This is a genomic window from Streptomyces sp. NBC_00510 (assembly GCA_036013505.1).
In the GTDB taxonomy this organism is placed as follows: domain Bacteria; phylum Actinomycetota; class Actinomycetes; order Streptomycetales; family Streptomycetaceae; genus Actinacidiphila.
Genome location: CP107851.1, coordinates 2584214 through 2698985, shown reverse-complemented (window position 1 = coordinate 2698985; position 114772 = coordinate 2584214). Strand labels below are relative to the sequence as shown.

106 protein-coding genes, 2 tRNA genes and 3 pseudogenes (2 of these 111 cut by a window edge) are annotated in these 114772 nt (G+C 71.6%); 67 read left to right on the top strand and 44 right to left on the bottom strand.

All coding sequences use genetic code 11. The features are described from left to right. The 3 genes from OG937_11880 to OG937_11870 form a co-directional block, all read left to right on the top strand. Nucleotides 1-1075, top strand: partial view of a GH1 family beta-glucosidase gene (locus tag OG937_11880; GenBank protein ID WUD72325.1) — the 3' portion only. 302 nt of this gene lie to the left of the window's left edge; 1075 of the gene's 1377 nt are visible here — the last part of the coding sequence; its start codon lies beyond the left edge, outside the window; the stop codon is at nt 1073-1075. 94 nt (nt 1076-1169) lie between these two features. After that, complete coding sequence (locus OG937_11875) at nt 1170-2435, top strand: MFS transporter (GenBank protein WUD72324.1); 1266 nt, start codon at nt 1170-1172, stop codon at nt 2433-2435. Between the two features lie 242 nt (nt 2436-2677). Continuing rightward, nucleotides 2678-3232: an HPP family protein gene (locus tag OG937_11870; protein WUD72323.1), complete on the top strand. Its 555-nt coding sequence runs from the start codon at nt 2678-2680 to the stop codon at nt 3230-3232. Nucleotides 3233-3239: 7 nt separating this feature from the next. Here OG937_11870 and OG937_11865 read toward each other — a convergent pair whose 3' ends face one another. Both OG937_11865 and OG937_11860 read right to left on the bottom strand, forming a co-directional pair. Continuing rightward, the gene (locus tag OG937_11865) at nt 3240-3758 is read right to left on the bottom strand and encodes a BBE domain-containing protein (GenBank protein WUD72322.1); all 519 of its coding nucleotides are present in this window, start codon (nt 3756-3758) and stop codon (nt 3240-3242) included. 94 nt (nt 3759-3852) lie between these two features. Beyond that, the gene (locus OG937_11860; GenBank protein ID WUD72321.1) at nt 3853-4617 is read right to left on the bottom strand and encodes an alpha/beta hydrolase; all 765 of its coding nucleotides are present in this window, start codon (nt 4615-4617) and stop codon (nt 3853-3855) included. A 402-nt stretch (nt 4618-5019) separates the two neighbouring features. Here OG937_11860 and OG937_11855 point away from each other — a divergent pair, with 402 nt between their 5' ends. Further along, nucleotides 5020-5403: a nuclear transport factor 2 family protein gene (locus OG937_11855; GenBank protein WUD72320.1), complete on the top strand. Its 384-nt coding sequence runs from the start codon at nt 5020-5022 to the stop codon at nt 5401-5403. Here the strand turns inward: OG937_11855 and OG937_11850 are convergent. After that, on the bottom strand, nt 5369-6205 hold the full coding sequence (locus OG937_11850; protein ID WUD72319.1) for a helix-turn-helix transcriptional regulator: 837 nt from the start codon (nt 6203-6205) through the stop codon (nt 5369-5371). The genes OG937_11855 and OG937_11850 overlap by 35 nt on opposite strands. A 59-nt stretch (nt 6206-6264) precedes the next feature. Next, nucleotides 6265-7017, bottom strand: coding sequence for a class I SAM-dependent methyltransferase (locus OG937_11845; protein WUD72318.1), 753 nt, complete (start codon nt 7015-7017; stop codon nt 6265-6267). A 100-nt stretch (nt 7018-7117) separates the two neighbouring features. On the opposite strand from OG937_11845, the gene sph reads away from it, so the two are divergent. Next, nucleotides 7118-8131, top strand: a complete 1014-nt coding sequence (gene sph / locus OG937_11840; protein ID WUD72317.1) for a sphingomyelin phosphodiesterase — start codon at nt 7118-7120, stop codon at nt 8129-8131. 61 nt (nt 8132-8192) lie between these two features. On the opposite strand, the gene OG937_11835 is transcribed toward sph, so the two are convergent. The 3 genes from OG937_11835 to OG937_11825 form a co-directional block, all read right to left on the bottom strand. Continuing rightward, complete coding sequence (locus OG937_11835) at nt 8193-8978, bottom strand: aldo/keto reductase (protein ID WUD78717.1); 786 nt, start codon at nt 8976-8978, stop codon at nt 8193-8195. 142 nt (nt 8979-9120) lie between these two features. Beyond that, nucleotides 9121-10953, bottom strand: a complete 1833-nt coding sequence (locus tag OG937_11830) for an AMP-dependent synthetase/ligase (protein ID WUD72316.1) — start codon at nt 10951-10953, stop codon at nt 9121-9123. 214 nt (nt 10954-11167) lie between these two features. Beyond that, nucleotides 11168-12694, bottom strand: a complete 1527-nt coding sequence (locus OG937_11825) for an MFS transporter (protein WUD72315.1) — start codon at nt 12692-12694, stop codon at nt 11168-11170. A 122-nt stretch (nt 12695-12816) separates the two neighbouring features. On the opposite strand from OG937_11825, the gene OG937_11820 reads away from it, so the two are divergent. Beyond that, on the top strand, nt 12817-13791 hold the full coding sequence (locus OG937_11820; GenBank protein ID WUD72314.1) for an AsnC family transcriptional regulator: 975 nt from the start codon (nt 12817-12819) through the stop codon (nt 13789-13791). On the opposite strand, the gene OG937_11815 is transcribed toward OG937_11820, so the two are convergent. Next, nucleotides 13769-14623 (bottom strand): LysR substrate-binding domain-containing protein, encoded by an 855-nt coding sequence (locus OG937_11815; GenBank protein ID WUD72313.1) that lies wholly within the window; start codon nt 14621-14623, stop codon nt 13769-13771. The genes OG937_11820 and OG937_11815 overlap by 23 nt on opposite strands. Nucleotides 14624-14746: 123 nt before the next feature. Between OG937_11815 and OG937_11810 the strand changes: the two genes are divergently transcribed. Then, nucleotides 14747-15784 carry a bile acid:sodium symporter gene (locus OG937_11810; protein ID WUD72312.1) on the top strand — a complete coding sequence of 346 codons (1038 nt, stop codon included), beginning with the start codon at nt 14747-14749 and terminating at the stop codon, nt 15782-15784. Between the two features lie 38 nt (nt 15785-15822). Here the strand turns inward: OG937_11810 and OG937_11805 are convergent, their stop codons facing one another. Next, entirely contained in the window at nt 15823-16194 is a 372-nt protein-coding gene (locus OG937_11805; GenBank protein ID WUD72311.1) for a DoxX family protein, read from the bottom strand. A 30-nt stretch (nt 16195-16224) separates the two neighbouring features. After that, the gene (locus OG937_11800; protein WUD72310.1) at nt 16225-17079 is read right to left on the bottom strand and encodes an MBL fold metallo-hydrolase; all 855 of its coding nucleotides are present in this window, start codon (nt 17077-17079) and stop codon (nt 16225-16227) included. Nucleotides 17080-17198: 119 nt separating this feature from the next. Here OG937_11800 and OG937_11795 point away from each other — a divergent pair, with 119 nt between their 5' ends. Both OG937_11795 and OG937_11790 read left to right on the top strand, forming a co-directional pair. After that, nucleotides 17199-17321, top strand: a complete 123-nt coding sequence (locus tag OG937_11795; GenBank protein WUD72309.1) for a hypothetical protein — start codon at nt 17199-17201, stop codon at nt 17319-17321. Continuing rightward, complete coding sequence (locus OG937_11790) at nt 17321-17914, top strand: histidine phosphatase family protein (GenBank protein WUD72308.1); 594 nt, start codon at nt 17321-17323, stop codon at nt 17912-17914. Before OG937_11795 ends, OG937_11790 begins: the two co-directional genes overlap by 1 nt. A gap of 29 nt (nt 17915-17943) precedes the next feature. Here the strand turns inward: OG937_11790 and OG937_11785 are convergent, their stop codons facing one another. Further along, nucleotides 17944-18318 (bottom strand): cupin domain-containing protein, encoded by a 375-nt coding sequence (locus tag OG937_11785; GenBank protein ID WUD72307.1) that lies wholly within the window; start codon nt 18316-18318, stop codon nt 17944-17946. Nucleotides 18319-18408: 90 nt separating this feature from the next. Between OG937_11785 and OG937_11780 the strand changes: the two genes are divergently transcribed. The 5 genes from OG937_11780 to OG937_11760 all read left to right on the top strand — a co-directional run bounded on the left by OG937_11780 (nt 18409) and on the right by OG937_11760 (nt 21918). After that, nucleotides 18409-18861, top strand: a complete 453-nt coding sequence (locus tag OG937_11780; GenBank protein WUD72306.1) for a MarR family transcriptional regulator — start codon at nt 18409-18411, stop codon at nt 18859-18861. A 14-nt stretch (nt 18862-18875) separates the two neighbouring features. Continuing rightward, nucleotides 18876-19529, top strand: coding sequence for a hypothetical protein (locus OG937_11775; protein ID WUD72305.1), 654 nt, complete (start codon nt 18876-18878; stop codon nt 19527-19529). Beyond that, a complete protein-coding gene (locus OG937_11770) occupies nt 19526-20524 on the top strand; it encodes a nucleotidyl transferase AbiEii/AbiGii toxin family protein (GenBank protein ID WUD72304.1) in 999 nt (332 codons plus the stop codon). The genes OG937_11775 and OG937_11770 overlap by 4 nt, the downstream gene beginning before the upstream one ends. Before the next feature lie 148 nt (nt 20525-20672). Beyond that, entirely contained in the window at nt 20673-21425 is a 753-nt protein-coding gene (locus tag OG937_11765; GenBank protein WUD72303.1) for a hypothetical protein, read from the top strand. Nucleotides 21426-21555: 130 nt separating this feature from the next. After that, on the top strand, nt 21556-21918 hold the full coding sequence (locus OG937_11760) for a UBP-type zinc finger domain-containing protein (protein WUD72302.1): 363 nt from the start codon (nt 21556-21558) through the stop codon (nt 21916-21918). A gap of 65 nt (nt 21919-21983) precedes the next feature. Here the strand turns inward: OG937_11760 and OG937_11755 are convergent, their stop codons facing one another. The 4 genes from OG937_11755 to OG937_11740 all read right to left on the bottom strand — a co-directional run bounded on the left by OG937_11755 (nt 21984) and on the right by OG937_11740 (nt 25574). Continuing rightward, nucleotides 21984-22832 (bottom strand): thioesterase family protein, encoded by an 849-nt coding sequence (locus OG937_11755; protein ID WUD72301.1) that lies wholly within the window; start codon nt 22830-22832, stop codon nt 21984-21986. Between the two features lie 2 nt (nt 22833-22834). Then, the gene (locus OG937_11750; protein WUD72300.1) at nt 22835-23425 is read right to left on the bottom strand and encodes a TetR/AcrR family transcriptional regulator; all 591 of its coding nucleotides are present in this window, start codon (nt 23423-23425) and stop codon (nt 22835-22837) included. 179 nt (nt 23426-23604) lie between these two features. Further along, complete coding sequence (gene fdhD, locus OG937_11745; GenBank protein WUD78716.1) at nt 23605-24456, bottom strand: formate dehydrogenase accessory sulfurtransferase FdhD; 852 nt, start codon at nt 24454-24456, stop codon at nt 23605-23607. A gap of 236 nt (nt 24457-24692) precedes the next feature. After that, a complete protein-coding gene (locus OG937_11740; GenBank protein WUD72299.1) occupies nt 24693-25574 on the bottom strand; it encodes a DUF3592 domain-containing protein in 882 nt (293 codons plus the stop codon). Nucleotides 25575-25684: 110 nt separating this feature from the next. On the opposite strand from OG937_11740, the gene OG937_11735 reads away from it, so the two are divergent. From OG937_11735 to OG937_11725, 3 genes are all read left to right on the top strand, one after another. Further along, nucleotides 25685-26308, top strand: a complete 624-nt coding sequence (locus tag OG937_11735; protein ID WUD72298.1) for a hypothetical protein — start codon at nt 25685-25687, stop codon at nt 26306-26308. A gap of 54 nt (nt 26309-26362) precedes the next feature. Beyond that, nucleotides 26363-27322 (top strand): rhomboid family intramembrane serine protease, encoded by a 960-nt coding sequence (locus tag OG937_11730; protein WUD72297.1) that lies wholly within the window; start codon nt 26363-26365, stop codon nt 27320-27322. Between the two features lie 119 nt (nt 27323-27441). Continuing rightward, nucleotides 27442-28122, top strand: coding sequence for a GntR family transcriptional regulator (locus OG937_11725; protein WUD72296.1), 681 nt, complete (start codon nt 27442-27444; stop codon nt 28120-28122). Between the two features lie 29 nt (nt 28123-28151). Here OG937_11725 and OG937_11720 read toward each other — a convergent pair whose 3' ends face one another. After that, nucleotides 28152-28667, bottom strand: coding sequence for a VOC family protein (locus OG937_11720; protein WUD72295.1), 516 nt, complete (start codon nt 28665-28667; stop codon nt 28152-28154). Nucleotides 28668-28739: 72 nt separating this feature from the next. Between OG937_11720 and OG937_11715 the strand changes: the two genes are divergently transcribed. Together OG937_11715 and OG937_11710 are read left to right on the top strand one after the other, a co-directional pair. Then, complete coding sequence (locus OG937_11715; protein ID WUD72294.1) at nt 28740-29378, top strand: LysE family translocator; 639 nt, start codon at nt 28740-28742, stop codon at nt 29376-29378. Between the two features lie 28 nt (nt 29379-29406). Continuing rightward, nucleotides 29407-29724, top strand: a complete 318-nt coding sequence (locus OG937_11710; GenBank protein WUD72293.1) for a chorismate mutase — start codon at nt 29407-29409, stop codon at nt 29722-29724. Between the two features lie 175 nt (nt 29725-29899). Here OG937_11710 and OG937_11705 read toward each other — a convergent pair whose 3' ends face one another. Next, nucleotides 29900-31294 (bottom strand): OFA family MFS transporter, encoded by a 1395-nt coding sequence (locus OG937_11705; protein ID WUD72292.1) that lies wholly within the window; start codon nt 31292-31294, stop codon nt 29900-29902. Between the two features lie 289 nt (nt 31295-31583). Then, entirely contained in the window at nt 31584-32813 is a 1230-nt protein-coding gene (gene frc, locus OG937_11700; protein WUD72291.1) for a formyl-CoA transferase, read from the bottom strand. A gap of 187 nt (nt 32814-33000) precedes the next feature. Here frc (OG937_11700) and sucC point away from each other — a divergent pair, with 187 nt between their 5' ends. The 5 genes and pseudogenes from sucC to OG937_11675 all read left to right on the top strand — a co-directional run bounded on the left by sucC (nt 33001) and on the right by OG937_11675 (nt 37225). Beyond that, on the top strand, nt 33001-34140 hold the full coding sequence (gene sucC / locus OG937_11695) for an ADP-forming succinate--CoA ligase subunit beta (protein ID WUD72290.1): 1140 nt from the start codon (nt 33001-33003) through the stop codon (nt 34138-34140). A 5-nt stretch (nt 34141-34145) separates the two neighbouring features. Next, complete coding sequence (sucD, locus tag OG937_11690) at nt 34146-35021, top strand: succinate--CoA ligase subunit alpha (protein ID WUD72289.1); 876 nt, start codon at nt 34146-34148, stop codon at nt 35019-35021. A 107-nt stretch (nt 35022-35128) separates the two neighbouring features. After that, a pseudogene (locus OG937_11685) lies at nt 35129-35470 on the top strand (hypothetical protein). After that, nucleotides 35467-37011: an aldehyde dehydrogenase family protein gene (locus tag OG937_11680; GenBank protein ID WUD72288.1), complete on the top strand. Its 1545-nt coding sequence runs from the start codon at nt 35467-35469 to the stop codon at nt 37009-37011. Before OG937_11685 ends, OG937_11680 begins: the two are co-directional and overlap by 4 nt. A 129-nt stretch (nt 37012-37140) precedes the next feature. Further along, nucleotides 37141-37225 (top strand) — tRNA-Leu (locus tag OG937_11675). Here the strand turns inward: OG937_11675 and OG937_11670 are convergent. From OG937_11670 to OG937_11655, 4 genes are all read right to left on the bottom strand, one after another. Then, a complete protein-coding gene (locus OG937_11670) occupies nt 37190-37741 on the bottom strand; it encodes a hypothetical protein (GenBank protein WUD72287.1) in 552 nt (183 codons plus the stop codon). The two genes, OG937_11675 and OG937_11670, sit on opposite strands and share 36 nt — an antisense overlap. A gap of 39 nt (nt 37742-37780) precedes the next feature. After that, a complete protein-coding gene (locus tag OG937_11665; GenBank protein WUD78715.1) occupies nt 37781-38155 on the bottom strand; it encodes a recombinase family protein in 375 nt (124 codons plus the stop codon). Further along, nucleotides 38047-38907: a recombinase family protein gene (locus OG937_11660; GenBank protein ID WUD72286.1), complete on the bottom strand. Its 861-nt coding sequence runs from the start codon at nt 38905-38907 to the stop codon at nt 38047-38049. Before OG937_11660 ends, OG937_11665 begins: the two co-directional genes overlap by 109 nt. A gap of 714 nt (nt 38908-39621) precedes the next feature. Continuing rightward, nucleotides 39622-39807 (bottom strand): hypothetical protein, encoded by a 186-nt coding sequence (locus tag OG937_11655; protein ID WUD72285.1) that lies wholly within the window; start codon nt 39805-39807, stop codon nt 39622-39624. A 608-nt stretch (nt 39808-40415) separates the two neighbouring features. Here OG937_11655 and OG937_11650 point away from each other — a divergent pair. Beyond that, nucleotides 40416-40725, top strand: a pseudogene (locus OG937_11650) (transposase). A 167-nt stretch (nt 40726-40892) separates the two neighbouring features. Here OG937_11650 and OG937_11645 read toward each other — a convergent pair. Next, nucleotides 40893-41813 carry a peptidoglycan-binding protein gene (locus OG937_11645; protein WUD72284.1) on the bottom strand — a complete coding sequence of 307 codons (921 nt, stop codon included), beginning with the start codon at nt 41811-41813 and terminating at the stop codon, nt 40893-40895. A 684-nt stretch (nt 41814-42497) separates the two neighbouring features. Here OG937_11645 and OG937_11640 point away from each other — a divergent pair. The 9 genes from OG937_11640 to OG937_11600 all read left to right on the top strand — a co-directional run bounded on the left by OG937_11640 (nt 42498) and on the right by OG937_11600 (nt 50085). Beyond that, nucleotides 42498-43199, top strand: a complete 702-nt coding sequence (locus OG937_11640; GenBank protein ID WUD72283.1) for a hypothetical protein — start codon at nt 42498-42500, stop codon at nt 43197-43199. 7 nt (nt 43200-43206) lie between these two features. Further along, a complete protein-coding gene (locus tag OG937_11635; GenBank protein WUD72282.1) occupies nt 43207-43845 on the top strand; it encodes a methylamine utilization protein MauE in 639 nt (212 codons plus the stop codon). Then, nucleotides 43821-44423, top strand: a complete 603-nt coding sequence (locus tag OG937_11630) for a thioredoxin family protein (GenBank protein WUD72281.1) — start codon at nt 43821-43823, stop codon at nt 44421-44423. Before OG937_11635 ends, OG937_11630 begins: the two co-directional genes overlap by 25 nt. Further along, on the top strand, nt 44420-45337 hold the full coding sequence (locus OG937_11625; protein WUD72280.1) for a peptidoglycan-binding protein: 918 nt from the start codon (nt 44420-44422) through the stop codon (nt 45335-45337). The genes OG937_11630 and OG937_11625 overlap by 4 nt, the downstream gene beginning before the upstream one ends. Then, entirely contained in the window at nt 45338-45535 is a 198-nt protein-coding gene (locus tag OG937_11620; GenBank protein WUD72279.1) for a hypothetical protein, read from the top strand. It abuts the gene before it with no gap. Nucleotides 45536-45607: 72 nt separating this feature from the next. Then, entirely contained in the window at nt 45608-46111 is a 504-nt protein-coding gene (locus OG937_11615; GenBank protein ID WUD72278.1) for a hypothetical protein, read from the top strand. Nucleotides 46112-46440: 329 nt separating this feature from the next. Further along, nucleotides 46441-47175: a D-Ala-D-Ala carboxypeptidase family metallohydrolase gene (locus tag OG937_11610; protein WUD72277.1), complete on the top strand. Its 735-nt coding sequence runs from the start codon at nt 46441-46443 to the stop codon at nt 47173-47175. 188 nt (nt 47176-47363) lie between these two features. Continuing rightward, nucleotides 47364-49136 (top strand): DUF1906 domain-containing protein, encoded by a 1773-nt coding sequence (locus tag OG937_11605; GenBank protein WUD72276.1) that lies wholly within the window; start codon nt 47364-47366, stop codon nt 49134-49136. 10 nt (nt 49137-49146) lie between these two features. Further along, complete coding sequence (locus OG937_11600; protein WUD72275.1) at nt 49147-50085, top strand: penicillin-insensitive murein endopeptidase; 939 nt, start codon at nt 49147-49149, stop codon at nt 50083-50085. Nucleotides 50086-50102: 17 nt separating this feature from the next. On the opposite strand, the gene selD is transcribed toward OG937_11600, so the two are convergent. Further along, a complete protein-coding gene (selD, locus tag OG937_11595; protein WUD72274.1) occupies nt 50103-51137 on the bottom strand; it encodes a selenide, water dikinase SelD in 1035 nt (344 codons plus the stop codon). 56 nt (nt 51138-51193) lie between these two features. On the opposite strand from selD, the gene OG937_11590 reads away from it, so the two are divergent. The 4 genes from OG937_11590 (at nt 51194) to OG937_11575 (ending at nt 55770) form a co-directional block, all read left to right on the top strand. Continuing rightward, a tRNA-Sec gene (locus OG937_11590) sits at nt 51194-51287 on the top strand. A 14-nt stretch (nt 51288-51301) separates the two neighbouring features. After that, the gene (selA, locus tag OG937_11585; protein WUD72273.1) at nt 51302-52630 is read left to right on the top strand and encodes an L-seryl-tRNA(Sec) selenium transferase; all 1329 of its coding nucleotides are present in this window, start codon (nt 51302-51304) and stop codon (nt 52628-52630) included. 2 nt (nt 52631-52632) lie between these two features. Then, nucleotides 52633-54420, top strand: coding sequence for a selenocysteine-specific translation elongation factor (gene selB / locus OG937_11580; GenBank protein WUD78714.1), 1788 nt, complete (start codon nt 52633-52635; stop codon nt 54418-54420). A 408-nt stretch (nt 54421-54828) separates the two neighbouring features. Next, nucleotides 54829-55770, top strand: a complete 942-nt coding sequence (locus OG937_11575) for an IS5 family transposase (protein ID WUD72272.1) — start codon at nt 54829-54831, stop codon at nt 55768-55770. Nucleotides 55771-55782: 12 nt separating this feature from the next. Here the strand turns inward: OG937_11575 and OG937_11570 are convergent, their stop codons facing one another. Further along, nucleotides 55783-56046 (bottom strand): hypothetical protein, encoded by a 264-nt coding sequence (locus OG937_11570; protein ID WUD72271.1) that lies wholly within the window; start codon nt 56044-56046, stop codon nt 55783-55785. Nucleotides 56047-56258: 212 nt separating this feature from the next. Here OG937_11570 and OG937_11565 point away from each other — a divergent pair, with 212 nt between their 5' ends. Further along, nucleotides 56259-57200: a DUF2236 domain-containing protein gene (locus OG937_11565; protein WUD72270.1), complete on the top strand. Its 942-nt coding sequence runs from the start codon at nt 56259-56261 to the stop codon at nt 57198-57200. A gap of 531 nt (nt 57201-57731) precedes the next feature. Here the strand turns inward: OG937_11565 and OG937_11560 are convergent. The 7 genes from OG937_11560 to OG937_11530 all read right to left on the bottom strand — a co-directional run bounded on the left by OG937_11560 (nt 57732) and on the right by OG937_11530 (nt 67083). After that, a complete protein-coding gene (locus OG937_11560) occupies nt 57732-58595 on the bottom strand; it encodes a carbohydrate ABC transporter permease (protein ID WUD72269.1) in 864 nt (287 codons plus the stop codon). Continuing rightward, nucleotides 58592-59593: a sugar ABC transporter permease gene (locus OG937_11555; protein ID WUD72268.1), complete on the bottom strand. Its 1002-nt coding sequence runs from the start codon at nt 59591-59593 to the stop codon at nt 58592-58594. Before OG937_11555 ends, OG937_11560 begins: the two co-directional genes overlap by 4 nt. Before the next feature lie 83 nt (nt 59594-59676). Continuing rightward, nucleotides 59677-60969 (bottom strand): ABC transporter substrate-binding protein, encoded by a 1293-nt coding sequence (locus OG937_11550; GenBank protein ID WUD72267.1) that lies wholly within the window; start codon nt 60967-60969, stop codon nt 59677-59679. A gap of 137 nt (nt 60970-61106) precedes the next feature. Continuing rightward, nucleotides 61107-63140: an amylo-alpha-1,6-glucosidase gene (locus OG937_11545; protein ID WUD72266.1), complete on the bottom strand. Its 2034-nt coding sequence runs from the start codon at nt 63138-63140 to the stop codon at nt 61107-61109. Between the two features lie 371 nt (nt 63141-63511). Further along, complete coding sequence (locus OG937_11540; protein WUD72265.1) at nt 63512-64537, bottom strand: LacI family DNA-binding transcriptional regulator; 1026 nt, start codon at nt 64535-64537, stop codon at nt 63512-63514. A 260-nt stretch (nt 64538-64797) separates the two neighbouring features. Then, nucleotides 64798-66855 (bottom strand): isoamylase, encoded by a 2058-nt coding sequence (locus OG937_11535; GenBank protein WUD72264.1) that lies wholly within the window; start codon nt 66853-66855, stop codon nt 64798-64800. Between the two features lie 3 nt (nt 66856-66858). Then, a complete protein-coding gene (locus tag OG937_11530) occupies nt 66859-67083 on the bottom strand; it encodes a hypothetical protein (protein ID WUD72263.1) in 225 nt (74 codons plus the stop codon). A gap of 68 nt (nt 67084-67151) precedes the next feature. Between OG937_11530 and OG937_11525 the strand changes: the two are divergent. The 6 genes and pseudogenes from OG937_11525 to OG937_11500 all read left to right on the top strand — a co-directional run bounded on the left by OG937_11525 (nt 67152) and on the right by OG937_11500 (nt 75341). Further along, nucleotides 67152-67367, top strand: a pseudogene (locus OG937_11525) (NADP oxidoreductase). 223 nt (nt 67368-67590) lie between these two features. Then, entirely contained in the window at nt 67591-68184 is a 594-nt protein-coding gene (locus OG937_11520; GenBank protein WUD72262.1) for a TetR/AcrR family transcriptional regulator, read from the top strand. Nucleotides 68185-68920: 736 nt separating this feature from the next. Then, complete coding sequence (locus tag OG937_11515; protein ID WUD72261.1) at nt 68921-70453, top strand: 2,4,6-trichlorophenol monooxygenase; 1533 nt, start codon at nt 68921-68923, stop codon at nt 70451-70453. A 173-nt stretch (nt 70454-70626) separates the two neighbouring features. Next, nucleotides 70627-73683, top strand: coding sequence for a transcriptional regulator (locus OG937_11510; protein WUD72260.1), 3057 nt, complete (start codon nt 70627-70629; stop codon nt 73681-73683). A gap of 120 nt (nt 73684-73803) precedes the next feature. Then, on the top strand, nt 73804-74343 hold the full coding sequence (locus OG937_11505) for a flavin reductase family protein (protein WUD72259.1): 540 nt from the start codon (nt 73804-73806) through the stop codon (nt 74341-74343). Nucleotides 74344-74453: 110 nt separating this feature from the next. Then, the gene (locus OG937_11500; GenBank protein WUD72258.1) at nt 74454-75341 is read left to right on the top strand and encodes an NAD(P)-dependent oxidoreductase; all 888 of its coding nucleotides are present in this window, start codon (nt 74454-74456) and stop codon (nt 75339-75341) included. Between the two features lie 63 nt (nt 75342-75404). Here OG937_11500 and OG937_11495 read toward each other — a convergent pair whose 3' ends face one another. The 3 genes from OG937_11495 to OG937_11485 form a co-directional block, all read right to left on the bottom strand. Next, nucleotides 75405-75989 (bottom strand): carboxymuconolactone decarboxylase family protein, encoded by a 585-nt coding sequence (locus tag OG937_11495; protein ID WUD72257.1) that lies wholly within the window; start codon nt 75987-75989, stop codon nt 75405-75407. Nucleotides 75990-75994: 5 nt separating this feature from the next. Next, a complete protein-coding gene (locus OG937_11490) occupies nt 75995-76282 on the bottom strand; it encodes a hypothetical protein (GenBank protein WUD72256.1) in 288 nt (95 codons plus the stop codon). Nucleotides 76283-76726: 444 nt separating this feature from the next. Further along, nucleotides 76727-77389 carry a TetR/AcrR family transcriptional regulator gene (locus tag OG937_11485; GenBank protein WUD72255.1) on the bottom strand — a complete coding sequence of 221 codons (663 nt, stop codon included), beginning with the start codon at nt 77387-77389 and terminating at the stop codon, nt 76727-76729. Between the two features lie 83 nt (nt 77390-77472). On the opposite strand from OG937_11485, the gene OG937_11480 reads away from it, so the two are divergent. Further along, entirely contained in the window at nt 77473-78891 is a 1419-nt protein-coding gene (locus OG937_11480; protein ID WUD72254.1) for an FAD-binding oxidoreductase, read from the top strand. An 84-nt stretch (nt 78892-78975) separates the two neighbouring features. Here OG937_11480 and OG937_11475 read toward each other — a convergent pair whose 3' ends face one another. Then, nucleotides 78976-80376: a Xaa-Pro peptidase family protein gene (locus OG937_11475; GenBank protein WUD72253.1), complete on the bottom strand. Its 1401-nt coding sequence runs from the start codon at nt 80374-80376 to the stop codon at nt 78976-78978. Between the two features lie 277 nt (nt 80377-80653). Between OG937_11475 and OG937_11470 the strand changes: the two genes are divergently transcribed. The 4 genes from OG937_11470 (at nt 80654) to OG937_11455 (ending at nt 85684) form a co-directional block, all read left to right on the top strand. Continuing rightward, complete coding sequence (locus OG937_11470; protein WUD72252.1) at nt 80654-81463, top strand: SDR family oxidoreductase; 810 nt, start codon at nt 80654-80656, stop codon at nt 81461-81463. Between the two features lie 117 nt (nt 81464-81580). Continuing rightward, complete coding sequence (locus OG937_11465; GenBank protein ID WUD72251.1) at nt 81581-83134, top strand: Re/Si-specific NAD(P)(+) transhydrogenase subunit alpha; 1554 nt, start codon at nt 81581-81583, stop codon at nt 83132-83134. A 24-nt stretch (nt 83135-83158) separates the two neighbouring features. Next, entirely contained in the window at nt 83159-84586 is a 1428-nt protein-coding gene (gene pntB, locus OG937_11460) for a Re/Si-specific NAD(P)(+) transhydrogenase subunit beta (GenBank protein ID WUD78713.1), read from the top strand. A 33-nt stretch (nt 84587-84619) separates the two neighbouring features. Then, entirely contained in the window at nt 84620-85684 is a 1065-nt protein-coding gene (locus OG937_11455) for a hypothetical protein (protein ID WUD72250.1), read from the top strand. Between the two features lie 63 nt (nt 85685-85747). Here OG937_11455 and OG937_11450 read toward each other — a convergent pair whose 3' ends face one another. From OG937_11450 to OG937_11440, 3 genes are all read right to left on the bottom strand, one after another. Then, the gene (locus OG937_11450; GenBank protein ID WUD72249.1) at nt 85748-87124 is read right to left on the bottom strand and encodes an NADP-dependent succinic semialdehyde dehydrogenase; all 1377 of its coding nucleotides are present in this window, start codon (nt 87122-87124) and stop codon (nt 85748-85750) included. A gap of 234 nt (nt 87125-87358) precedes the next feature. Beyond that, complete coding sequence (locus tag OG937_11445; GenBank protein WUD72248.1) at nt 87359-88042, bottom strand: GntR family transcriptional regulator; 684 nt, start codon at nt 88040-88042, stop codon at nt 87359-87361. After that, nucleotides 88039-88551 carry a VOC family protein gene (locus OG937_11440; protein ID WUD72247.1) on the bottom strand — a complete coding sequence of 171 codons (513 nt, stop codon included), beginning with the start codon at nt 88549-88551 and terminating at the stop codon, nt 88039-88041. Before OG937_11440 ends, OG937_11445 begins: the two co-directional genes overlap by 4 nt. A gap of 133 nt (nt 88552-88684) precedes the next feature. Between OG937_11440 and OG937_11435 the strand changes: the two genes are divergently transcribed. From OG937_11435 to OG937_11420, 4 genes are read left to right on the top strand one after another with little or no spacing between them, the layout of a single operon-like run. Continuing rightward, nucleotides 88685-90874: a thiamine pyrophosphate-dependent enzyme gene (locus tag OG937_11435; GenBank protein WUD72246.1), complete on the top strand. Its 2190-nt coding sequence runs from the start codon at nt 88685-88687 to the stop codon at nt 90872-90874. After that, nucleotides 90867-92126, top strand: a complete 1260-nt coding sequence (locus tag OG937_11430) for a 2-oxo acid dehydrogenase subunit E2 (GenBank protein WUD72245.1) — start codon at nt 90867-90869, stop codon at nt 92124-92126. Before OG937_11435 ends, OG937_11430 begins: the two co-directional genes overlap by 8 nt. Before the next feature lie 34 nt (nt 92127-92160). After that, nucleotides 92161-93540: a dihydrolipoyl dehydrogenase gene (lpdA, locus tag OG937_11425; GenBank protein WUD72244.1), complete on the top strand. Its 1380-nt coding sequence runs from the start codon at nt 92161-92163 to the stop codon at nt 93538-93540. Between the two features lie 29 nt (nt 93541-93569). Continuing rightward, the gene (locus tag OG937_11420) at nt 93570-94070 is read left to right on the top strand and encodes a hypothetical protein (GenBank protein WUD72243.1); all 501 of its coding nucleotides are present in this window, start codon (nt 93570-93572) and stop codon (nt 94068-94070) included. A gap of 30 nt (nt 94071-94100) precedes the next feature. Here OG937_11420 and OG937_11415 read toward each other — a convergent pair whose 3' ends face one another. Then, nucleotides 94101-94703, bottom strand: coding sequence for a TetR/AcrR family transcriptional regulator (locus OG937_11415; protein WUD72242.1), 603 nt, complete (start codon nt 94701-94703; stop codon nt 94101-94103). 215 nt (nt 94704-94918) lie between these two features. Here OG937_11415 and frc (OG937_11410) point away from each other — a divergent pair, with 215 nt between their 5' ends. From frc (OG937_11410) to OG937_11400, 3 genes are all read left to right on the top strand, one after another. Further along, nucleotides 94919-96148, top strand: a complete 1230-nt coding sequence (frc, locus tag OG937_11410; GenBank protein WUD72241.1) for a formyl-CoA transferase — start codon at nt 94919-94921, stop codon at nt 96146-96148. Nucleotides 96149-96438: 290 nt separating this feature from the next. Next, on the top strand, nt 96439-96990 hold the full coding sequence (locus OG937_11405) for a carbonic anhydrase (GenBank protein WUD72240.1): 552 nt from the start codon (nt 96439-96441) through the stop codon (nt 96988-96990). A 221-nt stretch (nt 96991-97211) separates the two neighbouring features. Continuing rightward, the gene (locus OG937_11400) at nt 97212-98036 is read left to right on the top strand and encodes an acyl-CoA/acyl-ACP dehydrogenase (GenBank protein ID WUD72239.1); all 825 of its coding nucleotides are present in this window, start codon (nt 97212-97214) and stop codon (nt 98034-98036) included. Here the strand turns inward: OG937_11400 and OG937_11395 are convergent. After that, complete coding sequence (locus tag OG937_11395; GenBank protein WUD72238.1) at nt 97994-98683, bottom strand: GntR family transcriptional regulator; 690 nt, start codon at nt 98681-98683, stop codon at nt 97994-97996. The two genes, OG937_11400 and OG937_11395, sit on opposite strands and share 43 nt — an antisense overlap. A gap of 318 nt (nt 98684-99001) precedes the next feature. On the opposite strand from OG937_11395, the gene OG937_11390 reads away from it, so the two are divergent. The 10 genes from OG937_11390 to OG937_11345 all read left to right on the top strand — a co-directional run bounded on the left by OG937_11390 (nt 99002) and on the right by OG937_11345 (nt 110978). Further along, nucleotides 99002-99457, top strand: coding sequence for an NAD(P)H-dependent oxidoreductase subunit E (locus OG937_11390; protein WUD72237.1), 456 nt, complete (start codon nt 99002-99004; stop codon nt 99455-99457). Continuing rightward, nucleotides 99454-101070 (top strand): NADH-quinone oxidoreductase subunit NuoF, encoded by a 1617-nt coding sequence (locus OG937_11385; GenBank protein ID WUD72236.1) that lies wholly within the window; start codon nt 99454-99456, stop codon nt 101068-101070. The genes OG937_11390 and OG937_11385 overlap by 4 nt, the downstream gene beginning before the upstream one ends. Then, nucleotides 101067-103883 (top strand): formate dehydrogenase subunit alpha, encoded by a 2817-nt coding sequence (fdhF, locus tag OG937_11380; GenBank protein WUD72235.1) that lies wholly within the window; start codon nt 101067-101069, stop codon nt 103881-103883. Before OG937_11385 ends, fdhF begins: the two co-directional genes overlap by 4 nt. Before the next feature lie 31 nt (nt 103884-103914). Beyond that, entirely contained in the window at nt 103915-104097 is a 183-nt protein-coding gene (locus tag OG937_11375; protein ID WUD78712.1) for a formate dehydrogenase subunit delta, read from the top strand. A gap of 349 nt (nt 104098-104446) precedes the next feature. Further along, entirely contained in the window at nt 104447-104650 is a 204-nt protein-coding gene (locus OG937_11370) for a cold-shock protein (protein ID WUD72234.1), read from the top strand. A gap of 86 nt (nt 104651-104736) precedes the next feature. Continuing rightward, entirely contained in the window at nt 104737-106371 is a 1635-nt protein-coding gene (locus OG937_11365) for a DEAD/DEAH box helicase (GenBank protein WUD72233.1), read from the top strand. 108 nt (nt 106372-106479) lie between these two features. Further along, entirely contained in the window at nt 106480-107121 is a 642-nt protein-coding gene (locus OG937_11360; GenBank protein WUD72232.1) for a PadR family transcriptional regulator, read from the top strand. A gap of 82 nt (nt 107122-107203) precedes the next feature. Beyond that, entirely contained in the window at nt 107204-108160 is a 957-nt protein-coding gene (locus OG937_11355) for an ATP-binding cassette domain-containing protein (GenBank protein WUD72231.1), read from the top strand. A gap of 71 nt (nt 108161-108231) precedes the next feature. Beyond that, complete coding sequence (locus OG937_11350) at nt 108232-108960, top strand: ABC transporter permease (GenBank protein WUD78711.1); 729 nt, start codon at nt 108232-108234, stop codon at nt 108958-108960. A gap of 599 nt (nt 108961-109559) precedes the next feature. After that, the gene (locus OG937_11345; protein WUD72230.1) at nt 109560-110978 is read left to right on the top strand and encodes an OFA family MFS transporter; all 1419 of its coding nucleotides are present in this window, start codon (nt 109560-109562) and stop codon (nt 110976-110978) included. 251 nt (nt 110979-111229) lie between these two features. Here OG937_11345 and OG937_11340 read toward each other — a convergent pair whose 3' ends face one another. The 3 genes from OG937_11340 to OG937_11330 form a co-directional block, all read right to left on the bottom strand. Further along, nucleotides 111230-111925: a GntR family transcriptional regulator gene (locus OG937_11340; GenBank protein ID WUD72229.1), complete on the bottom strand. Its 696-nt coding sequence runs from the start codon at nt 111923-111925 to the stop codon at nt 111230-111232. Nucleotides 111926-112125: 200 nt separating this feature from the next. Beyond that, the gene (gene pntB / locus OG937_11335) at nt 112126-113598 is read right to left on the bottom strand and encodes a Re/Si-specific NAD(P)(+) transhydrogenase subunit beta (GenBank protein WUD72228.1); all 1473 of its coding nucleotides are present in this window, start codon (nt 113596-113598) and stop codon (nt 112126-112128) included. A gap of 6 nt (nt 113599-113604) precedes the next feature. Further along, nucleotides 113605-114772, bottom strand: the 3' portion of a protein-coding gene (locus OG937_11330) for a Re/Si-specific NAD(P)(+) transhydrogenase subunit alpha (protein ID WUD72227.1). It continues 377 nt past the right edge of the window; the window shows 1168 of its 1545 coding nt (coding positions 378-1545); its start codon lies off the right edge, out of view — the gene reads right to left on this strand; its stop codon occupies nt 113605-113607.

Below are 114772 nucleotides of genomic sequence, written 5' to 3'. Positions count from 1 at the left end.
CCTGGTGGACGAACTCCTCGCGGCCGGCATCACCCCCACGCCGACCCTCTTCCACTGGGACCTCCCGCAGGCGCTGGAGGACGAGGGCGGCTGGCTGAACCGGGACACGGCCCGCCACTTCGCCGAGTACGCGGCCGTCGTCGCCGGGCGCCTCGGTGACCGGGTCACGCGCTGGATCACCCTCAACGAGCCCTTCGTCCACATGGTGTTCGGCTACGCCTTCGGCACCCACGCCCCCGGCCGCGCCCTGATGCTGGAGGCGCTGCCCGTCGCCCACCACCAGCTGCTCGGGCACGGGCTCGCCACCGCCGCGCTGCGCGCGCACGCCGCCGTCCCCGCGCAGGTGCTGATCGCCAACAACTGCACCCCGGTGCGGACCCGCGAGGGCGCCACCGACGCCGACCACGCCGCCGCCGCGGCCTACGACGCCCTGCACAACCGGCTGTTCACCGACCCGCTGCTGCTCGGTGGCTACCCCGACCTGTCCGCGTACGGGCTGACCGACCCGACGTGGGGCGGCGTGGTCCACGAGGGCGACCTCGCGGTGGTCGCCGCACCCCTCGACGGCCTGGGCGTCAACTACTACAACCCCACATGGATCGCCACCCCCTCGGCGGAGGCCGGCCTGCCCTTCGACATCCTGGAACCGGACGCGGCCGTCCCGGGCCTCCCGTACCCGCGCACCGCCTTCGGCTGGCCGGTGGTGCCGGAAGGCCTCACCGAACTGCTCACCGGTCTCGACGCGCGGTACGGGGCCGCGCTCCCGCCCGTCTGGATCACCGAGAACGGCTGCTCCCAGGCCGACCACCCCTCGGCAGACGGCGAGGTCCGGGACGAGGCCCGCATCGACTACCTGCGCACCCACATCGAGGCCGTCGAGACCGCGCACGCCCGCGGGGTCGACGTCCGCGGCTACTTCACCTGGTCGCTGCTGGACAACTTCGAATGGGCCGAGGGCTACCACCAGCGCTTCGGGCTCGTCCACGTCGACTACGCGACCCAGCGGCGGACACCGAAGGCCTCGTACCACTGGTACCGGGAGCTCATCGCGCAGGCACGCCGCACCGCGCCCTGATTCGCCCGTATCCCTTGGCGGCCCGCCGGCCCGGCACTACACTCGCGCGAACATGAGATGACCTCATGTTCTCGGGTGCTGCAGGGGGAACCGCATGCGCCACACCGGTGAGGACGCCGCCCACACCCCGGACACCCTGTCGGCCGAACCGGTCGCCCGGGTCCGTCCGGCCTGGACCGCCCTGCTCAGCCTGGCCACGCTGGCCGTCTTCATGGCCTTCATGACCCCGATCCAGATCCTGCTGCCGCTGCAGCTGGAACACATCGACCCGGCCGGGAAGCACACGGCGCTGTCCTGGGTGACCGGCGCCGGCGCGTTGGTCGCGATGGTCGCCAACCCCGTGGCCGGCGCCCTGTCCGACCGGACGGCCTCCCGCTTCGGGCGCCGCCGGCCGTGGATCGTCGGCGGCGCGCTGGCCGGGGCGGCGGGACTGCTGGTCACGTCCGGTCAGCACACCGTCCTCGGCGTGGCCCTCGGCTGGTGCCTCGCCCAGGCCGGGCTCAACGCCATGCTCGCCGGGGTCACCACGCCCATCGCCGACCGGGTGCCGGTCGCCCAGCGCGCCGAGGTCTCCGGGTGGACCGGCATCACCCAGTCCCTCGGCCTGGTCATCGGCGCCGTCGTCACGACCACCGTGGTGACCGGGGTCGCCTCGGGCTACGCGACGATCGCGCTGCTGACCGTCGTCCTCGCGCTGCCCTTCGTGCTCCGCTTCGGCGAACCCGCGCTGCCCCGCGCGCTGCGTCCGCCCCTCGACCCGCGGCGCCTGGTCGCCGGCCTGTGGGTGAGCCCGCGCCGCCACCCGGACTTCGGCTGGGCCTGGCTGACCCGCTTCCTGATCAACCTGGGCAACGCGATGGGCACGCTGTACCTGCTCTACTACCTCACCGACTCGGTCGGCCTCGAGGACCCCGACACCGGCGTACTGGTCCTCACCCTGATCTACACCCTGTGCGCGACGCTCACCGCCGTCCCGGTGGGCGTGCTCTCCGACCGGGCCGGCCGCCGCAAGGGCTTCGTCCGGCTCTGCGCCGTCGTCATGGCCCTCGGCGCGGTCCTGCTGGCCTGCGTCCACACCTGGCCCGCCGCCATGGCCGCGGCCGCGGTGCTGGGCGCCGGCTTCGGGATCTACCTGGCCGTGGACCAGGCCCTGGTGACCCAGGTCCTCCCGGCCGCCGAGAACCGGGCCAAGGACCTCGGCGTCATCAACATCGCCAACTCCGGCCCCCAGGTGCTCGCCCCCGCCGTCGCCGCCCCCGTCATCGCCCACCTGGGCGGCTACACCGGCCTGTACCTCGCGACCGCGCTCGTCACGCTGCTCGGCGGACTGCTGATCTCCAAGGTGCGCGCGGTCCGTTAGGGCCACGGCGGATGAACTTCCCGGCGCGAGCCTGGGCGGATCGATAGAGGCCTTCGATCAAGCGATAGGAAGGCGGTCTTGGACGCGTCCCGCGCGGCGACGCCACGATCGAGGGCGTGATCCCCGTCGTCACGGAAGAGCCGCCGTGGGCCGGATACGGGGATGGTTCCGAGGAGTCCCCATGCTGATTCCGCGCGCCCCGGGGGCCTGTGCCCCGCCCCGCCCCGAGACCGGTCACCCCCATGGCGACTGACGCGCCCGGGGCGACCAGGACCGCCGACGCCGTACCCCACGAGGCGGAGCCGGCGCCCGAACGCCGCCGCAAGCACCACCTGCCGCGGCTGCCCCCGCGGACGATCGCCTCGGCGGCCGTCACGACCTCGGTCGGACTGGCCGTGCTGGTGGCCCTGGGCACACTCACGCACCAGACGGTGCTCGTGCCGCCGCTCGCGGCCACGATGGCGATCGTCACCGCGACCCCCGAATCCCCCCTCGCCCAGCCCCGCCACGTCATCGGCGGCCACATGCTCTCCTGCCTCGTGTGTTTCGGGGTGCTGGCCCTCGGCTGGCACGGCCCCTGGGCCGCCGTCGTGGGCTGCGGCATCGCCTGCGGGCTGGTGCTGCTGCTCAGGACGCCCCATCCGCCGGCCATGGCCACCGCCGTCATGATCATGCTCACCACCCCGTCCGCCACCCATTTCGTCCCGCTGCTGGCCGCCGGCACGGTGCTCCTCGTCGCCGTGCAGATGGTCTCCTCCCGCTTGAGGCGGCAGGTCTACCCCACGACGTGGTGGTGAGGGCTCATCATCGCGCGGCCGGGATGTTGTGGTTGAACCGGAAGAGGTTGTCCGGGTCGTACCGCGCCTTCACCTCGCCCAGCCTGCGGTAGGTCTCCGGGGTGTACGCCGGCACGGGACGCCAGGAGGCTGGCGTCCGCCGTGTCGGGCCCCGTGCTGAGGCCCGGGGACGACGCCTACGCCGGCGAGTGCTCGGGGGCCAACCTCGCCGTGGCGCACGGTCCTCGGGAAGCATGGGCCGCGCGTGACCTGGCCGGGGGAGCAGCGGTTCCGCGGCCAACGCCACCGGGACCTCTGCCAGGCCCAGCCGGATGGCCACGGCGATCCTGTGGTTGCCGTCGAGCGTCGCGAACTCCTCGTTGAAGCCGAGGCGGAGCGGCACGAGGATCCCGTGCGTGCCGATGTCCGCCGTCAGCGCGTTGAGATGGCGCGGCGTGTCGACGAGCGCGGAACCCACGACCTCCCGGTCGACCGCCCGGTACCTCGCGACGAGAGCGGTGGGCAGGTGTACTGGCGAATGCGGCATCCGCCCATGATGACCTCCCCGCGACGCGCTCGATCCGAGGCCGCAGTTGCGGCGCCCGTACCGGCAACCGGGACGGGCGCCGCAACCGCGTATGTCAAGCCGACGCGGTGACCGCTTCGCCGAGGTGCCGGGCGAAGAAGCGGACCGCGCTGTCGGCCTCGAAGCGGGGCAGCTCCTTGTGCTTGCCCGAGTTCACGTGCAATGACTTCTCCTTCGAGGCGAAGGCGTCGAACAGCGCGAGTCCCTCCTCGCGGGAGATGTGCTCGTCGTCCCACTGCAGGTCGAACTCGATCGGAATGGTGATCTGCTGCGCCTTCTCGGCCAGGACGTCGGGCCAGTGCTGGCCGAAGACCGCAGCCGTGATCCGGGGTTCGGCTGCCACGAACGGCACGCCGATCGCGGTGCCCATGTTGATGCCCCAGTAGCCGACCGGCCCGTCGGTGCCGATCTCCGGAAGCTCCTGGAGGGCGTCCAGGAGCTTCTGGTACTCGGGCACGGCGAGCGCCGACAAGTAGTCGTTGTAGCGGACGACGATCGGGCCCTCCGGCTCGCCGGCCGCCCTCGCCCGGAACAGCTCGGCGATCTCCGCTTCGTCGTGCGCCGTCCGCGGCCGGTCGCCGTGACCGGGCGCGTCAAGGACGGCGACGTGGAAGCCGCAGCCGCTCACCAGGCGCTGCGCCCGGCCGGACATCGCAGGGTGCTTCTTGTGGTTGCCGCCGCCGTGCCCCATCAGGACCAAGGGCGCGCGCTCGGCACCGGAAGCCGGTGACCAGAGAACACCGGGGACCCCGTCCACGGTGAAGTCGCGCTCGACCACGCCGTTCATCGACGACTCGGCGGTGAACTGCAGAGAGTGCATGGGTGTGTGCCTTTCGGGAGTGCCTTGTTGTCGAGGCGCTCCCGGCGACACCTACGTCAATCGCCAGACCGTGACGGCAAGGGGGAGCACCCACAGAGCTGCAGCGTTCATGGGTCTCACCTCCTCGGGCGACGTCACGGGCAACTGAAGCTAACAGACCGATCATCGGCCCGCCCGAGATTTTTCCTGGCACTTGGTCGAGCCCGGGCCGGGTCGGTCCCGGTGGGTCCCCATCCGGCTCCGGCCGTGCGCTGCCTTCCCGGGAAGGGGCGGGATCCGCCATTACCCCGGGCGTAATCGACCCCTCGGGGCGGCCCCGGCAAGGTGGTTGTACCGGGCGGACGGGGTGGCGCACTCCACCCCGTCCGCCCGGGCCACACAGCCCGGATGAGGAGGACCGTGATGTCGCAGAACCGGTACGAGGCCGCCGTCGCCCGTTACTTCGAGGCGTGGAACAGCGCCGCGGACGCGGAGGCGCGGGCGAAGGCGGTGGCCGCCGCGTGGGTGGAGGACGGTACGTACACGGACCCACTGGCGCAGGTGGCGGGGCACGAGGGGATCGGGGCGCTGATCGCCGGGGTGGGGGAGCGGTTTCCCGGGTTCGTGTTCACGGCCGTGGGGGAGGTCGACGGGCATCACGACGTGGCGCGCTTCGCCTGGGAGCTGGGGCCCGCCGGGGCGGAGCCCGGGACGGCGCCGATCGCCGGGTCCGACGTGATCACGCTCGCGGAGGACGGCCGGATCCGCTCGGTCAGCGGCTTCCTGGACCGGCTGCCGGCGGCGTGAGGGACGGAAGGGCGGCGGCGGTCTCCGGGTCGGCGGGGAGGAAGGTCTCGATCGCCAGCTCGGAGACCGTCACGTCCATGGGGGTGTTGAAGGTGGTGGCCGTCGAGATGAAGGACAGCACCCGGCCGCCGTGCTCGATGCGCATCGGCAGGGCGAAGGGGAAGACCTCGGTGTCGCCGGAGGCGGAGGAATCCTCGGCGGGGTCGTGCAGGCTGGGCGGGGCGGGGTAGGCCGTCAGTTCCTCGTACAGGGCGCGCAGCGGCTCGTGGCCGCTCATCGTCATCTGACGCTCGATCCGCTCCAGCAGGTGTCCGCGCCACTGGCGGAAGTTGCGGATGCGCGGGGCCATGCCCTCGGGGTGGAGGGTGAGGCGCATGGCGTTGAGCGGCGGCCGCAGCAGGTGCGGGGTGACGCCCTCGAGCAGGGCGCCCACGCCCTGGTTGGCGGCGACGACGTCGTACATGCCGTCCAGGACCAGGGCCGGGAAGGGGTCGTAGGCCGCCAGGAGACGGTCGAGGCTCTCGCGCAGCGGGTGCATCGCGGGGTCGCGCAAGGGGGTCTCCGGGTACGCGGGGGCGTAACCGGCGGCGATGAGCAGGGCGTTGCGTTCCCTGACGGGTACGTCGAGGTGCTCGGCGAGCCGCAGGACCATGGCCTGGCTGGGGCGGGAGCGGCCGGTCTCGATGAAGCTGATGTGCCGGGCCGAGCTGTCCGCGCGCAGGGCGAGTTCCAGCTGGCTGATCCGGCGCCGCTCGCGCCAGCCGCGCAGCAGCGTCCCCACCCCCGCCGTGGTCGTCGTCATCCCCCGACCGTAACCCAGGTGCGGGGCCGCAGCCGCGGCCGGCCGGCTGACCGGACCGCTCAACGGGCCGCCGCTGCGGGGGAGTCCTTGACGAGGGCGAGCAGCCGGTAGAGCGGGTCGGGGCGGGCGGTGTCCTGCCCGGGCAGCGCGGCCAGGCGGCCGGCGAGGGCCTGCGTGTCGCCGTCGCGCAGGGTGAGGGCGGAGGCGAAGTCGCCCGCCGCGATGCGGGCGGCCAGGTCGCGCGGGGTGCGGCCCTGGCCGTGGCCGGCGAAGCGGGCCCCGCCCGCCGGGCGCAGGCCGTGCGCGGCGGCCTGCCGCACCACCCGTTCCTCCGCGTCGTACGCCACCCGCGTGCGGAACGGCGCGAGGAGGGCGTCGACGTCGCTGCCCACGTCGTGCCCGGCGTCCTTGTCGACGGTGGTGACGAGCACCCCGCCGGGGCGCAGCAGCCGAGCGCACTCGGCGATCACCGCGGGCGCGTCCGGCAGTAGATGGAGCAGCCACACGGCCGTCACCGCGTCCAGCGAGGCGGTCGCGAACGGCAGCCGGCGTACGTCGGCCTGTACGATCCCCGGCCCCACCCGGCGGACGGCGAGTCGGGTCATGGCCAGGGCGGCGTCGGCGCCGAGCACGCGCAGGCCGGGGCGGCCGGTGTAGCGGGCCGTGACCAGCCCGGTGCCGCAGCCGATGTCGAGCACCGTCCGGGCCGTCCGCGGTATCAGCCCGAGCACGGCGGCGGCCGCGGCCTCGGCCCGGGGGACGCCGCCGCGGGTGGCGTCGTAGATGGCGGCCTGCTCCTCGTAGTCCAGCACGTCCGTAGGCTAGCCGCCCGCCATCTACCCAGTGGTAACCAACTGCCCCTAGTCTCACGCTGTTTCCGCGACCGAGCTCCACCCGACTCCAGGAGAGCCCGTGAGACACGGCAGAGCCGCCGCCGCTTGCGCCTTCGTCCTGCTCATCGCCTCGTCCGCCGGCGCCGCCGGCACCGGAACCGCAACCGCGAGCCCCACGGCCACCGCGGCCGCGGCCCCCACGGTCACCACCGCGGCGCCCCCGCTGCGGCTGGTCACCAGCAACGTGATGATGCTGCCGCGCACCCTCTACCCCAACTGGGGTCAGTTGCAGCGCGCCGACCTCATCGCCGCCTCCGGTTACGTCCAGGGCGCCGACGTCCTGGTCTTCCAGGAGGCGTTCGACAACGGGGCCTCCGACCGGCTGCAGGCGAACCTCAGGAGCCGCTACCCCTACCAGACCCCGGTGCTGGGCCGGTCCAAGAGCGGCTGGGACCGCACCGAGGGCGCGTACAGCTCGCTCACGCCCGAGGACGGCGGTGTGACGGTCCTCAGCAAGTGGCCGATCCTGGAGAAGGTCCAGCACGTGTACGGCGACGCGTGCGGCGCGGACTGGTTCTCCAACAAGGGCTTCGTGTACGTCGTCCTCGACGTGAACGGCACGCGGGTCCACGTCGTCGGCACGCACACCCAGGCCGACGACTCCGCCTGCGGCAGCGGCGAGGCCGCGGGCGTGCGCTCCGCCCAGAACCGGGAGATCGACGCCTTCCTCGACGCCCGGGCGATCCCCGCCGCCGAGCCGGTCGTCATCGTGGGCGACCTCAACACCGACGCCGGCGGTGCCGAGTACGCCGGCATGCTCGCCGACCTGGACGTCGCGGCGCCCGACGCCGACCCCGGTCCGGCCGCCAGCTTCGACCCCGCGACCAACTCCGTCGCGTACGACCGCTACCCCGACGAGCCCGCGCAGCGTCTGGACCACGCGCTCCTGCGCAACGGCCACGCCCGCCCCGCCCGCTGGAACAACCGCGTGGTCGACGAGCACTCGCCGCTGTGGTCGGTCACCAGCTGGGGCACCACCTACACCTTCGACGACTACTCGGACCACTACCCGGTCGTCGCCGGCGACGTCTGACCGCTCGGGGTGGCGGCAGGCCCGGACGGCCCGCCGCCGCCCCGCGGCTCGTCCGCGCGCGTCAGTTGAACGACGTCGGGTCCGGGCCGAGGCGCCCGCCGTTGTCGAGGGCTTCGATCGCGGCCAGGTCCTCGCCGTCGAGCTCGAAGCCGAAGACGTCGATGTTCTCCCGGATCCGCGACGGGGTCACGGACTTGGGGATCACGACGTTGCCGAGCTGGAGGTGCCAGCGCAGGACGACCTGGGCCGGGGTCCTGCCGTGCTTGGCGGCGAGGGCGGCGAGCGCCGGCTCGTCGAGGAGGCCGCGGCCCTGGCCGAGCGGCGACCAGGCCTCGGTGGCGATGCCGTGGGCCGCGTGGAAGGCCCGCAGTTCGCTCTGGGGGAGGTTGGGGTGCAGCTCGATCTGGTTGAGGGCGGGTACGACGCCGCCCTCGTCGAGCAGGTGCTGCAGCTGGGCGACCGGGAAGTTCGACACGCCGATCGCCCTCGCGCGGCCGTCGGCGTGGATCTTCTCCAGGGCGCGCCAGGTCTCCCCGTACAGGCCGCGGGCGGGGGTGGGCCAGTGGATCAGGTAGAGGTCCACGTGGTCCAGGCCGAGCTTGTCCAGGGAAGCGTCGAAGGCGCGCAGGGCGTTGTCGTGGCCCTGGTCGGTGTTCCACAGCTTGGTGGTGACGAACAGTTCCTCGCGCGGGATGCCCGAGGCGGCGATGGCGCGGCCGGTGCCGCGTTCGTTGCGGTAGAGCGCGGCGGTGTCGATGCTGCGGTAGCCGGCCTCCAGGGCCGTGGCGACCGCGGTGGCGGCTTCGTCGTCCGGGACCTGCCAGACGCCGAAACCGAGCTGGGGCATCGTGACGCCGTTGTTCAGGGTGATGTCGGGAACCGTGCTCACGAGCAGGTCGTCCTTACGTCGTCGGAGGAGGACTCAACGTTGATCCCCATTTCAACGATCTCCGCGGCGGCGGCATTCCCCGGCACCCCCAGCGCCCGCCTCAGGCGTGGTAGAGGGCCTCGATCTCTCGGGTGTACGCCTTCTCTATCGCCCTTCTCTTCAGCTTGAGCGAGGGCGTGAGCAGCCCGCCCTCCTCGGAGAACTGCCCGGCCAGGATGCGGAAGGTGCGGATCGACTCGGCCTGGGAGACGAGCGTGTTGGCGGCGACGACCGCCCGCCGGATCTCCGTCTCCAGGTCGGCGTCGTGGATCAGCTTGGCGATCGGCAGCTGCGGCTTGGCCCGCATCGTCAGCCAGTGCCCGACGCCCTCGGGATCGAGGGTGATCAGCGCCCCGATGAAGGGCCGGTCGTTGCCGACCACGACGCACTGCGAGACCAGTGGGTGGGACCGCACCCGGTCCTCCAGGACCACCGGCGAGACGGACTTGCCGCCGCTGGTCACCAGGATCTCCTTCTTCCGCCCGGTGATCGTGAGGTAGCCGTCCTCGTCGAGCGCGCCGAGGTCGCCGGTGGCGAGCCAGCCGTCGTGCAGGACCTCCGCGGTGGCCTTGGGGTTGTTGAGGTACTCGCTGAAGACCTGGCCGCCGTACACCCAGATCTCGCCGTCGTCCGCGATGTGCACCGTGGTGCCCGGGATGGGCAGGCCCACCGTGCCGAAACGTGTCTGCTCGGGCGGGTTGGCGACCGCGGCGGCCGTGGTCTCGGTGAGGCCGTACCCCTCGAAGATCCGCACGCCCGCGCCGTCGAAGAAGAGCCCCAGCTGCCGGTCCATCGCCGAGCCGCCGGAGAAGGCGTGCCGGACCTTGCCGCCGAGGGCGGCGCGCACCTTGCCGTAGACCAGCTTCTCGTACAGCTGGTGCTGCATCCGCAGCGAGGTGCTGGGGCCGGGACCGGTGCCGAAGGCCCGGGCCTCCATCGCCTCGGCGTGCCGTACCGCCACTTCCACCGCCTTCTCGAAGGGCCCGAGCTTGCCCCCCGCCTCGGCCTTGCGGCGGGCGCCCTGGAAGACCTTCTCGAAGACGTACGGGACGGCGAGCACGAAGGTCGGCTGGAACGAGGCCATCGCGGGCAGCAGCTCGGCCGCGGCCAGGTTGGGCTGGTGCCCCAGCCGGACCTTCGCGCGGACGGCCGCGACCTCCACCATGCGCCCGAAGACGTGGGCGAGCGGCAGGAAGAGCAGGGTGGACGCCTCGTCGCCGCGCTTGCTGTGGAAGACCGGCTCGTACCGGGCGACGACGTTGTCGCTCTCGGCCATGAAGTTGCCGTGGGTGATCACGCATCCCTTGGGGCGGCCGGTGGTGCCCGAGGTGTAGATGATCGTCGCGGTGGCGTCGGGGGTGACCGCCTCGCGGTATTGGTGGACCAGGTCGTCGTCGACGGAGAGGCCGTGCCGGGCCAGTTCGGACAGCGCGTCGGAGTCCAGCTGCCACAGCCGGGTCAGGTGGGGGAGTTCGTCGATGACCGCGCCGATCGTCATCGCGTGGTCCTCGTGCTCGACGACGCAGGCGACCGCCTCGGAGTCGTGCAGCATCCAACGGACCTGGTCCGAGGACGAAGTGGGGTAGATCGGGACGGGCTGGGCGCCGATCGCCCACAGCGCGAAGTCCAGCACGGTCCACTCGTAGCGGGTGCGGGACATCAGGCCGACCCGGTCGCCGAAGCGGATCCCCTGGGCGAGCAGGCCCCTGGCCACCGCCAGGACCTCGTCGCGGAAGCGGGCGGCCGTGACGTGCTCCCAGTCCGCGCCGTCCGCTCCGGCGCGGCGGCTCAGCACGATCCGGTCCGGCTCCTCGTCGGCATTGGCGAACACGGCGTCCGCCAGTCCTCCGACTTGGGGTGCCGTCACCAGTGGGGGAATGGTGAACTCGCGCAACGTCGCTCCTCGACCGCCTCGGCGGTCACAGAACGTACCCGATACCACGTGCGGAGGGGAGGGGCGTGACAATCGGCTGTGAAGGCCCGCGTGGGCTCCCTCACACCTTTGCGACGAGCCGATTCCCGGTTACCGCAAGGAACATGGACCCGGAGGACGGTTTCCGGGCGGACCGCGGCCCGCCCGGACTCTCCACCAAATCCCCTCGCGGGGATCACGGCCGCTCTACAGCCCCCACAGGCTCGGGTGCCGCGGCCGGCGCCGGATTGCCCGGCCGTTCCCGCACCAGGACGAGCACGACCGCACCCGCCAGCAGGCCGGCGACACCGGCCGCCAGGGCTGCCGCGTTCAGGCCCGAGGCGAAGGCGGCGTGCAGCGCGTGGTCGGTCGCCGCACGCCGGCCGGCGGGGACCCGGGCCAGCAGCTCCCGCGCTCCACCGCCCGCGAGCGCCCGGGCCGTCGCGTGCGCGGCGGGGGCCCCGGCGTCGCTCAGCGAGAGCTCCATCCGCGTGGAGAGCAGGGTGCCGAACACGGCGACGCCGAGCGCGTACCCCAGCTGCCGGAAGGTGTTGACCGCCCCGCCCGCCATGCCGGCCCGCCGCGGCGGCACGGAGGCCAGCGCGGCGCCCGCGATCGCCGGATTGACCAGCCCGACGCCGAGGCCCGCCACCACCAGGCCCGCGGTCAGCGCGGCCCAGCCGGAACCGGCGTCCAGCACCGCCTGGGCCAGCGCGCCGGCCCCGATGAGCACCATCCCGCCGCCGATCACCAGCCGGTACGGCGCCCCGTGCAGGAACCGGCCGCCCACCGCCGAGGCCACGAACGCCGCCAGCGCCAGGGGTATCAGCACCAGGCCGCCGCGGACCGGGCTGAGGCCGAGCAGCGTCTGCAGCCACAGCGAGGTGTACGGCAGGAAGCCGAAGGCCGTCGCGCTGAGCGCCAGCGCACCGACCATGATCGCGGTGAAGGAGGGGTTGCGGAACAGCGCCAGGTCCAGCATCGGCTGCGCGGCGCGCCGCTCGGCCACCACGAACACCACCAGCGCCGCCACCGCGCCGCCGAGCGTCCACGCCGTACGGGCCGAGGCCCAGCCGGCCTCGTCCGCCCGGATCACGGCGAAGGTGAGCAGCCCGGCGAAGGCGGTGAAGGACGCCGTGCCCGGCCAGTCGATGCGGGCCCCGCCGTGGCCCCGGGACTCCTTCACCACCCGCAGCGTCAGGGCGATCGCCACGACGCTCACCGGCAGGTTGACGTAGAAGATCCAGCGCCAGTCCAGCGCCTGGGTCAGCAGCCCGCCAAGCACCGGCCCGAGTGCCGCCGCCGCGCCGCTGACCGCGCCCCACACGCCCAGCGCCACCGACCGGTCGCGGCCCTGGTAGGCCGCGCCGAGCAGGGAGAGCGTCGTGGCGAACATCGCCGTCGCGCCGACCCCCTGCACCGCGCGCATCGCCACCAGGACCCCCGCTCCGGGCGCGAGTCCGCAGGCGAGGGAGGCCGCCGCGAACAGGGCCGTCCCCGCGACGTACATCCGGCGCCGCCCGATCACGTCGGCCGCGGAGCCGGCTCCCAGCAGCAGGGCGGCCAGTGCCAGCGCGTAGATGTCGATCATCCACTGGAGGTCGGACAGCGACGCGTCCAGGGCGTCCACGATGTCGGGCAGCGCGACGATCACGATCGTCACGTCGATGAGCAGCATGAAGGTGCCCAGGCAGACCGCCACCAGCGGTCCCCACTTGCGCATGTCCTTCTCCGTTCCGTTCTTCCATTCCGGGGTGGGTCCTCCGTACCATCGCGAGAACACCCGGGCTTCCTCCAGCCACGGGCGGCATCCCGCCGGAATCCGACACCATGAAGGAGAAGGCGATGGATTCCCACACGCTCGACGAGCTGGACATGCGGCTTCTGCACGCCCTGCAGCTCGACGGGCGCGCCCCCTTCAGCCGGATCGCCGACGTCCTCGGCGTCTCCGACCAGACCGTGGCCCGCCGCTACCGCAGGCTCCGCGGCGACTTCGGGATGCGCGTGCTCGGGCTCCCCGAGCAGGAACTGCTCGGACGCACCCGCTGGGCGCTGCGGCTGCGCAGCACCCCCGAGGCCGCCGAGTCCCTGGCCAAGGCCCTGGCCCGGCGCGACGACACCGCCTGGATCTCGCTGATGTCGGGCGGCACGGAGGTGATGTGCGTGACGCGCCCGCGCAGCCACGACGAGCACGACGCGCTGCTCCTCGGGCGTCTGCCGCGCACCCCGAGCATCGTCGAGATCGGCGCCCACAGCATCCTGCACACCTTCTACGGCGGCGCCCTGGGCTGGTTCGCCAAGCGCGGCGCGCTCACCGACGCGGAGGTCGCCGCGCTGCGGCCGCCCCCGCCCGAGCCGCCGTCCGGCACGGTCGTCCTCGACGCCACCGACGAGGCGCTGCTGGCCGTCCTGGCCAGGGACGGCCGCGCCTCCTACCCCGAACTGCACCGCGCCACCGGCCTGTCGGAGTCGGCGGCCAAGCGGCGGCTGGAGCAGCTGCGCGGCTCGGGCGTGCTCTACACCGACGTGCAGCTCGACACGGCGTGGATCGGCCACGACACCCGCGCCATCTTCTGGATCACGGCCGCCCCCTCCGCCCTGTCCGCGGTCGGGCAGGCGCTGGCCGCGCACCCCGAGACCGCCTACGTCGCGGCGACCACCGGATCGTCCAACCTCGTCGCCGTGGTCATCTGCAGCAGCACGCCGCAGCTCTACCGCTACCTGAGCGAGTGCGTCGGCGCCCTGGACGGGGTCCGGCACGTGGAGACCGTGCCGTCGCTGCGCCTGGTCAAGCAGATCACGACCGAAGGGATCCGCTGAGGACCGCCGCCGCGAGCGCGTCCGCCGCCTCCTGCGCCGCCGGCCGCCGCCGCCCGTGCAGCAGCACGAAGTCGACGCCGCCGAGCTCGGGCAGCCCCGCGCGGGCCGGGACCCGCACCAGACCGGGCGGGATCAGCCCCTCGGCGTGCGCCATCACCCCGAGCCCCGCCCGCGCCGCGGCGACCAGACCGCTCAGCGAGCCGCTGGTGCACGCGATGCGCCACGCACGGCCGTGCCGCTCCATGACCTCCAACGCCCGCGCCCGGGTGATCGCGGGGGCCGGGTAGAGGATCAGCGGGACGGGCCGCTGGGCCTCGGGGCGGTACCGCTCGCCGGCGATCCACACCAGCCGGTCGCTCCACACCAGTTGACCGTGGCTGTCGCCGGCCGCGCGCTTGCCCAGCATCACGTCCAGCCGGCCGGCGGCCAGCTGCCGGTGCAAGGTGGCCGACAGTTCCACCGTCAGCTCCAGGTCCACCTCGGGGTGGTCGCGCCGGAAGCGCTCCAGGATCTCGGGCAGCCGGGTCAGGACGAAGTCCTCCGAGGCGCCCAGGCGCAGCCGGCCGCGCAGACGGGTGCCCGCGAACCAGCCCGCGGCGCGTTCGTTGGCCTCCAGGATCGTCCGGGCGAAGCCGAGCATGGCCTCGCCGTCCTCGGTCAGCTCCACGCTGTGCGTGTCGCGGGTGAAGAACCGCCGGCCGGCGGCCTCCTCCAGCTTGCGCACGTGCTGGCTCACCGTCGACTGGCGCAGGCCGAGCCTGCGGCCGGCCTGCGTGAAGCTCAGCGTCTGGACGACGGCGACGAAGGTCCGCAGCTGCACCGGATCGAACACGGTGCCAGCCTACCGCCGCTCATCGCGATACGTGATGACAGTCAGTGCGGTCAAAGTCATTTACGATCTCCCGGTCACCGGGCACCCTGGAGAGGGCCCCGTCCAGCACCAATGAGGAAGCCCATGCACCGCCTGCGTTACCCGTCCTGGCTCCCCGTGGACCCGTACATCGCGGCGCTCCTCGGAACCGTGCTCCTCGCGGCGCTGCTGCCCGCCAGAGGCACCGGCGCCCACCTCGCGGGCGGGGCGTCCACCGGAGCGGTGGGTCTGCTCTTCTTCCTCTACGGCGTGCGCCTGTCCACCCGCGAGGCGATGGACGGACTGCGCCACTGGCGCCTGCACGGCACCGTCCTGGCCGCCACCTTCGTCGTCTTCCCGCTGCTCGGCCTGGCCTTTGGCGGACTCGTGCCGTACCTGCTGACGCCCGAGCTGCGCACCGGCCTGCTCTTCCTGTGCCTGGTGCCCTCGACCATCCAGTCCTCGATCGCCTTCACCTCCGTCGCCCGCGGCAACGTGGCCGCCGCCATCTGCGCCGGTTCCTTCTCCAGCCTCGCCGGGCTCGTCCTCACCCCGCTGCTGGCCGCGCTGCTGCTCGGGGGGAGCGGCGCGGGCTTCACGGCGGACGCGGTGCTGGGCATCGTGCTGCAGCTGCTGGTGCCCTTCGTGGCCGGTCAGCTGCTGCGCCGCTGGATCGGCGGCTTCGTCACCCGCCACAAGAAGGTGCTCGGCCTGGTCGACCGGGGGTCGATCCTGCTGGTCGTCTACGCCGCGTTCAGCGAGGGCGTGGTGCGCGGCATCTGGCACCAGGTCACGCCCCTGCGCCTGCTCGGGCTGCTGCTGGCCGAGGCCCTGCTGCTGGCCGCGATGCTCGGCCTCACCTCGTACGGCTCGCGCAGGCTCGGCTTCCCCCGCGCGGACCGGGTGACCATCGTCTTCGCCGGGTCGAAGAAGAGCCTGGCGGCCGGACTGCCCATGGCCTCCGTGCTGTTCGGGGCCCAGGCCGGACTGATGGTGCTGCCGCTGATGCTCTTCCACCAGATGCAGCTGATGGTGTGCGCCGTCCTCGCCAAGCGGTGGGCCCGGCAGGCGGAGGCGGCCGCGCCCGCCGCCGCCCCGGCCGCCGCCGCACAGCCCCGGGAGGTCGTGGCCGGCCGGAGGTGAGCCCGGTCCGCCGCGCCGCGCCGCGGCGGGGTGCCCGCTCAGCGCACGGCGTCGACCACGAGGACCGCCACCGCCATCGCCAGGAACAGCGCGTACGCGGCCAGGGCACGCCCCCGGTCACCGCAGCGCAGCTGGCACAGGAGCACCCAGGCGAAGATCCCCGCCTCCAGCGCGGCTCCGGCGACGCCGACGGGAGGCAGCCACAGTCCCGCCAGGACCGCGGCGGCGCCGAGCGTGTGCAGCGTGCCGAGCAGCGTGACCACCCACAGGCGCCGCCCCTCCAGGACGCCCAGCCGGGTCAGCTCGTCGAGCCGTTCCAGGCCGGGCCGCGCACGGATCAGCTGGGCGACCGCGGAGGGGACGACTTCCAGCAGCAGGAGGACGGTCGACGCGACGGCGAGTGCGAACACCCGGACAGTCTGCCGTACGTTCGAAGACCCTCAGTCCCCGCGGCAGATGACGAAGTCCGGGTAGACGTGGCGTCCCGGCCGGTCGCCGATCTCCTCGACGGCCCGCCGGACCTCGCGGAGCTGGTCGACGGTCATCTCCAGCGGCGGCTCGTCGGGCTGGTGGGTGGTGCGGACGGGGTAGTCCACGCCCGGCTCGCGGGTCATCTCGACGTGGCAGCCCAGCACGTGGGTGACCGGGCGCTCCCCGGCGAAGGCGACCAGCCGGTCGACGGTGCGCCGGAAGGCGGCCCAGTCCTCGACGTACAGCCGGCCCGGGTAGACGGTGTCGCCGGTGAGCAGGAAGCCCGTCGCCGGGTCGTAGTAGGTGACGGCCGAGGCGTGGTGGCCGGGCGTGGCGAGGCATTCCAGGACCCGCCCCCCGAGGTCCAGGAGCGCCACGCGGTCGGGGTCCTGGGTGAAGCCGAGGAAGTCCCAGGCGCTGTCGCGGTCCGCCGGCACCACGACCGTGTCCGGGCGGCCGGCGAACTGCGCGTCGCCGGCGACGTGGTCGCCGTGGGCGTGGGTGTGCAGCACGAGCAGCTCGTAGCCGGGACGCTGCAGGGCGGGCGGCCGCAGTTCGAACAGCTCGTCCACGACCTCCCGCAGCGGGAAGAACTCCTCCTCCGGCGTGGCCCCGGTGTCCAGGAGCACCGCACGGTCGTCCCCGAAGAGCAGGAAGAGGAACGGCGCCTCGTAGTGGACCGCCTTGTTCTGCCGCAGGACGAAGGTGCGTTCGTCGTACTCGAACACCTGGATGTCGGGATCGGTGTTGTGCTTCGCCGATGCCGACCCGTGGATCCAGCGCACGTCGAGCGGCTCCGGCGCCGGAGGGGCGGATGCGTTCATGACCTCTTCTCCTGCCGGGAGTCGTGGCGCCGGACGGACCGGCCTGCGGGTCCGCCCCGCCGCCGGGCGGCGCGGGCACCGTTTTGTGCGTCCCACCCGTCGGGAGGGACACTGTCCACGTGACCTCGGAGGCAACAGTGGCGACGTTCATCCAGCCTATCGGCGTCCTCGCCCCGGACCGCGAGGCCGGGTGCGCGGCCGGCGGCGACACCGAGGCCGTCGACAAGGAGGTGGCCCCCTGATGGCTCCGCGCCTCGTGCTCGTGCGGCACGGCCAGACCGAGTGGTCCAAGAGCGGTCAGCACACCGGCAGGACCGACATCCCGCTCACCGAGGAGGGCCGGGAGGCCGCGCGCCTGCTGGGCAAGCGCCTGGCCCGAGCCCCCTGGCACGACTTCCCCGGCGCCCGGGTCCGCACCAGCCCCCTCCAGCGCGCCCGCGACACCTGCGAACTCGCCGGGTTCGGCGACCGGGCGCGGACCTGGGACGCGCTGCGGGAGTGGGACTACGGCGAGTACGAGGGCCGCACGTCGCCCGAGATCCGGGAGGAACGCCCCGGCTGGGTGATCTGGCGCGACGGCGTCGTCGGCGGTGAGACCTCGTGGCAGGTCGCCAACCGCGCGGACGAGGTGGTGGCCTGGGCCAAGGAGGAGGACAGCGACGCGGTCGTCTTCGCCCACGGCCACTTCCTGCGCACCCTGGCGGCCCGCTGGCTCCGGCTCGACCCGATGCGCGGCATGGTGCTGAGCCTGGCCCCGGCCTCGCTGTCGGTCCTCGGCTGGGAGTACGGCGACCCCGCGATCACCCTCTGGAACGACACCGCCCACCTGCAGTGACGCGCTGACCCGCCGGGCGCCCGGCGGGTTCAGCGGGCCCAGGGCGGACTGATCCGCGACCCGTCGGTGAGCACCGCCTCCAGACCGACGCCGGTGGTCACCCAAACGGAGGCGGGGCCCTCGCCCGGGTTCTCCAGGGCCAGGCGGGAGCCGGCGGGCGCCGTGGCGACGTCGCCGGGGGACAGGTCGTACGCCTCGCCGTCGATGGTCAGGCGCGGGCTGCCGGACAGGACGAGGAAGACCTCCTCGCGGCTGATGGTGTGCGCGGTACCGGCGGTCCCGGCCGGTACCTCGCCGCGCCACGCGCACAGTTCCGTGCTGCCGGTGGCGGTGCGGGCGTACGAGACGAAGCGGACGCCGTGCAGGTCGTGGACGACGGCGTCGGCGGAACGGACGACGGGCATACGGGCTCCTGTTCCCCGATGGGCAAGCAACTTGAGCAAGTTGCTTGCCCATATGCTCAAGCTGCTTGCGCACTGTGTCAAGGTGGTCGCATGAAGGACGAAGAGGCCCTGGCCATGGCCCTGGGCGTCAACCTGCTCGCCGCCGCCGGCGCCCTCACCGCCGCCATCCACGACGGCGTCCTCGCCCGCGGCTTCGACGACCTGCGCCCCGCCCACGGCTTCGCCTTCGCCCGGATGGCGGCCGGCGGCGCGACCGTCACCGAACTCGCCGCGCACCTCGGGGTGACCCGCCAGGCGGCCGGGCAACTCGTCGACGAACTCGAGGCCAAGGGCTACGCCGAACGCCGCCCCCACCCGGACGACGCCCGGGCCCGGCTGGTCGTCCTCACCGACCGCGGCCGGGCCTGCACCCGCGCCGCCGACCAGGCCGCCGCCGACGCCGTACGCCCCTGGGCCGACGTGCTCGGCGAGGACCGGCTGCGCGCCCTGTGCGCGGACCTGGGACGGCTCGCCCCCGGCGGCCCGGTCCGGCCGGCGTGGTAGCCGGGACCCCGGCGATGGACTTCACCGGAGACTTCGAGACCCACTTCACGGTGCCGGCACCGCGGCCCGAGGACGAGGAGCGGATACGTCACTGGGCGGAGCGCAACGGCCTCAAGTACACCCGCATCGTGCTCGACCGGGGCGCCACCCCCGACCAGCCCATGCTGACGCTGCGCGGCCGCGGCGCCCTGCCCGCGCAGCGCGCCGCCGCCGCCCGGTGGACCGGACGGCTGCGCGCCGAGGGGATCGGCGTCGCGCGCGTGAAGATCGAGGCCGCGCCCTGGAACGCCGGCGTCCCGAGCACCCGCGGGCAGGCCCGTGCCCTGCCGCCCGGCTGCTACTTCGAGCACCACGTCAAGCTCGTCATCACCGACCCCGCCCGCCTGGACGAGGTCCGGACGATCGCCGGTCGGCACGCCGCCCACGTCTCCCGCAACGCGCGTCGTGACCTCGGCGACCGCGGCCACGAACGCTTCGTCACCCAGCGCTGCCGCGACGTCGGGCGCCCCGAGGCGCGGCAGCGGCTCGACCGCCTCCTCGCGGACCTCACGGTGGCGGGCCTCAGGGCGGTGGAGGTCGAGGAGGAGTTCGTCGTGCACGACGACCGGCCCGACCTCGACGACGGCTGGATCGACGACGGCTGGATCGACGAGGCGCAGGCCCGGTGACCGCCCCCGCGCAGCAGGACCCGGCGGCCGCCGCCCGGCGGGCCGTCCTGGACCACCTGCTGGGCCTGGTCGCGCGGTCCCCGCTGGGCGAGTACCTCGTGCTGCGCGGCAGCATGGTGCTGCCCGCCTGGGTCGGCGCCGCCGCCCGCGAACCGGGCGACCTCGACTGGATCGTCCCGCCCTCCCTGGCGGTGCCGATCGACCCGCTCCACCCGTACCCGTACGTCGACGAGCGGGCCACCGTGCAGCAGTGGCCGGAGGCCGCCGACGGCGCCGTCCGTCCCGAGATCTGGACGGACGAGGAGTTCGGCACCGGCGGGCAGCGGGCCCACGTCCCGCCCGAGGGCCTGCACTGGATCGTCGACCCGGAACCGGACGGCTCCGACGGCTCCGACGGCCCGCCCGGCGAACTGCTGGCACTGGTCCGGGCCCACCCCGACGCCGCCCCCGGCGTACGCCTCGACCCGGAGGGCGCCCGCGACGACGGCAGTTGGACCTACGCGGAGTACGACACGCCCGGCGTGCGCCTCGTCGTCCCCTGGCACGCGGACGGACTGCCCCCGGGCGAGGTGCGCCTGGACTTCGCCCGCGACGAACGGCTCCCCGAGCCGCCCGTCCTGACCGCCGTGCCGCGCGGCGACGGCGGGCCCCCGGCCGTGGTGCTCACCGCGAGCCGTGAACTCTGTCTCGCCTGGAAGCTGCTGTGGCTGCAGGTCGACGCCGCCGCCGAGGGCCGCGCACAGGGCAAGGACCTCTACGACGCGGTCCTCCTCGCCGAGGTGCCCGGCACCGCCCTCTCCCCACGCCTGCTGCGCCGGGTGATGAGCCGCGAGCCCGGCCACCCGGCCTCCGCACCCCGCCTCACCGAGGTCGCCCCGCACTCCGTCGACTGGGACACCTTCCGCGCCGCCCACCCCCACGTCACGGGCACGGCCGCGGAGTGGCTCGCCCGGCTGTCGCGCGCCCTGGACGGCGTTCTGACGGACGGTCACTGACGCGCCGTACCGGTCCGGCCGTCACCGCCACTCCCGGCTGCCTCGACCCCTTAGTCCGTACGGAGGGGCTCACCGCCGTCGCCGGCCCGCCGCAGGGAGGCGAAAACGGCGTGCCGGCACTGGGCCTGACGGACTAGCCTCGGCGCTCGTGACCGCTGATCCCGCTCCCATACCGGCCGAGTTCGTCCGCTTCGCGGTCGCGCTGGAACCCGGCGAACTGGCCGTCGGCTACGCCACCGGCCGCGTCACGGACGACGACGCGCGATGGCTGGCGTTCCTGCGGCGGTGCGACCTGGGGGAGCTCGGCGGGAGGTTCGCCGCCCTGACGGAGGCGGAGACGGAGGTGTGGCGGAAGGTCGCCGCCGACGCGGGCCCGGAGGCCGGGCGGGTCTGGGCGTACCTGGAGGGGGCACGGCGCGGGGAGCCGGACGCCGCCGGGCGGGGGGAGTTCCTCGTCGGGCGGGCGGCGGCCGGGCGGGGCATGAACTGGGCGGACTCCGCTGCGCTGCTCGGGACCGACCGGCCCGAGGAGGTGGACGCGGCCTTCGAGCGCGGGGAGCCGCTGGTGGGCGTGGCGGTCATCGGGCTGGCGCTCACCCACCCGGACGCCGCCGCGATCCTGCCGCGCGTCGCCCGGGCGCTGGGGGCGCCGTACGGGGAACTGCGCCATCAGGGCGTCGTGGCCCTGGCCCACGTCGCCCGTCTGCACGGCACCGTCGACGACCGGTGCCTGGAACTGCTGCGCGGCCTGCCTCCCGGGACCGAGGCGCATGACGACATCCTCGCGTACGTGCCGCTGCGCCGACTGCCCTGGTGGCTGCGCCGATCCGGCTACGCGGGGCGCCTGCGGTCCTTCGTCCGGCATCCCCGCATCGTCCTGAGGCGCCCCGGGAAGCGGTAGGTGTCGCGCGGACCGGAGCCCGCGAGGGGGCGAGGGGGCGAGGGGGCCGTCCCGCTTCGCCCGGTGGCGGCACGTGAGGGCGGTTAGCATGCCAGGAGAACGTGATCGCGGTTAAGGAGGCGGGTCCACCATGGCGGACGACGTCACGATCCCCGGCATCGACCCCACGTCCGAGCCGAGCGGCGCCGGCTGCGCCGACTGCGGTGCCGGTCAGGGACCGGGCTGGTGGCTCCACCTGCGCCGCTGCGCGCAGTGCGGGCACATCGGCTGCTGCGACTCCTCGCCCTCCCAGCACGCCACGCGGCACGCGCAGGAGGAGGGCCACCCGTTCATCACCAGCTACGAGCCCGGTGAGGACTGGTACTGGAACGTCGAGACCGAGCAGTACTACGACGGTCCCGCACTGACCCCGCCGAACTCGCGCCCGGAGGGCCAGCCCTCCCCGGGCCCCGCGGGCAAGGTCCCCGAGGACTGGCAGGCGCAGTTGCACTGAAGGCGCACCCCCCGGCCGGGGGCGGCACGGCCGCCCCCGGAACGCACGGCCCGCGGGCGCGGCCGCTACGCGGCGCCCTCGGGCAGCCGTACCCGCGCCAGCTGCCGGGACTGGGCCACGAGCCGGCCCGCCGAGTCCCAGACCTCGGCGTCCTCCTCCATGTAGCCGTCCGCGAAGTTCCGGGTGGAGTGCTTCAGCCGCAGCCACCCCGGCTCGGGCCTGGCCCGGACGTGGGCGGTCAGCTCCAGCGTGGGGGCCCAGCCCGGGATGCCGAGGTCGAAGCTGACCGGCGGCAGGCTGTCCACGGCGAGCAGCAGCATCAGCGGGTCGGGCTCGCGGCCGTCGGGCATCCGCAGCCAGCCCTGCACCATGCCGCGGCCCGACGGGGCGCCGACCGCCCAGCCGGCCGTGTCCGGGTCCAGCCGCAGCTCGATGCGCTCCAGCATCGGGGATATCTTCAGGAACTCCGGCGGCGCCACGTCGGTCCCCACGCACTTCTCCGGCGGCGGCATCTGCGGAGGAACGGCGGAGGTGCGCACGTCGCCCGCGTGGTCGTGGCCGCTCAGGTCGCCGTAGGTCGCGACCGCCCGCAGCCGCTCCTCGCCCTCCTGCTCCAGGGACACCATGCCGGTCGAGACGGTACGGCCGCGGCGCAGGGTCTGCGTGCGGGCGGTCACCGGGCCCGGGCGCGACGTCGACAGGTAGTAGGCACTGATCGAGAACGGATCCCGGTGTCCCTGCCCGTCGCCGCCCAGTTCCTCGGCGAGTGCCCGGCCGGCCAGGGCGAGCAGCAGCCCGCCGTTGACGCCCATGCCGATCCGCCACCCCTCGTGGAGTTCGGCGTCGTAGACCGAGGGCTCGTCCGGACGTGCCGTGACGGCCGTCTCGCGGTCGAATCCGTACTTCTCATGCATCGTCAGTGTTCCTTGAGGTCGAACGAGGTGAACAGCGCGTCGAGCGCTTCGTCGATGGACGTGGCGCCGGTGCCCAGGGCCAGCGAGCCCCACAGCCACAGCTGCGCCACACCGTGCAGCCCGGACCACACGGCGCCGGTGAGCGCCCGGGTGTCCGCCCCGGGCCGCCAGCCCTCCGCCTGCGCGGCGCGCACGAGCACGAGGAGGTGGTCGTCGAAGGCCGACATGCCGGCCCGGCTGAGTTCCTTGTCCCGGGGGTCCAGCAGGTCGTGCCGGAACATCAGGGTGAACATCGCCGGCCGTCCCAGCGCGTACGCCACGTAGCCGCGGGCCCCGGCCCGCAGCCGTGCGGCCGCCGGCGCCCCCTCGGGGCACGCCCGTACGGCCGCCTCGGCGCGCACGTTGAGTTCCCTGAACCCCACGGTGGCCACGGCCGACAGCAGCGCCGCCCGGTGCGGGAAGTGCTTCAGCGGCGCCCCGTGCGACACGTTGGCGCGCCGTGCGATGGCCCGCAGGGTCAGCCCCTCGACGCCGTCGTCGTCCAGGACGGCGAGGGCGGCGTCGAGCAGGCGAGCGCGGGGAGCGGTGGTCATGGTGGACAGTGTCCACCTCGAGGTGGACACTGTCTACCTCGGGTCCGCGGGGCGCGGGTCTGCGGGCCGCGGGTCCTCGGGTCCTCGGGCTCTCGGTCCGCGGATACGGCGGGACCGGCCGGCGCAGGGGGCGCACCTCGCCGGCCGGTCCCGCACGCGTGTACGCGGGCTGGGACGGGTCAGACCCGCCCGGCCGCCGGCGCGGGCAGGGCGATCCGCTCTTCGCCCGCGTACACGTTCATGGAGGTGCCCCGCAGGAAACCGACGAGCGTGAGGCCCGATTCGGCGGCGAGGTCGACGGCCAGGGAGGACGGGGCCGAGACGGCGGCGAGCACCGGGATGCCGGCCATCACGGCCTTCTGCGCGAGTTCGAACGAGGCCCGCCCGGAGACCATCAGGATCTTCCCGGCCAGCGGCAGCAGGCCCTGCTGGAGGGCGCGGCCCACGAGCTTGTCCACGGCGTTGTGGCGGCCCACGTCCTCGCGGACGTCGAGCAGTTCGCCCTCGGACGTGAAGAGCGCGGCCGCGTGCAGACCGCCGGTCCGGTCGAAGACCCGCTGCGCGGCGCGCAGCCGGTCGGGGAGCGCGGACAGCAGCGCGGGTTCGAGCCGCAGCGGCGAGGCGTCGGTGATGGCCCAGCGGGCCGTGGTCCGTACGGCGTCGAGGCTGGCCTTCCCGCACAGGCCGCAGGAGGACGTCGTGTAGACGTTGCGCTCCAGCGTGATGTCGGGGACGGGGACCCCGGGGGCGAGGCGTACGTCGACGACGTTGTAGGTGTTGGACCCGTCGACGGTCGCGCCCGCGCAGTACACGATGTTCGCCAGTTCGTCCGCGCTCCCGAGCACGCCCTCGCTGACCAGGAAGCCGGCCGCGAGGGCGAAGTCGTCCCCGGGGGTGCGCATGGTGATCGCGAGTGGCTTGCCGTTGAGCCGGATCTCCAGCGGCTCCTCCGCGACCAGGGTGTCCGCCCGGTGGTCGACCGCCCCGTCCCTGATCCTCAGTACCCGACGCCGTTCGGTGACCCGTCCCATGTCGATCAGTCCCGGTTCTGTACGTGCTGGAAGCCGCATCGGCCCTTGATACAGAGGTTGCCACGGCGACCGCGCCGTCGTGCGGCGAGATCACCTCGACGAGTCCGCCGGCCCTGGGTTCTCAGCCCCGGACGAATACTGTGTACAGTATTCGTCTCCATGAGGTCAAGGGGTCGTAAAAGCGGTCCCGGCCCGGCGTTACGGCGGAGGGAAGTTCCGTTCCGGCGGAGGGGAGTTCAAAGGGAGAAGGGCAGGTCCACGAAAGCGCCGACGGCGAGGTAGAGCCCCATGGCGAACAGCGAGAGCCCGAAGACGCACATGAAGACCGCCAGCCCCGCGGGCTCGGACCACGCGCGCGTCGTCAGCTCCGGGTTGCGCGGGTCGTAGGTGATCTCCCCCCGCAGCGGGTCGCCGTCCACGTCGTCGGCCTCGCCGAAGTGCTCCCGGGTCACGCCGTCGAGGTCGGTGAAACGGTAGACGGGTTCGCGGTCGCCGTGCCGCTGCCTGCGGTCGAAGGTGCCGACCACCGTGATGCCGCGCCGGCGCAGGATCCGTGCGTCCCGCGCGGACACCCATGCCGCGTGGAGCAAGCCCCCGGCGGCCAGCAGGGGACCGGGGCTCAGCGCCCACTTCGCCACGGCCGCGCCGTCCGCGGTGACGGCCAGCCAGACCAGCACGGCGAGGTAGGCCAGGGCAGCGCCGACCCACGGGGCGTAGCTCCAGAAGCCGTCCGGCGCCCCGTCGTCCGGCTTCGCCCCGTCCTTCGCGGGGGGCGGCACGGACAGGACCTCGACCAGCGTGCCGCCGTCCTCCCGCGGCTCGTCGGCGTCGCGGGGCGGGAGCACGGAGTTGACGGCGGCGGCGAAGGCCGCGACCGCCTCGGCGCTGTGGTGCGTCACCGCGTGGACCCTCGCGGGCCCTCGCGCCGCGGTGAGGACGATCTCCACCGTCCGGCCGTGCCGCCCGGCCGCACGGACCTCCTCGATCGCGGCCGGTGGGATGCGCCGCCGCTCCGTCCCCTCGTCCAGCAGCACCTCGCCGGTACGCAGACGGGCGGTCGCGCCGCCCCCTCGCAGGACCAACTCCGGTATCCCCGCGGCGGATGAGTCGCTCGTCACGGCATCACGGTAGGGGACTGCCCGGAGCCGCGGAATAGCATCGGCGTACGACGGACGCGGACGGACGCGGCCGGGCGAGGAGGTGTGCGGTGGCCGGGGACCCGTTCTCTGTGAGTCGGGGGACGTGGTGGCGCATCGGCGTCCCGCTGGCCGCCGCGGCCCTGCTGGTCGCCCAACTGGCCTGGGGGAACGGCCCGCGACGGGAGGCGGCGGCGGTCTCCCGGCCGGGGGAGTGCGGCAAGGGCGCCGCGCGGCAGGTCGGCGAGCCCGGCGTGTCACGCGACATGGTCATCGGGAGCTACGGCGCGGACAACCTGCCCCGGATGAAGGGCAGGCCGACCTTCAAGGTGCGCCTCACCGTCTCGCCGGGACCGGACCGGCGCCCGCTCACGCTGCGGACCCCGCTGGCCGGCGCGGTCACGGTGCAGGTGCACGCCGGGCGCGGCGGCGGCCTCCTCGCCGGTGCCCGCGGCCTCACCGCCCGGATCGACGAGGAGATGTACGAGGCCGGCCAGGCCCCTCCCGCGACCGGCACCGTCCGCGTGACGGGGGACGACTCCGTCCGGCTCGTCGTCGAACTGCCGGACGGTGCCATCTGCCCGGGAGTCACCATGGCCGACCTCATCTCCATGCGTCCCGGCGGCAACGACGCCGCCGACCTCACCGTGGTCACCGTCGTCCTCGCCGACCGGGCCTCCGGTCTGCGCATGGAGGCGCAGAGCGGAGTGGTTTGACGCCCTGTGCCCGGGGTGGGTACAAACGTGCGACTCCAACGTCCCGTACGCCGCATGGGGGGCCTCGCACTCGTGAGCACCACGGACACCGACCAGGGCACCGAGCCGCCGGTCACCACCTGCTACCGGCACCCCAAGCGCGAGACGTACGTGCGCTGCACCCGCTGCGACCGCTCCATCTGCCCCGACTGCATGCGCGAGGCGGCGGTCGGACACCACTGCCCGGAGTGCGTGAAGGAGGGCGGCAGGAGCGTCCGCGAGGCGCGCACCGTCTTCGGCGGCCGCGTGGCGACCTCGGGCGCGCCGGTGGTGACGCAGATCCTGATCGCCCTGAACGTCGTCGCCTACCTCGGCGAACTGGTGCGCTCCGACCTCGTCGCGCGTTTCGGTGCCCTGGGGCAGGGGCTGCTGGGCCCCGACGGCGCGGCGTACGTGTACGACGGCTCGGCGTACCCCGGCTTCGAGGCCGTCGGCATCGCGCACGGCGAGTGGTACCGGCTGATCACCTCGGCCTTCCTCCACCAGCCGCCGGGCCAGGGCACCTTCGGGATCCTGCACATCCTCCTCAACATGTACTCGCTGTGGACCCTCGGCCCGGCCGTCGAGGCCCAGCTGGGCCGGATCCGCTTCGTCGGGCTCTACCTGCTCTCCGCCCTCGGCGGTTCCGTGCTGGTGTACCTGATCGCCCCGCACACCGGCGCCGTCGGCGCCTCCGGCGCGATCTTCGGCCTGGGTGCGGCCTACTTCGTCCTCGGCAAGCGCCTCCACCACGACCCGGTCGGCGGGCGTCAGCTCCTCATCGGCCTGCTCGTCTGGATGGCGGTCTCCGCCGCCGTGACCTCCTGGCAGGGCCACCTCGGCGGCCTGCTCACCGGAGGCGCGGTCGGCCTCGTCCTGGCCCACGCGCCCCGCAGGCACCGCGGCTTGTGGCAGGCGGCCGGGATGGCCGTGGTGCTGCTGGTGCTGGTGACCCTGGTCGTCCTGAAGACCTCCCAGCTCACCGGCGCCGCATAGCGGGGCGCCGCGCCGCCGGTGTGAAGCGCGTCACGCTTGGGTGCGGTGTCCGCGCCGGGGCCCTGCGCGCGTAGACTGTAGACGAAAGCCAATCATCCCCGGGAAAGGTTGGGGCCTCGATGCTGTCCAGCGGGCTGTCGCAGGGATCCGTGCCCAAGCTCCAGCGTCCGGGACCCCTGCGTGAGCAGGTGTACGAAGCGCTGCTCGAGCTGATCATCACCCGCTCGCTCACCCCCGGCCAGCACCTGGTGGAGACCGAACTCGCCGGCCACCTCGGGGTCTCCCGCCAACCGGTGCGCGAGGCCCTGCAACGGCTCAACACCGAGGGGTGGGTGGACCTGCGCCCGGCCCAGGGGGCCTTCGTCCACGAGCCCACCGACGAAGAGGCCGACCAACTCCTGGTCGTCCGCGCCCTGCTGGAGACGGAGGCCGCCCGCCTCGCCGCGGCCAACGCCACCTCCAAGGGCCTGGAGCGGCTGGACGAGCTGTGCGGGACGGGCGAGGCGGCCGTCGCCGCCGACGACGTCGACGCGGTCGTCGCGGCGAACGCCGCCCTCCACGCCTGCGTCATGGAACTGGCCGGGAACGCGGTGCTCGCCGAACTCGCCCGGCAGGTCGAGCGGCGCGTGCGCTGGTACTACACCCCGGTGGCCCGGCAGCGCGGCATGCAGTCGTGGGTCGAGCACCGCGAGCTGATCGCGGCGATCGCCGACCGCGACGGGGATCGCGCCCAGCAGGTCATGCGCGCCCACACCGAGCACACCAGGACCTCGTACCACCAGCGCTCCCACGAGGACTGACCCCGCCCCGCCCCGCCGGCCCCGCGGGCTCAGAGCAGCGGCTTGCCGTCGAAGTGGCCGAGGTCCTCGCGGTACAGCTCCACGTTGACCCCGTTGGGATCGCGGATGTAGAGGCTGTCCTCCACGCCCCGGTCCGGCCCGAGGTACTCCACCTCGGCCTCGTCCAGCCGGCGTTTCGCCTCGGTGAACTGCTCGCCGGTCACCGACAGCGCCAGGTGCTGCAGTCCGCCGATCGTCTCGTGCTGCTCGGGGTGCTCGTGGCCGGGGAAGTCGAAGAACCCCAGCAGGTTGTCGTGGCCGATGTCGAAGAAGAAGTGGCTGGAGCCCGCGTAGTCCCGGTTCTCCACCAGCTCCACCAACGGGAAGCCCAGGAACTCCTGGTAGAAGCGGACGGTCTCCTCGACGTCGCGGCAGATGAACGCGACGTGGTGCACCCCCGCCGCCCGCGTCGCCGGTCGTTCCGCCGGTTCCCGCAGGTACCTCCCGCGCAATTCCTCCCGCCGGGCCCGTACGGCCTCCAGCTGCTCGCCCTGCGGCTCACCCATGATCGATCCCGCCTCCTTAGACCCCGCGCTTAATGCGGTGCGCCGGAAGATATACCCGATTACCCTCCGGGCATGGTGTCCATCGACCGACTCGCGGCATTCGCCCTGGTATCGCTGGTGCTCGTGCTGATCCCCGGCCCCAGCGTCCTCTTCGTCATCGGCCGCGCGCTCGCCCACGGGCGTCGTGTCGCGCTGACCTCCGTCGCCGGCAACACGCTCGGCTCGTACGTCCTGGTGGTCGCGGTCGCCCTCGGCGTCGGCCCCGTGGTGGAGCGCTCGGCGCTGCTGTTCGCGGCCCTCAAGCTCGCCGGCGCCGCCTACCTGGTGTACCTGGGGGTCAAGGCGCTGCGGCACCGCGGGGCCCTGGCCATGGTGTCCGGGGACGCGGGGGCGGCGCGCGGCGCGCTGCGCACGCTCGGCGAGGGCTTCGTGGTCGGGGTCTCGAACCCCAAGACGATGGTCTTCTACGCGGCGGTGCTGCCGCAGTTCGTCGACCGCCCGGCCGGTCACGTCACCGTGCAGATGCTGCTGCTCGGCCTGGTCTTCAACGCGATCGCCCTCGTCTCGGACAGCACCATGGGCCTCGTCGCCGCCGCGGCCCGTTCGTGGTTCGCCCGTTCCCCGCGCCGCCTGTCGCTGGTCGGCGGTGCGGGCGGCCTCGCGATGATCGGCCTCGGCGTCACCGTCGCCGCGACGGGACGTACCGACTGATCGGCGTCCCGCTGGTTAGGCTGGGCGGATGGACGACGGACACGCGGACGACACGGCCGCCCTGGAGCGGCTGCGCCACCTGCGCGGCAGCATCGACAACCTGGACGCGGCCCTGGTGCACCTCCTCGCGGAACGCTTCAAGGCCACGCAACAGGTGGGTGAGCTGAAGGCGGCGCACAACATGCCGCCCGCCGATCCCGGGCGCGAGGCGGAGCAGATCGCCCGGCTGCGCCGGATGGCCGAGGAGGCTCACCTCGACCCGGCCTTCGCGGAGAAGTTCCTGAAGTTCATCGTCGAAGAGGTCATCCGGCACCACAAGGCCATCGCCGCCGACCGCTCGGGCTGACGGACGGCCGCGTGGGCCTCAGCCGTGGCGTCCCACGGCTGAGGCCCACGTCATGCCGGCACCGTCTCCCTAGGACACGGGGGTGGTCCGGGGACGCCGCGGCGGACGGGAGGAACACCCGGTCGTCGGGCACGAGGTGCCGTGCCGGAGCCCCGGGTGCTCTCCGGCGGTCACGTCAGATCGCCTCCCTGCTGATGGGCTGCGGATTGGGCTTGATGTCCTTCTTCCTCGGACGTCCCGGCGGGGTGAGGAAGAGCGCGACGAAGCCGGCGAACAGCGAGATCGAACCCGCGAGGGTGAACGCCCCGCTGTGGCCCCAGTGGCTGACGACGAAGGCACCCATGCCGGAGCCGAGCAGACCCGAGACCAGCTTGGAGCTGTAGACCAGGCCGTAGTTGGACGCGTTGTTGTTCTCACCGAAGTAGTCGGCCGTCATCGCCGCGAACATCGGGAAGATCGCGCCGCCGCCGAACCCGGAGATGGACGAGAAGATCAGGAACAGCGGTAGGTTCTTGATGTCCGCCGACCACAGGATGCCGTACTGCGCGAGGCCGAGGACGAAGCAGACGAAGATCAGGCACTGCTTGCGCCCGTAGCGGTCGGACAGCCAGCCGATGACGCCGCGGCCCGTGCCGTTGACGATCGCCTTCAGGGACATGGCCGTGGCCACGATCCCGCCGGCGAAGCCCGCCTCCTCACCGATGTCGACCTGGAAGGCGATGCCGAAGATGTTCACGCCCGAGGTGCACAGCAGGCAGAACCACATCAGCGCCACCCGGCCGGTCCGCCACGCCTCGGCGGGGGTGTACTGCCGGACGGCGGGCGGGTTCTTCTCCATGGCACGCCGGGCCCGCGGGTCGTCGGGCACCTTCAGCGGGTCGACGTCGGCCGGCCACCAGTTCTTCGGCGGGTCCTTGAAGAAGTACCCCGCCACCGCGACGGTCGCCGCGAGGAAGATGCCGACCGAGACCAGCACCCAGCGGAAGTTGGTGAGGTTCATGTAGCCGGTGAAGAGGAAGACGAACGGCACCGAGCCGTAGGCGAAGCCGCCGTTGACGAAGCCCGTCTTGCCCCCCTTCCGTTCCGGGTACCACTTGCCGACCATGTTGACGCAGGTCGCGTAGACCATGCCGGCGCCCATGCCGCTGAACATGCCGAAGCCGATGTACGCGACGACCACGTGCGGTGCGTACGCCAGCGACAGGTAGCCCAGGAAGGTGCCCAGGGCGCCGCACATCATCGCCCAGCGCGCGGGCAGCTTCCCCGACTCGCGGAGCTTGCCCGCCGGGAAGGCCACCGCGGCCTGGAAGAACACCCAGACCCCGAGCATCCAGAAGATGTGCAGGCTGCTCCACGCATGTGCGGTGTGGAGCGTGTCCTCGGCGGACGCGAACGCGTACTCCGCCGAGCTGATGCCCATCATGCCTACCCACGGCAGGATGACCATCCACTTGCGCTTCCGGCCCATGATGTCCATGTCGGTCTCGCCGACGCGGAACACCCGGCCGTTGTGGTCGGTCACCTCTCGATAGGTGACGGGTCGTTGGGACGTCGATGTCGTTGACGCCATTGTCATGATTCCCCTGCCTCGAAAGAGTCTGGCCAGCGCCCCCTGGACCTGGGGCCGGCACGGGTCGGTCTCCGTGGAGACCGACCCGTGCCGGCCCCCGTGCTCTTTTCGTGCTGCGCGGCGGGCCCGGTCCGCGCGGTTCACGCGCGCCCGGCCCCGTCACGGGTGGTGCGTCGGGTCAGGGCAGCCCCGCTGCCCCGGCCCACCGGTGGACGGTGCCCAGCACCGCCACCGGCTGCTCTGTGGTGTGCGACCGTACGTCCTCGCGCCGCCCGGCGTCCGCCATCGGTCAGATCACCCCGCCGGTCCGCAACGCGCCCAGCTCCTCGGCGGAGAGACCGAGTTCGGTGGTGTAGATGTCGTGGTTGTGTTCGCCGAGGAGGGGTGAGCGGTGGATGGTGGTGGGTGAGTCGGAGAGTTTGAGGGGGTTGCCGACGGTGGTGTAGGTGCCGCGTTCGGGGTGGTCGACTTCGACGACGATGTCGTTGGCCTTGAGGCTGGCGTCGTCGATGATCTCCTTGGTGGACAGGATGGGCCCGCACGGGATGTTGTGGGTGTTGAGCTCTTCCAGGACCTGCCATTTGGGCAGGGTGGTGGTCCATTCCTCGATGAGCTGGAACATTTTGGCGAGTTTCGGCAGCCGGGCTTCGGGGGTGGCCCATTCGGGGTCGGTGGCCAGTTCGGGGTGGCCGATGAGTTCGGCCAGGGGTTGCCAGCCGACGGGCTGCACGATGACGTAGACGTAGTCGTTGGGGCCGCCGGGGGCGCATTTGACCGCCCAGCCGGGCTGTCCGCCGCCGGAGGCGTTGCCCGAACGCGGGACTTCGTCGGTGAAGTCCTCGTTGGGGTACTCCGCCAGCGGTCCGTGGGCCAGGCGTTGCTGGTCGCGGAGTTTGACGCGGCACAGGTTGAGCACCGCGTGCTGCATGGCGACCTGGACGCGTTGTCCGCGGCCGGTGTGGGTGCGCTGGTAGAGGGCGGCCAGGATCCCGGCCACCGCGTGCACCCCGGTGCCCGAGTCGCCGATCTGGGCGCCGGTGGCCATGGGCGGACCGCCCTCGAAGCCGGTCGTGGCCATCGACCCGCCCATCGCCTGCGCGACCACCTCGTAGGCCTTGTAGGCGGTGTACGGGCCTTCCCCGAAGCCCTTGATGGAGGCGTACACGATCCGCGGGTTGATCTCCTGGATCCGCTCCCAGGTGAACCCCATCCGGTCCACCGCACCCGGCCCGAAGTTCTCCACCATCACATCACTGCGCGCGATCAGCTCGGTCAGGATCTCCCGCCCGCGCGGGGTCTTGGTGTTCAGCGTGATGCTCCGCTTGTTCGCGTTCAGCATCGTGAAGTACAAGCTGTCCACCCCCGGCACATCCCGCAACTGACGCCGCGTGATGTCACCACCCGGAGCCTCCAGCTTCACCACGTCCGCACCCAGCCACGCCAACAACTGCGTCGCCGACGGACCCGACTGCACATGCGTCATATCCAGGACGCGCACACCCTCCAAAGCCTTCGTCACAACCAAGGTTCCTTCCGGTCGGGGGGCCGGCGAGCGGGCCGAACGCGGGATTCCACCCCGCGGTCTGTACATTGCATACAGGCGACGAATACTGTATGCAGACGTTTATCCCGCATGGACGACCCGGTGTCCAGAGGTCTGCACCGGATTATCGTTCGACCCCGAGTCAGGGCAGGTGCGTTTGACGATGGATCTGTTCGAGTACCAAGCACGGGAGCTCTTCGCGCGGCACGGCGTCCCCGTGCTCGCCGCCCACGTGGTGGACGACCCCGCCGAGGCCCGGGCCGCGGCCGAACGCCTCGGCGGGCAGGTCGTGGTGAAGGCCCAGGTGAAGACCGGCGGCCGCGGCAAGGCCGGCGGCGTGAAGCTCGCCTCCGACCCCGCGGACGCGCAGGAGAAGGCCCGCGCCATCCTCGGCCTGGACATCAAGGGCCACACGGTCGGCAAGGTCATGCTGACGCCGACCGCCGACATCCAGGACGAGTACTACGTCTCCTTCCTCCTCGACCGCGCCGAGCGCACCTTCCTCGCCATGGCCTCGGCCCAGGGCGGCATGGACATCGAGGAGGTCGCCGCCACCCGGCCGCAGGCCCTGGCCCGCGTCCCCGTCGACGCCGCCGAGGGCGTCACCGAGGAGAAGGCCCGGCAGATCGCCGAAGCGGCCGGACTCCCCGAGGAGACCGTGCCCGTGCTGACCGCACTGTGGGAGGTCTTCACCGCCGAGGACGCCCTGCTGGTCGAGGTCAACCCGCTGGTCCGCACCACGGACGGCCGCGTCCTCGCTCTGGACGGCAAGGTCTCCCTCGACGCCAACGCCCGCTTCCGCCACCCCGACCACGAGGCGTACGAGACCCCCGGCGAGGGCGACCCCCTGGAGGCCGCCGCCCGCGCCAAGGGCCTCAACTACGTCAAGCTCGACGGCACCGTCGGCGTCATCGGCAACGGCGCCGGCCTGGTGATGAGCACCCTCGACGTGGTCGCCCACCACGGCGGGGCCCCCGCCAACTTCCTCGACATCGGCGGCGGCGCCTCCGCCCAGGTCATGGCCGACGGGCTCGGCGTCATCCTCTCCGACCCCGACGTCGCCTCCGTGCTCGTCAACGTCTTCGGCGGCATCACCGCCTGCGACGCCGTCGCGGACGGCATCGTCCAGGCCCTCGACCTGGTCGAGCTCACCAAGCCCCTCGTCGTCCGCCTCGACGGCAACAACGCCGAGCGCGGCCGGGCCATTCTCGACGCGGCCGCGGCGGCGCTGGGCCCCCTCGTACAGCAGCTGGACACCATGGACGGCGCGGCCGCGCGGGCCGCCGAGCCCGCAAGGAGCTGATCGCGATGGCCATCTTCCTCGACCGCAACAGCAAGGTGATCGTCCAGGGCATGACCGGCTCGGAGGGCATGAAGCACACCCGCCGCATGCTCGCCTCGGGGACGGACGTCGTCGGCGGCGTCAACCCGCGCAAGGCCGGCACGAGGGTCGAGTTCGACGGGCGCACCGTCCCGGTCTTCGGCTCGGTCAAGGAGGCGGTCGGCATGACCGGCGCCGACGTCAGCGTCGTCTTCGTGCCGCCGCCCTTCGTGCGCGCCGCCGTCGACGAGGCCGTCGACGGCGGCCTCGGGCTCGTCGTCGTCATCACCGAGGGCGTCCCCGTGCACGACACGGTCGCCTTCCGGGCCCGCGCGGTCGCCTCCGGCACCCGCGTCATCGGGCCCAACTGTCCCGGGCTCATCAGCCCCGGACAGTCCAACGCGGGCATCATCCCGGCCGACATCACCACCTCCGGCCGCATCGGCCTGGTGTCGAAGTCCGGCACGCTCACCTACCAACTGATGTACGAGCTGCGCGACCTCGGCTTCTCCACCGCCGTCGGGATCGGCGGCGACCCCGTCATCGGCACCACCCACATCGACTGCCTGCGCGCCTTCCAGGACGACCCCGACACCGACCTGATCGTCATGATCGGCGAGATCGGCGGCGACGCCGAGGAACGCGCCGCCTCCTACGTCTCCCGCCTGGTGACCAAGCCGGTCGTCGGCTACGTCGCGGGCTTCACCGCGCCCGAGGGCAAGACCATGGGCCACGCCGGCGCCATCGTCTCCGGCTCCTCCGGCACCGCCCAGGCCAAGAAGGAGGCGCTGGAGGCCGCCGGCGTCAAGGTCGGCAGCACCCCCTCGGAGACCGCGCGGCTCGTGCGCGGGCTGCTGCGGTGACCGCCCCCACCGGGGCCGCGGGCGTGGAGCAGCTGCTCACCCGCAGGTACGACGTGGGCGCGGCACTCGTACCGATCGACCTCACAAGGACGCGGGCCCGCACCGGAGTCGCCGTCGTCGCGTGCATGGACGCCCGGCTCGGCGTCGAGGCGATGTTCGGGCTGCGGCCGGGCGACGCCGACGTCATCCGCAACGCGGGCGGGTGCGTCACCCCCGACACCCTCCGCTCGCTCCGGCTGAGCCAACTGCAGGGCGGCACCCGCGAGATCGTGCTGGTGCACCACGAGGACTGCGCGGTGCTGGGCGACCCCGAGCAGGACCTGCGCGCGTGCATGGCCCGCCTCCGCGCCGCCACGGAGCTGCCCCACACCGAGGTGGTGCGGGGATTCCTCTACACCCGTGGTGGTGCGCTGCGGGAGATCCGCCGTGAGCGAGCGGGGCAGCCATGACCCTCACCCTCAAACCCGGAACGGCCTGGACGGACGCCTGGCGGCGGTGCCTGCGGGCCGCCCCCGAGGCGTTCCGTGAGGACCGCGTGCTCAACCTGTGGGCCGGGGCCTGGCGGGCCGACGGCCGGATCCTGCCGGCCACCAGCCCGGTCGACGGCACCCCCGTCGCCGGGGTGCCCCGGCTCGACGTGGACACCGCCCGGCAGGCCGTCCGCGCCGCCCTCGACCAGCACCGCGCCTGGCGGGTGATCCCCCTCCCCGAGCGCAGGGCGCGGGTCTCGGCCGCCCTGGACGCCCTGGCCGAGCACCGCGTGCTGCTCGCCCTCCTCCTGGTCTGGGAGATCGGCAAACCCTGGCGGCTCGCCCTGGCCGACGTCGACCGGGCCATCGACGGAGTCCGCTGGTACGTCGGCGGGATCGACGACATGGTCGAGTGGCGCCGCCCGCTGCCCGGCCCGGTCGGCAACATCGCCGGCTGGAACTACCCCATGAGCATCCTGGTGCACGCGATGCTCGTGCAGGCGCTGGCCGGCAACGCCGCCATCGCCAGGACCCCCACCGACGGGGGCCCGGCCTGCCTCACCCTCGCCTGCGCGCTCATCGCCCGCGAGGACGTACCGGTGACCCTGGTCAGCGGCGGCGACGAGGTCTGCGAGGCGCTGGTGCGGGCCCCGGAGATCGGCTGCGTCTGCTCCGTCGGCGGCCGGGACGCGGGCGACCGGGTCGCCGCCGCCCTCACCGACCCGGGATTACGCCATGTCATCGGACAGGAGGGCCTGAACACCTGGGGCGTGTGGGACTACAGCGACTGGGAGTCCCTGGCCGGTCACCTCCGCGGGACCTTCGACTACGCCAAGCAGCGCCGCACCGCCTACCCCCGCTTCGTCGTGCGGCGCGAACTCCTGGCCGACTTCCTGTCCGCCTACCTGCCCGTCGTGCGCTCCGTGCGCCTGGGCCACCCGCTCGCCGTGGACGACCCCGGGGACGACCTTCCCGAGCTCGACTTCGGGCCGCTGATCAACGCGGCCAAGGCCAAGGAACTGGAGGACCTCGTCTCCGAGGCCATCGACCGCGGCGCCACCCCGCTCCACCGCGGCAGCCTCGCCGACGCCCGCCTGCTGCCCGGCCAGGACACCTCCGCCTACCTGGCGCCGGTCACCCTCCTCGACCCGCCCGCCACCTCCCCGCTGCACCATGCGGAACCCTTCGGCCCGGTCGACACGATCGTCCTGGTCGACACCGAGGCGGAACTGCTGGCCGCCATGAACGCCGGCGACGGCGCCCTCGTCGCCACCCTCTCCACCGACGACGAGGACACCTACGCCCGCCTCGCCCCGGACATCCGCGCCTTCAAGGTCGGCCACAACAGGCCCCGGTCCCGCGGCGACCGCGCCGAGCCCTTCGGCGGCCTCGGCGCCTCCTGGCGCGGCGCCTTCGTCGGCGGCGACCTGCTGGTCCGCGCCGTCACGCGCGGCCCCGCGGGCGAACGCCCCCCGGGGAACTTCCCCGGCTACCACCTGATGCCGCCCGAGGCTGTGTAGGACCACTCCGGTGCCGGGGCCCACACGGCCCCGGCACCCTGTGCACCCTGCGGATACGCAGGTGAAACCCACCCCGAATCCTTGGTATCGTTGTGCCTGTCGCCGCGGGGCCAGCCCTGCGGATCACCTGTCCGGGTGGCGGAATGGCAGACGCGCTAGCTTGAGGTGCTAGTGCCCTTTATCGGGCGTGGGGGTTCAAGTCCCCCCTCGGACACTCGCTGTAGCGATACGCGGATGAGGGCCTCGACCTGACGGTCGCGGCCCTACCTGCATATTTGTAGCTGATCGTGATCCCGAGCGCTTCGTAGAGCGGGCCCTTCTTCTCGGCGTCGACGGCATGGATGCGTTGTGCGATGTCTCCGAGTCTCTCAGTGATCTCCCGGATCTGGTCGGCTGTGAGTGGCGTTTCCTTCTTTCGGGTGGCGGGGGGTGGCGTGTCGAGCTTTGTGCGTGCTGTCTCCTTGTCCGCTTGTGCCTGGTTGATCCATTGGGTGACGACGGCGGGGTCGGCGCCGGCTTCGAGGGCGGCCTGGTAGCGGGCGAGACGCCGCTCGCATTCCTTGACCGTCTTGCGGGCTTGCGCCTGCTCCGGGGTGAGGGTCTCGGCCGCGTTCGCTGCCGCGCTGGCGTGGGCGAGGGCGGTGAGGGTGGCGGCGAGCCGGTCGGGGAGGAAGGCTTGCGCGATCCACCGGTCCAGGGCCCGGCACACCTCGTCCTCCCGCAGGTACACGGTCCGGGGGTGATCCAGCCCGGGGTGCAGGGACTGCTCCTAATCCTTGAACTCGCAGCGGTAGTAGACCGTGTGGCGGATCGTCGCGGGCTGCATCTTGCGCCCGCACGTCTCACATCGCACCCGCCCTCGCAGCGCGTACGCCCGTTGCCCCGGCCCTCGTTGTCGTCCGGGGCGTTCGAGGCGCTGCGGCGCGCGGGCGCGCTGCTGACGGATTGTCTTGACGGTGTCGAAGAGTTGGGTGGTGACGAGCGCCTGGTGAGCGGTTTCGTTGGACCATGCCCATTGTTCGGCCGGGTTGTGGGTCATGCGGGTGCGGTGGCCGAGGGTGACGTCGTCGACGTCGTAGAGGTGCTCTTCCTTGCGCTGCTTGTTCCAGATTTCGTAGCCGGTGTAGCGGGGGTTGGTGAGGATGGCGCGGACGGCGCCGGCTTGCCAGGCGGTTTTCTTGCGGTGGGGTTGCGGGCCGGGTCGTGGGCGGAGGGGCAGGGGATGCCTTCCCGGGTGAGTTGGGTGGCGATGGCCTTGTCGCTTATGCCGCCGACGTACATCTGGAAGATCCGCGCCACGATGGGGGCGGCGGCGGGGTCGGGTTCCAGCCGGTGGATGCGCTGTCCGGCCGCGGCCTTCGCCGGATTCGGGTGGGGCCCGGCGTCGCCGAGCAGGTACCCGTATGGGGGGCGTCCGCCGAGGTGGCGGCCCTGGAGCTGGTCTTGGGAGCTCATGGCGGTCCGTACCCGGATTTTGATGCGGTTGCGTTCTCCTTTGCTCATGCCGCCGAAGACGGACATGACGAGGTCGTGGGCTTCGTTGTCGGGGTCGATGGGTCCGCCGACCTCCGGCACCCACAGGGGGATGTGGAAGTGGACGAAGACGGGGAAGGTGTTGCCGAACTGGTTGCCGTAGAAGGTGCGCTGCGGCTCGCCGATGACGACGGCGTCGAATCCGCGGTGCGGGTCGCGGAGGGCCTTAAGGAGTGCGTTGGCGCGGGGGCGGCGCTGCCAGGGCAGGGAGCGGCTGTGGCCGATGTCGAAGTACTCGGTGACGATGTGGCCCCCGGCGGGCTCGATCAGGGCTCGGACGCGGGTGAGCTGCCAGTTTCTGGAGGCCTCCGGATCTTGCAGGTCCTCGGTCGAGCAGCGTCCGGCGAAGGCGAAACGGATCACGAGCGGTGAGACCCCATGTGCGTGTGGCGTGCATTCTGTTGCGGGCGTTGTGTGGCGATCTGTCATATCTCGAAGGGTCGAGAAGAGCCAGCGGCCGCCCGCCCCCCTCGCTGTCCGTGGCCTCGGGGCGCGGCAGGCTCGGATCGGCAGCCAGGACGCGCAGGAAATTCAGAAGGGCGGCAGCGACGGGCTCGGTCACCTCGAGAGGCGCCTCGGGGAGGTCCACGTGAATCTTCCCGAGGCTGTCCGGATTCGAGCGCCGCTCGGATGGGGATTGGGGGCATGCGCCGCTGGGCGCCGGGGCCAGAGAGCTCCTTGGTGCTGACACATCCCTTATCGGCATGTCGCACGGCAGATTTGACGTCCTGCGTTGGCCGAGAGCCTGGTGGAGCGGGCTCGGTGGCCGAAGACCCGCGCCAGGGGCAAGGCGCGGGTGGAGGGACGAGTAGACGACGTGCGCAGGACGGGGATGTGGTGGAGTTCCGCTTCAACGTTTAGGCCCCGCGCCAGCATCGCGGCGCCCATTCCGGCGAACCCCTACGTCAACCGGGGGCGGCCTCGTTCCGGGCCGGCCCTGGCGCCGTCCCCCTTGCTGGATATGGCCGACGGGGCGTCGGATTCATCCAGCGCGATCCAGTTACGTTCAGGGGTGCGGAACTCGCGTTTGCCGGGCCTGCGGTGGGGCCGTCGGGCGGACATGGTGGGGCATGCCGGTCATGCGGCCAGTATCTGAACCAGTGCGCAGACCTCTGCTTGCCAGGCACGCACCTGGTCGCGGGTGGGGCCGATCTCGTAGTGGTGGTAGTGGCACCCCAGGCAGAGGTGCGCACAGACGGCGTTGGCGCGGCGGGCGGTCTGCGCCGCCGTGTAGTGGCGCAGGCAGAGCATCTTGGCCCGCATCGTTGCTCGGGCGAGCCCCGGTACGGTGGTGTCGAGCGTGCGATCGGCGGCGATCTCAAGGGCGTTCGCAGGGCGAGGGAGGCTCCGCGGTGGCGGCCGGCGGCCGTGATGTCGTGGGCAGAGCGTGGGCCCCGGGTGTGACGTGGTCACGCGGTTGGCCGTAGGTTCGACTTTTGGGCAGGAGCGACAAAACACGGCTGGTCGTACGTGCGGCGTTGACCTGCGGATATGTTCGACGGCGCGAGCTGAAGGGGGAGCGACCAGTATCAGCGACGGCTTGTATGGCTTGATCGTCTGGCGTCGCGACGGGCTTACGCAGGTTCAAGTCCTCGGGATACCCACGGCCTCCACCGCACCCCGGAAAGTCCGCTCTTAGGTGGGCGTAAAAACCGGTCCGACTTCGGAAATCCCCAAGTAGGCTCGTACGGCGATCAAGTCGCACTGCTCATACTACGCGGCTCACCCGCCCGGAAAGTGGTGACACAGCATGAGTGCGGTCGGCTCGCCCGGCACCCAGAATGCGAAGCTGGCCCGACTGGCCCAGCAGTCCCGGAACTTCGGCTTTCTGCGGTCGCACATCCCCCTGCTCGTAGCCTACGGGGCAGCCGCTCCGCGACCGGGACGGCAAGTACACCGAATCCTTCGACACAGTCTTCGCGGCCGAGGGCATCGAGACCCTGAAGACGGCGCCGCGTTCCCCGCGGGTGAACGTGCACTGCGAAAGGGTCAGAAGCCCACGCTCGACGCGTACTCGACATCTACGCCCTCCACTACAACGCACACCGCCCCCACCAGGCCCGGGGACGACTTCCTCCCCTCGCCCAGGGGCACCCGGCGTCCTCGACCCACCTGACCGCGCACCGACTCCGCACCCGAGTACTGGGCGGCGTCATCAACGAGTACAGGTACGCGGCTTGACCAGCAGCGATGGGTTTCTGAACGGCACAGCCTTCGGCAGCGCCGTGAAGACCACCACTGTACGAATCGAAAGTCCCTGACTGGACGGACGCCGGTCAGGGCCTTTCGCGTACATGCCGGAGCGGTGCGGGCCCGTCGCGGCTGCGTGGTGGACGGCGCTGCTCCATTCAGGCGGTGGTGCAGCCGCTGGTCGGCAGAGAGCCGAAGGTGGGCGGTGTGCGGCCGTCGTAGATCGCCAGCAGGTAGCCCTGCGGGCAGTGGGCCACGCCGTCGCTGGTCCTGATCTCCACGTGCAGGTGGGGTGCGCCGGAGTTGCCGGTGTCGCCGGTGGTGGCGATTCGGGTGCCGGCCGCCACCTGGACACCGTCGGCCACGGAACGTGCGCTGAGGTGGCAGTAGACGAAGCGCGAACCGTCCGACTGGAGCAGCCGGATACCGATGCCACAGGTCTCGCTGTTGTAGTGGTCGACGACCCCACTCTTGATCGCGTATGCCGGGACGTAGCTCACGATCAGGTCGATGGCCGGAGTGGTGCCGTAGTGCGGAGCCGCGTAGTCCGACCGGGGGACAGCGCTCCGGGCGAGCGGCAGCGAGTAACCGGACGGGGTGCCGCCACCGCCGCTGTCCGCACCGTTGGTGCCGAGGAGGCTCTGCCAGGTCTGCGGCCCGACCGTGCCGTCGACGGTGAGACCGTGGGAGCTCTGGTAGGAGCGCACCGCGCTGTTGGTGACGGGTCCGAACTGCCCGTCCACGGGTATGCCCGCACCGTATGCATTGAGCTGGGTCTGCGCCGCCTTCACCGACTCGCCGGTCGATCCCTGGCTCACCGAGACGATCAGGTGTGGCCACGTCTGCGCGCCGATCGTGCCGTCGGCGGTCAGTCCGCGGGCGGTCTGGAAGCTGATTACGGCCGAGCGGGTGGCCGGTCCGAACTGCCCGTCCGCCGCGATGCCGGAACCGTGGTACCGCAACAGATACTGCGCGGCCTTGGTGTCCACCCCGCTCGCGCCCTCGCTGATCGACGGCCAGGCGGGCAGAGCCTGGGCCTGGGTTGCCGGCAGCAGCGCGACGAGGAACGCGGTCACCACGGTCAGTACGGTGACGCCAACGGATCGAAGTCTTCCTGAGTGCATGGAAAGTCCTCCACTGGTGGTAAGTGATGTGCCACAGCAGCACGCGGGCCGCCCGCTGTGCGATCCGGACCGCGCAACCCGCGCCCGGATCGGGCCCTGAACGCCTGGGCCTCCTTTCGCCCTGGTTTGGGGCGGCCCGCCCACGCCACGCCGACGGGAGTCGGCGAGCCGGTGACGGAGCTGCAGATGCCCTGAGGGATTGCGGTTTTGGGCATGCGTGAACTCCCGTCAGGACGGATGGCGGGCCAGCCTGCGCGTGGTGCCGCACCAACATGCCACCAACGGCTCTACACGGGTAGACCCCGCAGGGGCTTCTCGGCGGCCAAGGTGTTACCGAGACCTCGCCACGGCCACCCACGTGGGCCTGCTGCCTGCCCGCACCAGCCGCGTGAGCCTCGCCCACCGACCGCTCCGTCTTCCATCAGCCCGACGCGGCCAACTTGCGAGAGACCTCGCCGTCGAGCTGGGGCGTGCGGGTCGACTCGCTGCGTTTCCGATCCGGGACCGGGATGCGAAGTACACCGAGTCCTTCGACGCGGTCTTCGCCGCCGATCGCTGTATTGACAGGTTCATGCCCCTCGTCTTAGCTTCCTTTGGGCCGCGATGCCGCACCGCCCCGCGCCCCCCAGGAGGATGCACATGGTCGCATCGTTCGTCACTCATCGCGCCCTCGACGGCGGGACGTACCGCCTGGAGGGCGACCTCGATCTGCGGGCGGCGTGCACCTCGGCCGTCGAGGTGGTGGTCGGTGGGCGGTTGGTCGAGTTCACCGCCGGACCGGCCACTTTAGGCGACGATGTCGCCGCTTCCCTGGGCCTCGGAGCGCCCGATGCCGAGCTCACCTTCCAGAAAGGCAAGCTGCGTATCTTTGAGTCGATCGAGCGCGAGCCGCGCTCGGGGCTCGTAGAGCGGCCGTTGCTCGTCGTGTGGCGCGGCGAGCGCCACGCACTCGTGACCCGGCTGTACGGCCTGAGCGTGGCCGAAGTGCTCGGGCTGCTGCGGTCGGTGGGCATCGCCGAGAGCACGTACGGGCTCACTCTCCAGCCCAGTCCGTCGGCCGGAAGTGCCTTCGCGCGGCCCGCGACGGTGATCAAGGAGGTGCCCGGCCTCGGGCTGCTGGAGCTGTCGCGGCGTACGAGGGAGCACACCGCCCAGCTTCCGCCCTGGAAGGGGGTGGCGGTCGCGTCCGGCGAGTTGTTCCGCGACACACTCTCCGACGGCAGCCCGTTCTTCGTGCTCTCGTCGACGGAGATCTGGGCCACGGTGGTGCCGCTGGCGTCGACGTCCGTCGAGCGGGTGCCCGAGGCCCTCGGGCGACTCAAGCTGCGGCTCACGGGGTGACCCGGCGGTGATCGGCTTCTACGGCGGGCTCACCGCCGCGATCGTCGTACTGAGTCTGCTCGTGGGTACGGGCTCCCACGCGGCGCGTCCCGCCGCCCTGGGAGAGGCACTGCGGGCGCACGGCGTGCTGGGACCGCAGTCGCGCCGGCTCGCGGCGGCCGTCCTGCCGGTCACCGAGGGCGCCCTCGGGGTGGTCGGCGTGGCCGCGCTGACGACAGGTCACCAGCGGGTGCTGCAGGGCGTACTCGCCGCGGGGGCCGCTCTCCTCGGGCTCTATGCGCTCTACACGCGGCACGTCCTCGCCCTCGGTCGTGGGGGTCCGTGCGGCTGCTCGCGCCGGGATCTGCCCCTCAGCCGCTGGGTGACCCGGCGGGCCGCGGCCCTGGCCGGACTCGCGGCGGCCGGCGCGGTCATCGCCGGGGCCGGCCCGGTACGGCTGTCCACGGCGGAGCTGGTCACGCTGATGCTCGCCGCACCTTCCTGCACCGTGCTGCTGTGGTCCCTGCCCGCCGCCATGTACGAGCCGGCCCCGGCCCCGGTGATGACCGCGCCGGCCGCTGCCCACGATCACCCGCCGACCAACGCCACCGTGCACCGGACCACAGAAGGAGTGTCGTCGCGATGGATTTCACCACCAGCGCCTTGATCGCCTCGTGGGCGGCGATCGCGCTGCTCGCGCTGGTCGTCTCGGGACTGGTCAGGCAGGTGCACCAGTTGTCGCGCGCCCAGCCGCACCGCCCCGGGCGGGCAGGCATCGCCCCCGGCGCGCCCGCGCCCGGGCTCGACACGGCCAGGCCGGACGACACGGCACGGCTCGACGGCCTCCCGACGCCAGGCCGCCCCGCGCTGCTGCTGTTCCTCGACGCTGATTGCGGCACCTGCGTCCAGGTGCTCGCCGAAGCCGGAGCCTGGACGGTCCGTCAAGGCCTGGGCCAAGATCAGGGCCGGGGCCAAGGTCAGCGTGACCCAGGTCAGCGCGACCCTGTCGCCCCACAGGTGTTCGCGCTCTACGCGGGCCCCACACCCCAGACAGGTGATGGCACCGTACCGGTCCGCGGTGGCCATGCGGACCTGTTCACGGCGTACGACATCCCCGCCACCCCCTATGCGGTGGCCATCGACGCGGAGGGCCGGATCGCCCGTTCGGAACCGCTCGGCTCGCCCACTGCGCTGCTGCGGCTGCTCGACGACATCCATCCCGCGACGCCGAGGAGCCTGCGATGACGTCACTGGACGACGTGCCCACACTTCGCCGGTCGGGGAGCGGCGGCCGCGGCTCGCGGACCAGGCGCGGGGCCCTGCCGTCGTTCGCGCCGCGCAGGCGCACGGTGCTGCAGGCGGCGACCGCCGCGGGCTTCGCCGCGCTCGGGGTGTTCTCCGCCGCCCGGCAGGCGTACGCCGACGGCTACGACATCTGGACCGGTGCGTGCCCGAGTTACGCGGAGGACCACAACTGCTCGCCGGGCTGCGGGCCCAGCACCGTGTACGCCGACGCGTGCGTGACGTCAGGGACGAACACCGGCTTCCACCGGTCGGACGGTGTCACCTGGACCCTGCGGCCGAACCAGTGCTACGCCGGGACCTACGACGGCTGGCTGTGGCGCTTCAGCGCGGCCTGCGGCACCTGCGGCTGCGGTATCGAGCGGCGCTGCCACGACGGCTACCGCAACACCGGTTCCGGCTGGGTGAAGTCCATCTGCCGCTGGACCACCGACTGCGGCTGCCCCGGCTCCGTGAACTGGCCGACCATCGGCCGCGGCGCCACCGGGCCCGACGTCCACACCGTCCAGCACCTGCTCACCCACCACGGCCATCCGACGGCTGTCGACGGCATCTTCGGGCCGGACACCGAGGCGATGGTCGAGGAGTTCCAGTCGGCGAACGGATTGAGCCCCACGGGAAGCGTCGGTCCGGCCACGTGGCCGGTCCTGGTCGCCACCGTGCGGCAGGGAGACGTGAACCACGCCGTGCGCGGCGCCCAGCGGCAGCTCAACAAGCACGGCTACGCGCTGACGGTCGACGGCAACTTCGGTTCGCTCACACTCCAGGCCGTGGTCTCGTTCCAGTCCCTGCACGGGCTGACGGCCGACGGCGTGGTCGGCCAGAACACCTGGCGCACGCTGACCGGGACGGTCTAGGTGAGTCCCGGGGAGTCCGGCCGCCACGTGGCCCGGCCGGCGAACCATGCCGGTGGTGTACGGACGCTGCTCACCGATCCCGCCCTGCCCGTGGCGGTGCTGGGGACGGTGGCGATCGCCACCGCCCTCTACGCCCCCATGCTGACCTGGGCGATCACCGGCGGCCTTGCCGGTTACTCGCTCTCGGGCTCCGTTTGAACGCGCAACAGCGCGTTCGCGCTGGCCTCGCCAGGTTGGCGGGCAACGTACAGACAGGCGCTGGTACTCGGCGTGTTCACCATCGGTCTGCTGGCCGGCGGAGTACTGACGGCCGGGGTGCTGTGGTTGTTCTCCGGTCTGTTCACACCGCTCCCGGCCGGCGGACGGCAGGGGCTGATCGTGGCCGTGGCACTGCTCGCCGCGCTGCGCGACGCGGGCAGGCTGACGCTGCGGCTGCCGCAGAACGCACGGCAGATACCGCAGGACGTGCTGCGTCGCCATCTGACGTGGGGCGCCCTGCAGTTCGGCTTCGAGCTCGGTACGGGCGTGCGCACCTATGTCTCGGCGAGCGCTCCGTACGCGCTGGCGGTCGCGGTGCTGCTGTCCGGGGGCTCCTACGCGCCCGCTCTGGCCGCCGGACTCGGCTTCGGCGCGGGCCGGGCGCTCACGCCTGCCCTGCGCCGGCTCTCCGGCGACGGGGAGGGCTGGGACGACCTGCTCGCGCGGCGGCTGAGCGGCATGACCGTGGTGTGCTCCGTGCTGATCGCCACTGTCGCCTGCGCGGGGCTCCGGTAGCACCGTGGCCCGATGTCGTGCCACGGCGCCGAGGCCGTACGAAGCCGCCCCACTGTCTGGTGGACAGGACGTGGCGGGGTGGTGCGCCTGGGCCTGCGGCGCGCCGCCGCAGGCCGGCCCGGGCGACGTGGAGCTTCCCGGCAGGCATGCACAGTGGGCGGAACAGCAGCTTCGCACCGCAAGGCGCAACGGCCTCCGCCTGCCGTCCGGTTGTGCCAGAGGTCGGGCTCCTGTGGCGTACGGTGACGCTATGGACACGCCGCGCTTGCGCGGTCAAACTCTGCTCAGCCCCCTCGCTGGGGAACTCAGGATCGGTATGGAGGAGCGCGATGTTAAGACGTACGATCCGACTCGTCCTCTCGTTTGTCATGCTCATGGCAGCTGCGTTGGGCGGTATGGTCGCCATGGCCGGCCCGGCCCAGGCCGACGAGTGCTACACCTGGGGCCGCACCCTGTCCGAGGGCATGTCGGGCGCCGATGTGACCCAGCTGCAGATCCGGGTGGCCGGGCACGTGGACTTCGGCGAGATCCTCTCCGTCGACGGCAACTTCGGCCCGCGGACCAAGGCCGCGGTCACCAAGTTCCAGCAGGCGTACGGGCTGGCGGCGGACGGCGTCGCGGGCTCCCAGACGTACAGCAAGATCTACGCGCTGCAGGACCCGGACTGCACGCCCATCCACTTCGCCTACTCCGAGCTGAACAAGTGCAACTCCACCTGGGAGGGCGGTGCCGTCAGTGCCGCGACGGCCAAGGCCAACGCCCTGCGCACGATGTGGAAGCTCGAGGCCATGCGGCACGCCCTGGGCGACACCCCGATCTCCGTGTCCAGCGGATTCCGCTCGTACGCCTGCAACAGCGCGGCGGGCGGAGCCTCGAACAGCCGGCATCTGTACGGTGACGCCGCCGACCTGGTCGGCAGCCCGTCGCTCTGCCAGCTGGCGCAGCGGGCGCGCTACCACGGCTTCGGCGGCATCTTCGGTCCCGGCTATCCCGACCACAACGACCACACCCACGTGGACGGACGCACCAGCCGCTCCTGGTCCGCGCCCAATTGCGGCGTCTGAGCAACTGGCCTGACACGCATCGCTTTCCGTCACCCCGGGTCGGCGCCCGGCCCGGGGGGCGTACCCGCACCGCCCGACAGTCACGCGGCCGGCCGGTTGCCGGCCTCGGGCAACGCTCGTCCCGGCGGGTGGCACATCCGTCGCGGCGCTCTCCCCACTCACCTCCGCACCCGAGTAGGAATGCCCTGATGTCGTCGTCCCGCACGCCCTGGCGCACCCGCGCCGCAACGGCCGCGCTGGCGGTGCTCGCCGGTATAGGCGCGTCCGCCGTCCCCGGCCCCGCCCTGGCGGCTGCCTCGTCCGAGAACACCCGGCAGACCGTCAGCTATCACGGCTACCGTATCGAAGTGCCCGCGGACTGGCAGGTGGTCGACCTGACCGAGAACCCGCGCGCCTGTCTCCGTTTCGACAGACCCGCCGTCTACATAGGCGAGCCCGTCGACCAGAACGACTGCCCCGCCCGGGTCGTCGGGCGTACGGCGGGCATCGTCGTCGAGCCCATCACCGCACGTTCAGCAGGCCAGGTGACGGCGGCGACGGCGCGGACGCAGCGCGGCGAGGCCACCGCCCCGGCCGCCGCGTCCAGCAACGACACCATCCGGGTCGCGGTCGAGGACGCCGGTGTCCTCGTCACCGCCGCCCACACCCCGGCGACCGAGAGCCTGGTACGCGGCGTGCTCGGCTCGGCGGAGCTCACCGCGGGCGCCAGGCGCACCGAACTGCCCCGCGTATCAGAGCAGTCCGCAGCCGCGCAGCAGTCCGCCACTGCTCCCCTGGCCGCGGCGGGCCCGCAGCCGGGCAGCTACCTCGGCAAGGGCTTCGACGCCTGCACCGCGCCGTCGCAGACCGCCATGAACGCCTGGCACGCGAGCTCGCCGTACAGCGCGGTAGGTGTCTACATCAGCGGCTCCTTCCGCGGCTGCGCCCAGCCGAACCTGACCGCGAGCTGGGTGACAAGCCAGACCGGCAACGGATGGCGTCTGTTCCCCATCGACGTAGGCCGCCAGGCGCCCTGCACCAGCTTCTCGCTGAAGATGTCCGCCGACCCCGCCACGGCCAAGTCCCAGGGCGTCACCGCCGCGGCCGGCGCCATCTCCGCCGCGTCGAGCCTCGGCATCCCGGCGGGCAGCGCCATCTACAGCGACATCGAGGCGTACACCTCCACGACCTCCTGCAAGGCGGCCGTGCTGTCCTATCTGTCCGGCTGGACCGAGCGGCTGCACAGCAGCGGTTATCTGTCGGGTTACTACTCCAGCGCCGCCTCCGGCATCAAGGACGCCGCAAGCGAGTACAACAACAGCGCCTACACGCGCGTCGACCACATCTTCTACGCGTGGTGGAACGGCGCCGCCGACACCAACACCGGGACCTACGTGCCGGCCACCTACTGGTCCAACCACCAGCGGATCCACCAGTACGTGGGTGAGGTCACCGAGTCCTACGGCGGCTACTCGATCAACATCGACCGCGACTACCTGGACGTGGGCACCGGCACCCCGCCCGCGCCCAGCTGCACCGGGGTGAACCTCGACTTCACCGCATACATCACCGTTCAGAGCGGCTCGACCGGCGACCAGGTCAAGGCGGCCCAGTGCCTGCTGAAGGCCGCCGGCTACGATCCGGGGGCTCCGGACGGAGTCTTCGGCCCCGCCACGACCACCGCCACCAGGAACTTCCAGACCAGCAGAGGGCTCACGGCCGACGGCGTGGTCGGCCCGAAGACCTGGACCGCCCTGCTGTCCCGCGGATCCGCTCCCACCATCCAGAACGGCTCGACGGGAGAGGCCGTCACGCGCCTGCAGCGCGCCCTGACCGCCGCGCTCGGCCGGACGGTGGCCATCGACGGCGTCTTCGGCCCGGGCACCGAACAGGGCGTACGCGACTACCAGTCCTCGCGCGGGCTGGGCGTCGACGGCGTCGTCGGCCCCGCCACCTGGGGCGCCCTCCAGTCAGGAAAGTGAGGAAGGAACCATGAGACAACTCGCACGCATCATCACGCTGTTCGCTGCCGTGGCCGGTCTGCTCCTCGGACTGGGCGTTCCCGCGCAGGCTTTCTCCCAGGCCGCGTTCCCGCTGACGAGCAACGGCACCCGCGGTACCGACGTCGTCGCGCTGCAGCACCTGCTCGCCGCGCACGGCCGCACCGTGGCCGTGGACGGCGTCTTCGGCTCGGGCACGCGGAGCGCGGTGGTCGACTTCCAGCAGTCCAAGGGCCTCACCGCGGACGGCATCGTCGGGCCCGCCACCTGGGGCGCGCTCGCCGTCACCGTACGGCAGGGCGACAACGGGCCGGCGGTGAAGGCCGTGCAGTCGCTGCTCAACGCCAAGCGGGGCGCCGGCCTGGCCCTCGACGGGGACTTCGGACCCGCCACCGACTCGGCCGTCCGCACCTTCCAGTCGCACGCCGGGCTCGGTGTTGACGGCGTCGTCGGACCGACCACGTGGAAGAACCTGCTCTGGCACTACGAGAACATCAACTTCGGCACCGGCACGATGTGCGCGCAGAGCCCCGACGGCAACGCCAACGCCCACTGGGCGACGGCGGGCGCCGTCGGTCAACTGGAGGCGGCCGCGGCCACCTTCGCCGGCACCGGGAACGGCCGGCTGCCGGTCGGCGACGCGGGCTTCGAGCACGGCGGTGACATCGCCGGCCACGCCAGCCACGAGGTCGGGATGGACATCGACGTGTGGCCGATCCGCACCGACTCGGCGCAGTGCACCGCCGGGCGCATCACCTGGCAGTCGTCGACGTACGACCGCGCGGCCACCCGCCGGCTCGTGCAGGAGATCCGGGCGAAGGCCCCCGGCCACGTCGAGCTGGTCTTCTTCAACGATCCGCAGCTGATCTCGGAGGGGCTGACCACGAGCTACCCGAACCACGACAACCACCTGCACATCCGCTACCGGTGACGGGCCGGCCGCGGCGCTCAGCGGATCACCAGTGTCGTCCCGGCGACGGCGGGGACCAGTTCCCCGATGACCGGATGTCCCGGCAGCTCCCCGGCGACGAGCAGACCGCCGGAGGTCTGCGCGTCGGCGAGTACGAGCAGCTCGTCGTCGCTCGTCCGTCCCGCGTCCAGGTGCGGGCGCACCCAGTCGAGATTGCGCCTCGTGCCGCCGCTGACGTACCCGGCGCGCAGGGACTCGCGGGCGCCGTCGAGTACGGGGACGGCGGCAGAGTCCACCACGGCGGTGACGGCGCTGGCGCGGGCCAGTTTGTGCAGATGGCCGAGCAGCCCGAATCCGGTCACATCGGTGGCGCACACGGCGCCGGCCTCCAGGGCCGCGGCACTGGCGCGGTCGTTGAGCGCGGCCATACTGGCGACGGCGTGCGGGAACACCTCGCCCGTCTGCTTGTGGCGGTTGTTGAGGATCCCGACGCCCAGCGGCTTGGTCAGGGTGAGCGGGACACCCGGCCGGCCGGCGTCGTTGCGCAGTATCCGGTCCGGGTCGACCAGACCGGTCACTGCCATTCCGTAGAGCGGCTCCGGGCTGTCGATGCTGTGGCCGCCGCCGACGAAACAGCCGGCCTTTCCGGCGACTTCGAACGCTCCCGCCAGCACCTCCTGGGCCAGCTCGGCGGGCAGGACGTCCCGGGGCCAGCCCAGCAGGTTGAGCGCGACGACGGGCCGGCCGCCCATCGCGTAGACGTCGGACAGTGCGTTGGCGGCGGCGATCCGGCCCCAGTCCCGGGCGTCGTCGACGACCGGTGTGAAGAAGTCGGCGGTCGACACCAGGGCGGAGCCGTCGCCGGTGCCCACGACCGCGGCGTCGTCGCCGTCGTCGATTCCGACCAGCAGCCGGTCCCCGTCGGCACGAGCTCCGCCCGGCCCCGGCATCAGTCCCGCGACCATCGCCTCCAGCTCCCCCGGAGGGATCTTGCAGGCGCAGCCGCCACCGTGTGCGTACTGGGTCAGCCGGACGGGCACGGCGGATCCGGCTGCGGGGCCAACTGGCTTCATACGACGATCATTTCACCCCTTGCCCCCGCAGTGTGCGTGGATCACAATCATGCCCCGGAGGCGTTGGGCGGGCTGGTGCCCCTCCCGATCTTCAAAATCGGTGTGGTCCGGGATCCGGGCCAGGCGGGTTCGATTCCCGTCCGCCTCCGCTGACTTCGATCGGGGTGGCGCGGGTGGCGGACGAGCGGCGGGAGCCGCCTGCGGATCCCCGGCGGCGGGTGCCGAGCACCACGCTGCTGCTCGGCGATCCCCGGCTGAGCGAGGTGTCCGCGCGGCTGGGCAGGACCGTCGTCAAGGCCGCGGTCGCCACCGCCCAGCAGGCCGTACGCGAAGGGCGGATCGGGCCGGACGACGCCGTCGGTACCGCGCTCGCCGCGCTTCCCCCGTACGCGGCCGGGCTGCGCACCGTACACAACGCCACCGGCGTGGTGCTGCACACCAATCTGGGGCGGGCACCGCTCTCGCCGTCCGCGCTGGAGGCGATGGCGGCGGCCGGCGGCTACACGGACGTCGAGCTGGACCTGAGCACCGGCAGGCGGGCGCCGCGTGGCCGCAGTGCCATGGCGGCCCTGCGGGAGGCCGTACCGGCCGCGGGGGCCGTGCACGTGGTGAACAACGGTGCCGCCGCCCTTGCCCTGGCGGTGGCCACGCTGGCCGCGGGGCGCGAGGTCCTGCTGAGCAGGGGCGAGTTCGTGGAGATCGGCGACGGCTTCCGGATACCCGAGCTGCTGGCCTCCTGCGGCGCCCGGATCCGCGAGGTCGGCACCACCAACAGGACCCGGCTCGACGACTACGCGGACGCCGTCGGCCCGGACACCGGATTCATCCTCAAGATCCACCCGTCGAACTTCACGGTGAGCGGCTTCACCCAGGGCGTGGACGCCGGCGAACTGGCGGCGCTGGGCCTGCCCGTCGTGGTCGACATCGGCTCCGGCCTCCTCGCGCCCGATCCGTTGCTGCCGGACGAGCCGGATGCGGCCACGATGCTGCGGGCCGGGGCCACGCTCGTCACCGCCAGCGGGGACAAGCTGCTCGGCGGTCCTCAGGCGGGGCTGATCCTCGGCCGGGCCGACACGGTGGAGCGGATGCGCCGTCATCCCCTGGCCCGTGCCCTGCGCGTGGACAAGCTCACCCTGGCCGCGCTGGAGGCGACTCTGCGCGGTCCCGAGCCACCCGTGCACGCCGCCCTGCACCTGCCGCTGCCGGAGCAGCGCACACGCACGCTGCGCCTGGCCGAGGACTTTGCGCGGCGGGGCCTGGACGCCCGGGTCGTGCCCTGTGAGGCGGTGGTCGGCGGAGGCGGCGCCCCCGGGACCGCTCTGCCGTCCTGTGCGGTAAGCCTGCCCGACGGCCTCGCGGCGCCGCTGCGCACCGGTGAACCGGCGGTGCTGGGCCGGGTGGTGCGCGGTCGGCTGCTGCTGGACCTGCGGTGCGTGCCGGAGGCGTGCGACGGCGACGTCCTCGCCGCGGTGCTGCGTGCCGCGGGTCGGTGAGCATGCGGGTCATCGCGACGGCCGGGCATGTCGACCACGGCAAGAGCACGCTGATCCACGCGCTGACCGGCACCCACCCCGACCGGCTGGCGGAGGAACGGCGCCGTGGTCTGACCATCGACCTGGGCTTCGCATGGACGGATGTGCCCTCGGGCGAGCGGCTCGCGTTCGTCGACGTCCCGGGACACGAGAGGTTCGTCCCCACCATGCTGGCCGGCGTGGGGCCCGTGCCCGCCGTGCTGTTCGTCGTCGCCGCGGACGAGGGCTGGAAGCCGCAGTCCGCCGAGCATCTCGCCGCCGTGGACGCCCTGGGCGTACGGCACGGACTGCTCGCCGTCACCCGCTGCGATCTGGCCGGCCCCGGCCCCGCCACGGCACAGGCACTGGACCGGATCCGGTCCAGCACCCTCGGCGACGTCGAGGCCGTGGCCGTCAGCGCCCGCACCGGCACGGGCCTCGCGGAGTTGCGCGCCGCCCTCGACCGGCTGGCCGCGCGACTGCCGGACGGGGACGCCGACGCCCCGGTGCGGCTGTGGATCGACCGCGCCTTCACCGTGCGCGGCAGCGGGCTGGTGGTCACCGGCACGCTCGGTGCTGGGCGGATCCGGCGGGGCGACGTCCTGGTGACCGCCCGCTCCGGCCGTTCCGTGCGCGTCAGGGCGCTGCAGGCCCTGGGCCAGGAGGCCGGCCTGGTGCGGGCGACCGCTCGGCTCGCCGTCAACCTCCGCGGTCTCGACAAGGAGTCGACGGGCCGCGGCGACGCACTGCTCACGCCCGGCAGCTTCGTCCCCTGTCTGCGCTGCGACGTGCGCGTACACGGCGGAACACCGGCCGGGGAGCTGCCCCGCACCGCCGTCGCCCACATCGGCTCGGCCGCCGTGCCGGTACACGTCCGGCTGCTCGGTGCGGACATCGTCCGGCTGACCCTGCCGGCGCCGCTGCCGCTGCGCATCGGCGACCGCGCGGTGCTGCGCGATCCCGGTCTGCGGCGGGTGCTGGCCGGGCTGACGGTGCTCGATCCCCGGCCACCGGACCTCCTGCGTCGTGGTGCCGCGGCACGGCGCGCGGCCGAACTGGGCGATGCTCTCGGCGCTCCGAGCGAGGCGGACGAACTACGGCGCCGACTGCTGGTCACGCGCCAGGAGTTGACCGCGATGGGGGTGGCCGTCCACACCGTGCCGGTCGCGGGCGACTGGCTCGCCGAGCCCGTCCACTGGACCGCCCTGCGCGCCCGGCTGACCGAACTGGTCACCGCCTACGGCACCGAGCGGCCCGCCGAGGAGGGCGTACCGGTGGACATCGCGCGGCACCGCCTCGGACTGCCCTCCACGTCCCTGGTGGAGGCACTGGTCACACCACCCCTGCGGCTGAGCCTCGGGCGCGTGACCAGCGGACCCGACTCCCTGCCCGCCGCTGTCGCGGACGCGGTGGGCCGTCTCACCGCCGAGCTCGTCGGCCGGCCGTTCGCCGCCCCCCGGGCCCAGCGGCTGGCGGAACTCGGCCTCGGCCGCCGCGAGCTCGCCGCGGCGGTGCGCCATGGGGCCGTACTGCGGCTCGCGGAGCATGTGGTGCTGCTGCCGGACGCCCCGCGGCTGGCGGCCGACCGGCTGAGCGAACTCGACCAGCCGTTCACCGTGGGAACGGCGAGCCGCGCCCTGGAGTCCAGCCGCCGTGTCACCGTTCCCCTGCTGGAACACTGCGACGGTCAGGGCATCACCGAGTTGCTTCCCGACAGGCGCCGCCGCTGCGCGCCGCGCGGTCGACCGGCGCCGGTCAACGCGCCACCCTGAAGCCGGCGTTCTCGCTGGAGCTGTCCGGGGTGTTGCCCATGCGGGGGGAGGTGCGGTAGCGGAAGCCTCAGTAGGGTCGGGGACTGGCGTGGTGGCTTCCGCTCCGTCTCCAGTCCCCGCCGCTTCAAACCGTGCATGCGTTGGTAGGCCGCCAGCAGACCGCGACGAGTGCCCGCTTCTTGCCCCGGTGGCCGACCAGGCGCCGGAACTGTGCGGACAACGCCACGACGGCGCTGTGGAACGAGCTGGGCCGGGCCAAGGTCCAGGCGTTCCTCTCCGCCGCTGGGATGACGCGGACCGTGCCCGGCAGCGGCGGCTACTGGGGGCGGACTGCGGCGGCGGCCTGCGCCTAGGGCTTGTCCCGGGCCGATCATGTGACTAGCTCGTCTGCGGCTCGTTGGTCCGGGCGTGGGGCGGGATCAGCGTGGTGACTTGTCGGTTGCCGAGTGGGAACGGCTGCGGCCGTTCCTGCCAGTGAGCAACGGCCGTTGTGGGCGCTGGCGGAACCACCGTCAGGTCATCGGCGGGATCTTGCACCGGGTGCCGACCGGGGTGCAGTGGCGTGACCTGCCCGAGCGGTTAGGGCCGTGGAAGACGGTCTACGAGCGCCACCGGCTGTGGTCGGCGGACGGCACCTGGGAACGTCTGCTGCAGCAAGTCCAGGCCGCGGCCGACTCCGCGGGTGACATCGACTGGGACGTCTCGGTCGATTCGACGAGTGCGCGCGCACCAGCACGCGGCCGGCGCTCGCAACGATCCGCCGCCCGCCCCGGCCACGTCAAAGGGGGACGACGCGGCGGAACACCAGGCCGAACCTCCGTGGCAGAGCCTGGCCGACCGGCTGGCGGAGGTGGTGGAAGCGGTGAGGGACTGGGCCGCTCGCGGGGCGGCTTCACCAGCAAGATCCACCTGAGCGCAGACGGACGCTGCCGCCCGCTGTCCCTGCTGATCACCCCAGGCCAACGCGGCGACAGCCCACAGTTCAAGCCGGTACTGGAGAAGATCTGTGTTCCTCGAGTCGGGTCGGGCAGGCCCCGCAGCAAGCCGGACAGCGTCGCCGCGGACAAGGCCTACAGCAACCACCCCTGTCGTGAGTACCTGCGGCGCCGAGGTATTCGGCACACGATCCCGGAGAAGACCGACAGCCGGGCCGCCTGCCTGCGTAAGGGATCACGCGGCGGACGGCCGCCGGGCTTCGACGAGGAGCGGTACAAGAAGCGGAACACCGTCGAGCGGGCCATCAACAAGCTCAAGAACCACCGAGCGGTGGCTACTCGCTACGACAAGCGCGGCTACGTCTTCTTTGGCACCGTCACTGTGGCCGCGCTCGTCATCTGGCTAAAGTCCTGAAGACCAGACTGGTTACCACCCCGGATCAGCTGGACGCTGGTGCCCGCACGGAACGACAACGCCGTCCTTGTCGACGACCTCGGAGGAGTTGGCCGAGTTCACCCACACCGTGATGCCCTGGGCGTGGACAGCGACATTGAACGGCGACTCCTCGGGCTCCAACTCCGTCACGACGGTGAACTGCTCACTTGGGCGCATCCAGTGGTCGGTTCCCGAAGGCTCCACCCACAAGGAGAGCATGCTCTCGGTCTCGTTGCTCACGCTGGTCTTCGACACGCCAGAACCCTAACGACCAGCGTGATCGGCCGGACAGCTCCTAGTCGGCGGCGTCCGCCAGCGACAGGCGGTGGTGGCGCCGCAGTGCGAGCACGAGGTTGGCGGTCACGCCACTGAGCAGCTCCTTGTCCGCCACTGCCCGCCGGTCCGCAGCGCGTCCTGACGACCTTCCCCTTGCGTGGCTGCTCTGGTTGACCGTCCATTTCCTCCCCATGGGCGTAGAGTTGGATCCCCGGCGGCAGAAGGGGGACGGTCTGGTGAAGCGCTTCGAACGTCTGGAACAGATCCGGCGGCTGGACCCATACAGGGACGCTTCGGAGATCTATCGGCTCGCGTCGGCATACGAGTTTCCGTGGGACTTCACCCGGTCCCTTGAGCTCGCCCTGTACCGAACGTACGCCGTGCCCAGCATCGGCCGGCTGCTCGCCGAGACGGCCGAGCTCACCGACCGGACACAGAAGCGGTACGACGACACGTCCCTGCTCCTCGACGCCGTCATCGAACACGGCTTCGACAGCGGACAGGGCCGCACAGCGATCCGCCGCATCAACCAGATGCACCGCAGCTACGACATCAGCAACGACGACATGCGGTACGTGCTCTGCACGTTCGTCGTGATGCCCAAACGGTGGATCGACGCCTACGGCTGGCGCAGGCTGTCGCGCCACGAAACCGTGGCCAGCGCCGTCCACTACTGCACGCTGGGTCGGCACATGGGCATCAAGGGCATCCCCGAGACCTACGAGGAGTTCGAGCACTGCCTCGACACCTACGAGGCGGCCCACTTCGCCTGGGACAAGGACGCGCGGCGGGTCTCCGAGGCCACGCTCGCCCTGATGACCTCCTGGTATCCGCGCCAGCTGCGCCCCCTACTGCGCACCACGACGCTCACCCTGCTCGACGAACCGCTGCTACGGGCCTTCCGCTACACCCCGCCGAGCGCCGCCACGCGCGCGTTCGTCCGCCGCGCGGTACGGCTGCGCGGACGCGCCGTCCGTCTGATGCCGCCACGGCGCGCCCCGCACTACGCGCGGCAGAACTGGGAGATCAAGGGCTACCCGAACGGCTACCGGCTGGACGAACTGGGCACCCGCCCGATCCCCGGCATGCGTGGCTGTCCCATCCGGCACGGGGAGCGGTCGGCCGCCGACTGAGCTGTCAGCCCTCCGCTCGGGTGGCCGCCCCTGGGCGTTGCGGAACGTACCGGCCGCGTCTCCTGTTGCAGTCACGAGCTCGGCGATCCGCTCGTGCGAGAACACGCAGGGTTGCCGGTGCGCAGTTGGGGCTGCGGTGGCGGCGGCTGCATCGGCACGCACGAGTCGCGCTTTGTGCATCCGGTCGATGGCGGTTGCCTTCCGGCATGGAGCGAACCGCAGGGAGACCCACGCGTCGAGCTCGGGCACGACATCGCGCTCGCGGACGCGGTTGTCGCGGGGGTGGTCGACTTTGTTGGCCGTGGACGACGGCCTCGGATCGGTAGGGGAGGCCTCGCCGTCAGGGCCGGCCGGCGGGGGAACATCGGCCGGCCCGGCGTGCGCTCAACCGTCCACCGCCGGGCAGCGGATCCCCTGGTGGCGGCTGGTCCTTGGAGGGTTTCCAGGCCGATGCCCAGGCCGGCCGCGTGTCCGAACGAGATCGCTGGACGTCGGCGCACGGTCTGGTGTCCACCACCCGGGAACAGCCCCCTACTTCACGCCGCCGGCGGTGAGTCCGGCGATGATGCGCCGCTGGAAGACGAGTACGGCGATGACGAGTGGCACTGTGACCAGGACACCGGCCGCCATCTGCGTGCCGTACGGCTGGTCGAAGCGATAGGCGCCGGTGAAGCGCGAGATGGCGACGGTCGCCGTTTGCATCGACTTCTGGTTGACCATGGACAGAGCGATGATGAATTCGTTCCAGGCAGCGATGAAGGTGATGATCGCCGTGGTGAAGATGCCCGGAGCGGCGATGGGAATGATGACCTTCCGGAATGCCTGCCCCCGAGTACAGCCGTCCACCATGGCGGCTTGCTCCAGTTCCGCCGGCAGTTGGCGGAAGAACGCGGTGAGCGTCCACACGGCCAGCGGAAGGGCGAAGGACATGCTGGGGACGACCATGGCCTGGTAGGTGTTGATCCATCCGATGTCCGAGAAGAGCTTCAGCAACGGGATGATGAGCGAGATCCCGGGGAACATGGACGTGGCGATGATGACCGCCGCGACAGCGCCCTTGAAGCGGAATTCCAGGCGGGCCAGCGCGTAGGCCGCGACGGTGCCGACCAGCAGCGTGAGCGCGGTGGTCACGCCGGCCACGACGAGGCTGTTGAGCAGCGAGCGCTGGAAGCCGACGTCCGGCCTGAAGACCGCGGCGAAGTTGGCGCCGGACCACGGATGGGGCAGCAGCGAGAGCTGGAACTGGTCGGTCGGGCGCCGGAAGCTCGACACGACCATCCAGTAGAACGGCGCGAGACAGTAGAAGACGATGGCGGCGATGCCCAGGGGCCGCAGCAGGGCCGTCGGGCGCAGCCGCCGGGCCGGGGCCGGTACGGGGTGGTCGGCGGCGGTCATGCGGTGGTGGCCTTTCGTGCCGGGGCGGGCATCCGGGTCGTGCGGGCGGTGCGCCGGCGGGCTCTGGCCTCTCCGATGAGGTCCGTGCCGAGCAGCTTCACGAACGCGAACGCCACGATGACGACGTAGGCGAACAGGAGGGTCGCGTAGGCGGCCGCGGGGCCGTAGCGCACATTGCTGGCCTCGTAGTACGCGAGCATCGCCAGCGTCTCCACCTCGTGCTTCCGGCCGCCGATCAGGACGAAGGGCAGGTCGAACATGCGCAGCGCGTCCAGGATGCGGAACAGGACGGCGATCAGCAGGGTGGGTTTGACCAGGGGCAGTGTGATGCTGCGGAACTGGCGCCAGGGACCGGCGCCGTCGACCCGGGCCGCCTCGTAGAGCTCACGGGGTATCAACTGCAGGCCCGCGAGAACCAGGAGGCCGATAAACGGCGCGGTCTTCCACGTGTCGGCGACGATCACCGCCAGCTTCGCCTGCCACCCGTCTGCGGTCCACAGGATCTGCCGGCCGAGCAGGGCGTTGGCCACGCCGTTGACGTCGAAGACCCACCGCCACAGCAGCGCGGAGACGGCCGTAGGGATGGCCCATGGCACCAGAATGGCCGCGCGTACGACGGCGCGCCCGCGCAGGGCGTGGTTCATGACCATGGCCATCGCGATGCCGATGAGCACCTCGATCGACACGGTGGTGACGGTGAAGAACGTGGTGTTCCAGAAGGCATTCCAGAACACCGAGGCGTTGGTCCCTGAGAACGCGTCCGTGTAGTTGCGCAGGCCCGCGAATCGCTCCCCCTCCACCACGAAGCCGTCGGCGTCGAGGCCCTGGCCCTCTTGGAAGAGGGAGGCCCTTATGGCGGCCACCAGGGGATAGGCGATGACCAGGCCGAGGACGAGGAGGGTGGGCGAGAGCAGGGCGGCCGCGAGGCGGCCGTCACCCCGGCTCTTGCGGAGCCTTGGGACAGGACGCGCGGTGGCTGTCCGGATGGTGGTGGTCACGAGGTGTCCTTCTTCGGGGGAACGCCGATCGCCCCGGCCGGGCACGGAGCGCGGAGGGCGCAACGCGCCCGGCCGGGGACGGCTCACTCTGCGGTGATCTTCTCCAACTGCTGCTGCAGGTCGGTGAGCGCGGTGTCGGGGCTCGCCTTTCCGGAGACCACCGGATAAATGGCGTTCTGGATGGCCGCGGTGACATCGCCGTAGCGCACGGCCTTCGGCCGGGGCCGGGCACTCTCGATCGACTTGCCGAGCGTCGCGAGGTAGGGGAACTTCTTCTGAAGGTCGGCCTGGCTGTACAGGTTCGCCCGGGTCGGCGCGACCGCTGCCTTCAGCAGGTTGGAGCGCTGGGCTTCCTCACCGGTCAGGAACTTGATGAAGTCCCGCGCGGACGCCTTGTGCGGGGCGAATGTGGACACGGCCAGGTTCAGGCCTCCCAGGGTGGAGGAGCCGGGGCCGTTCATTCCCGGCAGCGGAGCGACGTCGAACTTGCCCGCCACCTTCGAGGAGCCGTCGGTCTCGTTGGCGAGGTTCCACACATACGGCCACTGGCGCAGGAAGATGAGCTTGCCCGCCTGGAAGGCCTCGCGGCCGTTCTCCTCCTGGTAGGTCAGCGCCTCCTTCGGGATGGTGCCGTCCTTGAAGCTGTCCACGAGCCACTTCAGGCCGGCCTTCGCCTCGGGTGTGTCGACGGTCGGCTTGCCGTTGTCGTCGAACAGTTCCCCGCCGGCGGACTGGACGGCTTCGGAGAAGTTGACGGTCAGGCCCTCGTACTTGTCGAACTGGCCCGCGTAGCAGCTCATCTTGGAGGCCTCGGGCAGCTTCAGGACCTTCTTGCAGACGGCCGCCAACTCGGCCCAGGTGGTCGGCGCCTCGGCCTTGACCTTCTTCAGCAGGTCGGTGCGGTAGAAGAGCATCCCGCCGTTGGACTGGTACGGGGCCGCGTACACCTTGCCCCGGTATTTCGCGGTGTCGACGGCTGACGGCAGCAGCCCGTCCAGTGGGAAGTCCTCGGCCGGCAGTTGGTCGATCCAGCGGTTGGCGGCGAATTCGGCGGTCCAGGTCACGTCGAGGCCGAGCACCGAGTACGCGTCCGACTTCACCTGGGCGTTCTGCACCATCTGCTGACGCTGCGCGTCCGCGGAGGTGGGCAGTTCGGTGATGGTGGCCTTTTCCCTGGGGTGCGCGGAGTTCCACTCGTCGAGCAGGTTCTGCAGATTGCCGGAGGTGTCCTTGCCGGTGGCCAGGGTTATGGGACCGCGATCACCGGAGCCCTGGTCTCCCGCGTTCTTGTCCGTCCCGTTGCTGCTGCACGCACTGGCGGCGAGTGCGGCGGCCGCGGCAACAGCGGCCGCCTGCAGAATTCTTCGACTGGTCATTCCCTTGCTCCTCGTTGAGCAGCGCCGGTGGGCGCGGATTCGAATGGTGCGGCAGCGAAAAAATCACATCGGATCGTGAGCGTGCACACTGCGCCGACGTTCTGCTGTCAGGCTTTTCCCGTCAGCCCTCGGCGGTTTCAGGACCTGAGACGCCCGCTGTGTCCGGGTCGAGTGTCTGTCCGGTGGGTCGGCACCGGGAGCGCCGGAGCGTTCCCCGCCTGCGGAGGCGGGGTGCCCGGAGAGGGCGCCGCGGCCCGGCTCTCCAGGTACCCGATGACCGCCACCGCCCCGGCGGCCGCCCAGGCCTGGGGACGGCAGGCCGAGGGATAGGCGGGCAGAGGCCCGCTGTCGGCCGCCGAGACCCCTCCGTACAGCTCCGGCAGTCGGTATCCGAAGCGTTCCGCGGCCTCGACCACTCCGTTCGCCAGTGAGCGGGCCACCTCGTGGTAGCCCTCGGCGGCCAACCCGAGCACGGCGATGGCTGTGTCGTGCGGCCAGACGCTGCCGCAGTGGTAGCTCATCGGGTTGAAGGCAGCGCTGGTGGAGGAGAGGGTCCGCAGTCCGAATCCGCAGTCCATGTCCGGCGCGGACAGTCTGCGGGCGACCAAAGCCGCCTCGTCGGGTGAAAGCAGCCCGGTGCCGAGCAGATGGGCCATGTTGGAGGAGGCGCCGTCCACCGGCCGCTTGGCCCCGTCCAACGCGATCGCCGGATAGGGCCCGACGTCGTCGCAGACCCAGTACGCCTCGCGGAAACGCTCACGCAGCCGGGCCGCCCAGTCCCGCAGCAGCTCCGCTCCGCCGGCACCGAAGCTCTCCAGCAGGTCAGCGCCCTGCACGGCGGCGGCATGCGCGTACCCCTGAACCTCGCACAGTGCCAGCGGTGCCTCCGCGAGCCGTCCGTCGGACCAGCGCACCCCGTCGTGGGAGTCCTTCCAGCCCTGGTTCGCCAGGCTTCCCGGGACGGTGGCCCGGTACTCGAGGAACCCGTCCCCGTCGGCGTCACCCGCTTCGGTGATCCACCGCAGGGCCTTCCGCAGGTGCGGCAGCAGCTCGGCGACCTCGGCCTCGGGCAGGCCCGCCCGCCAGGCGTCGTGCAGCAGGCGCACCCACAGCGCCGTGGCGTCGACCGTGCCGTAGTACAGCGGGGGCAGTGTGAGGCTGCCCAGCCGCAGCGGCTCCGGGCGCGCCTCGTGCAGGATCTTTCCTGGCTGCTCCTCCGCCTCGGGCAGGTCCCGCCGGCCCTGCCTGCGGGCGAGGGTGCGCAGCGTGCCCCCGGAAACCGCGGTGCCCAGGGGCAGCAGCATCCGGGCGGACCAGAGCGAATCGCGTCCGAAGAGGGTGAAGTACCAAGGACTCCCGGCGGCGAGGAAGCGGTCCCGCGGATCGAGAGGGTCGCACAGCAGCATGGCCTGCAGGTCCTCGAGGCTGCTGTGCAGCAGGCGCGCCCGGCGGTGGTCGACCGGCGGTTGCGTGGGCGCGGCCCATGGCGGAGGCAGCGAGTCGAGTGGCGCGCTGAAGTCGGTCCGCGGCACGCGCGCGGAAGTACTCGCCGGGTCGGTGTCGGGCGATGCGCACACGCGAAGGGAGAGCGACCAGGAGCCTCCGGGCGGCAGTTCGGCCTCGAAGCACAGGACGGCCGTACCGTCCTCTCCCCGGCATTCGGCCGGCGCCGGGTCCGCGGTCAGGACGACCCCCGTGCCGTCGCGGTCCCAGCGAACCTCACCGCCGGCGGTGACCGGGGGGACAGGGCGGATGCGCTCGCCCGACCGGACCTCGTGCACGGGAGCCAGGTCCGACTCGGCGCGCACCCGCACCCGCACGCGCAGGGGGGCGTCGCCGAAGGTGCGCAGCCTCAGGTGCTCCTCAAGGGCGCTGTGCGTCAGCACCCGGCGGCGCTCCAGCATCAGGTCCGTGTCGGCCGCAGCTCCGCGGACCGGCTGCACGACGGCGGTGAACCGGGCCTCGGACGACCGGGTCAGTGACCGGCCCACCGGCCGGACCTCGGCATCGACGATCTCGACCTCCAGCCGGGAGAGCATCCGGCGGTCGTCGTCGTAGTAGCCGTCCGCGCCGCCCGTCCGCAGTTGGCCGTCCGACCCGCACAGCGCGGCGGCGGGGGCACGCAGCACGGTCACGAGGTCGTGCAGCGCAGGTGGGTGAGGGATTGTCACCCTGCCTCCTTCGGTCAAGCGGGTCACTGGTGGGGCCGCGCAGCGCAACCGCCGCCGAATTCATGGGCTGGTGCCGTCACCCGGTGCGTCGACCGTGAATGCGGAAGACAGCAGCGGTGGACACGCAGCCGATCGGCGGTCGCTGACGTACAGAGTCCGGGCGCCGAGCTCGAACCGTGGTCGGCATCCGGAAGTTGAACGATCAAAACTGCGACGCGCAGGACTATGCCATGTGGTGGACCACCTGACTAGGGGGAGTTTCCTCAACGTTTCCGTGGTGTTCCGTGTGGAGCAACTCAGGTGCTCCCGCCGACGGTCAACTCCCGTCCCGCAGAACCTACGCGGAAGCAGCGGGCGGATTGCCGCGAGCGTCAGGAGCTCTCACGGACGATCAACTCCGGTTCGAACAGAACGTACTCGGAAGCGGCGGGTGGGCTCCCTGCCAGGAGGGCGGTCAGCAGCCTGATCACCGCACGTCCGACCTCGGTCAACGGCTGCCGCAGCGTGGTCAGCGAGGGCTGGACCAGCGCGGCGGCAGGGGAGTCGTCGAAGCCGACCACTGCCACGTCCCGCCCGATGGCCAGCCCCTGGTCCCGGACTGCCGTGTAACACCCCAGCGCCAGGGTGTCACTGGCCGCCACCACCGCCGTGGGGCGGGGCCGGGCGCGCAGCAGTTCAGCGGCAGCGGCGGCGCCGTCGTCGATCGTGTCGGGCGAGCGGGCGGAGTTGCGGGCGACCAGTTCGTGCCGTTCCATGGCCAGGCGCCATCCGAGCAGGCGGTCCTGTCCCGGCCCGCTGCCTTCCTCCATCCCGAGGAACGCGATCTCCCGGTGACCTCTGGCGACGAGGTGGTCCACAGCCGCGCCGATGCCGGCTGCGCCGTCCACATCAACCCACAACTGCCCGGGCGGGGCATGGGACGCCCGGCCGAAGCCCACGAAGGGCGCGTTCCGTGAGGCGAGCCATTCCGGTCGGGGATCGCCGGGGTCCAGCCGGGACAGTATGAAGGCGTCGACGCTGGACGTGCGCAGCATCTCGTCGTACGTCGCCAGCTCGTCCTGGAAATCCTGCGCGGCGCAGATCACCACGCGGTAGCCGTTCTCCTGGGCCGCCGCCGCGAGCGCGTGCAGGAATCGGTCGAGGATCACATTCGATGTGCCACCCCGCCCTACCTCGACGCAGTAGCCGATCTGCCGCGACGCCTGGGTCCTGAGCGACCTCGCCGCCCGGTTGGGCTCATAGCCGATCTCCTTGATCACCCGGAGCACGCGGTCCAGCGTCTCCGGGCGCAAGCGATCCGGTGTGTTCAGGGCGTTGGAGACCGTTTGGCGGGATACCCCCGCGATACGTGCCACATCGTTGACGGTGGGAGCCGGCGAGACGGAGCGCTTACGCATAGGAGCACCAGTCTACCGGCGAGGACGGAGACAGCCATCGCCTGTTCACCGACCGCGACGGCCACCGAACGAACCGGTGCGGGCCGCATTCTGGACCCTGCGGCCCCGCTCCCTGGACTGCGGGCGCGGCGGGCTGCTTTCCGGGCTGTCGGTCACCTGGTGCCGGTACACGGCGGGGCGCGGCAGGCGCGCAGCCCGGTCGAGACTGCCGTCAGTCCCGTCCGGGCCGGGGCGTACCCGCCACGCGTTCGGGGACCGGGCTACTTCGCGATCAGCAGGAGGGTGGCCCGGCCGTGCAGGCGGTAGACAGTGCCGGCGCCGCCGACGAGGGCTTCGGAGCCGGGGGAGGCCACCTGATCGGGTCCTTCGGCCCAGGTCGAGGTGTCGGTGACGCGGTACCACTGCTTGCCCGCGCCGCGTGAGGGGAGGGTGAAGTCGACGTCACCGGACCAGCCGTTGTAGCCGACGTAGACGGCGCTGCTGGGGTCGCCGAGTTCGGTGCCGTCGAGGCGCAAGGCCAAGGCGTGGTTGTTCGGGCTGGACCAGTAAGCGCCGTCGGGCGCGCTGCCGGCGGGGGTGAACCAGTCCAGCTGGCCCAGGCCGTTGCCGTTGTTGTCGGCGGCGCTGTGGAAGGCGGCCGGACGCAGGGCCGGGGGCGCCTTGCGGAAGGTGATGAGCCGCTGGGCGTAGGTGCGGAAGGTGCTCTGGTCCGCGGTCGGGCTGTGGCCGAGCCAGTTGGCGGAGGAGTCCAGGTTGTTCGGATTGTTGTTGCAGCGGATCGAGCGCAGGGTCTCGTCGCCGCCGGTCATCATGGGCGTACCGGCGGACAGCATCAGCAAGGCGAAGCCGTTGCGGGCGGCCTTGCGCTGGTCGGCGGCGTTACTGCCCTGGTCCCAGGACAGGTTGTGGTCCGAGCCGCCGTCGGAGGGGCCGTACGGCCAGGGCTGCGTGTTGTTCTTGGTGTTGCACGTGTACAGGTCGGCGAGGGTGAAGCCGTCGTGGGCGACCATGAAGTTGACCGAGTTGAAGGGTGCGCGGCCGTCGTCCTGGTACAGGTCGGAGGATCCGGCGAGGCGGGTGGCGAGCTGGCCGGGAGTGACGTCCTCGATGCCCATGGCGTTCTGGTCGCGGCGCAGGGTGTCGCGGAAGGTGTCGTTCCACTCGGACCAGCCGGCCGGGAGGTTGCCCACCTGATAGCTGCCGTTGCCGAGCGCCCAGGGCTCGGCGATCCAGTCGGTGCCGGTTCCGCCGGCCGCGGGGCGGGTGCGCATCGCCGCGGTGATCCGGTTGAGGGCGGTGCCGGGGTCGGTCCTGCTGTAGCGGAAGCAGCCGGTCCGGCAGGTGTTGCCGAGGACGGGCGCGAGGTCGAAGCGGAAGCCGTCGACGCCGAGCGTGTCATTCCAGTAGTCGAGAGAGTCGAGGATGAGCTGCTGGGCCACGGGGCTGTAGGTGTTGTAATTGCCGCCGACTCCAGTGTTGTCCACCGGGCCCTGCAGGTCCGCGGTCAGCTCGTAGTACTCAGGATTGTCCAGGCCGCGGAAGGACAGGACGCTGTAGGTGTTCTTGTCCCCGGGGTTCCAGGGGCCACCCTCGCCGGTGTGGTTGTAGACGACATCGGTGAAGACCTTGATCCCGGCGTCGTGATAGGCCTTCACCATGTCCTGGAACTCACGGGTCGGGCCGCCGGGACTCCGGTCGGAGGCATACCGGCGGTCCGGCGCGAAGTAGTCCAGGGTCGAGTAGCCCCAGTAGTTGTCGCCCGTCGTGCTCGTCGGGTCGGCGTTGTCGGCGTCGTTCTGGGTCTCCTGGACGGGGAGGAACTCCACCGCGGTGACGCCGAGTCCGGCCAGTTCCGCCGCCTTGCGGGCGGCACCCTTGTACGTGCCGCGTTCGGCGGCCGGGACGGACGGGTCGTTCGCGGTCAGGCCGCGCACGTGGACCTCGTAGACGATGTCGTCCTTCAGCGCCCGGGTCGGCTTGCTGCCGGTGGCAGCGGTGGGTTCCGGCAGCACGATGCCCTTGGGAGCGGCCGGTCCGCTGTCCAGGGTGCGGTACGACGGGCCGGAGGCGTAGACCGTGTCGCTGGTCTGCGAGGGGGTGCGCGGGTCGTGGCTGAGTTCGCGGGCGTACGGGTCGATGAGGAGCTTGTTGGGGTTGAAGCGATTGCCGGCGGCGTCGACGTCACCGACGAACCCGGCCGAGGACCCCTTGGTCCAGGAGGCGTTGTACGGCCAGTTCGGTCCCCAGGCGCGGTAGCCGTAGTAGACGGTCCCCGTGATTCCGTACTGGCTCTGCAACGTCGCGACGGGGACCGTCACGGATCAGACGCGGGTGGCGGGGTCCACCGTCAGCGGCAGACCGGCTTGCTCCTGTGCCCCCGAAGGGCTCTTGTAGAGGTAGACCTCGATCCGTGTCGCCCGTGCCGAGTAGACGCGGAAGCCTATCGCCGACCCGGTCGCGTCGTAATGGGCTCCAAGGCCCTGGAGGGCGGCCGCCGCAGCCGGGGCAGGGTGCGCGGGCCCTGCCAGGGCGGCGGTGAGGACCACAGCCAGAGCGGTCAGCCCCGCTCGTACTCTGTGGCGCGCGTGGGAAAACAGACGCACAGCGGCTCCTCAGCGTCTTCGTCTCCGGCGACGACACCGACGCCAAGAAGGCCGTCACCGAACTGCTCGTCTCCTTCGGCTGGGCCGAGGCGAGCGTCATCGACCTCGGTGACATCACCACCGCCCGCGGCACCGAGATGCTCCTGCCGATCTGGCTGCGGCTGTGGGGCGCGCTGGGCCATGCCGACTTCAACTTCCACATCGCCGGAGCCCGCACCGGCGCCTGACTCGGACCGGCCGGGCCAGGAATCCCTTCGAGCCGTCCTCGGCCCCGAGGCCGCGGCACTGCCTGTCTCGACCGCCACCGAAGAGCCGACCGGGCGCCCGGCGCGCACCTACCGCCAGTGGGTCCGGAGCAACACTGACATGTTCTGATCACCGCCCTGTCTCAGGGCAGCACGGGTATCCGCACCGAACCACTCGGTGCGGATACCCGCCTATCCTGTCGGGATGGGTGACACTCAGACCAAGAGCGCCGGGCGGCCGCGGTCGGCCGAGAAGGACGCGGCCATTCTCCAAGCGGCGCTGGAGTTGCTGGCCTCGCACGGCTACACACGGATGAGTCTGAGCCAGGTCGCCGCTGCCGCGCAGGTCAGCAAGTCCACCATCCACCTGCGCTGGAAGACCAAGGCGGACCTCCTGACCGCGGCGCTGGCGGCCCTGCGGATGGCCGACGCCCCGCCGCCGAGCGGTGACACGCGGGCCGACTTGACAGCGATCCTCAAGGACTTCGCCGCGACCGTGGACCGCGTCCGCGGCATGGCACTGATCGGCACCTGTCTCGCCGAAGAAGCCCACACCCCCGAACTCCTCGCCCTCCTGCGCGAGCGCACCGTAATGCCCCGGCGCGCCCTGCTGCGCCAGGCCCTCGAGCAGGCGTGCGACCGCGGCGAGATCCGCCCCGGCGCCGATCTGGAAGCGGCCGTCTCCGGACTCCTCGGCCCCTTCTATGCCGACTACATGGCCGGCCGTGGCGGCCGTATGGGCTGGGCCGAAGACGCCGTGGACCTCGTCCTGACCGGCCTGCGCCCGATGGGTCACTGAACACCGGGGCGCGACGAAGCCTGCCACCTGACGCGTTTCGAGACCCCTGTTCATCAGGGGTCTTCTGCTTTTCGGGTCAAGGGGCGCCGGCCAGGGCCCCGCACCGGGGCCGAGCCTGTCGATGACCGACCGGAGCCGGTCGCGGGGTCGAGCTCACCCAATGGGACATGGCGGCTATGCGACGTCCGTGGCCGACGCTGCTCCCAGGCCGGGGAGGCGCAGGTCGCGGGATCGCGGCATGAGGTGCCGATCCAGAAAAATGAACATTCATCTTGACGTGCCGTCCGGTGGCGCCGCAGGATGGGGGCCGACAAAAAGGAACGGTCGTTCGCGAAGGGGGTGGGCATGGTCGTGGAGCGTGTCCCGGGGGTGGAGAGGGGGGTCGGCGACATGCCCGCCCGGGGCGCGACGCCCCGTCGCAGGAGTTCCCGGGGATATCGCCGACGCCGCGTCGCGATTAACGCCCGGCTAACAACACTTGGCTAGGCTCGGGTAATCAACGGCCGAGGCAATTTCAACTTCACGGCAGGGCGGGCTTTCCTTCATTCGAATCGGGCGGTTCGAATGACCGGTCGATCGCGACGCTGATCCGCCGGTTTCCCGCGCGCTGAGATCGGATTCACCAACGGATTCGCGGCGATTTCCCGGCGATGTCCTGCCGAGTGGAACTCGAATGACGGCCCGCGAGACAGCAGTCCATGCACGCCGGTGCTTGGGCGAGGGCAGAAGGTGGCATTTGATGCGAACTGGCGACCAGTACTTGGAGTCCCTCAGGGACGGGCGCGTGGTCTGGGTCGGAGGTGAGCTGGTCGACGACGTCACGACGCACCCGAAGACCAGGGCGCAGGCCGGGCGGATAGCGCAGTTCTACGACCTGCACCACGAGCCCGAGATGCAGGACGTCATGACCTTCGTCGACGACGGCGGAGTGCGTCGTTCGATGATGTGGTTCACGCACACGGACGCCGCGGGGCTGCGCCGCAAGCGTGTGTACCTGGAGACCGTGGTCCGGGAACTCGACGGGGGATCGACGGGGCGGACCCCGTGCGCGAACAACTACGGCCTGGTCACCTACGAGGAGGACCCGCAGCCGTGGAGCGACCAGTCGGTGGGCACCGGCGGGCGTGATCTGACCGTGGGGATCCGGGACTTCCTGGAGCTCGTGAAGGAGGGCGACTTCAACTGCGCCTTCGCCTTCATCGACCCCCAGGTCGACCGGTCCAAGCAGAATGCGGCGCAGACCGCGCTGCGCGTCGTGGAGACCCGGGACGACGGCATCGTGGTCAACGGCGTCAAGGCCGTGAGCACCGGTACGCCGTTCGCCGATTACATTCACATCGGTGTTTTCTTCCGGCCGGGAATCGAGAGCGAACAGGTCATCTACGCCGCTTGTCCGGCCAATGCGCCAGGCGTCGTGATGGTCTCCCGCGAGGCGACGGTACGTGACGATCCCGAGAACCACCCGCTGTCCTCCGCCGGCGACGAGCTGGAATGCACCGTCATCTTCGACAACGTGTTCATCCCGTGGGAGCGCGTTTTCCACATCGGCAGCCCCGAGCACGCGTCGCTCTACCCGCAGCGCATCTTCGACTGGGTGCACTACGAGGCGCTCATCCGGACGATGGTCCGCGCCGAGCTCATGGCCGGGCTCGCGATGCTGATGACCGAGCACCTCGGTACGTATCAGCTCCCGCCGGTCCAGGCGCGCCTGGCGCGACTCGTCGAGTTCTACCAGACGATCCGGGCCCACGTGATCGCCTCCGAGACGGAGGGGTTCATCTCCCCGGCGGGGCTCTACAAGCCGAACGTCCTCCTCTTCGACTTCGGCCGGTCGTACTACCTGGAGAGGTACGCGGAGATGCGGAACGAGGTCATCGACCTCGCCGGCCGTGCCTCGCTGCTGTTCCCGACCGAGGAGCAGTGGCAGAACCCCGCGTTGCACGACTGGCTCGCGCCCCTGCAGGCAGGCGCGGTCGGCGAGCCCTACGACCGCATCCGCATCTCGCGCGTCATCCGTGACCTCTTCCTCACGGACTTCGGCGACCGGATCAGCACCTTCGAGCAGTTCAACGGGACGCCGATGCTCGGTACCCGGATGCTCACGATGAAGCGCTCGGAACTGTCGCCCTCCGGGCCGCTCACCCAGCTGGCCCGGAAGGTCTGCGGTCTTGCGGAGCCCGAAGTCCCCGAGGTGACGGCCTACACCGAGCAGGCCGAGTACGCCCGGCGTCTCGACGGAGCACGGCTCGAGGGCTCACGGGTCCGCTGAACCGGCGACGGTGCGGAGAGGTTCGCGGCCGCCGCCGGTCGCGAACCGCCGCACCCGGTACCGACGGGTGACCCGGTGCGGGTGGGCACCGACGACACACATGGTTCGGCCGGCGTACGGGACGAGCCGGAACTTCCGCGGGAGCACTGAGGATCACGGAGGCGCGACATCCGATGGGTGACTCTGATTCCGACCGGCCGAGCGGCCCGAACGCGTCCGGACGGCACCATCGCGCGATCATCCGGCGGAAACTGGCGGCGCCGGAGCCGGCGAAGGACGTCGTCGTCCGCGAGAGGCTCAATCGACGTCTGCGGGACATGCTGGACCGCCACACCGTGGTGAACGTCTTCGCGACGGCCGGGGCCGGCAAGACCACGGCGGTGGCCCTGGCCGTGAGCGGCCTCGACCGGCCCGTCGCCTGGCTGTCGCTCGACGGCACGGAGCGGGCGGCAGGGCGCCTGCTCGTCTACCTCGAAGCGGCTCTCGAGGGCGCTGTCGCCGGCGCCGCCGACGTGGCCTCCGACGCCCTGGGCAGCAGCCTCCACATCGGTGAGGCGGCCGGGCTGCTGGCCGAGAGCCTCCAGGGAAGTCGCCTCATCCTCGTGTGCGACAACGTGGAACGGATCGCCGCCGACGAGAGCTGCGTTGCCGTGCTCTCGTCCTTCGCGCGCTACCTGCCGTCCGGTGTGAACCTCGTACTGATCTCGCGTGTCGACGTCCACCTCGACCCGGGCCCGACGAGCGAACGCGACCGGGTGGGCGAGCTGATCGAGAGCGACCTCGCCTTCGACGCCCAGGAAGCCGACGCCGCGCTGCGGACCGTCGGCCACGTCGACGTGCATCCGGCCCGGGCCGTGGCGGCGACGGGGGGCTGGGTGACCGGGGTCCTTTTCGAAGGATGGCGGCATGCGCGCTCCCGCGAGCTGGATCCCGACTCGCTGCGGTCCTACGTCGCGGCGAACGTCTTCAACTCGCTCTCCCCGGTGGAGAGGACCTTCCTCCTCCACACCAGTCTGCTGGCGGAGATATCGGTCGAGGGCGCCCGCGCCCTGGGCCAGGAGAACGCCGCCCAGGTCATGGCGGACCTGCGCGTCCGGCATCTTCCGGTGACGTGGTCGCCGGACGGTTCCCGCATGACGCCGCACCCGGTGTTCCGCGACTTCCTGCGCGTCGTCCTGGGGCGGCAGGACGCCGGGACGCTCACCGCGGTCCGTCGCCGGCACGCCGAGCTCCTGATCGCCCGTGGCGAACGCGAGGAAGCCGTCGACGAGTTGCTGCGGCTCGGGGACCTGGAGGCGGCCGGGCGGCTGGCCGCCGCGGCGCTTCCCAGCCTCGTGGCGCGGATGGACTTCGAGCCGGCGGCACGCTGGCTCGACGCGCTGGGAGGGTCGGCCCGTACTCCGACCCCGGAGATCGGCTCGGTCATCCTGCGCGTCGCCTTCGCACTGGAGCAGTGCGACCGCGGAGTGGAACTCGTCGATCGTCACGGATACGCGTGGCTTCCGGAGCCGGGTGCCCCCGACTTCGAGGAGGCCCACGTCCTTGCCTGCTGGTGCCTGTGGCACTCCGGTCGGATCGAGGAGGCGCGGTCCGTCGCCGACCAGCTGTCACCGGGCCGGAACTGGCTCATCGCGCACACGTTGATCGCGCTCGCCACCGGCGAGGAGCCACCGCCCTTCCCCGAGTACTCGCCCACGCCGTCCGGCCCGGTCGACGGTCTGCTGATGCGGCTGGCCTTCATGCGCGGTCGCCTCGAAGGACTCGACGACGTGGGTTCGTTCGACCCGTGGCGGACGATCCTGGGCGGCCCCTGGGTCGTCGCCGCGCTGCGGGCCACCGGACGACTCGACGCCGCGATGTCGATGTTCGAGCCGCGCAGCGGTTCGTCGCAGCCGGTCTGGTTGCACGCCGTCGACGCCGTCGACCTCATGCTGGACCTCGGCCGGGGAGAGGAGGCCTGCGCGTCCATCAAGCGTGGCAGGGACCTCATCGCGTCGACCGGATCGAAGGTGTACCGGAACATGAGCCTGCTCGTCGAGGCCAAGCTGCGGCTGCGCCTCGAGGGCGACACGCGGCGTGCCGACCGCGTGCTGGCGGAAGCGGCGGCCAACGGTGCCTCGGAGTACGTCCTCACCCGGGAGACGTGGCAGGTCTGGTCGGGCCTGTCGATGCTCCTGCAGGACAAGGACGCCGAGGCCTACGAGCTCCTCGCGGAATGCGTCCTGAGCATGCAGAGGGGCGACCGCCACCTGGATCTCCCGACGGCCGCCGTCTACCTGGCCGAGGCGCAGTGGCGTCTCGGCCTCGAGGACCAGTCCGACGCCACGGCCGACCTCGCGATGACCTCGGCCTCGACGCACGGATCACAACACCTGCTGCTGACGGCCCTCACCGACATGCCGTCGGTCGCGGCCAGAGCCGCGGACACCAAGTCCAGCCGCATGTCACCGTGGTACGAGGTCCTCGCGGCGCTGTCGGGCCCGCATCCCGTCCGCGTGAACGTGAGTACGCCGCGTCTGGTGCTCGAGGAGTTCGGCGAGCCGGTCCTCACCGTCGACGGGAACACGGCTCAGCCCCGGCTGACCAAGAGCGTCGAGCTCCTCAGCTACCTGCTCGGGAGACCCGACCGCAGGGCCACACGCGAGGAGCTCCTCGGGGCGCTCTTCGGCGGTCGTAACGACGCCGCCGGCCGCAACTACCTGAGGCAGGCCCTCTACCGGCTTCGTGAGGTCCTGCCTGACGACCTGGGCCCGAGGCAGGACGGCGACGTCTTCCGCATGCCCGGCCCCGCGGTGGCCATGGGCTCGGCGCAGCGCGCGGCCGACCTCATCGCCCAGGCCGGCAGGCAGGACGGGGAGATCCGCCTCCAGACGCTGGCCCACGCCCTCAGCAGCGCCGAAAGGGGGCCGTATCTCGCGACGGTCTCCGGTGCGTGGGTCGCCGAGCGCCGCGTGCTCCTCGCCGAGACCTTCCTGTCGGCGCGGGTCGACGCGGCCAAGCTCGCCTACCGGATGAACCGGTACCGCCAGGCGAAGGGACTGGTCGACTACGTGCTCCGAGAGGACCCGTACCGCGAGCAGGCCTGGCGGCTGGCCATCCAACTGGCGCACGCCAGCGGCAGCGATGACGCCGTGCTGGCCCTCTACCAACGGTACGCGGTGCGCATGCGGGAGCTCGGCGTACCGCCGTCCGACGAGGTCCGCCGACTGGTCGCGCAACTGCGCCGCTAGGCCCGCGCCCGTTCGCGCCGCAGAAGCCGGTGAAGCCGGCGAACACGCCGTCAGCCACACCCGGGCCGCCTGGGCACAGGCGGTGCCGGGGCCATCTCGTCACACGCAACGGAGGGCACCATGGGTACGTCGACCGCGCAGGACATGTCCGTCGTCTACCGCGGAGCAATGTCGCGGTTCACGACCGGCGTCACGATCGTGACGACCAGGACGCCGAACGGCCCGGCAGGGATGACGGCCAGCGCCGTCGCGTCCGTTTCGCTGGATCCGCTCATGCTCCTGGTGTGCGTCGGGAACACCCTTGCGACGCGGGACGCGATCTCCGGCTCCGGGGTTTTCGCGGTCAGCGTCCTGTCACGGGGACAGGAGCACCACGCGCTGCGGTTCGCGAGCCGGTGCGACGACAAGTTCGCCGGCATGGGCCTGCGGGCCGACCACGAGCTCCCCGTCGTGGACGGCGCGGTCGCCTACTTCGCCTGCGACGTGCAGAAGGAGGTCGCCGGGGGAGACCACACGGTCTTCATCGGGAAGGTGGTCAGCTGCGGCTACGAGGCCGACTCGGACCCCCTCGTGTACTTCGCCGGGGGATTCGGCAGCCTCTGCGATCCCCGTTCCCACGCGCAGCTCGCCTTCGACTGGCAGCTGTCCGCATCGATATAGCGAACCCTCACCCGGTGCCCGGGCCGGCGCCGCGCACCACCGCGATCGGTCGGGCCCGGGTGGGATCGACAACCCCTTGCGCATGTCGCGCACCGTCTCAGGAGATGAACGTGAACGTATCCGTGCTGGGTCTCGGTCAGATGGGATCCGCCATAGCCGAACGACTCATCGGCGCAGGCCACGAGGTGAGTGTCTGGAACCGGTCGAAAGGCAGGGCGGACGGCCTGGTGGCTCAGGGCGCGATCGAGCTCGGCGCCCCCGGTGAGGCGTGGGACCGGTCGGAGGTGTGCATCACGATGGTCGCGGACTCCCGCGCCCTGGCCGATGTCGCGCTCGCGCCGGACGGTGGGCTCGCCCACGCCGCGTCCGGCAAGGGACGGGTCCTGGTCGACATGAGCACCGTCTCCGTGGAGGTGTCCCGTGACGTGGCCGCCGGAGCCGAGGCCGCCGGTATCGGCTACCTGCGCGCTCCTGTGAGCGGGAACCCGGGTGTCGTGCGTGCCGGGAACCTCACGATCATCGCGTCGGGTGACGACGCCGTCTTCGCGTCCGTGGAGGGCCTGCTGCGCGACATCGGGCCCCATGTGTTCCACAGCGGCGAGGGGGATGCCGCCCGCATCATCAAGCTGGCCCTCAACCTCATGGTCGCCGGGACGGCCGAGCTCCTCGCGGAGTGCGTCGCCCTGGCCGAGGCCCACGGCGTGCAGCGCGAGCGGCTGCTGGAGGTCGTCGCTGCCTCGGCGGTCGCGTCACCGTTGGTGAAGTACAAGATCGGGCCGCTGCTGGCGGATGACTACACGTCGACGTTCAGCTCGCGGCTCATGCGCAAGGACCTGGACCTGGCCCTCGAAGCGGCGGCAGCCGGCGGGGTCCCGCTGCCGGTCACCGGCGTCGTGCAGCAACTGCTCCAGGCGTGCATCTCGACCGGCTTGGGTGAGCAGGACTTCATGTCCCTCCTCATCCGGCTGCAGCGTGAAGCCGGACAGATTTCCGGCTGACCGTCCGGATGCGCGTGAGGCCGGCCGGACTCCCGTCCGGCCGGCCTCGGATCCCGCGCGGTCTCAGAGCTGGGCCGCCACGGGTGCGGGCGGCTCGGGCATGTCCAGCTCGAAGGCCATGACACGGTGGAAGCGTGACAGGGCGTTCCACATGCTGATGCACATCACGAGCTCCACGAGTTGGGCCGCGTCGAACACCTGCTGCGCCTCGTCGCGGACATCCGTCGAGACGCCGGTGAGGCCGCTCTCCACGGGGACGGCCGGAAGGGAGACCGTCATCTCCTCGGCCAGCCGGAGCGCCAGCCGCTCCTGCTCGGTGAAGCCCCCGAGATCGCCGCCCGCGACGGCCGTGAGCTCGTCGACCGACACCCCCTTGGCGAGCGCCGACGTGCAGCGGTGACTCGTGGTGTAGCGGCAGTGGTTGAGCACGGCGACGCGTACGGCGACCAGCTCCTTCACGCGCCCGTCCAGCGAGCCCGGTCCGTTGACCTGCCTGAGGAAGGGAAGGTAGGTGGCGAGCAGGCCGGGACTGTTCCCGATGCCCGCCCAGGTGTTCAGCACCTCGCCGTACGCACGCATCCCCTGGGTGAGAGCGGGTTGGTCGACCGAGGAGAACTCGTCGGAAGTGAGCAGCGGGACCAGTGACATGGGCATTACCTTTCAAGGAATCCCGGCTGGAGGCAGCCGGCTTGGGGTGAGGGTGGGGCGGGCTCCGGGGGAGTGGCCGTGGCCTGGGGCGGGGCCGGGCGGCGGGGTGAAGTGCCGGGGCGTCGCAGGCCGATCGTGATCCCCATCGTCGCGTTGAGCCACGGCACGAGGAAGGTCAGTGCGGTGCGAGCCGCGAGTGCCCAGGTGAACGGGCCGTCCCTGACCTGCGAGTACAGGTTGACCATGAACAGGGTCGAGCCGACGATCAGGGCGGCGGTGGTCGTCTGCGCCATGGCCCTGCCTCGTACCGCACCCCGCAGCGCCACGCTCCATGCGACAGGGGGAGTCCTGGCTTGAGGGTCTTGCTCGGGTGAGCTCATGGTGTCCTTCGGCGCTCTGGACGTCACGTCGCGGTCCGCGGCGGGTTCCCGAGGGCGCGGATCTCACCGCCCGCCCGCGGGAGGAGGAGGCGCCTGGGCGCCCCGGCGGGAGGATCGTGGTGTCGTTCCCGCCGGGGGCCGGCGCTCCACCGGTCACGCTCGCCGGGGCACGGTGCGGCCCAAGGCGCCCTGTGCGTCACATCTGTGACGCTCCGTCACGGTGGCGCTGTCCGGGTTCCGTCACTCTCCACCATGGCAGGAGATGGATCCAAACTCAACCGCCTGATGGGCAAATCTTGGCTCCTGCGGGGCCGAATGGATCCGAAACGGCCTGGGATGGTGGCGACCGGGGCCGGGTCAGAGGCCGAAGCGCGTACGGAAGAACCGGTCCAGGTCGCGCCGGCCGGCACCCGGTGACGGCAGCGACTCCCCGCCGGGGGAGCGCAGGCCGTCGAGGAACACCCCGAGTTGGCGGCCCGCCAGGTCCACCGAGGGGTCGCTGCCGCCGTCCTGCGGGATCTGGGCCGGGATCGAGTTCAGCATGAGGACGAGGTCGAAGACGGTCACGTCCTCGCGCAGGCTCCCGGCGTCCTGGGCCCGTGCCACCACCTCGGCGAAGTCGGTCAGCAGGGCCTCGCGGGCCGCGACGAGCTCGGGCCCCGGCTCCATCGTCCGCCTCCGGCTGACGGGGAACAGCTGGCTGCTGCGGACCTGGGCGATGTAGCGCACCACCCGCGTGAAGACCACCCAGGGATCGGGTTCGGCTTCCGAGACGTGCCGGATCTCGAGGGACGTATCCGTCATGACGTCGATCGCCACGCGCTCGACCAGGGCGTTCTTGCTCGGGAAGTGGCGGTAGACGGTGCCCATCCCCAATCCCGAGCGGCGGGCGACCGCCTCGATGGACACCTCGTAGCCGCGGTCGGCGAAGACCTCCCGGGCGGCTTGCAGGATCAGTCGGACGTTCTCGCGGGCGTCGGCGCGCAGCGGGCGGCCGCCGGGGGGTGTCAACGGGTTCATTTGCCACCGATGTTAGTGTCCTGACGACGCAAGCGGAAATTGAATTTCCGGTTACCTCGTGCGTTCCCGACACAGGAGGCCTCATGAGCGTGTCGACACAACCCCGCTCCCACTCCGACTTCCCCACCGGCTTCCGCGGCACGGTGCTGCGCCCCGCCGACGACCGGTACGACACGGCGCGTGCGCTCTACCAGGGCCGTGCCGCCGACGAAGGCCCGGCGCTGATCGCACAGTGTGCCGACGAGGAGGATGTCGCGACCGTCCTGCGCTACGCCTCCGCACGCGCCATTCCCGTGGCCGTGCGCAGCGGCGGGCACGGTTCCGACGGCTACGCGATGCCCGGCGGTGCGTTGGTCGTCGACCTCTCGGCGATGCGGGCGGTCACCGTCGACCCGCAGACCCGGGTGGTACGGGCCCAGCCGGGCGTCACACTCGGCGAGATGGACGCCGCCGCACAGCGTCACGGCCTGGCCGTGCCGGCGGGGACGGTCAGCAGCACCGGCGTCGCCGGGCTGACCCTGGGCGGCGGCATCGGTTACCTGATGCGCCGCCACGGCGCCACCGTCGACAATCTGCTGGGCTGCGACGTGATCACCGTGGACGGCCGCAAGGTCCGCGCCGACGATACCGAGAACACCGAGCTTTTCTGGGCGCTGCGCGGCGGGGGCGGCAACTTCGGGGTCGTCACCTCGCTCGAGTACCGCGCGCACCCGATCGGTCCCGAGGTCGTCGCGGGACAGCTGATCTTCCCCTTCGACCAGGCCGCCGACGTCCTCGGAAAGCTCCCGGCCCAGCTGGCCACGGCCCCGCGGGAGCTGGGACTGCTGGTCGCGATCGCCCCGGCGCCCCCTGCGCCGATGCTGCCCGAGGAGGTGCACGGGAAGCCGGTGCTGATCCTCGTCGTGGTCCACACCGGGGAACCCGCCGCGGCCCCCGAGGTCGTCGAGCCGCTCGCGGCGCTCGGCCGGCCGCTGGCCGACCTCGTCGGGCAGACGACGTGGGTCCGGGCCAACAGCATGCTCGACGCGGTCGCCCCCTACGGCATGCGCATGAACCTGCGGGGTGGGTATCTGCCGGCGCTGTCCGCCGACGCCGTCGACGTACTGCTGGAGCACGTCGCCACCGTGCCGTCGAAGCCCGGCGACATCTACTCGCTCAACCTCTCGTTCATGGGCGGCGCGATATCCGAGGACCGCGACGAGGACGCCACGGCCTTCTCCCGCGAGGGTGCCGCCTGGCTGTGGGAGGCCATCTGCAAGTGGGACGTACCCGAGCGTGACGCGGAGTACGACGACTGGGCGACGGCCCTCACCGAGGCGATGCGGCCGCACGCGCTGACGAACGGCTACGCCAACCTCAGCGACGACCTCGGCGAACAGTGGCGGCGCGGGGTGCACGGCAGCGAGGCCAAGCACCGGCGGCTGCGTGCGGTCAAGGCCGCCTGGGACCCGCACAACCTGCTCCGGTTCAACAAGAACATCGCCCCTGCGACCACCCGCTGACCGCACGGCGGCCGGCGCCTTCCACCGCCCAGGGGGGAGGGGAAGGCGCCGGCCGCTGTGTGAGGTCCTGGACGGCCCTCGCGGTCACAGACCGGCGGCGTCGTCCCGGTGCTTGGTCCGGGTCCCCGCGAACGTGTTCAGGTGCGACTGGGAGTCGCGCTCGGCCGGCAGCGGTCCCGAGACGGTGAAGTAGCGCCGGCCGGTGACGAGAAGCTCCTCCGCGGGGAACTTGGTGATGACCTCGCAGCCGTCCGCGGTCACCACGAGCTCCTCCTCGATCCGGGCCGCGCCCCAGCCGTCCTTCGACGGCCAGTAGGTCTCGAGCGCGAACACCATGCCCTCCTGGAGCACCTCGGGATGCTCCAGGGACACCAGCCGGGAGAACACCGGCTTCTCCCAGATCGACAGCCCGACGCCGTGGCCGTACTGCAGCGCGAAGGCCGCCTCCTCGTCCGCGAACCCGAACTCCTGCGCCGTCGGCCACACCGACACGACGTCGGCCGTCGTGGCCCCGGGCCGGACGAGACTGATCGCCTCGTCCATGTACTCGCGGCACCGCGTGTAGGCGTCGCGCTGGGCGGACGAGGCACTGCCGACGGCGAACGTGCGGTAGTAGCAGGTGCGGTAACCGTTGTAGCTGTGCAGGATGTCGAAGAAGGCCGGGTCACCGGGCCGCACGATGCGGTCCGAGAAGACGTGGGGGTGCGGCGCGCACCGCTCCCCGGAGATCGCGTTGACGCCCTCGACGAACTCCGAGCCGAGGTCGTAGAGGGTCTTCGCCACCACGCCCACGCACTCGTTCTCGCGCACACCCGGCCGGAGGAACTCGTAGAGGTTCTCGTAGGCGGCGTCGACCATCGAGCAGGCGTGCGTGAGCAGATGGATCTCGTCGCGGGTCTTGATGCGCCGGGCCTCCATGAACACCTGCTGGCCGTCCACCACCGTCACGCCCGCGTTCTGCAGGGCCGCCAGTACCGGGAGCTCGATGACGTCGACGCCGAGCGGCTCGTCCAGCAGCCCGTAGAGCTCGAGCTCGTGCTTGATCTTCCGGGCGACGGAGTCGGCCATCCCGACCAGCGGGTTGATGGCGCCGCGCAGCGTCGAGATGCCGGCGCGGGCGCCGCTGGGGTTGCGGGCGTCGGCTCCGTGGTGGGCTCCGTGCGGATCGCCGTCGGCCTGGGCGTTCGAGTAGTCCAGCCACGGGTTGTACAGCTGGTGGTGCCTGGCGGCCGAACCGAAGTCCCAGACGATCGGCTCCCCTCCCCTGACCAGCAGGGAGAACCGGATCATCTTGTCGATGCCCCACGTGCCGATGTGGGTCGAGGTCATGTACCGGATGTTGGCGAAGTCGAAGGCCAGGACGGCTCCGAGGTCGGACTGCTCCAACGAGGCGCGCAGACGCGCCAGCCGCTCGTCGCGGAGCCTGTTCATGTCGATACGGGTTTCCCAGTCGACCGCGTTCGGTCCAAACGTCGGAATCGCCATCACAAGTCCTTTGCCATGCGGAAGTCGCGGGTAGGGGAGACACATGCGCACCACCGGTGACGGTCTGGTGCGCGCACCCGTGGGGGACCTGGCGGTCCCTCGCCTCGGAGCAGGCTGCGCACGGCTCAGTGTGCGCCGCGCGCCGTTACCCCGCCGGTAGGTGTGAGCCGGCCTGTCGGTCCGCCTGTGAACCGAGCGTTAGCGCTGCTTGCTGTGGCCTTCGAGCGTCGGATCCACTCTCGGCAGAAGGATCAGCCGCTGACTGGAGGAACCGAACATGGCCGCAGGTTGGAACTTGGAGGGCCGGACGGCTTTCGTGACCGGTGGTAGCCGGGGCTTGGGCTTCGCCATCGCGCAGGCGCTGCTCGAGCGCGGCGCCAAGGTCGCGATCGCGGCCAGGGACGAAGCGGCCGTCAAGGCCGCGGCCGGTCGTCTCACCGCCGATGGGCGCGCGGAGGACGTGCTCCCCGTCGTCGCGGACGTCACCGACGCGGAGTCCGTCGACAACGCGCTGGCGGAGGTGCACGCGTGGCAGGGCAGCCTTGACATCGTCGTGAACAACGCGGGTCCGCAGCTCGCGCCCTCCCCCCTGGAGCAGGCCGACGAGAACGTCGTCGCGTCCGCCTTCGACACGAAGCTGATCGGGTTCCTCCGCGTCGCGCAGGCCGCCCTCCCGTTCCTGAGCCGGACCGGCAGCGGCAGCATCATCAACGTCGTCGGCGCGACCGCGCACGCGGTGATCCCGAACACCGGTCCCACGGCCATCGTGAACGCGGGCGTGGTCGCGCTCACGAGCTACCTGGCGACCGAGGCGGCGGCCGGCAACATCCGGGTCAACGCCATCTCCCCGGGGATGACGAAGACCGAGGGCTGGCTCACCAAGACCGAGGCCATGGCCAAGCAGCAGGGCAAGAGCGCCGAAGAGGTCCGGGCCGGCATGGTCAAGGGGCTCGGGATCCGCCTCGACCGCTGGGCCGAGCCTGCCGAGATCGGCGCCGCGGCGGCGTTCCTGGCGTCCGACGACGCCTCCTACATGACCGGTCAGGTGCTGCGCGTCGACGGCGGGTTGTCGAAGCCCGTCGCCTGATCGCGGGTCCCCGGGCCGACGCCATCCAAGACCGCCACCGGTCTTGGATGGCGTTCCTGGTCGGCGTGACGGCTGTCCCCCGAATGCCCTGCACCTTCGACACCTGGAGTTCTGGGAATGCTGATCGGAATCGTGAGCGAAGCCCGCCGTGGCGAGACGCGCGTCGCCGCGACGCCCGCCACGGTGGTCCAGCTGGTCAAGCTGGGGTACGACGTCCTGGTGGAGCCGGGCGCGGGGGCGCTGTCGAGCTTCCCGGACGAGGCCTATGCCGAAGCCGGCGCGAGACTCGGTGACCCGCTGGCGGCGGACGTCGTGCTCGGTGTGAACGCCCTCTCGCCGGAGCAGTTGGACGGGTTGAAGCCGGGAGCGACGGTCGTGGGCATCATGAGCCCGGCGTTCGATCCCGCGCTGGTGGAGGACCTGGCGCGGCGGCCGATCACGGCGCTGGCGATGGACGCGGTGCCCCGTATGTCGCGGGCGCAGTCGCTGGACGTGCTGTCGTCGATGGCGAACATCGCCGGTTACCGGGCGGTGGTGGAGGCCGCGCACGTCTTTGGCCGCTTCTTCACCGGCCAGGTGACGGCCGCCGGCAAGGTGCCGCCCGCGAAGGTGCTGGTCTGCGGTGCGGGGGTGGCGGGTCTGGCCGCGATCGGTGCCGCCGGAAGCCTGGGTGCCGTCGTGTACGCCACCGACCCGCGGCCCGAGGTCGCCGACCAGGTCAGGTCGCTGGGCGGCGCGTACCTCTCGGTCGAGGTCGAGGACGCCGGCGAGGTGGAGGTGTCGGCGACGGGTTACGCCAAGGAGATGTCGCAGGACTACAACACCCGTGCGGCGCGGCTGTACACGGACCGGATCACGGAGATGGACATCGTGATCACGACGGCACTGATCCCGGGGCGTCCGGCGCCGACGCTGATCACCGCGGAGATGGTGGCGTCGATGAGGTCGGGCAGCGTGATCGTGGACCTGGCCGCGGCGAACGGCGGCAACGTCGAGGGCACGGTCAAGGACCGGGCGGTGGTCACGGACAACGGTGTGACGATCATCGGCTACACCGACCTGCCCGGCCGGCTGCCCGCGCAGGCCTCCCAGCTGTACGGCACCAACCTGGTCAACCTGATGAAGCTGATGACCCCGTCCAAGGACGGCCGGCTGGTGCTGGACTTCGACGACGTCGTGCAGCGGTCGATGACCGTGGTGCGCGACGGCGAGCAGACCTGGCCGCCGCCTCCGGTCCAGGTGTCCGCCGCCCCGGACGCCACGGCCGCGCCCCCGGCGGCGAAGCCGGCCGGCTCCCAGGGCAGGCGACCGGTGCCGGCCCGGCGTCGGTTCGCCGTGGTCGGCGTCTGCGCCACGGTGCTGTTCCTGCTCGCCGCCCTGTCACCACCGATGCTGCTGGGGCACCTGACGGTGTTCGCGCTGGCGATCGTGATCGGCTACTACGTGATCGGGCAGGTGCACCACGCCCTGCACACACCGCTGATGAGCGTGACCAACGCGATCTCCGGGATCATCGTGGTCGGCGCCCTGATGCAGATCGGGCACGACGGGCCCCCGAACGGCGGGGGCGTCACCGCGCTCTCGACGATCGCGATCCTGCTGGCCTCCGTCAACATCTTCGGTGGCTTCGCCGTGACCCGCCGGATGCTCTCCATGTTCTCGAGAAGCTGAAGGGGCTCTGCCATGTCTGATCTGATGACCGTCGAGACCGGCGCGGCGGCGGCCTACATCGTCGCGGCCCTGCTCTTCATCCTGGCACTGGCCGGGTTGTCCCACCACGAGTCCGCCAAGGCCGGCAAGACCTTCGGCATCGGCGGCATGGCGGTGGCCCTGGCCGCGACGACCGTGCTGGCGATCGACCACGACATCTCCGGAGCCGGTCTGGCCCTGATGATCGGCGCCGTGGCGGTCGGCGCCGCCGTCGGGCTGTGGCGGGCACGGGTCGTGGAGATGACCGGGATGCCCGAACTGATCGCCCTGCTGCACTCCTTCGTGGGCCTGGCGGCGGTGCTGGTGGGCTGGAACGGCTACCTGCACGTGGAGGCCGCCCTGGACGGCCCGGGCAGTGCCGAGGCCCAGGCACTGAGGGCCCAGGACCTACTCGGGATCCACTCCGCCGAGGTGTTCATCGGCGTCTTCATCGGCGCGGTGACCTTCACCGGCTCGGTCGTGGCGTTCCTCAAGCTCTCGGCGCGGATCAAGTCGGCCCCGCTGATGCTGCCCGGCAAGAACCTCCTCAACCTGGGCGCCCTGGCCGCGTTCGCCGTCCTCACCACGTGGTTTGTGATCGACCCGGCGCTGTGGCTGCTGGTTGCGGTCACGATCGTCGCGCTGGCCCTGGGCTGGCACCTGGTCGCCTCGATCGGCGGCGGTGACATGCCGGTCGTCGTGTCGATGCTGAACTCCTACTCCGGCTGGGCGGCCGCGGCGTCGGGATTCCTGCTGGAGAACGACCTGCTGATCATCACCGGCGCCCTGGTCGGCTCCTCGGGCGCCTACCTGTCCTCCGTCATGTGCAAGGCGATGAACCGGTCCTTCCTGTCGGTGATCGCCGGCGGGTTCGGCATCGAGGCCGGCCCCGCCGACGACAAGGACTACGGGGAGCACCGCGAGATCACCGCCGAGGGCGTCGCCGAGCTCCTGGGATCGGCCGACTCGGTGATCATCACCCCCGGCTACGGCATGGCCGTCGCCCAGGCCCAGTACGGCATCGCCGAGCTGACCCGCAAGCTCAGGGAGCGCGACGTCGACGTGCGCTTCGGCATCCACCCGGTCGCGGGCCGGCTGCCGGGCCACATGAACGTCCTGCTCGCCGAGGCCAAGGTCCCCTACGACATCGTGCTGGAGATGGACGAGATCAACGACGACTTCGACGGCACCGCCGTCGTCCTCGTCATCGGCGCCAACGACACCGTCAACCCCGCGGCCGCCGAGGACCCGGGCTCGCCCATCGCCGGCATGCCCGTCCTGCAGGTCTGGAACGCCGAGAACGTCATCGTCTTCAAACGCTCCATGGCCTCCGGTTACGCCGGGGTCCAGAACCCCCTCTTCTACCGCGACAACTCCGCCATGCTCTTCGGCGACGCCAAGGACCGCGTCGAGGACATCCTCAGGGTCCTGTGACCCGCTGTCGGTGGGGTCCGCTACCGTCGGGCCATGTCGATCACCGCACAACTGCGCGACTCGGTCCGGCTGCCGGGTGGGGGCGCACTCGTCAACGGCTTCGCGTTCGAGAGCCGCGGGGGCGGTGCGTGCCGCGCCCTGCTCGGCAACGGGCGGGAGCTGGAGGTCCACGACCTGGGCGAGGTGTTCGCGGGTGAGCGCGTGCCGGCCGCCGTCTTCCCCCTTCCCTGGCCCGGGTGGGACCGCGGCGTCCACTCGGTGAGTCCCGACGGCACGTTCGCGGTGTTCTCGGGCCAGCGCGCGGTACGGGCGGTGGGCAGCGGCGGCGAGACGCTGTGGGAGTACCGGCACGCCTGCTGGGGGCCCGCGATCGGCCACCCGCACACGGGGGACGAGCAGGAGGTGTGCGCCGGTCACGAGCACGGATCCTGCCGGGTCTCGGACGACGGCCGGCTCGTCTGGGCGCACGTCGTGGTCGAGCCGGCGGAAGGCGGCTGGGAGGAGCGCTGGGTCGTCCTGGACGCCCGGGACGGACGGGAGCTGGCCCGGCTGCCGTTGGGCAGCGCGGCATCCGGTTCGCATCATCTGTCCCACCCGGACGGTGTCCACATGGGCCTGTGCATCGGCATGGGCCAGGACGGCGTCCTGCTGCACTGGGCGCGCCGGGACGGCGGCGAGCTGACCGGCTGGGACCTCAACGAGGGCATGGACCGCATCCTGATGGACGTCCATGCGGGGCATCCGGGCTTCCTGACCGTCGAGCACAGCGGGTGGGACCTGCAACTGCACGCTCTGGACGGCACCGTACTCGCCGAGGTCTCGCCCGATCCGGCCGACGGCGAGGACCCGCCCCGCTGGGACTACGGCTGCGGCTTCGTGGACGCCGACACGGTCATCGCCTCGACGATCGACTCCGCAGAGGATCCGGAACAGGCCCGCCACTGGCTGCTCGACGCGCACAGCCTGGAGATACGCGGGAGGGTCGGGTATCCCACGGGCGACGTCGACAGCTATGTGCGTCCGCTCGGCGACGGGACCTGGCTCACCTATGACGACAAGAGCGGGACGCTGAACCGCTGGGCCAAAATGGCACGTTGAGCACGAGCAGGACGCCCGCCGGTCGGCGGGCGTCCTGCTCGTGCTCTGCGGGAGCGGCTCCCGTCAGCCCTTCCAGACCGTCTTGAGGTTGCAGAACTCCCGGATGCCCTCCGCGGCGAGCTCGCGGCCGATGCCCGAGTCCTTCACGCCGCCGAACGGCAGTTCGGGGTAGGAGACGCTCATGCCGTTGACGAAGACGGCGCCTGCCTCGAGCCGGGGGATCAGGAACCGTTCCTCGTCGGGGTCGGTGGTCCACACCGACGAGCTGAGGCCGAAGGTGGTGTCGTTGGCGAGCGCCGCGGCCTGTGCGATGTCGTCGACCCGGTGGACGACGGCCAGCGGACCGAAGGCCTCCTCCCGGTACACCCGCATCGCGGGGGTGACCTCCTCCAGCACGGTCGGCTCGAAGAACCACCCCTCGGTACCGACCGCGGACCCGCCGCAGCGCAGGACGGCGCCCTGCGAGACGGCGTCGTCGACCAGTTCGGCGAGTTCGCGCCGGCCGGACTCCGTGGCGATCGGCCCGATCTCGGTGTCCTCATCGAGCGGATCGCCGACGGTCAGCGCCTTCGTGCCCGCGACGAAGGCCTCGACGAACTCGTCGTACACCTCGGTGTGGACGATGAACCGCTTGGCCGCGATGCACGACTGGCCGTTGTTCATCGTGCGCGCGGTCACAGCGGTCCGGGCCGCCGCGCGGACGTCGGCGGAGGGCAGCACGATGAACGGGTCTGACCCGCCCAGCTCCAGTACGGCCTTCTTCACCTCCGAGCCCGCGATCGCCGCGATCGACCGCCCGGCTGGCTCGGACCCGGTGAGCGTCACGGCGGCGACGCGCCGGTCGCGGACGACGGCTTCGACGTCGGCTGCACCGATGAGGAGGGCCTGGAACGACCCGCCGGGGAAGCCCGCCCGTTCGAAGAGCATGTCGAGGTACAACGCGGACTGCGGGACGTTCGAGGCGTGCTTGAGCAGGCCCACGTTGCCGGCCATCAGCGCCGGAGCGGCGAAGCGGATCACCTGCCACATCGGGTAGTTCCACGGCATCACGGCGAGGACGACGCCGAGAGGCTCATAGGAGGTGTAGGCGGCCGAGGCCTTGACCGATCGCGGGTCGGCGAGCGGCTGGTCGGCCAGCAGGGTCTCGGCGTTGTCGGCGTAGAACCGCATCGCGTGCGCGCACTTGAGCACTTCCGCGCGGGCCTGCGCGATCGGCTTGCCCATCTCGACGGTGAGCATGGGCGCCGTCCGGTCCGCCTCGGCCTCGACCAGGTCCGCGGCGGCCCGCATCCACCGGGCGCGGGTGTCGAAGCCGGTCGCCCGGAGCGTCGCGGCCGCGGCTTCCGCCCGCGTCAGCCGCTGGTCGACCTGTTCCTCGGTGAGTGGAGCGAACTTTTCGACGAGCTCACCGGTAGCGGGGTTGACGGTGGCGATAGGCACGGCGCTCTCCTCGTGGCGTGGGCATCCATGAGCCTTGATTGGATCCACTGTAGGCTCCACCGGGATGGTGTGCCAAGGGTGTTGTGGCGCGTGCGTCCTTCATCGCCTCAAGTTGGATACATTCAAGCGCGGGTATCGCTGCCGGGACCGGGGGTTCGGAACGCGCGGCCGAGCGTGCTCCGCGCAGGGCGGGACGCCGGTTCGCTCCTCGGGAGCTCCGGTGTCCCGCTCGCGTCAGTGCTTCTCGGTGAAGAGTTCCGGGTGCGCCGTGAGTTGGACCCTCGTGCGACGGATGTGCCCGGTCAGGTACCGCTCGCCGTCCTCGGGATCGCGGCGCCGTACGGCGTCGAGGATCAGCCGGTGCTCGGCGTTGACGATGGTGGCCCGGTCCGGGTCGGCGAGCACCATGAACGCACGGCGGTAGTGCTGGGTGGAGTTCCAGAGCCGCTCGGTGATGGCCAGCAGGTGGTCGCTGGGGCACCCCGCGTAGGTGGTCATGTGGAACTCGCGGTCCAGCAGGAGGAACCGGCTGACGTCGCCCTGGTTCTCGATCTCGTCCTGGAGGCTTTCCAGGCGCTCGATCTGGTGATCGGCGAGATGGGGGAGGGACTCGACCAGGGTCAGTGGCTCGAGGCGCTCGCGCATCCGGTAGTAGGTGTTCACCTCTTGGAGGCTGAGCATCGGCACCCGGGAGCCCCGGTTGGGGAACGACTCGGTGAGGCCGTCGGACTCCAGGATCCGCAGTGCTTCGCGGACCGGGATCCGGCTCGTGCCGAGGCGCGCCGCGATCTCGTCCTGGCGCAACCAGGTGCCGGGCGTCAGATGGCCGGCGAGGATCTCCTCGCGGAGGATGCCCGCGATGTGCTGGCTCCTGACGCTGTCCGACCCGCGCGGATCGCGAGCTTGCGCGGGGGTCAAGAGCGGTCACCTCTGAACTGTGACGGGTCGCGGTCGAAGGCCTTGCCCTCAGGATACGACACCAGCTCGAACTGCATCCCCCACGGCGAGAGGAAGTAGACCCACCGCTGCCCCTGTGATGGCCCGGCGCTGGCGGTCGGGTCGCCGAGCACGGGAACGCCCCTCGCCCTCAGGAACGACACCGCGTCGTCGAGGTCTTCGACGTACAGCGCGACATGGTGGCCGCCGACGTCGCTGTTGCGCGGGACGGCCTTCCGCTGCGCGTCCGCCTGGTACGCGAAGACCTCGAACACCGCCTGCTCGCCGCACCGGTAGAAGCTCAGCCGGCGCATGACCGTGCGCGCGTCCACGTTCAGGTGCTCCGCCATCCAGTCGTCCGTCGCGCTGAACGGGCCGATCGAGTACAGGTACTCGCAGCCGAGGACGTCCACGAGCCATGCGTGCGCCTGGTCCAGGTCCGGCACCGTGAAGCCGATGTGGTCCAGGCGCATGAGGCCGGGCAGAGTCATGATCTTCCTCCTTTGGATCCGAACACTGCCGCAATGGTCCCGTCCGTGCGGCAATCTGTCGAGCAGAACCTTGTCATTGGATCCAACTCTGTGACAGGGTCGATGCACTCCGGTTGATCGAAGGGGGCACCCGATGCCTGCGGAAAACACACTCGAAGCCAACGCCGCGTGGTCGGAGTTCGTCGTCACCCAGGACGACTGGGACGCCGCGGCTCCGGACCTCCTGACGGGCATGTTCAGCCAGCTGGTGCTGATCCGGACCTTCGAGGAGTACGTCCTGGAGCTCGCCGCGGACGGGCTCATCCACGGTCCCGCGCACTCCAGCATCGGCCAGGAGGGCGGGGCGGTCGGCGCGTGCTTCGCCCTGACGTCGCAGGACACCGTGAACGGCTCGCACCGCGGTCATCACCAGTTCCTCGCCAAGGCGCTCGCCCATCTGCATCCGAAGGGCATCGAGCCGACGAAGCCGTTCCCCGAGGACGTGCGGGCCGTGCTCCTGCGCAGTCTGCGCGAGATCTGCGGACTGGACCGCGGCTTCAGCCACGGCCGGGGCGGCAGCATGCACCTGCAGTGGCACGAGGCCGGCGCGATCGGGACGAACGCGATCGTCGGCGGGGGCGTACCGCTCGCGGCCGGTTCCGCCTGGGCGCACAAGGAGGCCGGCACCGACGCGGTGGCCTTCACGTTCTTCGGCGACGGCGCGATCAACATCGGATCCACGCTGGAGACCCTCAACCTCGCGGCGGCGTGGTCACTGCCCCTGTGCTTCTTCGTCGAGAACAACCTGTACGCCGTGTCCACCCACGTATCCGAAGTCACCGCGGAGCCGCGGCTGTCCGGCCGCGGCCCGGGTTTCGGCATCCGGAGCTGGAAGGTCGACGGCATGGATCCGCTGGCCGTGCACCTCGTGACGCAGCAGGCCCTCACGCACATGCGGGGCGGCGACGGCCCGACGATGATCGAGGCCGATGTCTACCGCTACTTCCACCAGAACGGTCCCTTCGCCGGTTCGGCGTTCCGCTACCGGACCAGGGAGGAGGAGGCGCAGTGGCGTGCCCGCGACCCCCTCGACACCATCGTGCGACACCTGGTGCGCCGCAGGATCCTCACCAAGAAGGCGGTCGCCGAGACGATCGAGCGCGCCAAGGGCCTCATGATCGAGCTCGGCGACGTCATCCTCGAACCGCGGCCGGGCGGCAAGCCGGGTGAGCGGCGGATCGTGCCCTCGGAGTGGCCGGACCCGGCGTTCGTCGACGAGGGCGTCCGGGGCGACCTGTCGGAGCTGGCCGGGATCGAGTTCACCGACGCCGGGGACTTCGCCGGCGACCTGACCGACGTCACGTTCATCGGCGCCGTCGCCGGGGTGATGGGGCGCCGGCTGGAGACCGATCCACGCGTCGTGGTGATGGGGGAGGACGTGCACCGCCTCAACGGCGGCACCAACGGCGCCACCCGCGGCCTGAGCGAGGCGTTCCCCGACCGCGTGATCGGGACGCCGATATCGGAGAACGCGTTCGCCGGCCTCGGGGGAGGACTGGCCCTGGACGGCCGGTTCCGCCCGATCGTGGAGTTCATGTACGCCGACTTCATGTGGGTGGCGGCGGACCAGCTGTTCAACCAGATCGGGAAGGCCCGCCACATGTTCGGAGGCGAGGGCAAGGTGCCGTTCGTCCTGCGCAGCAAGGTCGCCACCGGCACCGGCTACGGGTCGCAGCACTCGATGGACCCGGCCGGCATCTTCGCGACGGCGCCGGGCTGGCGCATCGTCGCGCCGTCGACGCCGTTCGACTACGTCGGCCTGATGAACACCGCCCTGGCCTGCGACGACCCAGTCGTGGTCCTCGAACACGTCGATCTGTACAACTCGACCGGTCCGGGACTGCCGGACAACCACGACCACCACCTGCCGGTCGGCAAGGCCGCCGTACGCCGTGAGGGCGCTGCCCTGACCATCCTCACCTATCTCGCGATGACGCCGGCCGTGCTGGAGGCCGTCGAGCGGACGGGAGTGGACGCCGAGGTCGTCGACCTGCGCTGGCTGGACCGGGCCAGCCTGGACTGGGACACGATCACGCGATCGGTGCGGAAGACCAACAACGTGCTCATCGCCGAGCAGGGCGCCCTCGGCACCTCCTACGGCGGCTGGCTCGCGGACGAGATCCATCGACGGCTGTTCGACTGGCTCGACGCCCCGATCGAACGGGTGACGGGCGGCGAGGCGTCGCCGAGCATCAGCAAGGTGCTGGAACGCGCCGCGTTCGCCTCCACGGAGGAAGTCGTCGCCAAGCTCCGCGAGATCACGCGGGGGCAGAACAATGGCTGAGCTGCTGCGCATGCCCGAGATCGCCGCCAACACCGCGGAGGCGATCCTGGAGTGCTGGAACGTCGGTGTGAACACCCCCTATTCGGCGGGCGACTCGATCGTCACGGTGGAGACCGAGAAGGCCGTGGTCGACGTGGAGGCCGAGAGCGACGGCGTCCTCCTGCGCCTCCTGGTGGACGCGGGCACCACGGTGCCGGTGGGTACGCCCATCGCGGTCTGGGGAGCGCCGCACGAGCCGGCGTCCGCGGTCGACGAACTGGTGGCCTCGCTGGGCGGCGGAGAGGCTCCCGTGGCCGCCTCCGCGGCCTCGGCGCCGGCGGGCGCGGTCGCTCCGGCGCCCACCGGGGCGGCACGCGACGGGGGCGAGCGCCTCTTCGCCAGTCCGCTGGCGCGACGTCTCGCACGCGAACTCGGCGTCGATCTGAACGCCGTGACGGGGAGCGGCCCGCGCGGACGCATCCGGCGCACCGACGTCGAGGCGGCCGCCGCCCGGCCGGCCCAGCAGGAGGAGGCGACCGCGTCGGCGAAGACCGGGGCGGAGAACGCGACCCGTCCGGCCCCCGCGGCCGGCGCGCGCTTCGTGGACGTCCCCAACACGCGGATGCGGGCGGCCATCGCCCGCCGGCTGACGGAGAGCAAGCGGAACACGCCGCACTTCTATCTGCGCGGGAGCGCACGCGTCGACGCGCTGCTCGCACTGCGGCAGCAGATCAACGCCGGTCAGGGCGTGCGGGTGTCGGTCAACGACCTGCTCGTCAAGGCGATCGCGTCCGCGCACACGGGCGTTCCCGCGATGAACGTGCAGTGGGACGACACCTCGATCCGGCACTTCTCGGACGTCGACATCGCCGTGGCCGTCGCCACCGACGGCGGTCTGGTCACCCCGGTGGTCCGCGGTGTGCAGTCCCTGTCGATGAGCGGCGTCGCCGCGGCGACGAAGGACGTGATCGCCCGCGCGAAGGAGCGCCAGCTCCGGCAGGACGAACTGGAGGGCGGCACGATCTCGATCACCAACCTCGGCATGTACGGCACCGAGGACTTCGCGGCGATCATCAACCCGCCGCAGGCCGCGATCCTGGCCGTCGGCGCGGTGCGGCAGGAAGCGGTCGTCGAGGACGGTGCGGTCGACGTCGCGTCCGTCCTGCGGCTGACCCTCGCCGTCGACCACAGGGCGGTGGACGGCGCCACCGCGGCCGAGTGGCTGAAGGAGTTCGTGGACGTGCTCGAACACCCGCTCCGGATCCTGCTGTGAACACCGGCGAACGCGAGGAGAAGGAGAACGCGGCATGACGGAGAGCACTTTCGACCTCGTCGTCCTCGGCGGTGGATCGGGAGGTTACGCCACCGCGCTCCGTGGCGCGGAACTGGGATTCAGCGTCGCCCTCGTCGAGGAGGACAAGCTCGGCGGAACGTGCCTGCACAGCGGCTGCATCCCGACCAAGGCCCTGCTGCACGCCGCCGAGGTCGCCGAACTGTCCCGGCACGCCGCGTCGATCGGCGTCCGTGCCTCCTTCGAGGGCATCGACGTCCCCGGCGTGTACGCCTATCGCGACGGCGTCGTGGACCGCCTGTACAAGGGGCTGCAAGGACTCGTCGCGGCCCATGACGTGACTTTGGTCCGGGGACGCGGGCACCTGGTGTCGCCGACGGCCGTGCGGGTCGGTGAGGTCGACTACTGCGCGGCGCACGCCGTGGTCCTGGCCACCGGGTCCGTGGCCCGCAGCCTGCCGGGGCTGGAGTTCGGCGGTCGGATCCTGTCGTCGACGGAGGCGCTCTCCCTGCCGGAGCTTCCGCGCAGCGCCATCATCCTGGGTGGCGGTGTCATCGGTGTCGAGTTCGCGAGCCTGTGGCGCTCGTTCGGCGTCGACGTGACCATCGTCGAGGCGCTCCCGAGCCTGGTCCCGAACGAGGACCGGTCCTGCGGCAAGGCCCTGGAGCGTGCCTTCCGGCGACGTGGGGTCACCGTGCGCACCGGCGTCCGGGTCGCCGCCGTCGAGCAGAGCGCGAGCGGGGTCTTCGTCGGTCTCGAGGCGGGCGAGGCCCTGGAGGCCGAGGTCCTGCTGGTCGCCGTCGGGCGGGGACCCCGCACGGCCGGCATGGGCTTCGAGGACGTCGGAGTGACGCTGGACCGCGGATTCGTCGAGGTCGACGCCGGCCTCCGGACCCGGGTACCCGGTGTCTACGCCGTCGGGGACGTCGTCGAAGGTCTCCAACTCGCGCACCGCGGCTTCCAGCACGGGATCTTCGTCGCGGAGGAGATCGCCGGTCTGGCCCCGGCACCGATCGCCGAAGCACACATCCCCCGCGTCACCTACTGCGACCCGGAGGTCGCGTCGGTCGGCCTGACGCAAGCGCAGGCCGAGGAGGAGCTCGGTGCCGACCGGGTGGAGAGCGTCGAGTACAACCTGGCGGGCAACGGCAAGAGCCAGATCATCGGTACGTCCGGCTTCGTGAAGCTGGTCCGTGAGAAGGACGGCCCGGTGGTAGGGGTCCACATGGTCGGTGCGAGGGTGGGCGAGCTCATCGCGGAGGCACAGCTCGCGGTCGCCTGGGAAGCCCATCCGGGCGACGTCGCCCCCCTCGTCCACGCTCACCCGACCCAGAACGAGGCCCTGGGGGAGGCGTTCCTCGCTCTCGCGGGCAAGCCCTTGCACAGGCACGGATGAAGCCCGGACGCCGGATCCCCCATGCCTCAGTGCCGCCACCGGACGGCGGCAACGGCAGCCGCGGGGCCGGCAACTGGCTGCGCAGCGGGCGCCGCGACCGGCTCCTCTCGTCCCTGCCGTTGCACCTCGAGGAGGCGTTCCTCGTCGGCCATGGCGTCGGCGGACCGGCCGGGGGACTGGTGCGCTTTCGGATACCCGGCGCGGACGAGGCCGGCGGATCGTGGCGCCGGACGGACCTGGGGCGCCAACTCGCGGGTTCCGGTGGGACGCTGCGGCTTGTCCGCCCCTATGACGACACCGGCACCCGCCGGGCCCTCATCGCGATGCTCACGCTCAACGGCATCACCGACGTCGCCGCCCTGGTCCGGCTGGACATCGCCGGGCGGGGCCCGGGCCGTGCCGTGACGGTCGGCGTGGACGTGCGGTTCCTCGCGGGACTGTGGGACCTGGCCCTCCCGGAGCACACGCGGTGCCGGGTGCACCTGGAGGGCCGGGTCCGCGAGATGCCCGGCCGGCCGATGCCGCGTTGAGCGCCCCAGCCCGCCGCGCGCGGTGCGGTGTCAGGACGGTGCCGCATCGGGCCAGAGCGCGCGGAGGGCGTCGGGAACCCCCTCGACGGCCTCGGAGTCACCCATGGCCAGGTGGAGGATGTAGCCGGGCAGGGTGCACAGGAGCGCGGCGCCGATCGCCTCGGGGGAGGCCTCACGCGTCAGGGTGCCGCTCTGCTGGTGTTCCCGGATGACCTCGGTGAGGGCGGAGCGCATCTGGGCCAGCAGGTCGTTGAACTGCTCCGCCAGTGCGGGGTTCCGCAGGGATTCGGACCAGGCCAGCACGGACAGCCCGGCGATGTTCTGCTCGGCGGTCTTGGCCTTCACGATGTCGAAGACATCGGCCATCAGGTCCCCGACGGAGCTGCTGGGACGGTCCTTGGCGACACCGTGGACCATCGCCAGGACGTCACGCATGCTCTCCTCGACGATGGCCGTGATCATCTCGTTCTTGCTGGCGAAGTGCCGGTACACCGCGCCCGCCGAGAGGCCCGACTCCGCGAAGAGGTCCTGCATGGACGTGGAATGGAACCCGTCCCGCAGGAAGCAGCGGCGCGCCGCGTCCAGGATCTGCCGGCGGCGGGCCTCCATGTACTCCTGCGTGACCTTCGGCATGGATTCATCCCTCGATTAAAAAACGAATCTTCGTGTTAATTTAACACGGTGACCGTGGGTCATCCATAGGGATCGCGGGGGAAATCTTTGCCCGCGTTCTCTGGACATCCACCGTGCGGGCCGCAACCATGGTTACTCCATACGGTATGCAATCTGCAGTATGGGATCCCGACGCACCACTCCCGACCCGTCGTTGGACTTGTGAGGTGGCCGTTGTGACCAAGGCACTCGAAGGTGTGCGCGTCCTGGATATGACGCATGTGCAGTCGGGTCCGTCGGCGACGCAGTTGTTGGCGTGGCTGGGTGCGGACGTGGTGAAGCTGGAGGCTCCGGGTGGTGACATCACGCGGCGTCAGTTGCGGGATGTGCCGGGGGTGGACAGTTTGTACTTCACGATGCTGAACGCGAACAAGCGGAGCATCACGCTGAACACCAAGACCCCGCGCGGGCGGGAGATCCTGACCGAGCTGATCGCGCGCAGTGATGTGATGGTGGAGAACTTCGGGCCGGGTGCGGTGGACCGGATGGGGTTCACCTGGGAGCGGATCCAGGAGATCAACCCGCGGATCGTGTACGCCTCCATCAAGGGCTTCGGGGACGGCCCGTACACCGCGTACAAGGCCTACGAGGTGGTCGCGCAGGCGATGGGCGGGTCGATGGCCACGACCGGCTTCGAGGGCGGTCCGCCCATGGCCACCGGCGCCCAGATCGGCGACTCGGGCACCGGGGTGCACGCCGTCGCGGGGATCCTGGCCGCCCTGTACCAGCGCACCCACACCGGCCGCGGACAACGCGTCCAGGTCGCCATGCAGCACGCGGTGCTCAACCTGTGCCGCGTCAAACTCCGCGACCAGCAACGCCTGGCCCACGGACCGCTGGCGGAGTACCCCAACGAGGACTTCACCGACGAAGTCCCGCGTTCGGGCAACGCCTCCGGCGGCGGACAGCCCGGCTGGGCGGTCAAATGCGCCCCCGGCGGCCCCAACGACTACGTCTACGTCATCGTGCAGCCCGTCGGCTGGCAACCCCTGGCCGAACTCATCGGCCACCCCGAACTGGCCACCGACCCCGAATGGGCCACCCCCGAAGCCCGGCTGCCGAAACTCGCCAAAATGTTCCAGCTCATCGAGGAATGGACCACCACCCTGCCCAAATGGCAGGTCCTGGAAGAGCTCAACACCCACAACATCCCGTGCGGGCCCATCCTGTCCACCAAGGAGATCATCGACGACGCCAGCCTCAAGGCCAACGACATCGTCGTCGAAGTCGACCACCCCGAACGCGGCACCTACACCACCGTCGGCAACCCCCTCAAACTCTCCGACTCACCCACCACCATCCACCGCTCACCCCTCCTCGGCGAACACAACCACGACATCTACACCACCGAACTCGGCATCCACGAGGACGAGTTGCCGGGGCTCAAGGCACTGGGAGTGATCTGACATGACCGCGGACCACGCGCGCCGTTCCACCGGCAGTGACACGACCCGGCGGTGCGCCCCGCCGCCGTACGGGCGGCGCCCGGTGTGCGGCTCGCCGGCGCCGGGGACCCCGCCGCCGTACCGGGGCCGGTGCGCCGCACGGTCCGGCCTGCATTGATACACCCCGTCTATCGACCGCCGGACGGACACGGGAGCGGCAGGAGCCGCCGTGGTCCGCCCCGGACCGGCCGCCCGCGTGGATGATCGGAGCACGTGGACGGCCGCACCAGAAAAGGAGCGCACCGGAAGTCATGACGACGTCAACGTACGGTTCCGCACAGCCCGGCGGCAGCGTCCCGGGCGGGGAGACGGTCATCGACCGCCTCGTGGAGTCCAACCGCAAGTACGCCGCCGGGTTCACCGACCCGGGCATGGGCGCCCGGCCCGTGCTCCAGGTGGCCGTGGTGGCCTGCATGGACGCCCGGATCGACCTGCACGCCGCCCTCGGCCTGGAACTGGGCGACTGCCACACCATCCGCAACGCCGGCGGTGTGGTCACCGACGACACCATCCGTTCGCTGACCATCAGCCAGCGCGCCCTGAAGACCCGCAGCGTGATACTGATCCACCACACCGGCTGCGGTCTGCAGACCCTCACCGAGGACTTCCGCCACGAGCTGGAGCTGGAGGTCGGCCAGCGCCCCGCCTGGGCGGTGGAGGCGTTCCAGGACGTCGACCAGGACGTCCGGCAGTCGATGCAGCGGGTGCGTACGTCCCCGTTCCTGCCCCACACCGACGACGTCCGGGGGTTCGTCTTCGACGTCACGACGGGGCTGCTGCGGGAGATCGACCCGCGCCCCTGAACCACCCGGGGCACTCGCGCCCCCACCAGGACCTGCGCGCGGACCGGCGGACGGCAACCTGCCGGGAGACGCGGGACGGCTGCTCCCGGCGGCTGGTCCGCGCGCACGCCGGCGGGGCGGCCGGCCCGCACGCACCCGCGTGCCCGGCCGCCCCGTCCGTCGTCGTGCCCACATCCGCTGCCTGACGGCAGATCAGCAACCGTTCCCGAGGGGGTCACCTCGTGTCGTACCGCAACGCCTTCTCCCGTGTCCTGAGCGACGTCATCGCGCCCCGTGCCGAGCGGACCGGCAGGGAGGGGAGCTTCCCGCGCGGCGCGGTGAGCGCCCTGGGCGAGGCCGGGCTGCTCGGGCTGACCGTCTCCGCCGACCTGGGCGGCGGTGGCCGGGGTCCGGCCGAGGCCGCCGAGGTCGTCGCGCGGATCGCCGGGACCTGCCCGGTGACCGCGGCCGTGCTGCAGTCCCACTACGCGGCGGTCGCGGTGATCGAGGCGTGCGGGAGCCGCTGGGTGCGCGGTGAGACGGCCGCCGGACGCCACCTCAGCAGCCTCGCCCTGGCGGACGGTACGGACGGCGCGTACGGTGCCGCGGGCGCGACCGCCACCCGCTCGGGAGAGGTGGTCGCCCTGCGCGCCCGCAAGCGCGAGGTGGTCGCTGCGGGGGAGGCCGACAGCTACGTCTGGTCGTCGCTGCCGCTGGCCGCCGGGGACGGGCTGACCCTGTGGCTGGTGCCCGCGCACGCGCCCGACCTGTTCGTCCCGGCCCGGCCGGACGGGGGAGGGCCGCACGGCAGTGCCACCTCCACGGTCCTCGCCGACCCGGTCCTCGTCCCCGCCGACGCGATGCTCGGGGAGGACGGCGCGGGGCGCGAGGTCGTGCTGCGCGCCGTGCTGCCGTGGCTGCGCGAACTGCGCGACGCCCTGGGCTCCTCGGCCGTCCACCCGTCGGTCGAGGCCGCGGAGACGGCCGCGTCGGCGGCGGTGGGCGCGGCGGCGGGCCGGGCGGCTCAGCTCAGCGCCGTCGCCCCCGCCGCGACCGCCTTGCGGTAGTCGCCGGTGCGTTCGGTGTGCTTGCGCATGATCTCGCCGGCGCGGTCGCCGTCGCCCTTGGCGATGGCCTTGATGAGCTGGGCGTGCTCGTTCCAGGCGTCCTTGCCGCGGGGCTTGGCGATGGGGGTGTAGTACCACCGCACCTTCCGGCTCACCTGCGAGATCAGCTCGGCCAGCACGGCGTTCGCGGCGATGGACGTGATGAAGGAGTGCAGCGCCGTGTTGGCCGTGACCAGGCGCTCCACGTCGCCTCCGGCGAGCGCCTCGACGCCCTCCTTCTGCAGCTCCCAGAGGCGTTCGACGTCCTCGGGCTTGGCGTTCTCGGCGGCGAGCCGGGCCGAGTACGTCTCCAGCACCGAGCGGACGCCGAGCAGCTGGGCGGCCTCCTCCTCGGTGGGGGAGTGGACGAAGGCGCCCTGGGCGGGGCGCAGGTCGACCCAGCCGTCGGTCTGCAGGCGCTGCAGGGCCTCGCGCACCGGCTGGCGGGAGACCCCGAGGTGCTCGGCGAGTTCGGCCTCGACCAGGTGCTGGCCCGGTGTGAGGGAGCCGTTGATGATCAGTTCGATCAGGGCGTCGTACACGGCCTGGCGCAGTGGTGCGGGGCGGGCGACCCGGCGGGTCGCCGCGGCCGTCAGGGCCTCACGCATGGTTCCCCCGTTCTGCCACCGAGCCTGTGGGCCGACGGCTCTGCACTGGTGGCCGCCGTGAGGGTCGCCGGCGGCGGGAACGGTCAGTATACAGGTTTTGGTATGCAACATGCCCTTCGGTCGCGACAAGACGCGCCCGGGTGCCGGGACTTGGGAAAGTCCCGGCTGTAGGATTCTGTATGCAGAAGTTTGTATGCGGTATCGTCGCCGTGTACTGCCGGCACCGTCGGGAAGGCGAAGCGGCTCTGTGACGATCCCGCGCCCGAACTCCCTGACCTGGCGAAGGCGGAGTGGTCAATGACGATCGGCGGGAGTGACATGACGGTCGAAGACGTGGTCCGGACGGTTGTGGCCGACCATCGGGAGCAGCGCGGTGCGCTGCTGCCGGTACTGCACGCCCTGCAGGCCGAGTTGGGCTGCGTGCCGAAAGAGGCGATACCGGTGCTCGCCGACGAGTTCAACCTCTCCAGGGCGGACGTCCACGGAGTGGTGACCTTCTACCACGACTTCCGCCGTGAGCCGGCGGGACGGACCACGGTGCGCATCTGCCGCGCCGAGGCGTGCCAGGCCCTCGGGTCCGACGCGCTGGTCGGCTATGCGGGGGAAGCGGGACTGGCCCTGGGGGAGACGACCCCGGACGGTTCGGTCACCGTCGAGCAGGTCTTCTGCCTCGGCAACTGCGCCCTGGGGCCGGCGGTCGAGGTGAACGGCCGGTTGTACGGACGAGTGGGTACGGCCCGGTTGGGCTCCATCCTCAAGGGGACGGTCGCATGACGAAGAACTCTTCCGACTCCACGGTGACGGTCTACGTCCCGCGTGACTCGGCGGCCAGATCGGTCGGCGCGGACGAGGTGGCGGACGCGCTGCGGCGCGTCGCGGCGGAGCGGGAGGCGCCCGTCGAGGTGGTGCGCAACGGCTCCCGCGGCATGCTGTGGCTGGAGCCGCTGGTCGAGGTGGTCACCCCGGCCGGCCGCGTCGGCTACGGGCCGGTGGCCCCCTCGGACGTCGAGGGACTGCTGGCGGCGGGCATGCTCGAAGGCGCCGACCACCCGCTGCGCCTCGGCGTCGTCGACGAACTGCCCTGGCTGGCCCGCCAGACGCGGGTCACCTTCTCCCGGGTCGGGGTGACCGACCCCCTCTCACCGGAGGACTACCTGCGCCACGGCGGCCTGGCCGGACTGCGCACCGCCCTCGGCATGGCCCCCGCCGACGTCGTCACCGAGGTCACCGACTCCGGCCTGCGCGGCCGCGGCGGCGCTGGCTTCCCGGCCGGCATCAAGTGGAAGACCGTCATGGACTGCGCCGACGAACTCAAGTTCGTCTGCTGCAACGCCGACGAGGGCGACAGCGGCACCTTCGCCGACCGCATGGTCATGGAGGGCGACCCCTTCATGCTCATCGAGGGCATGACGATCGCCGCGCACGCCGTCGGCGCCCGCGAGGGCTACTTCTACATCCGCTCCGAGTACCCCGACGCGGTGTCCACGATGCGCGCGGCGATCGTCATCGCACGCGAGCAGGGGTGGCTCGGCGAGGGCATCCTCGGGTCCCCGCTCGACTTCGACCTGCACGTACGCGTCGGCGCCGGCGCGTACATCTGCGGCGAGGAGACCTCCATGCTGGAGAGCCTGGAGGGCAAGCGCGGCACCGTCCGGGCCAAGCCGCCGATCCCCGCCATCGAGGGGCTGTTCGGCAAGCCGACGGTCGTGAACAACGTCCTCACCCTCGCCACGGTGCCGGTCATCCTCGCCGAGGGCGCCAAGGCGTACCAGGAACTCGGCGTGGAACGCTCGCGCGGCACCCAGGTGTTCCAGCTCGGCGGCAACATCGCCCGCGGCGGGATCGTGGAGACCGCCTTCGGCGTCACGCTGCGCGAACTGGTCGAGGAGTACGGCGGCGGCACCTTCTCCGGGCGGCCGGTCCGCACGGTGCAGGTCGGCGGGCCGCTCGGCGCCTACCTGCCGACGTCGATGTTCGACCTGCCGATGGACTACGAGGCGTTCGCCGAGGCGGGCGCCATGCTGGGCCACGGCGGCGTCGTCGTCTTCGACGAGAGCGTCGACATGGCCGCCCAGGCCCGGTTCGCGATGGAGTTCTGCGCCGAGGAGTCCTGCGGCAAGTGCACGCCCTGCCGGGTGGGTTCGGTCCGCGGTGTCGAGGTGATCGACAAGATCGTGGCCGGTCAGCAGCGGGACGAGAACCTGGCCCTGCTCGAGGACCTGTGCGAGCTGATGACCGACGGCTCCCTGTGCGCGATGGGCGGGCTCACGCCGATGCCCGTGCGCAGCGCCATCGCGCACTTCCCCGACGACTTCCTCGCCCGCGACCCCGGCCGGGCGATCCCACGCACGCACGCCCATGGAGGAAGGACGGAGGGCACGGCATGACACTCCTGAAGGAACCCGACTTCGGTACCCCGGAGCGACCCGGTGCGGCGACGGTCGCGGTGGAAGTGGACGGGATGCCGGTGACCGTGCCCGAGGGCACGTCGGTGATGCGCGCCGCCGCGCTCGCCGGCATCGACATCCCCAAGCTCTGCGCCACCGACAGCCTGGAGCCCTTCGGCTCCTGCCGGCTGTGCGTGGTGGAGATCGACGGCCGGCGGGGCACCCCGGCGTCCTGCACCACGCCGGTGGCGGACGGGATGAGCGTGCGGACCCAGACCCCGAAGGTGGAGAAGCTCCGCCAGGGCGTCATGGAGCTGTACATCTCCGACCACCCGCTGGACTGCCTGACCTGCCCGGCCAACGGCGACTGCGAGCTGCAGGACATGGCCGGCGTGGTCGGGCTGCGGCAGGTCCGCTACGGCTACGAGGGCGAGAACCACCTCGACGCCGAGAAGGACACCTCCAACCCCTACTTCGACTTCGACGCGTCCAAGTGCATCGCCTGCTCCCGCTGCGTCCGCGCCTGCGGCGAGGTCCAGGGCACCTTCGCGCTGACCATCGAGGGGCGCGGCTTCGACTCCAAGGTGTCCGCCGGCGCCGGCGAGACCTTCATGGAGTCCGAGTGCGTCTCCTGCGGGGCCTGCGTGCAGGCCTGCCCGACCTCCACGCTCCAGGAGAAGTCGGTGGTCGAGCTCGGCATGCCCACCCGCTCGGTGGTCACCACCTGCGCGTACTGCGGCGTCGGCTGCTCCTTCAAGGCCGAGCTGCGCGGCGACGAGCTGGTGCGGATGGTGCCGTACAAGGACGGCGGCGCCAACGAGGGCCACTCCTGCGTCAAGGGCCGCTTCGCCTTCGGCTACGCCAGCCACCCCGACCGGATGCTCAAGCCCATGGTCCGGGAGAAGATCACCGACCCGTGGCGCGAGGTCGAGTGGGACGAGGCGATCGGCACGGTCGCCCGCCGGATGCGCGAGCTCCAGGAGCAGTACGGATCGGGCGCGATCGGCGCCATCACCTCCTCGCGGTGCACGAACGAAGAGGTGTACGTCGTCCAGAAGATGGTGCGCGCCGCCTTCGGCAACAACAACGTCGACACCTGCGCCCGGGTCTGCCACTCCCCGACGGGGTACGGGCTCAAGCAGACCTTCGGCGAGTCGGCCGGCACCCAGGACTTCCGGTCCGTGGCCGAGGCCGACGTCATCATGGTGATCGGGGCCAACCCCACTGACGGGCACCCGGTGTTCGCCTCGCGGATGAAGCGCCGGCTGCGCGAGGGCGCCAAGCTCATCGTCGTCGACCCGCGCCGCATCGACCTGGTGCGCTCCCCGCACGTCCAGGCCGAGCACCACCTCCAGCTGCGGCCCAGCACCAACGTGGCCGTCGTGAACGCCATGGCGCACGTGGTGGTCACCGAGGGGCTGGTCGACCGGGACTTCGTGGACGCGCGGTGCGAGGACTTCGACGAGTGGGCGGAGTTCATCGCCCGCCCGGAGAACAGCCCGGAGGCCACGGAGGAGCTCACCGGCGTGCCGGCCGGGGAACTGCGCGCGGCGGCACGGCTGTACGCGCAGGCCCCGAACGGCGCCATCTACTACGGGCTGGGCGTCACCGAGCACAGCCAGGGCTCCACCATGGTGATGGGCATGGCCAACCTGGCGATGGCCTGCGGCAACCTCGGCCGCGACGGCGTGGGGGTGAACCCGCTGCGCGGCCAGAACAACGTCCAGGGCTCCTGCGACATGGGTTCGTTCCCGCACGAGCTGCCCGGCTACCGGCACGTCTCCGACGACGCCGTGCGCACCGTGTTCGAGAACCTCTGGGGCGGCACGATCCTCGCCGAGCCCGGGCTGCGCATCCCGAACATGTTCGACGCGGCCATCGACGGGACCTTCCGCGGCCTGTTCGTGCACGGCGAGGACATCGCCCAGTCCGACCCCAACCTCAAGCACGTCACCGCCGCGCTGGAGGCCATGGAACTGGTCGTCGTCCAGGACCTGTTCCTCAACGAGACCGCGAAGTTCGCGCACGTCTTCCTGCCCGGCGCGTCCTTCCTGGAGAAGGACGGCACCTTCACCAACGCCGAGCGCCGGATCAACCGGGTGCGCGCGGTGATGAAGCCGAAGACGGGCAAGCACGAGTGGCAGATCGTCTCCGAGATCGCCACGGCCATGGGCCACCCCATGGCGTACGACCACCCCGGTCAGATCATGGACGAGATCGCCCAGGTCACGCCGACCTTCACCGGTGTCTCCTTCCAGCTGCTGGACAAGCTGGGCAGCGTCCAGTGGCCGTGCAACGAGCAGGCCCCCGAGGGCACGCCCATCATGCACGTGGACGAGTTCGTGCGGGGCAAGGGCAGGTTCGTGGTCACCACCTTCGTGCCGACCGCCGAGCGCAGCACCCGGCGCTTCCCGCTGATCCTGACCACGGGACGGATCCTCAGCCAGTACAACGTGGGCGCGCAGACCCGCCGTACCGGCAACGTCGCCTGGCACCCGGAGGACGTGCTGGAGCTGCATCCCCACGACGCCGAGGTCCGCGGCATCGTGGACGGCGACACGGTGACCCTGGCGAGCCGGGTGGGGGAGACGACGCTGAAGGCCGAGATCTCCGACCGCATGCCGCCCGGGGTCGTGTACACCACCTTCCACCACCCGGTGACCGGGGCGAACGTGGTGACCACGGAGAACTCCGACTGGGCGACCAACTGCCCGGAGTACAAGGTGACCGCCGTGCAGGTGGGGCTCGCCCGCCCGCGGCGGGCCGACGGCGCGGAACACGACCGGGACCAGCTGCTGACGGTGGTGGACTGAGGTGGCCGACGCAGTGCCGGCGGAGCGCCGGATGGCCAACGACATCGCGGCCAACCTCGTCCATCTGCCCGGCGACCGGGCGGCCGAGGCCGTCGCGGGGCACATCGGCAGGTTCTGGGACCCGCGCATGCGCACCCGTCTCCTCGACTTCGTCGACGCCGGGGCGGAGGGGCTGGACCCCTTGGTGGTCGAGGCGGTGAAGCTGCTGCGCTGACGACGCGGAATCCCGGCCGGTCCTGGCCGGCCGGGACCCGGTCACCCGGGGCGCGGGGATACGTCCCCGCGCTCCGGGCGGGGGCGTGCCGAGCCTCCGGGACACGGACGGGTGGGCTGCTTCAGGCTGCCGCGTGAACGCGTCGTGACCGACGGTGCCCGCCCGCCGTCCGGTCCCTGCCGCCGCCTGCGCTCCGTCGTCCGGGGCGCGGTCTGTGCTAAGGTGTCCTGGTTGCAGTTGTGGTACCCATGAAACCTATGTGCGCCTGACGGAATTCATCTCCCGCAGGCGCATTATTTGTTCTCCGGCATTCCCCGGATGGGCCCTCTGCCTACTGAAGGAGAATGTCATGGCACAGGGAACCGTGAAGTGGTTCAACGCCGAAAAGGGTTTCGGCTTCATCGAGCAGGACGGCGGCGGCCCCGACGTCTTCGCCCACTACTCGAACATCGCCACCCAGGGCTTCCGTGAGCTCCTGGAGGGCCAGCGGGTCACCTTCGACGTCACGCAGGGCCAGAAGGGCCCGCAGGCGGAGAACATCGTCCCCGCCTGATCGCCGGACGCGTACCTGCTCACCGGGGTCCGCACCGTCATGGTGCGGACCCCGGTTTGCGCTGCTCCAGGAAGGCAAATATCCGCATGTCCCGCAGGCCCCAGAAATCGAATCGGCGCGCGCCGTCGTCCGCACCGTCCGCATCGTCGCCGAGAGAATTCCGGCTGCCGGAAAGCACGACACCCGCACTTCCCGCGGTCGAGGACTTCGCCGATCTCGACATGCCCGCGGGGCTGCTGAAGACCCTCACCGCGCAGGGGGTGACCACCCCCTTCCCCATCCAGGCCGCGACGCTGCCCAACTCGCTGGCCGGCCGTGACCTGCTGGGACGGGGCCGCACCGGCTCGGGCAAGACCCTCGCCTTCGGGCTGGCGCTGCTGGCCCGTACGGCCGGACTGCGCGCGGAGCCCAAGGCACCCCTCGCCCTCGTGCTGGTGCCCACCCGTGAACTCGCCCAGCAGGTCACGGACGCGCTGACCCCGTACGCGACGGCGGTGAACCTCCGCATGGCCACCGTGGTCGGCGGGCTGTCCATGACCAAGCAGGCCGCCACGCTCCGGCGCGGCGTCGAGGTGCTCGTGGCCACCCCCGGCAGGCTGAACGACCTGGTGGAGCACGGCGACTGCGTGCTCGGCAGCGTGGACATCACGGTGCTGGACGAGGCCGACCAGATGACCGACATGGGCTTCCTGCCGCAGATCACCAGGCTGATCGAGCGCGTGCGGCCCGACGGGCAGCGGATGCTCTTCTCGGCCACCCTGGACGGCAACATCGACCGCTTGGTGCAGCGGTTCCTGACCGACCCCGTGGTGCACTCCGTGGACCCGTCCGCGGGGGCGGTGACCACCATGGAGCACCACGTGCTCCACGTCCTGGACGAGACCGACAAGAAGGCCGTCACCACGCGCATCGCGGCACGCGACGGCCGGGTCATCCTCTTCCTCGACACCAAGCGGTCCGCCGACCGGCTCGCCAAGCGGCTGCTGGCCGTCGGTGTCCGCGCGGCGGCACTGCACGGGGGCCGCTCCCAGCCGCAGCGCAACCGCACCCTGGAGCAGTTCAAGAACGGCCAGGTGACGGCGCTGGTCGCCACGAACGTCGCGGCCCGTGGCATACACATCGACGACCTCGACCTCGTCGTGAACGTCGATCCCCCCATGGACCACAAGGACTACGTCCACCGGGGCGGCCGTACGGCCCGTGCCGGCGGCTCCGGCAGCGTGGTCACGCTGGTCCTGCCCGACCAGAAACGGGACGTGACCCGGCTCATGTCGGACGCGGGCATCCGCCCCCGGACGGCCCGCATCACGTCGAGCGACGCGCAACTGGCCACCATCACCGGCGCCCGCGAGCCGTCCGGCGTGGCCGTCACCATCGAGGTGCCCCAGCCGGCGGCCGCGCCGAAGGCGTCCCGCCCGAAGAACGGCACCGAGAACGGCGGGCGGCCCGCGCGCCGACGCCGCAGCGGCGGCGGCGGAGCCGGGGCGGCGGCAGGCGCCGCCGCCGGGACCGGTGCTCGCGGTGGCGCCCGCCGAGCGGACGCGCGCGGGGCGACAGGCGCCGCGGGGGGTTCGGGCGGCCGGGGATCCGACCGCCGGGGCGCGGCGGGCGCGGCTTCCGGTACCGGTTCCGGTACGGGCGCCCGCGGCTCCGGGCGGCGGCCGGTGGCCGGCACCGAGGGCCGGGGCGGCCGGAGCGGCCGCCGCAACCCCGCGGGCTGACCGGACGAGGGACGTACACGGGGCCCGGCACGGGCCCGGCACCTGCTGCGGCACAGCGGTGCCGGGGCGCGTGCGGGGCCCGGTGCCGTTCGGCCTAATCTGGACGGCATGTCAGCGATCCGTCTCCTCGTCCTGGGCGCGGTCCGCCAGCACGGGCGGGCCCACGGCTACCAGGTGCGCAACGACCTGGAGTACTGGGGCGCGCACGAGTGGTCCAACGCCAAGCCCGGTTCGATCTACCACGCCCTGAAGCAGATGGCGAAGCAGGGGCTGCTGCACGCCCACGAGGTCGCCCCGTCGACGGCGGGCGGCCCGCCCCGCACCGAGTACGAGATCACGGACACCGGGACCGAGGAGTTCCTGCGCCTCCTGCACGAGGCGCTGGTCGCGTACGACCAGAAGAGGGACCTCCAGTCCGCGGCCATCGGCTTCATCGTCGATCTGCGCCGGGACGAGGCGCTGGATCTGCTGAGGGAGCGGATCCGCAGGATCCAGGAGTGGCGGGCCGCCGTCACCGAGCACTACGTCCCCGAGGACGGCCCCGGTCAGCTCGGCCACATCGGCGAGATCATGAACCTCTGGGTGCACACGGCCGACTCGGACGCCGCGTGGACCCGGGGGCTCGTCGAGCGGATCGAGGGCGGCGCCTACACCTTCGCCGGGGAGGGCGAGCCCTTCGTGGGCGTGCTCGCGCAGGGCGAGGAGAACCCGTACGCGACGGGCGAACCCCATCCTGGGGACGAGCACTAGTCACATTTGACGAATGGATTCCGCGCCCGCTACTTTGCGCCAGTAGTCAAGTTTGACTAGTTGATCAGTGGGGGAGTGGCCCATGACCGACGCAGCGATCACCGTCGAAGGGGCGTACAAGAAGTACCGCGACAAACCGGCGCTGGACGGGCTCGACCTGCTGGTCGGGCGCGGCACCGTGCACGGGGTGCTCGGCCCCAACGGCGCGGGCAAGACGACCCTGGTCCGGATCCTGTCCACCCTGCTCCGGCCGGACCGCGGTCGCGTCGAGGTGGCCGGGCACGACGTGGTGACCGAGGCCCGGGAGGTGCGGTTCCGCATCGGCCTGCTCGGGCAGCACGCGGCCCTGGACGAGCAGCTCGGGGGCCGCCAGAACCTGGAGATGTTCGCGCGCCTGCACCATCTCGGCGCCCGCCGGGCGCGCGAGCGCGCCGGCGAACTGCTCGGGCGCTTCGGCCTCGCGGACACCGGACGCAAGGCGGTCCGGCAGTACAGCGGCGGCATGCGGCGCCGCCTCGACCTCGCCGCGTCCCTCGTGACCGATCCCGAGGTGCTGTTCCTCGACGAGCCGACGACCGGACTCGACCCCCGCGGTCGCGCCGAGGTGTGGGCCTCGGTCCGTTCCCTGGCCGACGGTGGTACGACGGTCCTGCTCACCACCCAGTACCTGGAGGAGGCCGACCAGCTCGCCGACCGCATCTCGGTCGTCGACCACGGCCGGGTGATCGCCGACGGCACCGCGGACGAACTCAAGGCCCGGACGGGCGGCGACCGCATCGACGTGGTCCTGCGCGACGCCGGTCAACTGGGCGCGGCCAGGGCACTGCTGCCCGCGACCGGGGGCGAGGTGTCGGTGGACGCCGACCGGCGGCTGCTCAGCGCCCCGGTCACCGACCGCATGGCGGCGCTTGCCGGGGTCGTCCGCGCCCTGGAGTCGGCCGGCATCGAGGCGGAGGACATCGCCCTGCGCCGTCCGACCCTCGACGAGGTGTTCCTGCACCTCACCGGAGGGAACCACCCCACGAAGGAGACCGCGTGAGCGCCACGTACACCACCCGGAGCCCGGCCCGGCCCGCGCGGGGATCCCACGTCCTCGCCGACTGCTGGACCATGACCCGCCGCGAACTCGCCCACTGGGCCCGGCAACCGGTCCAGGTGCTGGTCGGCCTCGTCTTCCCGGTGATGCTGCTGCTGATGTTCGGCTACCTCGTCGGCGGCGGCCGCGGTATCACGGGCGACTACCTCGGCTACCTCGTGCCGGGCATGCTCGCGCTCACCATGGCCTTCGGCCTGGAGGGCACGATGCTCGCGGTCACCCAGGACCTCAACAAGGGCGTGATCGACCGGTTCCGGTCGATGCCGATGGCCAACGGCGCGGTCCTGGTGGGCCGTTCCGTCGCCGACATGCTCCAGTCGGCCGCCGGCCTGGCCGTCCTGACCGGGGTCGGCCACGCGCTCGGCTGGCGTACGCACGGCGGGGTCGCCGCCTTCCTCGGCGCGGTCGGCCTCCTGCTGCTGTTCCGCTTCGCGATGCTGTGGATCGGCATCCATCTGGCGCTGGTCGCGGGGAAGCCGGAGCTGGTGCAGGCCGTGCAGATCCTGGTCTGGCCGGTGGGCTTCCTCTCCAACGCCTTCGCCACGCCCGACTCCATGCCCGGCTGGCTGGGCACGGCGGTCCAGTGGAACCCGATGTCCCGGACCGCGACGGCGGTACGCGACCTGTTCGGCGGTCCCGGTGGTGAATCCGGCCACGTCTGGGCGGCCGTGGCCTGGCCGTTGGCCCTGCTGGCGGTCTTCCTGCCGCTGGCGGTACGGAGGTTCGGGCGCCTGAGCGCGTAGCGGTGGCGGTCCCGGGGCGGCAGGCCGCCCCGGGACGCCCCGGCGCGGTTTTTACGCGCTCGTGGCCTTCCTTGCCGGCCCTTTACCCGCACCTCGCGCGTCCGGCGGTGCGGAGGCATCAGGTGCCGCAGGCAACCATTCGGCGGGCGGCCGGACTTACCTCTGTGACCAGGGGCAACGCGCCCCGGAGCGGCCGGAGTCGGCCGTCCGGGCGGGTGCGGAGCGGGCTCCACCGGTTGGTAATGCACTGGTCAATCTTCCCGTCATCCCCTGGACACCCCGATTCGACGGTCCATACCGTATGCAATCTCCAGTATGGAGAATCGCGCTGACCAGCTGAATGTTCGTTCCGACACCCCCTGAGCACGGCCGTTTTGGCGTGCCCGGGGTCGTACCACGTCGTACCACCGTGTCACCCGACTGCGCGCTGTCACGATCCGGGTTTGCCGCCCCGGACCGACCTCAGCTGCCCGGACGGCGTACCACCGGGCCCGGCCATGCCGGGCCGAGCCGCAGGGATGGTCCGCTCCACCCCTCCGCATGAAGAGAAGGGCCCAGGGGGCGCACGCCAGGTTCTTTTCACGCAAGGGAAGGCACCGATGTCAGTAACACCGCACGTGGTTCCCGGGCAGTACCGGGAGGTCAGCGACGCGAACGGCCGCGTCTACCGGGTCGGGGAGACCGACCGCTCCCTCCTGGGGAGGCCCCGAGCCTGGATGGTCTGGCTCCCCTGGATTGCGATGATGGGCGTCAGCGTCTACGAGTACGGCTACAGCTCCGCGGAGGCGGTGCTCGAGCACGCCCACGGATGGACCCTGACCGAGACGTTCTGGATCGCCAGCATCTGGGCGGTCTTCCAGGCGGGCGTCGCGTTCCCCGCGGGACGGCTGCGGGAGACCGGGGTCCTGCCGGCCAGGACGGCGATGCTCGCCGGAGCGGTCTTCTCCGGACTGGGCTTCCTGGCGCTCTCGCACCTGAGCAACCCCTACGTGGTGATCGCCGGTTACTCGGTGCTGGGCGGCACGGGCGCCGGCCTGGTGTACGCGACCTGCATCAACATGGTCGGCAAGTGGTACCCCGACAACAAGGGCGCCCGCACCGGGTTCGTGAACGGTGGCTTCGCCTACGGAACCCTGCCGCTCATCTTCGTCTTCAACTACTGGTTCCACCCGTCCAACTACAAGATGGTCCTCGACCTGATCGCCCTGGGCATGGTGCTGGTCGTCGCCTTCTGCGGCATGTTCTTCCGCGACCCGCCGAAGAGCTGGTGGCCGCACGACGTCGACCCGTTGAACCGGGGCGTGAGCGAGGACGCGCGGCGGGTGGCCAAGCGACTGGCCAAGAACCCGCCCGCCAAGGGCCAGTTCACCCCGATGGAGGCGATCAGGACCGGGCAGCTGCCGCTGATGTGGTTCGCCCTGGTCTGCATCGGCGGCGTATCGCTGTTCGGCATCAACTTCCAGGTCCCGTTCGCCAAGAGCCTGGGCTTCGGCCCGCTGGTCGCGGCCTCCTCGGCGGGTGTGCTCGCCGTGGTCAACGGTGTCGGCCGGGCCATCGTGGGCTGGCTCTCGGACTACCTGGGCCGGCGTCAGACACTGGGCCTGGTCCTGGTGGTGGCGGGGCTGGCGCAGTTCGGCGTGCTGTGGTCGGGCCAGGCGCACAACGAACCCCTGTTCCTGTTCTTCGCGTTCCTCAACGGTTTCGGCGGCGGGGCGTTCTACCCGCTGTTCGCCGCGCTCACGCCGGACTACTTCGGTGAGAACAACAACGCACAGAACTACGGACTGGTCTACAGCGCCAAGCTGGTCGGCGGCGTCGGCGGCGGTGGTGTGGCCGCCGGGGTGGTCGCGGCCTGGGGCTATACCGGCGCGTACTGCCTGGCCGGGGGCATCGCCTTCCTCTCCGCGCTGATCACGGTGTTCCTGCGGCAGCCCGGCGCCCCCCGCCGGAGCGGCGACGGGAGCCCCGTGGCCCCGGTGGGCGGCCTCACCGCGGCCCCTGCCGAGGCGACCACCTGACGGTTGCGTTACCGGGGCTCCGCGAGAAGCCCCCCATCAATCGTGCGCGGGCGAAGGAGCCCGGCCCGGGACGGCGGCAGTTCCGCACCGGGGGCCCGCGTCACGGAGGCGGGGCCGGCCGGTGGGGTGCGCTCCCTGCTCCGCCCGGCCCCGCCCGTCCCTCCCCACTCTTGCCTCTCCACCGTTTCCTCCCCCATGACGACGGTCCGGGTGCCCCCTGCCCCCGGACCGTCCGGCGTTCCCGTGGGCCTTCACGCTCTCCCGGCATCGACGGCGGCGGCGATCTGCCGGCAGTAGAAGTCGGTGGTGTTCCGGGTGTGGCGGCGCATCAGTTCCTCGGAACGCTCCGCGTCGCCCAGGGCGATGGCCTCGATGATGGTGGCGTGCTCGTTCCAGGCGTCCCGGCCGCGGGGCCGGGCGATGGGCATGTAGTACCAGCGCACCCTCCGGTCGACCTGGAGGATCAGCTCGCCGAGGACCTGGTTGCGGGACAGTTCGGTGATGAAGCCGTGCAGTGCGGCGTTGGCCTCGACGATGCCGCGGGCGTCGTCCGCCGCCAGGGCGGCGATGCCAGCGTCCTGCAGTTCCCACAGCCGGGCCACGTCCGCGTCCGTGGCGTGCAGCGCGGCGCCGTGCGCGGAGTGGGTCTCCAGTACGGCGCGGACGCTGAGGAGCTGGGTGGCCTCCTCCTGCGTGGGGGAGTGGACGAAGGCGCCCTGGGCGGGGCGCAGATCGACCCAGCCGTCGGTCTGCAGACGTTGCAGGGCCTCGCGCACCGGCTGGCGGCTGACGCCGAGGTGGTCGGCGAGTTCGGCCTCGACCAGGTGCTGGCCCGGTCTGAGGGTGCCGTTGACGATCAGGTCGATCAGGGCCTCGTAGACGGCCTGGCGCAACGGTGCCGGCCGGGTGACCCGGACGACGGCGGCCGCGGTACTTCTCTCGCGCATGAGCTCCCCTGTCGGCTGAGTTCTTTGCACAGTGCCAAGAATACAGATTTCGGTATGCAATTCAGCCGCAGGATGGAACAAGGCTCGGTCGGACATCGGCCGCCGGTGTGCGGAAGGCCGCGGCGGAGCACCGGCGGCACGGCGGACGGGGCGGGGGAAGCCGCGCTTCCCCCGCCCCACCGCCGTGGGTGGAACACCCGTCAGGCAGGGGCGGGCTGCTGGTCGGTGCGCAGGCCCTGCGACGCCGCGGAAGCGGGGTCGGGCGTGCTCAGCGAGCGCAGGATGGCGTCCACGCTCTCCTTGGCGTCGCCGAAGAGCATGCGGCTGTTCTCGCGGAAGAACAGCGGGTTCTGCACCCCCGCGTACCCCGAGGACATGGACCGCTTGAAGACGACCACGTTCTCCGCCTCCCACACCCGCAGCACCGGCATGCCGGCGATGGGGCTGGACGGGTCCTCCTCCGCCGCCGGGTTGACGGTGTCGTTGGCGCCGATCACCAGCACCACCGTGGTGTCGCCGAAGTCGTCGTTGATCTCGTCCATCTCCAGCACGACGTCGTACGGCACCCGGGCCTCGGCGAGCAGGACGTTCATGTGCCCGGGCAGCCGGCCGGCCACCGGGTGGACGCCGAAGCGGACCTCGACCCCGCGCCGCCGCAGCGCCTGGGTCAGCTCGGCCACCGGGTGCTGCGCCTGGGCCACCGCCATGCCGTAGCCGGGGGTGATGATCACCGACGTGGCGTTCTCCAGGAGTTCGGCCGTCTCCTGCGCGGAGGTCTCGCGGTGCTCGCCCTGTTCGGCGTCGCCGCCCGTCGGCGCCGGGGCGCCGAAGCCCCCGGCGATCACCGAGAGGAAGGACCGGTTCATCGCCTTGCACATGACGTACGACAGGTAGGCACCGGAGGAGCCGACGAGCGCGCCGGTGACGATGAGCAGGTTGTTGTTGAGCAGGAAGCCCGCCGCGGCCGCGGCCCAGCCCGAGTAGCTGTTGAGCATCGAGACGACGACCGGCATGTCACCGCCGCCGATCGAGACGACCAGGTGCCAGCCGAGCGCGAGCGCCAGGGCGGTGACGGCGATCATCAGGCCGAGGTCCGGGCTCACCGTGAACCACACCGTCAGGGCCACGAAGGCGGCCAGCGCCCCGAGGTTGAGGGCGTTCTTGCCGGGCAGGGTCAGCGGACGGGAGTTGATCCGCGCCGACAGCTTCAGGTAGGCGACGATGGATCCGGTGAAGGTGACCGCGCCGATGAAGATGCCGATGAACACCTCCGCGTGGTGGATGCCGAGCAGGTCGCCGGCGATCCGGGTCTGCGCGGCGCCGTGCGCCTCCACCTCGTAGTAGCTGTTCCAGCCGACCAGCACCGCGGCCAGGCCGACGAGGCTGTGCAGGACGGCGATGAGCTCGGGCATCTGGGTCATCTCGACCCGGCGCGCGCGCCACAGGCCGACGGCGCCGCCGATGACCGTGGCGACGACGATCAGCACGACGGCGCTGCCCGGGATGTCCTGCGCCGCGGCGACGACGGTGGCGACCAGCGCCAGCGCCATGCCGCCGATGCCGTACACCACTCCGGCGCGGGAAGTGCGGTGTTGCGAGAGTCCGGCCAGGCTGAAGATGAACAGCAGCGCGGCGACGATGTCGGCGGCCTGGGCGGCCGTGGTTGCGTTCATCGATCCTCAGCCCTTCGAGAACATGCCGAGCATACGGCGGGTGACGGCGAATCCTCCGAAGATGTTCACGGTGGTCAACATGATCGCCACGACCGACATCACGGTGACGGCCGGTCCGGCGTGGCCTATCTGCAGCAGTGCTCCGACCACCACGATCCCCGAGATGGCGTTGGTGACCGACATCAGCGGGGTGTGCAGGGCGTGGTGGACCTTTCCGATCACGTAGTAACCGATGACGACGGCCAGCGCGAACACCGTGAAGTTGCCCACGAGCTGGGCCGGGGAGAAGGCGACCAGCAGGAACATCGCGAGCATGCCGGAGGCGATCAGGCCGTAGCGCGCGGCCGGTGAGAGCCGGGGTGCCTTCGGCTGCGGTGCGGCCGCCACCGGCGCCGGTGCCTGCGCGGGGGGCGCCGCCGACACCTGGACGGGCGGTGGCGGCCAGGTCTTCTCGCCCTCCCGCACCACCGTGACGGCCCGCTGCACGACGTCGTCGAAGTCGAGCGTCAGCCGCCCGTCCTTGCCCGGCGTCAGCAGCTTGAGCAGGTTGACGAGGTTGGTCCCGTACAACTGCGAGGCCTGGGCGGGCAGCCGGCCCGCCAGGTCGGTGTAGCCGATGATCGTCACGTCGTTGTCGGTGACGATCGCCTTCCCGCTGACCGTGCCCTCGACGTTGCCGCCCTGCGCGGCGGCCATGTCGACGATGACGCTGCCGGGCTTCATCGACGCCACGTCGGCCGCCGTGATCAGCCGGGGGGCCGGGCGGCCGGGGATCAGCGCGGTGGTGATGATGATGTCGACGTCCGCGGCCTGTTCGCTGTAGATCTCCGCGGCACGCCGGTCGTACGCCTGCGAGGTCGCCTTGGCGTAGCCGTCGCCGCTCGCCTCCTGCTCCACCTCGACGGCGAGGAACTCGCCGCCCAGGGAACGGACCTGGTCGGCGACCTCGGCCCGCGGGTCGGTGGCCCGCACCATCGCGCCGAGGCTGCCCGCCGCGCCGATCGCGGCCAGACCCGCCACGCCCGCGCCGGCCACCAGGACCTTCGCCGGCGGCACCTTGCCCGCCGCGGTGACCTGACCGGTGAAGAAGCGCCCGAAGACGTGGGCGGCCTCGATCACCGCCCGGTACCCGGCGATGTTCGCCATCGAGCTGAGCACGTCCATCGACTGGGCC

Coding starts and splice junctions, on each gene's coding strand:
- sucD (WUD72289.1), top strand. CDS start 34,146: ATGGCCATCTTCCTCGACCGCAACAGCAAGGTGATCGTCCAGGGCATG.
- OG937_11480 (WUD72254.1), top strand. CDS start 77,473: ATGAGCGTGTCGACACAACCCCGCTCCCACTCCGACTTCCCCACCGGC.
- OG937_11455 (WUD72250.1), top strand. CDS start 84,620: ATGTCGATCACCGCACAACTGCGCGACTCGGTCCGGCTGCCGGGTGGG.
- OG937_11855 (WUD72320.1), top strand. CDS start 5,020: ATGTCGCAGAACCGGTACGAGGCCGCCGTCGCCCGTTACTTCGAGGCG.
- OG937_11495 (WUD72257.1), bottom strand. CDS start 75,989: ATGTCACTGGTCCCGCTGCTCACTTCCGACGAGTTCTCCTCGGTCGAC.
- OG937_11390 (WUD72237.1), top strand. CDS start 99,002: ATGACGGTCGAAGACGTGGTCCGGACGGTTGTGGCCGACCATCGGGAG.
- OG937_11780 (WUD72306.1), top strand. CDS start 18,409: ATGAAGGACGAAGAGGCCCTGGCCATGGCCCTGGGCGTCAACCTGCTC.
- OG937_11680 (WUD72288.1), top strand. CDS start 35,467: ATGACCCTCACCCTCAAACCCGGAACGGCCTGGACGGACGCCTGGCGG.
- OG937_11435 (WUD72246.1), top strand. CDS start 88,685: ATGCCTGCGGAAAACACACTCGAAGCCAACGCCGCGTGGTCGGAGTTC.
- OG937_11345 (WUD72230.1), top strand. CDS start 109,560: ATGTCAGTAACACCGCACGTGGTTCCCGGGCAGTACCGGGAGGTCAGC.
- OG937_11415 (WUD72242.1), bottom strand. CDS start 94,703: ATGCCGAAGGTCACGCAGGAGTACATGGAGGCCCGCCGCCGGCAGATC.
- OG937_11850 (WUD72319.1), bottom strand. CDS start 6,205: ATGACGACGACCACGGCGGGGGTGGGGACGCTGCTGCGCGGCTGGCGC.
- OG937_11505 (WUD72259.1), top strand. CDS start 73,804: ATGGGTACGTCGACCGCGCAGGACATGTCCGTCGTCTACCGCGGAGCA.
- OG937_11835 (WUD78717.1), bottom strand. CDS start 8,978: ATGCCCCAGCTCGGTTTCGGCGTCTGGCAGGTCCCGGACGACGAAGCC.
- OG937_11520 (WUD72262.1), top strand. CDS start 67,591: ATGGGTGACACTCAGACCAAGAGCGCCGGGCGGCCGCGGTCGGCCGAG.
- OG937_11710 (WUD72293.1), top strand. CDS start 29,407: ATGGACGACGGACACGCGGACGACACGGCCGCCCTGGAGCGGCTGCGC.
- lpdA (WUD72244.1), top strand. CDS start 92,161: ATGACGGAGAGCACTTTCGACCTCGTCGTCCTCGGCGGTGGATCGGGA.
- selB (WUD78714.1), top strand. CDS start 52,633: ATGCGGGTCATCGCGACGGCCGGGCATGTCGACCACGGCAAGAGCACG.
- OG937_11730 (WUD72297.1), top strand. CDS start 26,363: ATGGGGGGCCTCGCACTCGTGAGCACCACGGACACCGACCAGGGCACC.
- OG937_11655 (WUD72285.1), bottom strand. CDS start 39,807: ATGCGGGCCAAGATGCTCTGCCTGCGCCACTACACGGCGGCGCAGACC.
- OG937_11560 (WUD72269.1), bottom strand. CDS start 58,595: ATGACCGCCGCCGACCACCCCGTACCGGCCCCGGCCCGGCGGCTGCGC.
- OG937_11465 (WUD72251.1), top strand. CDS start 81,581: ATGCTGATCGGAATCGTGAGCGAAGCCCGCCGTGGCGAGACGCGCGTC.
- OG937_11440 (WUD72247.1), bottom strand. CDS start 88,551: ATGACTCTGCCCGGCCTCATGCGCCTGGACCACATCGGCTTCACGGTG.
- OG937_11385 (WUD72236.1), top strand. CDS start 99,454: ATGACGAAGAACTCTTCCGACTCCACGGTGACGGTCTACGTCCCGCGT.
- OG937_11565 (WUD72270.1), top strand. CDS start 56,259: ATGGGCGTAGAGTTGGATCCCCGGCGGCAGAAGGGGGACGGTCTGGTG.
- OG937_11485 (WUD72255.1), bottom strand. CDS start 77,389: ATGAACCCGTTGACACCCCCCGGCGGCCGCCCGCTGCGCGCCGACGCC.
- OG937_11810 (WUD72312.1), top strand. CDS start 14,747: ATGCACCGCCTGCGTTACCCGTCCTGGCTCCCCGTGGACCCGTACATC.
- OG937_11875 (WUD72324.1), top strand. CDS start 1,170: ATGCGCCACACCGGTGAGGACGCCGCCCACACCCCGGACACCCTGTCG.
- OG937_11870 (WUD72323.1), top strand. CDS start 2,678: ATGGCGACTGACGCGCCCGGGGCGACCAGGACCGCCGACGCCGTACCC.
- OG937_11605 (WUD72276.1), top strand. CDS start 47,364: ATGTCGTCGTCCCGCACGCCCTGGCGCACCCGCGCCGCAACGGCCGCG.
- OG937_11405 (WUD72240.1), top strand. CDS start 96,439: ATGACGACGTCAACGTACGGTTCCGCACAGCCCGGCGGCAGCGTCCCG.
- OG937_11600 (WUD72275.1), top strand. CDS start 49,147: ATGAGACAACTCGCACGCATCATCACGCTGTTCGCTGCCGTGGCCGGT.
- fdhD (WUD78716.1), bottom strand. CDS start 24,456: ATGGGACGGGTCACCGAACGGCGTCGGGTACTGAGGATCAGGGACGGG.
- OG937_11430 (WUD72245.1), top strand. CDS start 90,867: ATGGCTGAGCTGCTGCGCATGCCCGAGATCGCCGCCAACACCGCGGAG.
- OG937_11355 (WUD72231.1), top strand. CDS start 107,204: ATGACCGACGCAGCGATCACCGTCGAAGGGGCGTACAAGAAGTACCGC.
- OG937_11365 (WUD72233.1), top strand. CDS start 104,737: ATGTCCCGCAGGCCCCAGAAATCGAATCGGCGCGCGCCGTCGTCCGCA.
- OG937_11475 (WUD72253.1), bottom strand. CDS start 80,376: ATGGCGATTCCGACGTTTGGACCGAACGCGGTCGACTGGGAAACCCGT.
- OG937_11715 (WUD72294.1), top strand. CDS start 28,740: ATGGTGTCCATCGACCGACTCGCGGCATTCGCCCTGGTATCGCTGGTG.
- fdhF (WUD72235.1), top strand. CDS start 101,067: ATGACACTCCTGAAGGAACCCGACTTCGGTACCCCGGAGCGACCCGGT.
- selD (WUD72274.1), bottom strand. CDS start 51,137: ATGAAGCCAGTTGGCCCCGCAGCCGGATCCGCCGTGCCCGTCCGGCTG.
- OG937_11540 (WUD72265.1), bottom strand. CDS start 64,537: ATGCGTAAGCGCTCCGTCTCGCCGGCTCCCACCGTCAACGATGTGGCA.
- OG937_11340 (WUD72229.1), bottom strand. CDS start 111,925: ATGCGCGAGAGAAGTACCGCGGCCGCCGTCGTCCGGGTCACCCGGCCG.
- OG937_11705 (WUD72292.1), bottom strand. CDS start 31,294: ATGGCGTCAACGACATCGACGTCCCAACGACCCGTCACCTATCGAGAG.
- OG937_11860 (WUD72321.1), bottom strand. CDS start 4,617: ATGCACTCTCTGCAGTTCACCGCCGAGTCGTCGATGAACGGCGTGGTC.
- OG937_11370 (WUD72234.1), top strand. CDS start 104,447: ATGGCACAGGGAACCGTGAAGTGGTTCAACGCCGAAAAGGGTTTCGGC.
- OG937_11630 (WUD72281.1), top strand. CDS start 43,821: ATGGATTTCACCACCAGCGCCTTGATCGCCTCGTGGGCGGCGATCGCG.
- sucC (WUD72290.1), top strand. CDS start 33,001: ATGGATCTGTTCGAGTACCAAGCACGGGAGCTCTTCGCGCGGCACGGC.
- OG937_11640 (WUD72283.1), top strand. CDS start 42,498: ATGGTCGCATCGTTCGTCACTCATCGCGCCCTCGACGGCGGGACGTAC.
- OG937_11820 (WUD72314.1), top strand. CDS start 12,817: ATGGATTCCCACACGCTCGACGAGCTGGACATGCGGCTTCTGCACGCC.
- OG937_11625 (WUD72280.1), top strand. CDS start 44,420: ATGACGTCACTGGACGACGTGCCCACACTTCGCCGGTCGGGGAGCGGC.
- OG937_11550 (WUD72267.1), bottom strand. CDS start 60,969: ATGACCAGTCGAAGAATTCTGCAGGCGGCCGCTGTTGCCGCGGCCGCC.
- OG937_11350 (WUD78711.1), top strand. CDS start 108,232: ATGACCCGCCGCGAACTCGCCCACTGGGCCCGGCAACCGGTCCAGGTG.
- OG937_11800 (WUD72310.1), bottom strand. CDS start 17,079: ATGAACGCATCCGCCCCTCCGGCGCCGGAGCCGCTCGACGTGCGCTGG.
- OG937_11375 (WUD78712.1), top strand. CDS start 103,915: ATGGCCAACGACATCGCGGCCAACCTCGTCCATCTGCCCGGCGACCGG.
- OG937_11775 (WUD72305.1), top strand. CDS start 18,876: ATGGACTTCACCGGAGACTTCGAGACCCACTTCACGGTGCCGGCACCG.
- OG937_11750 (WUD72300.1), bottom strand. CDS start 23,425: ATGACCACCGCTCCCCGCGCTCGCCTGCTCGACGCCGCCCTCGCCGTC.
- OG937_11760 (WUD72302.1), top strand. CDS start 21,556: ATGGCGGACGACGTCACGATCCCCGGCATCGACCCCACGTCCGAGCCG.
- OG937_11610 (WUD72277.1), top strand. CDS start 46,441: ATGTTAAGACGTACGATCCGACTCGTCCTCTCGTTTGTCATGCTCATG.
- OG937_11825 (WUD72315.1), bottom strand. CDS start 12,694: ATGCGCAAGTGGGGACCGCTGGTGGCGGTCTGCCTGGGCACCTTCATG.
- OG937_11510 (WUD72260.1), top strand. CDS start 70,627: ATGGGTGACTCTGATTCCGACCGGCCGAGCGGCCCGAACGCGTCCGGA.
- OG937_11755 (WUD72301.1), bottom strand. CDS start 22,832: ATGCATGAGAAGTACGGATTCGACCGCGAGACGGCCGTCACGGCACGT.
- OG937_11785 (WUD72307.1), bottom strand. CDS start 18,318: ATGCCCGTCGTCCGTTCCGCCGACGCCGTCGTCCACGACCTGCACGGC.
- OG937_11725 (WUD72296.1), top strand. CDS start 27,442: ATGCTGTCCAGCGGGCTGTCGCAGGGATCCGTGCCCAAGCTCCAGCGT.
- OG937_11360 (WUD72232.1), top strand. CDS start 106,480: ATGTCAGCGATCCGTCTCCTCGTCCTGGGCGCGGTCCGCCAGCACGGG.
- pntB (WUD72228.1), bottom strand. CDS start 113,598: ATGAACGCAACCACGGCCGCCCAGGCCGCCGACATCGTCGCCGCGCTG.
- pntB (WUD78713.1), top strand. CDS start 83,159: ATGACCGTCGAGACCGGCGCGGCGGCGGCCTACATCGTCGCGGCCCTG.
- OG937_11490 (WUD72256.1), bottom strand. CDS start 76,282: ATGGCGCAGACGACCACCGCCGCCCTGATCGTCGGCTCGACCCTGTTC.
- OG937_11720 (WUD72295.1), bottom strand. CDS start 28,667: ATGGGTGAGCCGCAGGGCGAGCAGCTGGAGGCCGTACGGGCCCGGCGG.
- OG937_11790 (WUD72308.1), top strand. CDS start 17,321: ATGGCTCCGCGCCTCGTGCTCGTGCGGCACGGCCAGACCGAGTGGTCC.
- OG937_11470 (WUD72252.1), top strand. CDS start 80,654: ATGGCCGCAGGTTGGAACTTGGAGGGCCGGACGGCTTTCGTGACCGGT.
- OG937_11865 (WUD72322.1), bottom strand. CDS start 3,758: ATGCCGCATTCGCCAGTACACCTGCCCACCGCTCTCGTCGCGAGGTAC.
- OG937_11395 (WUD72238.1), bottom strand. CDS start 98,683: ATGCGTGAGGCCCTGACGGCCGCGGCGACCCGCCGGGTCGCCCGCCCC.